The organism is Rhodoferax sp., from assembly GCF_012927445.1.
Taxonomy (GTDB): domain Bacteria; phylum Pseudomonadota; class Gammaproteobacteria; order Burkholderiales; family Burkholderiaceae_C; genus Rhodoferax.
This window is the reverse complement of the sequence record NZ_JABBPD010000001.1, coordinates 227,529-342,871: the sequence shown is the minus strand read 5'-3', so window position 1 is coordinate 342,871 and position 115,343 is coordinate 227,529. Positions and strand designations below refer to the sequence as shown.

Annotated in this window: 92 protein-coding genes, 1 tRNA gene and 1 CRISPR repeat array (2 of these 94 cut by a window edge); of the genes, 54 read left to right on the top strand and 39 right to left on the bottom strand. The window is 60.9% G+C overall.

All coding sequences use genetic code 11. The features are described from left to right. On the top strand, positions 1-388 hold the 3' portion of the coding sequence (locus tag HHJ17_RS01480) for a thermonuclease family protein (protein ID WP_296504794.1). 71 nt of this gene lie to the left of the window's left edge; 388 of the gene's 459 nt are visible here — the last part of the coding sequence; the start codon falls outside the window, past its left edge; its stop codon occupies positions 386-388. 10 nt (positions 389-398) lie between these two features. Here the strand turns inward: HHJ17_RS01480 and HHJ17_RS01475 are convergent, their stop codons facing one another. The 3 genes from HHJ17_RS01475 to gpmA all read right to left on the bottom strand — a co-directional run bounded on the left by HHJ17_RS01475 (position 399) and on the right by gpmA (position 3,444). Further along, positions 399-1,151 (bottom strand): HesA/MoeB/ThiF family protein, encoded by a 753-nt coding sequence (locus tag HHJ17_RS01475; RefSeq protein ID WP_296504792.1) that lies wholly within the window; start codon positions 1,149-1,151, stop codon positions 399-401. Positions 1,152-1,160: 9 nt separating this feature from the next. Next, positions 1,161-2,633: a S41 family peptidase gene (locus tag HHJ17_RS01470; RefSeq protein ID WP_296504789.1), complete on the bottom strand. Its 1,473-nt coding sequence runs from the start codon at positions 2,631-2,633 to the stop codon at positions 1,161-1,163. Positions 2,634-2,700: 67 nt separating this feature from the next. Next, positions 2,701-3,444 carry a 2,3-diphosphoglycerate-dependent phosphoglycerate mutase gene (gene gpmA, locus HHJ17_RS01465; protein WP_296504786.1) on the bottom strand — a complete coding sequence of 248 codons (744 nt, stop codon included), beginning with the start codon at positions 3,442-3,444 and terminating at the stop codon, positions 2,701-2,703. A 151-nt stretch (positions 3,445-3,595) separates the two neighbouring features. Between gpmA and HHJ17_RS01460 the strand changes: the two genes are divergently transcribed. The 4 genes from HHJ17_RS01460 to HHJ17_RS01445 all read left to right on the top strand — a co-directional run bounded on the left by HHJ17_RS01460 (position 3,596) and on the right by HHJ17_RS01445 (position 6,011). Further along, positions 3,596-4,003, top strand: a complete 408-nt coding sequence (locus tag HHJ17_RS01460; RefSeq protein ID WP_296504784.1) for a rhodanese-like domain-containing protein — start codon at positions 3,596-3,598, stop codon at positions 4,001-4,003. A 72-nt stretch (positions 4,004-4,075) separates the two neighbouring features. Next, positions 4,076-4,336 carry a glutaredoxin 3 gene (grxC, locus tag HHJ17_RS01455; protein ID WP_296500366.1) on the top strand — a complete coding sequence of 87 codons (261 nt, stop codon included), beginning with the start codon at positions 4,076-4,078 and terminating at the stop codon, positions 4,334-4,336. Between the two features lie 126 nt (positions 4,337-4,462). Then, entirely contained in the window at positions 4,463-4,933 is a 471-nt protein-coding gene (secB, locus tag HHJ17_RS01450) for a protein-export chaperone SecB (protein WP_296500364.1), read from the top strand. 52 nt (positions 4,934-4,985) lie between these two features. Continuing rightward, positions 4,986-6,011, top strand: coding sequence for an NAD(P)H-dependent glycerol-3-phosphate dehydrogenase (locus HHJ17_RS01445; protein ID WP_296500362.1), 1,026 nt, complete (start codon positions 4,986-4,988; stop codon positions 6,009-6,011). Between the two features lie 41 nt (positions 6,012-6,052). Here HHJ17_RS01445 and cphA (HHJ17_RS01440) read toward each other — a convergent pair whose 3' ends face one another. Together cphA (HHJ17_RS01440) and cphA (HHJ17_RS01435) are read right to left on the bottom strand one after the other, a co-directional pair. Further along, positions 6,053-8,629, bottom strand: a complete 2,577-nt coding sequence (cphA, locus tag HHJ17_RS01440; protein ID WP_296500359.1) for a cyanophycin synthetase — start codon at positions 8,627-8,629, stop codon at positions 6,053-6,055. Positions 8,630-8,633: 4 nt separating this feature from the next. Next, positions 8,634-10,802, bottom strand: coding sequence for a cyanophycin synthetase (gene cphA, locus HHJ17_RS01435; RefSeq protein ID WP_296500357.1), 2,169 nt, complete (start codon positions 10,800-10,802; stop codon positions 8,634-8,636). A gap of 198 nt (positions 10,803-11,000) precedes the next feature. On the opposite strand from cphA (HHJ17_RS01435), the gene HHJ17_RS01430 reads away from it, so the two are divergent. The 4 genes from HHJ17_RS01430 to nadA all read left to right on the top strand — a co-directional run bounded on the left by HHJ17_RS01430 (position 11,001) and on the right by nadA (position 15,947). Then, positions 11,001-13,301: an ABC transporter ATP-binding protein gene (locus tag HHJ17_RS01430; protein ID WP_296500355.1), complete on the top strand. Its 2,301-nt coding sequence runs from the start codon at positions 11,001-11,003 to the stop codon at positions 13,299-13,301. Then, positions 13,298-13,786 carry a DUF1854 domain-containing protein gene (locus tag HHJ17_RS01425; RefSeq protein WP_296500354.1) on the top strand — a complete coding sequence of 163 codons (489 nt, stop codon included), beginning with the start codon at positions 13,298-13,300 and terminating at the stop codon, positions 13,784-13,786. Before HHJ17_RS01430 ends, HHJ17_RS01425 begins: the two co-directional genes overlap by 4 nt. A 130-nt stretch (positions 13,787-13,916) precedes the next feature. Continuing rightward, entirely contained in the window at positions 13,917-14,798 is an 882-nt protein-coding gene (gene nadC / locus HHJ17_RS01420; protein ID WP_296500353.1) for a carboxylating nicotinate-nucleotide diphosphorylase, read from the top strand. Between the two features lie 12 nt (positions 14,799-14,810). Further along, positions 14,811-15,947: a quinolinate synthase NadA gene (nadA, locus tag HHJ17_RS01415; RefSeq protein ID WP_296500352.1), complete on the top strand. Its 1,137-nt coding sequence runs from the start codon at positions 14,811-14,813 to the stop codon at positions 15,945-15,947. A 43-nt stretch (positions 15,948-15,990) separates the two neighbouring features. Here nadA and HHJ17_RS01410 read toward each other — a convergent pair whose 3' ends face one another. From HHJ17_RS01410 to panB, 4 genes are all read right to left on the bottom strand, one after another. Next, on the bottom strand, positions 15,991-18,507 hold the full coding sequence (locus HHJ17_RS01410) for an EAL domain-containing protein (RefSeq protein ID WP_296500351.1): 2,517 nt from the start codon (positions 18,505-18,507) through the stop codon (positions 15,991-15,993). 14 nt (positions 18,508-18,521) lie between these two features. Continuing rightward, positions 18,522-19,442, bottom strand: coding sequence for a substrate-binding domain-containing protein (locus HHJ17_RS01405; protein WP_296500349.1), 921 nt, complete (start codon positions 19,440-19,442; stop codon positions 18,522-18,524). Positions 19,443-19,897: 455 nt separating this feature from the next. Further along, positions 19,898-20,734 carry a pantoate--beta-alanine ligase gene (gene panC / locus HHJ17_RS01400; protein ID WP_296500346.1) on the bottom strand — a complete coding sequence of 279 codons (837 nt, stop codon included), beginning with the start codon at positions 20,732-20,734 and terminating at the stop codon, positions 19,898-19,900. A 61-nt stretch (positions 20,735-20,795) separates the two neighbouring features. Then, positions 20,796-21,677: a 3-methyl-2-oxobutanoate hydroxymethyltransferase gene (gene panB / locus HHJ17_RS01395; RefSeq protein ID WP_296500343.1), complete on the bottom strand. Its 882-nt coding sequence runs from the start codon at positions 21,675-21,677 to the stop codon at positions 20,796-20,798. A gap of 66 nt (positions 21,678-21,743) precedes the next feature. Here panB and pabB point away from each other — a divergent pair, with 66 nt between their 5' ends. After that, the gene (pabB, locus tag HHJ17_RS01390; RefSeq protein ID WP_296500341.1) at positions 21,744-23,474 is read left to right on the top strand and encodes an aminodeoxychorismate synthase component I; all 1,731 of its coding nucleotides are present in this window, start codon (positions 21,744-21,746) and stop codon (positions 23,472-23,474) included. Positions 23,475-23,484: 10 nt separating this feature from the next. Here the strand turns inward: pabB and HHJ17_RS01385 are convergent, their stop codons facing one another. From HHJ17_RS01385 to HHJ17_RS01335, 11 genes are all read right to left on the bottom strand, one after another. Continuing rightward, positions 23,485-24,720 carry a cytochrome P450 gene (locus HHJ17_RS01385; protein WP_296500339.1) on the bottom strand — a complete coding sequence of 412 codons (1,236 nt, stop codon included), beginning with the start codon at positions 24,718-24,720 and terminating at the stop codon, positions 23,485-23,487. Then, a complete protein-coding gene (gene bioB, locus HHJ17_RS01380) occupies positions 24,717-25,757 on the bottom strand; it encodes a biotin synthase BioB (RefSeq protein WP_296500337.1) in 1,041 nt (346 codons plus the stop codon). Before bioB ends, HHJ17_RS01385 begins: the two co-directional genes overlap by 4 nt. A 10-nt stretch (positions 25,758-25,767) precedes the next feature. Then, entirely contained in the window at positions 25,768-26,505 is a 738-nt protein-coding gene (gene bioD / locus HHJ17_RS01375) for a dethiobiotin synthase (RefSeq protein WP_296500335.1), read from the bottom strand. After that, positions 26,502-27,731, bottom strand: a complete 1,230-nt coding sequence (gene bioF / locus HHJ17_RS01370) for an 8-amino-7-oxononanoate synthase (RefSeq protein ID WP_296504782.1) — start codon at positions 27,729-27,731, stop codon at positions 26,502-26,504. The genes bioD and bioF overlap by 4 nt, the downstream gene beginning before the upstream one ends. Further along, a complete protein-coding gene (gene bioA / locus HHJ17_RS01365; RefSeq protein ID WP_296504780.1) occupies positions 27,697-29,106 on the bottom strand; it encodes an adenosylmethionine--8-amino-7-oxononanoate transaminase in 1,410 nt (469 codons plus the stop codon). Before bioA ends, bioF begins: the two co-directional genes overlap by 35 nt. After that, on the bottom strand, positions 29,103-29,483 hold the full coding sequence (gene panD / locus HHJ17_RS01360) for an aspartate 1-decarboxylase (RefSeq protein ID WP_296500331.1): 381 nt from the start codon (positions 29,481-29,483) through the stop codon (positions 29,103-29,105). Before panD ends, bioA begins: the two co-directional genes overlap by 4 nt. A gap of 51 nt (positions 29,484-29,534) precedes the next feature. Then, positions 29,535-29,903 carry a 6-carboxytetrahydropterin synthase gene (locus HHJ17_RS01355; RefSeq protein ID WP_296500329.1) on the bottom strand — a complete coding sequence of 123 codons (369 nt, stop codon included), beginning with the start codon at positions 29,901-29,903 and terminating at the stop codon, positions 29,535-29,537. A 10-nt stretch (positions 29,904-29,913) separates the two neighbouring features. Then, positions 29,914-30,552 (bottom strand): 7-carboxy-7-deazaguanine synthase, encoded by a 639-nt coding sequence (gene queE / locus HHJ17_RS01350; RefSeq protein ID WP_296500326.1) that lies wholly within the window; start codon positions 30,550-30,552, stop codon positions 29,914-29,916. Beyond that, positions 30,552-32,174: an L-aspartate oxidase gene (gene nadB / locus HHJ17_RS01345; RefSeq protein WP_296500324.1), complete on the bottom strand. Its 1,623-nt coding sequence runs from the start codon at positions 32,172-32,174 to the stop codon at positions 30,552-30,554. Before nadB ends, queE begins: the two co-directional genes overlap by 1 nt. Before the next feature lie 22 nt (positions 32,175-32,196). Next, positions 32,197-33,054 carry a ScpA family protein gene (locus tag HHJ17_RS01340; RefSeq protein WP_296500322.1) on the bottom strand — a complete coding sequence of 286 codons (858 nt, stop codon included), beginning with the start codon at positions 33,052-33,054 and terminating at the stop codon, positions 32,197-32,199. Between the two features lie 75 nt (positions 33,055-33,129). After that, positions 33,130-33,336 carry a DUF3460 family protein gene (locus HHJ17_RS01335; RefSeq protein WP_296500321.1) on the bottom strand — a complete coding sequence of 69 codons (207 nt, stop codon included), beginning with the start codon at positions 33,334-33,336 and terminating at the stop codon, positions 33,130-33,132. Positions 33,337-33,448: 112 nt separating this feature from the next. Between HHJ17_RS01335 and hyfB the strand changes: the two genes are divergently transcribed. The 6 genes from hyfB to HHJ17_RS01305 are packed head-to-tail and all read left to right on the top strand — an operon-like array spanning position 33,449 to position 40,624. Beyond that, positions 33,449-35,473, top strand: coding sequence for a hydrogenase 4 subunit B (hyfB, locus tag HHJ17_RS01330; RefSeq protein ID WP_296504778.1), 2,025 nt, complete (start codon positions 33,449-33,451; stop codon positions 35,471-35,473). Then, complete coding sequence (locus HHJ17_RS01325; protein WP_296504776.1) at positions 35,470-36,420, top strand: NADH-quinone oxidoreductase subunit H; 951 nt, start codon at positions 35,470-35,472, stop codon at positions 36,418-36,420. The genes hyfB and HHJ17_RS01325 overlap by 4 nt, the downstream gene beginning before the upstream one ends. Beyond that, complete coding sequence (locus tag HHJ17_RS01320) at positions 36,417-37,076, top strand: formate hydrogenlyase (RefSeq protein ID WP_296504774.1); 660 nt, start codon at positions 36,417-36,419, stop codon at positions 37,074-37,076. Before HHJ17_RS01325 ends, HHJ17_RS01320 begins: the two co-directional genes overlap by 4 nt. 2 nt (positions 37,077-37,078) lie before the next feature. Continuing rightward, on the top strand, positions 37,079-38,533 hold the full coding sequence (locus tag HHJ17_RS01315) for a hydrogenase 4 subunit F (RefSeq protein WP_296504773.1): 1,455 nt from the start codon (positions 37,079-37,081) through the stop codon (positions 38,531-38,533). A 4-nt stretch (positions 38,534-38,537) separates the two neighbouring features. Then, a complete protein-coding gene (locus tag HHJ17_RS01310; RefSeq protein ID WP_296504771.1) occupies positions 38,538-40,088 on the top strand; it encodes an NADH-quinone oxidoreductase subunit C in 1,551 nt (516 codons plus the stop codon). Then, complete coding sequence (locus tag HHJ17_RS01305; RefSeq protein WP_296504895.1) at positions 40,088-40,624, top strand: NADH-quinone oxidoreductase subunit B family protein; 537 nt, start codon at positions 40,088-40,090, stop codon at positions 40,622-40,624. Before HHJ17_RS01310 ends, HHJ17_RS01305 begins: the two co-directional genes overlap by 1 nt. Here the strand turns inward: HHJ17_RS01305 and HHJ17_RS01300 are convergent. Further along, the gene (locus HHJ17_RS01300; protein WP_296504769.1) at positions 40,618-41,385 is read right to left on the bottom strand and encodes a YoaK family protein; all 768 of its coding nucleotides are present in this window, start codon (positions 41,383-41,385) and stop codon (positions 40,618-40,620) included. The two genes, HHJ17_RS01305 and HHJ17_RS01300, sit on opposite strands and share 7 nt — an antisense overlap. Positions 41,386-41,397: 12 nt before the next feature. After that, positions 41,398-43,503, bottom strand: a complete 2,106-nt coding sequence (gene metG / locus HHJ17_RS01295; protein WP_296504767.1) for a methionine--tRNA ligase — start codon at positions 43,501-43,503, stop codon at positions 41,398-41,400. A 139-nt stretch (positions 43,504-43,642) separates the two neighbouring features. Here metG and HHJ17_RS01290 point away from each other — a divergent pair, with 139 nt between their 5' ends. The 8 genes from HHJ17_RS01290 to cas2 are packed head-to-tail and all read left to right on the top strand — an operon-like array spanning position 43,643 to position 52,300. Continuing rightward, on the top strand, positions 43,643-45,925 hold the full coding sequence (locus HHJ17_RS01290; RefSeq protein ID WP_296500313.1) for a CRISPR-associated endonuclease Cas3'': 2,283 nt from the start codon (positions 43,643-43,645) through the stop codon (positions 45,923-45,925). 9 nt (positions 45,926-45,934) lie between these two features. Continuing rightward, complete coding sequence (gene cas5c, locus HHJ17_RS01285) at positions 45,935-46,588, top strand: type I-C CRISPR-associated protein Cas5c (protein WP_296500312.1); 654 nt, start codon at positions 45,935-45,937, stop codon at positions 46,586-46,588. Continuing rightward, positions 46,585-48,426: a type I-C CRISPR-associated protein Cas8c/Csd1 gene (gene cas8c / locus HHJ17_RS01280; RefSeq protein ID WP_296500311.1), complete on the top strand. Its 1,842-nt coding sequence runs from the start codon at positions 46,585-46,587 to the stop codon at positions 48,424-48,426. Before cas5c ends, cas8c begins: the two co-directional genes overlap by 4 nt. After that, on the top strand, positions 48,420-49,412 hold the full coding sequence (gene cas7c / locus HHJ17_RS01275; protein ID WP_296500629.1) for a type I-C CRISPR-associated protein Cas7/Csd2: 993 nt from the start codon (positions 48,420-48,422) through the stop codon (positions 49,410-49,412). Before cas8c ends, cas7c begins: the two co-directional genes overlap by 7 nt. 28 nt (positions 49,413-49,440) lie before the next feature. Continuing rightward, complete coding sequence (locus HHJ17_RS01270) at positions 49,441-50,286, top strand: Bro-N domain-containing protein (protein ID WP_296504766.1); 846 nt, start codon at positions 49,441-49,443, stop codon at positions 50,284-50,286. A 22-nt stretch (positions 50,287-50,308) separates the two neighbouring features. Beyond that, entirely contained in the window at positions 50,309-50,947 is a 639-nt protein-coding gene (gene cas4 / locus HHJ17_RS01265; protein WP_296500309.1) for a CRISPR-associated protein Cas4, read from the top strand. 24 nt (positions 50,948-50,971) lie between these two features. Then, entirely contained in the window at positions 50,972-52,000 is a 1,029-nt protein-coding gene (cas1c, locus tag HHJ17_RS01260; RefSeq protein WP_296500308.1) for a type I-C CRISPR-associated endonuclease Cas1c, read from the top strand. A 9-nt stretch (positions 52,001-52,009) separates the two neighbouring features. Next, a complete protein-coding gene (gene cas2, locus HHJ17_RS01255) occupies positions 52,010-52,300 on the top strand; it encodes a CRISPR-associated endonuclease Cas2 (protein WP_296504764.1) in 291 nt (96 codons plus the stop codon). 225 nt (positions 52,301-52,525) lie between these two features. Further along, positions 52,526-54,912: direct repeats of the CRISPR family, unit length 37 nt; unit sequence GATTCGCCCGGCAGCAATGCCGGGCGTGGATTGAAAC. 80 nt (positions 54,913-54,992) lie between these two features. Here cas2 and HHJ17_RS01250 read toward each other — a convergent pair. Next, positions 54,993-56,279 carry a patatin-like phospholipase family protein gene (locus HHJ17_RS01250; RefSeq protein WP_296504761.1) on the bottom strand — a complete coding sequence of 429 codons (1,287 nt, stop codon included), beginning with the start codon at positions 56,277-56,279 and terminating at the stop codon, positions 54,993-54,995. Between the two features lie 141 nt (positions 56,280-56,420). Between HHJ17_RS01250 and apbC the strand changes: the two genes are divergently transcribed. The 7 genes from apbC to HHJ17_RS01215 all read left to right on the top strand — a co-directional run bounded on the left by apbC (position 56,421) and on the right by HHJ17_RS01215 (position 66,307). Continuing rightward, entirely contained in the window at positions 56,421-57,512 is a 1,092-nt protein-coding gene (apbC, locus tag HHJ17_RS01245; protein ID WP_296504759.1) for an iron-sulfur cluster carrier protein ApbC, read from the top strand. A 64-nt stretch (positions 57,513-57,576) separates the two neighbouring features. Further along, positions 57,577-59,373: an NADH-ubiquinone oxidoreductase-F iron-sulfur binding region domain-containing protein gene (locus HHJ17_RS01240; protein WP_296504757.1), complete on the top strand. Its 1,797-nt coding sequence runs from the start codon at positions 57,577-57,579 to the stop codon at positions 59,371-59,373. A gap of 5 nt (positions 59,374-59,378) precedes the next feature. Next, positions 59,379-62,273 carry a molybdopterin-dependent oxidoreductase gene (locus HHJ17_RS01235; protein WP_296504754.1) on the top strand — a complete coding sequence of 965 codons (2,895 nt, stop codon included), beginning with the start codon at positions 59,379-59,381 and terminating at the stop codon, positions 62,271-62,273. A 181-nt stretch (positions 62,274-62,454) separates the two neighbouring features. Beyond that, positions 62,455-63,012 (top strand): DUF3305 domain-containing protein, encoded by a 558-nt coding sequence (locus HHJ17_RS01230; protein WP_296504752.1) that lies wholly within the window; start codon positions 62,455-62,457, stop codon positions 63,010-63,012. Next, complete coding sequence (locus tag HHJ17_RS01225; RefSeq protein ID WP_296504750.1) at positions 63,005-63,643, top strand: DUF3306 domain-containing protein; 639 nt, start codon at positions 63,005-63,007, stop codon at positions 63,641-63,643. The genes HHJ17_RS01230 and HHJ17_RS01225 overlap by 8 nt, the downstream gene beginning before the upstream one ends. After that, positions 63,570-65,681, top strand: a complete 2,112-nt coding sequence (locus HHJ17_RS01220; RefSeq protein ID WP_296504749.1) for a 4Fe-4S binding protein — start codon at positions 63,570-63,572, stop codon at positions 65,679-65,681. The genes HHJ17_RS01225 and HHJ17_RS01220 overlap by 74 nt, the downstream gene beginning before the upstream one ends. Positions 65,682-65,683: 2 nt before the next feature. Next, positions 65,684-66,307, top strand: coding sequence for a molecular chaperone (locus HHJ17_RS01215; protein WP_296504747.1), 624 nt, complete (start codon positions 65,684-65,686; stop codon positions 66,305-66,307). Between the two features lie 24 nt (positions 66,308-66,331). On the opposite strand, the gene HHJ17_RS01210 is transcribed toward HHJ17_RS01215, so the two are convergent. Both HHJ17_RS01210 and HHJ17_RS01205 read right to left on the bottom strand, forming a co-directional pair. Next, positions 66,332-68,425: a HAMP domain-containing sensor histidine kinase gene (locus HHJ17_RS01210; protein WP_296504746.1), complete on the bottom strand. Its 2,094-nt coding sequence runs from the start codon at positions 68,423-68,425 to the stop codon at positions 66,332-66,334. Continuing rightward, positions 68,422-69,795, bottom strand: a complete 1,374-nt coding sequence (locus HHJ17_RS01205; RefSeq protein ID WP_296500289.1) for a sigma-54 dependent transcriptional regulator — start codon at positions 69,793-69,795, stop codon at positions 68,422-68,424. Before HHJ17_RS01205 ends, HHJ17_RS01210 begins: the two co-directional genes overlap by 4 nt. 469 nt (positions 69,796-70,264) lie before the next feature. Here HHJ17_RS01205 and HHJ17_RS01200 point away from each other — a divergent pair, with 469 nt between their 5' ends. The 12 genes from HHJ17_RS01200 (at position 70,265) to HHJ17_RS01145 (ending at position 85,167) form a co-directional block, all read left to right on the top strand. Further along, positions 70,265-70,474 carry a formate dehydrogenase gene (locus tag HHJ17_RS01200; RefSeq protein ID WP_296500288.1) on the top strand — a complete coding sequence of 70 codons (210 nt, stop codon included), beginning with the start codon at positions 70,265-70,267 and terminating at the stop codon, positions 70,472-70,474. 33 nt (positions 70,475-70,507) lie between these two features. After that, positions 70,508-73,468, top strand: a complete 2,961-nt coding sequence (locus HHJ17_RS01195; RefSeq protein ID WP_296500287.1) for a formate dehydrogenase subunit alpha — start codon at positions 70,508-70,510, stop codon at positions 73,466-73,468. A 10-nt stretch (positions 73,469-73,478) separates the two neighbouring features. Then, complete coding sequence (gene fdh3B / locus HHJ17_RS01190) at positions 73,479-74,111, top strand: formate dehydrogenase FDH3 subunit beta (RefSeq protein WP_296500284.1); 633 nt, start codon at positions 73,479-73,481, stop codon at positions 74,109-74,111. Further along, positions 74,108-74,329 (top strand): hypothetical protein, encoded by a 222-nt coding sequence (locus HHJ17_RS01185; protein ID WP_296500282.1) that lies wholly within the window; start codon positions 74,108-74,110, stop codon positions 74,327-74,329. The genes fdh3B and HHJ17_RS01185 overlap by 4 nt, the downstream gene beginning before the upstream one ends. Positions 74,330-74,341: 12 nt before the next feature. Further along, on the top strand, positions 74,342-75,511 hold the full coding sequence (locus tag HHJ17_RS01180; protein ID WP_296500281.1) for a formate dehydrogenase subunit gamma: 1,170 nt from the start codon (positions 74,342-74,344) through the stop codon (positions 75,509-75,511). Positions 75,512-75,530: 19 nt separating this feature from the next. Further along, positions 75,531-75,932: a hypothetical protein gene (locus HHJ17_RS01175; RefSeq protein WP_296504744.1), complete on the top strand. Its 402-nt coding sequence runs from the start codon at positions 75,531-75,533 to the stop codon at positions 75,930-75,932. A gap of 66 nt (positions 75,933-75,998) precedes the next feature. Then, entirely contained in the window at positions 75,999-76,847 is an 849-nt protein-coding gene (locus HHJ17_RS01170) for a formate dehydrogenase accessory sulfurtransferase FdhD (RefSeq protein ID WP_296504741.1), read from the top strand. A 94-nt stretch (positions 76,848-76,941) separates the two neighbouring features. Next, the gene (locus HHJ17_RS01165; RefSeq protein ID WP_296504740.1) at positions 76,942-79,104 is read left to right on the top strand and encodes a PAS domain S-box protein; all 2,163 of its coding nucleotides are present in this window, start codon (positions 76,942-76,944) and stop codon (positions 79,102-79,104) included. After that, the gene (locus tag HHJ17_RS01160; RefSeq protein ID WP_296500274.1) at positions 79,101-79,715 is read left to right on the top strand and encodes a response regulator; all 615 of its coding nucleotides are present in this window, start codon (positions 79,101-79,103) and stop codon (positions 79,713-79,715) included. The genes HHJ17_RS01165 and HHJ17_RS01160 overlap by 4 nt, the downstream gene beginning before the upstream one ends. Before the next feature lie 156 nt (positions 79,716-79,871). After that, positions 79,872-81,164, top strand: a complete 1,293-nt coding sequence (locus tag HHJ17_RS01155) for an MFS family transporter (protein WP_296504738.1) — start codon at positions 79,872-79,874, stop codon at positions 81,162-81,164. Positions 81,165-81,239: 75 nt separating this feature from the next. Then, on the top strand, positions 81,240-83,759 hold the full coding sequence (locus HHJ17_RS01150) for an FtsX-like permease family protein (RefSeq protein WP_296504736.1): 2,520 nt from the start codon (positions 81,240-81,242) through the stop codon (positions 83,757-83,759). 262 nt (positions 83,760-84,021) lie between these two features. After that, the gene (locus tag HHJ17_RS01145) at positions 84,022-85,167 is read left to right on the top strand and encodes an aminotransferase class V-fold PLP-dependent enzyme (RefSeq protein WP_296504733.1); all 1,146 of its coding nucleotides are present in this window, start codon (positions 84,022-84,024) and stop codon (positions 85,165-85,167) included. A 7-nt stretch (positions 85,168-85,174) separates the two neighbouring features. Here HHJ17_RS01145 and HHJ17_RS01140 read toward each other — a convergent pair whose 3' ends face one another. After that, complete coding sequence (locus HHJ17_RS01140) at positions 85,175-85,831, bottom strand: Smr/MutS family protein (protein ID WP_296504731.1); 657 nt, start codon at positions 85,829-85,831, stop codon at positions 85,175-85,177. Beyond that, on the bottom strand, positions 85,828-86,529 hold the full coding sequence (gene radC, locus HHJ17_RS01135; protein ID WP_296504729.1) for a DNA repair protein RadC: 702 nt from the start codon (positions 86,527-86,529) through the stop codon (positions 85,828-85,830). The genes HHJ17_RS01140 and radC overlap by 4 nt, the downstream gene beginning before the upstream one ends. A 70-nt stretch (positions 86,530-86,599) precedes the next feature. Here radC and HHJ17_RS01130 point away from each other — a divergent pair, with 70 nt between their 5' ends. From HHJ17_RS01130 to phaP, 6 genes are all read left to right on the top strand, one after another. Next, complete coding sequence (locus HHJ17_RS01130) at positions 86,600-87,064, top strand: FKBP-type peptidyl-prolyl cis-trans isomerase (protein ID WP_296504728.1); 465 nt, start codon at positions 86,600-86,602, stop codon at positions 87,062-87,064. Further along, entirely contained in the window at positions 87,061-88,020 is a 960-nt protein-coding gene (gene ispH / locus HHJ17_RS01125; protein WP_296504726.1) for a 4-hydroxy-3-methylbut-2-enyl diphosphate reductase, read from the top strand. The genes HHJ17_RS01130 and ispH overlap by 4 nt, the downstream gene beginning before the upstream one ends. Positions 88,021-88,094: 74 nt before the next feature. Next, positions 88,095-89,528, top strand: a complete 1,434-nt coding sequence (serS, locus tag HHJ17_RS01120) for a serine--tRNA ligase (protein WP_296500259.1) — start codon at positions 88,095-88,097, stop codon at positions 89,526-89,528. Positions 89,529-89,534: 6 nt separating this feature from the next. Beyond that, on the top strand, positions 89,535-90,560 hold the full coding sequence (locus tag HHJ17_RS01115) for an extracellular solute-binding protein (protein WP_296504725.1): 1,026 nt from the start codon (positions 89,535-89,537) through the stop codon (positions 90,558-90,560). Positions 90,561-90,563: 3 nt separating this feature from the next. Beyond that, on the top strand, positions 90,564-92,288 hold the full coding sequence (locus HHJ17_RS01110; RefSeq protein ID WP_296504723.1) for a sensor domain-containing diguanylate cyclase: 1,725 nt from the start codon (positions 90,564-90,566) through the stop codon (positions 92,286-92,288). Positions 92,289-92,520: 232 nt separating this feature from the next. Further along, entirely contained in the window at positions 92,521-92,961 is a 441-nt protein-coding gene (gene phaP, locus HHJ17_RS01105; protein WP_296504720.1) for a TIGR01841 family phasin, read from the top strand. Positions 92,962-93,003: 42 nt separating this feature from the next. Here the strand turns inward: phaP and HHJ17_RS01100 are convergent, their stop codons facing one another. Further along, a complete protein-coding gene (locus HHJ17_RS01100; RefSeq protein WP_296500252.1) occupies positions 93,004-93,522 on the bottom strand; it encodes a hypothetical protein in 519 nt (172 codons plus the stop codon). A gap of 223 nt (positions 93,523-93,745) precedes the next feature. On the opposite strand from HHJ17_RS01100, the gene HHJ17_RS01095 reads away from it, so the two are divergent. Both HHJ17_RS01095 and HHJ17_RS01090 read left to right on the top strand, forming a co-directional pair. Next, entirely contained in the window at positions 93,746-94,381 is a 636-nt protein-coding gene (locus HHJ17_RS01095; RefSeq protein ID WP_296504719.1) for a flavin reductase family protein, read from the top strand. A 182-nt stretch (positions 94,382-94,563) separates the two neighbouring features. After that, positions 94,564-95,346: a hypothetical protein gene (locus tag HHJ17_RS01090; RefSeq protein WP_296500249.1), complete on the top strand. Its 783-nt coding sequence runs from the start codon at positions 94,564-94,566 to the stop codon at positions 95,344-95,346. Positions 95,347-95,509: 163 nt separating this feature from the next. Here the strand turns inward: HHJ17_RS01090 and putP are convergent, their stop codons facing one another. Together putP and putA are read right to left on the bottom strand one after the other, a co-directional pair. After that, positions 95,510-97,000 (bottom strand): sodium/proline symporter PutP, encoded by a 1,491-nt coding sequence (putP, locus tag HHJ17_RS01085; RefSeq protein ID WP_296504717.1) that lies wholly within the window; start codon positions 96,998-97,000, stop codon positions 95,510-95,512. Between the two features lie 146 nt (positions 97,001-97,146). Further along, entirely contained in the window at positions 97,147-101,220 is a 4,074-nt protein-coding gene (gene putA, locus HHJ17_RS01080; RefSeq protein WP_296504716.1) for a trifunctional transcriptional regulator/proline dehydrogenase/L-glutamate gamma-semialdehyde dehydrogenase, read from the bottom strand. Positions 101,221-101,457: 237 nt separating this feature from the next. Between putA and bamE the strand changes: the two genes are divergently transcribed. Continuing rightward, positions 101,458-101,952 (top strand): outer membrane protein assembly factor BamE, encoded by a 495-nt coding sequence (gene bamE, locus HHJ17_RS01075; RefSeq protein WP_296500245.1) that lies wholly within the window; start codon positions 101,458-101,460, stop codon positions 101,950-101,952. A gap of 76 nt (positions 101,953-102,028) precedes the next feature. Here the strand turns inward: bamE and HHJ17_RS01070 are convergent. From HHJ17_RS01070 to HHJ17_RS01040, 7 genes are all read right to left on the bottom strand, one after another. After that, a tRNA-Ser gene (locus tag HHJ17_RS01070) sits at positions 102,029-102,116 on the bottom strand. Between the two features lie 12 nt (positions 102,117-102,128). Beyond that, the gene (locus tag HHJ17_RS01065; RefSeq protein ID WP_296500243.1) at positions 102,129-104,864 is read right to left on the bottom strand and encodes an EAL domain-containing protein; all 2,736 of its coding nucleotides are present in this window, start codon (positions 104,862-104,864) and stop codon (positions 102,129-102,131) included. A 166-nt stretch (positions 104,865-105,030) separates the two neighbouring features. Next, the gene (locus HHJ17_RS01060; protein WP_296500241.1) at positions 105,031-106,326 is read right to left on the bottom strand and encodes a tryptophan--tRNA ligase; all 1,296 of its coding nucleotides are present in this window, start codon (positions 106,324-106,326) and stop codon (positions 105,031-105,033) included. A gap of 30 nt (positions 106,327-106,356) precedes the next feature. Then, the gene (locus HHJ17_RS01055; protein ID WP_296500238.1) at positions 106,357-107,025 is read right to left on the bottom strand and encodes a site-2 protease family protein; all 669 of its coding nucleotides are present in this window, start codon (positions 107,023-107,025) and stop codon (positions 106,357-106,359) included. Positions 107,026-107,059: 34 nt separating this feature from the next. Next, positions 107,060-107,683 carry an L-threonylcarbamoyladenylate synthase gene (locus HHJ17_RS01050; RefSeq protein ID WP_296500236.1) on the bottom strand — a complete coding sequence of 208 codons (624 nt, stop codon included), beginning with the start codon at positions 107,681-107,683 and terminating at the stop codon, positions 107,060-107,062. Positions 107,684-107,741: 58 nt separating this feature from the next. Continuing rightward, a complete protein-coding gene (locus HHJ17_RS01045) occupies positions 107,742-108,638 on the bottom strand; it encodes a DMT family transporter (protein WP_296500234.1) in 897 nt (298 codons plus the stop codon). Positions 108,639-108,645: 7 nt separating this feature from the next. Then, the gene (locus tag HHJ17_RS01040; RefSeq protein ID WP_296500232.1) at positions 108,646-109,545 is read right to left on the bottom strand and encodes a 3',5'-nucleoside bisphosphate phosphatase; all 900 of its coding nucleotides are present in this window, start codon (positions 109,543-109,545) and stop codon (positions 108,646-108,648) included. A gap of 160 nt (positions 109,546-109,705) precedes the next feature. On the opposite strand from HHJ17_RS01040, the gene HHJ17_RS01035 reads away from it, so the two are divergent. Continuing rightward, entirely contained in the window at positions 109,706-111,484 is a 1,779-nt protein-coding gene (locus tag HHJ17_RS01035; protein WP_296500230.1) for a methyl-accepting chemotaxis protein, read from the top strand. Positions 111,485-111,565: 81 nt separating this feature from the next. Here the strand turns inward: HHJ17_RS01035 and recJ are convergent, their stop codons facing one another. Then, positions 111,566-113,290 carry a single-stranded-DNA-specific exonuclease RecJ gene (gene recJ / locus HHJ17_RS01030; RefSeq protein ID WP_296500229.1) on the bottom strand — a complete coding sequence of 575 codons (1,725 nt, stop codon included), beginning with the start codon at positions 113,288-113,290 and terminating at the stop codon, positions 111,566-111,568. After that, entirely contained in the window at positions 113,287-114,225 is a 939-nt protein-coding gene (locus HHJ17_RS01025; protein ID WP_296500228.1) for a phosphoglycerate mutase, read from the bottom strand. The genes recJ and HHJ17_RS01025 overlap by 4 nt, the downstream gene beginning before the upstream one ends. Positions 114,226-114,323: 98 nt before the next feature. On the opposite strand from HHJ17_RS01025, the gene HHJ17_RS01020 reads away from it, so the two are divergent. Next, positions 114,324-115,343, top strand: the 5' portion of a protein-coding gene (locus HHJ17_RS01020) for a lipoprotein-releasing ABC transporter permease subunit (RefSeq protein WP_296500226.1). It continues 237 nt past the right edge of the window; 1,020 of the gene's 1,257 nt are visible here — the first part of the coding sequence; it begins with the start codon at positions 114,324-114,326; its stop codon lies off the right edge, out of view.

Here is a 115,343-nt window from a genome sequence, read left to right as displayed (position 1 = left end):
CTGGGTGCAGCCGGACGCGGGCGGCGCGCCGCGCAAGTTGCGCCTTGACGGCATCGACGCCCCGGAAATCTGCCAATCGGGTGGCGAGGCCTCGCGTGCAATGCTGGCGCAGCGTGCGTTGCACCAGCATGTCGAAGTGACGGTCAGGCGTCGTGATGTTTATGGTCGGGGACTGGCGCGCATCCGGCTGGCGGGCAACGATTTGGGTGCGCAGATGGTGAGCGCAGGCCAGGCTTGGTCTTACCGCTGGCGCCGCGACCTCGGGCCCTACGCAGCCGAGGAAGCCGTTGCGCGGCAATTCCGCCGTGGGCTGTTCGCCGTTAGCCAGCCTGAGTTGCCACGCGATTTTCGCAAGCGACACGGATCATGCTACGTTGTTAAAAAATGAAGCGAGGAGCTTAGTGCGCTACGCCACAGACGGTGCAAGTGGCTTGGCGTCCGATGCGGACTTCGGTGAACTCCATGGAGCGGCCATCCAGCATCAGCAAACGGCCCGTCAACGGGCGGCCGGCCCCGCTGAGCAGCTTGAGCGCCTCGGCCGCTTGCATGGAGCCGATGATGCCGACCAGCGGCGCAAAAACACCCATGGTGGCGCAGCGAGTTTCTTCAAACGTGGTGTCGGGCGGAAAGACGCAGGCATAACACGGGGAACTCGCGTCGCGTGGGTCATAGACACATATCTGGCCGTCAAAACGAATGGCAGCACCGGATACCAGTGGTTTTCCGTGCTTGACGCAGGCCGCATTGATGTCTTGGCGCGTGGCAAAGTTGTCACAGCAGTCCAGCACCACGTCGGCCTCGGCCACCAGGATGTCCAGTAACGCTGCATCGGCACGTGCCGCGATCGGGGTCACCTCGACCTCCGGGTTAATGGCCTGAATAGCGGTTTGGACTGACAGCACCTTGGGCTCACCGACACGGTCCATGGTGTGGGCAATTTGCCGTTGCAAATTGGTCATGTCCACCGTGTCGTGGTCAACCACCGTGATGTGTCCGACACCCGCAGAGCCGAGGTAAAGCGCGACCGGTGACCCCAAACCACCGGCCCCCACGATCAGGGCATGACTACCTGATATTTTCTCCTGCCCTTCAATCCCGATCTCGTTGAGCAGGATGTGGCGCGAATAGCGCAGCAGCTGGTCGTCCGTCATGTGTGGCTTTTATTCTTCTTTTTTTTCTTCCGGGCGTTCGACCTGCGTCTTGCTGACCATCACGGTTTGACCCTTGAGTTGGTTGATCGCCTGAATCAGCTGGAAATCCTTGTCAGACCCATACTCTGGCATCTTGCGATCGGCCAGCGGCTTCTTCAGTTCTTCCTCCAGCTTTTTGCGGGCTTCTTCCCGGGCTTTCTCGCGAGCGTCATCTTTCACTTCTTCGCCCTGGCCACTGTTCAGGTGCTGTGTCAGATCGGCTTCGCGCGTGCGCAGTGCCGCAAACAGGTTGCCCTCTTCGGTTTCGTCCACCATGACGTCGGGCACGATGCCTTTGGCCTGAATGGATTTACCGCTGGGCGTGTAGTAACGGCTGGTGGTGAGCTTCAGGGCGGCGGTTGGGCAGTTGTCCATGCGGAACGACGGGTCAAGACAAACCGCCGTTTGCACGGAGCCCTTGCCGAACGTCTGGTTGCCCAAAAGCTTGGCGCGCTTGTGGTCTTGCAGCGCCCCCGCCACAATTTCGCTGGCGGAGGCGGAGCCTTCGTTGACCAGCACCACCAGCGGCACGCTCTTCAGCGCCCCTTTGGTTACTTCCTGCAGGTGCTTCAGGGGGTCGGCGCCACCGCGGCGTTGGTAATACTGAGGCGATGCCTTGTAAGTGAATTTGCTTTCCGGCAACTGGCCGTTGGCCGACACGACCGTGACGTTTTCTGGCAAAAAGGCCGCTGAAATGGCCACCGCAGCGTCCAAGTAGCCGCCTGGATCATTGCGCAGGTCCAGCACCAAGCCCTTGAGCTTGGGCTCTTGCTTGTAAATCTCTTCGGCCTTGCGCGCAAAGTCTTCCACCGTGCGTTCCTGGAACTGGCTCAGGCGAATCCAGGCGTAACCCGGTTCAACCACCTTGCTGCGCACGGATTGGGTGCGGATTTCCTCGCGCGTGATCGACACCGGAAAGGTCCGACTCTCGGATTTGCGGAAAATGGTGAGCAGCACCTTGGTGTTGGGCTCGCCGCGCATGCGCTTGACGCCTTCGCTGAGCGCCAGACCCTTGACCGGGGTATCGTCAATCTTGACGATCAAGTCGTTGGGCTTGATACCTGCCCGGAACGCCGGTGATCCTTCGATCGGAGACACCACTTTGATCACGCCATCTTCCTGGGAAATTTCGATGCCGACACCGACGAATTTGCCGGTCGTGCCTTCGTTAAATTCCTTGAGCGCTTTTTTGTCGAGGTACTGCGAATGAGGGTCCAGGCTGGACACCATGCCCACGATGGCATCAGTGATAAGTTTCTTGTCGTCGACCGGTTCAACGTAGTTGGTCTTGACCATGCCGAAGACGGCCGCCAACTGCTGCAACTCTTCCAGCGGCAGTGGCGCCAACGTGCCGCGCGCCACGGTCTGGAGCGAAACAGTGGTCAAGGCGCCGGCGACAACACCGAGCGAAATCCACCCTGCAATTTTCAATTTTTGAGCCATAAATATTCCTGTGCTATCTCAATATACACGGTTGGATGTTTCTGCGAGGGCCAGGTTCCCTATTTACCTAAGCTTTACCCTGAGATGCCACCGCCGCTGCGGCGTCTGCTGCGGCCTTCGCGTCGCCCAGGTAGTAATGGCGGATCGGTTTGAGGTTGTCGTCCAGCTCATACACGAGCGGAATGCCGTTCGGAATATTCAGGCCGACGATGTCGTTGTCGGAGATGTTGTCCAGGTATTTCACCAGCGCCCGGATCGAGTTGCCGTGGGCCGCCACCACCACGTTTTTGCCCGCTTTGATGGCGGGTGCCAGCGCTTCGTTCCAGAATGGCATGACCCGTGCCACGGTGTCTTTCAGGCATTCGGTCAGCGGAATTTGCGCGGCCGGCAGCTTTGCGTAGCGCAAATCACCGCGTTCGCAACGCGGGTCGGTCGCTTCCAGGGCGGGCGGCGGCGTGTCGTAACTGCGACGCCAGAGGAGCACCTGATCGTCACCATATTGCTTGGCTACATCGGCTTTGTTGAGCCCTTGCAAGGCGCCGTAGTGGCGCTCGTTGAGCCGCCAGCTGTTGACCACCGGCAGCCAGGTGCGGTCCATTTCGTCAAGCACGTGCCACAGGGTGCGGGTGGCGCGCTTGAGCACGCTGGTGTAGGCCACATCAAACTCATAACCTTCGGCCTTGAGCAGGCGCCCGGCGTTTTTGGCTTGCTCAATGCCGGTGGACGTCAAGTCGACGTCGGTCCAGCCGGTAAAGCGGTTGTCAAGATTCCAGGTGGATTCGCCGTGGCGGATAAGAACAAGTTTATGCATGGTGTTTTTAAAGGCCTGAGCCGGGGTAATACGAAGGCGGAATGCGCTGGGCAGTCCTCCATTCTAAAATGAGTACTAAATCGTCTTGAACCTCAAGACAGTTCGGGCCGCACTATGGGCTTGGCCCACACAAATTTAAACAAGGAAAAAAGTGAAATTTATTATTGATAACTGGATGTTGATGTCCGTGGCGCTGGCCTCTGCTGCCTTGCTGTTTTGGCCGGTGTTCAAGGGTGCCACCAGCGGTGCGCTGACGGCGGAAGCTGCGGTGCAGCTGATTAACCGCGAGAAAGCTGTGGTTATTGACGTGTGCGAAGCCAATGAGTACGCGGTCGGCCATGTAGGTGGGGCCAAAAACATTCCGTTAAGCCAGCTGGAGCAAAAATTACCTGGAATGGTGAAAAACAAGGCGCTGCCGGTTATTTTGGTGTGCCAGTCGGGCGCCCGTTCCGGTCGCGCGGTCGGCATCGCCAAAAAGCTGGGCTATGAGCAGGCCCAGTCGCTGGGCGGCGGCTTGGGGGCCTGGACCAAGGCCAATCTGCCGGTCGAAAAAGCGTAATACAAAACACTGCGGGACAGCCCGTGCGGCGCGCAGAGCGCCAGCGCTGTCCGCAACTGATAGGAATAAACCATGCAAGTTGTCAAAATCTACACCACCGCCGTCTGCCCTTACTGCGTTCGCGCCAAGCAGATTCTCAAGGCCAAAGGCGTTGCGCAGATTGAAGAAATCCGCATCGATACCGATCCGGAACAGCGCATGAAAATGATGGAAATAACCGGCCGGCGCACCGTGCCTCAGATTTTCATTGGCCAGACCCACGTCGGCGGCTGTGATGATCTGGTCGCGCTGGACGGGCAGGGCGGCTTGCTGCCGTTGCTGAACGCAGCCTGATCCGTCGTTGATTGACGCCTTGACGGCGAAAAATCGATTTTCACCTGAGATAATTCATCTCGTGCCCGATTGTGTGCCCGCTCAAGATCAGCCTGAGCGGGCTTTGTTTTAACCGAGATCAATACCATGTCCGACCAGCAAGAACCCGTTTTCCAAATTCAGCGCGTTTACCTCAAGGAAGCGTCCCTGGAGCAGCCCAATTCGCCCGCCATTTTGCTGGAGCAAGAATCCCCCACCGTGGACATCCAGTTGGGCGTGAATGCCTCGCCCGTGGCGGAAGGCATCTACGAGGTGACGGTCACCGCCACGGTGCAGACCAAGATCAAGGACAAAACCGTGTTTCTGGTGGAAGCCACGCAAGCCGGCATCTTTGAAATCCGCAATTTGCCGCAAGATCAGTTGAACCAGATCATGGGCATCGCCTGCCCGCAAATCGTGTACCCCTACCTGCGCGGCAACGTGGCCGACCTGATTCAGCGCGGTGGTTTTCCGCCCGTGCACCTGTCGGAACTCAACTTCCAGTCGATGTACGAGCAACAACAGCAGCAACAGGTGGCCGCCACCGCTGAGGTTGAGACCAATATTGTCATTCAGTAAATATTTTTAGCGTTTTAGCCCTCTAGCCCCCGTATTCATTGCGCAGTCAGCTATGAAAATAATAGTGCTTGGTGCCGGCGCCTGGGGCACGGCATTGGCGGTCAGTGCGGGTAGCAACCCGCTGGCCGAACATGACGTGACGCTGTGGGCGCGCGATGCCCGTCAGGTCTTGGCGATGCAGGCGCAGCGTGAAAATGCGCGTTATCTGGCCGGAATCCCACTGCCGCCCACACTGCGTGTGAGTTCGCTCAGCTTGGCCGAGCCGAAGCCGCTGAACCAGCTCATGGCCGGGGCTGATCTGGTGATTGTGGCCACGCCGATGGCCGGCTTGCGCGCCATGTTGACCAGCTTGGCGACTTGCCGGGTGCCGGTGGCCTGGCTGTGCAAGGGCTTTGAGGCTGCAACTTCAGAGACTTTTGGACTGCTAGCCCACGAAATACAAGCGCAGGTAGCTCCTGATTTGATAGCGGGTGTGCTCAGTGGCCCCAGCTTTGCGCTGGAAGTCGCTCGCGGTCAGCCAACGGCCCTGGTGGCCGCCAGTGCGCATCTGGCAGTGCGCGACGCGCTGGTCGCCGCCTTTCACAGTCCAACGATGCGGGTTTATGCCAATGACGACCTGGTCGGCGTGGAAGTGGGGGGCGCAGTTAAAAATGTGCTGGCGATTGCCACCGGTTTGTGTGACGGCCTGCATTTGGGTCTCAATGCCCGGGCCGCCCTGATTACCCGCGGTTTGGCCGAGATGACGCGACTGGGCTTGGCGCTGGGCGCCCGCTCTGACACCTTCATGGGACTGAGTGGACTGGGCGACCTGGTGCTCACCGCCACGGGTGATTTGTCGCGCAACCGGCAGGTCGGCTTGGCGCTGGCCCGCGGTCAGTCCCTGCAACAGGCGGTTGCATCGCTGGGCCACGTGGCCGAAGGGGTTTACTCCGCCCGTACCGTGGTACAGCGCGCTCAAACCGTGGGGGTGGAGATGCCGATTGCCGAAGCGGTGGTGGCCTTGCTGGATGGTCAGATGCGACCGGACGAGGCGGTGGCAACCCTCATGGGCCGCGATCCGGCGAACGAACTGGCCTGAACCTGAGTGGGTGCCGGCTGCGCGCCAGCACCGCACCCCGTTCAGACTTTGTCTTGTTCGATGCGCGCGGCGATGTGGGCCAGCGCTTCTTCCACCTGATCCACCAGAATCAGGCACAAGTCACCTTCGGACAACTTGTTCATGGCCGTGTCAATGGCCAGAAACTCGCCCTGAATTTCATGGATGTCCTTGGTGCGCGTCGCGCTGGCCAGGCCGGCCCGCAGCAGCGCCACGACTTCGCCATGGGCGCGCCCGCGCTGACACTGGTCCTGGTACAGCACCACTTCGTCAAAGGCATGCCCCAGCATTTCGGTTTGCTGGCGGATGTCTTCATCACGCCGGTCGCCCGCGCCGCTGATGACCACTGAGCGGCGTTTGGCGGGCATGTTTTCAACCGCCTGGATCAGGGCTGAAATGGCATCCGGGTTGTGGCCGTAGTCGGCGATGACTGTGGCGCCCCGGTAGCTGAACAGGTTGAAGCGGCCCAAGGCGTTGTCGTTGTCATTCACAAAACTGGCCAATCCGCGGTCGATCGTCTCCCATGACAGCCCCAGGCCCCAGGCGGCCGCCACCGAGGCCATGACGTTTTCCACCTGGAAGCCGATGCGGCCCTGATGCGTAATGGGCACTGCGGCCAGCGGCACCTTGTGCTGGACTCCGCCCTGGAATGCGACCAGGCAACCGTCTTCGACAAAGATCGCGCGCCGTCCCTGGGCCAGATGGGTGGCCATGACCGGATGGTTGCGGTCGGCGGCAAAAAAGGTGACGGAGCCGCGACAGTGGCTGGCCATGGTCACCACGATGGGATCGGCCGCGTTGAGGACGGCCACGCCGTCATCGGCGATGTTCTGCACGATCACACGCTTGAGCACGGCCAGATCTTCGACCGTGGTGATGTAGTTCAACCCCAAGTGGTCGCCGCTGCCGACGTTGGTAACGACCGCCACATCGCAATGGTCAAACGCCAGACCTTCACGCAACATGCCGCCGCGGGCGGTCTCCAGCACCGCCGCATCCACGTCGGGGTGCTGCAGCACATTGCGCGCGCTCTTGGGGCCGCTGCAGTCGCCGGTGTCGATGCGCTGGCCCGCGATGTAGACGCCATCGGTATTGGTCATGCCCACACGCAGGCCGTTCTGGGCCAGCAGGTGGGAGATCAGGCGGACGGTGGTGGTTTTGCCGTTGGTGCCGGTCACCGCCACCAGTGGAATACGGCCATTCTCCTGCTTGCCGAACATGCTGGCGATGATGGCTTCGCCCACCGCGCGGCCCTTGCCGTAGGAGGGGGCAATATGCATGCGCAGGCCCGGCGCGGCATTGACTTCGACCACGCCACCGCCTTGCTCCTCCAGCGGATGCAGAATGCTGCGGCAGACCATGTCCACGCCGCAAATATCGAGCCCCACCATCTGCGCGGCGGCCACCGCGCGCGCGGCCACCTCGGGGTGTACATCGTCGGTGACATCGGTGGCCGAGCCGCCGGTCGACAGGTTGGCGTTGTGGCGCAGGGTAACGCGTGCGCCCTTGATCGGCACCGAGTCGGCCTGGAAACCCTGGCTGGCCAGGCAACTCAGGGCGATATCGTCAAAGCGGATTTTGGTCAGTGAGGTGGCGTGACCCGAACCGCGACGTGGATCGCGGTTGACCCGGTCCACCAGTTCACGGATGGTGTGGCTGCCATCACCCGCCACAGTGGGCGGCTCACGTCGCGCCGCTGCCACCAGCTTGTTGCCGACCACCAGCAGGCGATAGTCGTTGCCGGGAATGTAGCGCTCAAGCAGGATTTCTTTGCCGAATTCTTTGGCGATCGCGTAAGCCGCCATCAGTTGCTCGCGCGCCGTGATATTGACGGTTACGCCCTTGCCCTGGTTGCCATCTTTGGGCTTGATCACCACCGGCAGGCCAACTTCACAGGCGGCGGCCCAGGCGTCCTCGGGGGTGTCCACCTCGCGCCCCATCGGGACTGGCACCCCCGCTGCTGCCAGCAGTTTTTTGGTGAGCTGCTTGTCCTGGGCAATGGCTTCGGCAATGGCGCTGGTGATGTCCATTTCAGCGGCCTGGATGCGGCGCTGCTTGCTGCCCCAGCCAAACATGACCATGCTGCCTTCGGTCATGCGACGGTAGGGAATATTGCGTGCGACCGCGGCCTGGACGATAGCGCCTGTGCTGGGTCCCAAACGCACATCCTCGTCGAGGTCGCGCAGCTGGCCCAAGGCCAGTTTCAGGTCAAACGGGGTGTCGTTCAGCGCTGCCAGACACAGATCCTTGGCCAGTTCCAGCGCCAGACGACCAACGGCTTCTTCTGAATACTCCACCACCACCTGGTAAACCAGGGGCTCAATAGTGGCCGTCGTTCGGCTGAAGGTGACCGGGCAGCCGGCTTTGGCCTGCAAGTCCAGTGCCGCCACTTCGAGCACGTTCGCCATGGGAATCGTGTCATCGTTCCCGGTGGGCTGCAGCGGGCTGATTTCAGGAAAACGGGCCCGCAGTCGGCTCTCGAAACCCTCACGGGTCGGGAGTGCGCACTCCGCAGGGGTGCAGGTCACTACCGCCTCAATGGCGGTGTGATTGCTCCAGAGATTGGGGCCGCGAAGGGCGCGGATGCGTGATATGTCCATAAGCTCAATAGTTTTTCTTGGGGTCTGACTCAAAGGTGCGCAAGCCGGCCGCGATCAGTTCCGGGGTGAGGCCCAAGGCCCACGCGGCAGCTACCGCTGCCATCACCATCTCTGGTTTTTCGGCCTTGGCCTGCTTCATGGAAGCAAGGGGTATCAGCGCTATTTCTTCACTGCCTTGGGCCAGCACGATGTGACCGTTGTGCACAAAAAGGACGCGCTCGCCGCTGGCGCGGTGCGTGGTGATGGCTTTAAGCTGGGGATCCAGTCCGTAAAAAATCACCTTGCCATCGCACAGATGCGCCATTTCCACCACGTGGGGGTCCGCAGCGTTCAGCACGGCCGTGCCCTGCGGCAAAACCACATCAACCTGGGTTCGTACCACGTTGTACAGCTTGTCGAGGTTATCAATGTAGAACTCGGCCAGGGCCTCGAAGCCGCTGACATCGGTCACCACGCCAACCATGCACTTGTCATAGGCCAGACCTTCGCTCAGGATCATCCGGCTGCTGTGCTCGAACACCGCGACTTCGACCGAACGGTTGATCAGCAGGCGCTGGCCACCTTCCCAGTGCGTGCTGTCACTGGCGTCGACCTGGCGGGCGCCCAGATAAAAGCCGTCCTGGCAGGCCAGACCGACCTGCTTGCCACTGATGTGCAGCAGCCAGGCGATCAGGCGCGCAATGCGGGTGGTGTTCTGGGTGCCGGTGACGCCGATCACCGGAATGCGGCCATCTTTGTCGGTGTCAAACAGATGCTCGATGATGGCTTTGCCGATCGGACGCGGTTGCCCGTCAGCCGGCTTCAGGTGGGCCAGCAGGCCGGGGCTGGCATTCACCTCGATCACGGCGCCACGCTGTTCTGCCAGGGGACGGGTGATGTCCTCCAGCACCATGTCAACGCCCGCAATGTCAAGGCCCACGATGCGTGCGGCCAGGGCGGCGGCGGCAGCAACGCTCGGGTGAATGTTGTCGGACACATCGAAGGCGACGTTGCCATTGCGCTGAATCAGCACTTTTTCGCCTTGCGCCGGCACGGAATAGGCGGTGAAGCCCTGCCGTTCCAGCTCAAGAATGATTTCGGCGGCCTCATGCGGGCGCAAGGTGTTTAGCGGCGCGTCTTCGCTCTCACCGCGTCGGGGATCTGTATTGATCTGGCTGTCGACCAGTTCAATGATGTTGGATTGGCCGTCGCCCGTGACCCAGGCGGTTTCGCCGCGCGCGGCTGCCACGACGCGTTTCCCGATAATTAACAGCCGATGTTCGTTTCCGGTGATGAATTGCTCGACGATGACGCTGCCATCGCCCTTGCGTTGAGCGAGCAGAAAAGCGGCCTCGATATCTTTGCGGTTGCTCAGATCCAGCGAAACACCGCGGCCATGGTTGCCGTCATACGGCTTGAGCACGACGGGCAGGCCGACGTCCTGGGCGGCTTCCCAGGCTTCGTCTGCCGTTTTGATCACGCGACCTTGCGGCACTGGCACACCACACGACTGCAGGAGTGATTTGGTCAAGTCCTTGTCGCTGGCAATTTCTTCGGCAATGGCACTGGTCTGGTCCGTTTCGGCCGTCCAGATGCGGCGTTGGCTGGCGCCATGACCGAGTTGCACCAGATTGCCGTCGGACAGGCGAATGTTGGGGATGCCCCGCTCGGTGGCGGCGTCGACGATGTGCGAGGTGCTCGGGCCCAGGCACAGCGCGTCGACCATGTCGCGCAGCTTGTGCACCGTGGCGGCCACGTCATAGGGGTGGTCCTCGATGGCGGCCATCAGGAGATCGCAGCCAGCCAGCAGGGCGGCACGGCCGACCTGTTCTTGCCGGGTCCGGAAGGCCATCTTGTACACGCCCCGAACCGACGTTTGCCTGGTCTTGCCGAAGCCGGTGCGCATGCCGGCCAGGTTTTGCAACTCCAGCACCACGTGCTCCAGGATATGCCCGGCCCAAGTGCCCTCGCGCAGGCGCAGCAAAAAGCCGCCCGGTTCGCCGATGCCGCAGCGGTGTTCGACCAGCGCTGGCAGCAGGCCGCTTAAACGCTCATAAAATCCGGGAATGGTGTCGGAAGGATGATCTTCCAGCACCCCGATATCGACCCAAGCTTCGATCACGGGACGGTAAGTCCAGATATTGGGGCCGCGCAGATGGGTAATCCGCAGCAATTGAATGTTCTTCGTCGTCATGAATCTAAACAGTTTAGGCAGTCAAGCACTGCGGGCGAATTCCTGGTTCATGCGAACATACCTTGGTATTGGCACAGCCGTCACGTAATAATCACTTTAAAGAGTCAGCGTCAAGCGTAATATCGTTAAGTCTATTGCAAATTTCACTCGACTCCGGTCCGGCTTACGACCGTCAACCCGCAGAATCAACTGATCCACATGACAAACGAAATCCCCGCTTCCGAATTATTGTTGAATGACATCCCGGCTGATTGGCGCCTGGATGTCCAAGCGCAACTCTCCACAGGAGAGAACGTTTTGGCCACGCTGGAGGTTGACCTCGATACCCAACTTCGTTTCATCAATGGCTTGGTACTCGTCACCAACCAGCGTTTATTAAGCCGCGCGCCGGATTCGACCTGGCGCGCCTGGGCCTACCGGCCTGGTTTGACGCTCAAGCACCATGACCATGCCGGGGTCGGTCATCTGGAACTGATGGATGCGCAGGGCTTGCTGGCGACCTGGCGCTTCACCCTCGGGCGCAATCTGCAGGCCATTCGGCTGCTCGATCAATTCCAGCTTCAGCTGCAAAGCCACGTCAGCGGTCAGCCGGTGGCCCTGCCGGAAGGTCGGCGCTGCCCGAGTTGCAAGGCACCGCTGGAGCCGGATCAGGATGAATGCCCGATTTGCACCAAAGTCATCCACACGCCGCCGTCGACCTGGACGCTGTTGCGGCTGTGGCGCTTTGCCAAGCCCTACCGCGGCCAACTGCTCGCCGGTTTTATTCTGACGCTGCTGGGCACGGCCGCCAGCTTGGTGCCGCCCTACCTGGCGATGCCGTTGATGGACGAGGTGCTGATCCCGTTCCAAAACGGCCAGCACATCGACCCCATGCTGGTGGCGCTGTATCTCTCGGGCCTATTCGGTGCGGCGCTGCTGGCCTGGGGCTTGTCCTGGGCCAAGACCTACATCCTGGCGCTGGTGTCCGAGCGCATTGGCGCCGACCTGCGCACCACTACCTACGAGCACCTGCTGCGCATGTCGCTGGAGTATTTTGGCGGCAAACGCACCGGCGATCTGATGTCGCGCATTGGCAGCGAGAGCGACCGGATTTGCGTTTTTTTGTCGCTGCACCTGCTCGACTTTGCCTCGGACATCCTGATGCTGCTGATGACGGCGATCATTCTGTTCTCCATCAACCCCTGGCTGGCGCTGGTCACGCTGGTGCCGCTGCCTTTCATCGTCTGGATGATTCACGCCGTGCGCTTCCGGCTGCAAACCGGGTTCGAAAAGATCGACCGCGTCTGGTCCGAGGTCACCAGCGTGCTGGCCGACACTATTCCCGGCGTGCGTGTGGTGAAGGCGTTTGCGCAGGAAAAGCGCGAGGCGGCGCGCTTTCGCGAGGCCAATAAACACAATCTGGCGGTGAACGACAAGATTAACAAAATCTGGTCCCTGTTCTCGCCCAGCGTCTCCCTGCTCACCGAGCTGGGGCTGCTGGTGGTCTGGGCGTTTGGCATCTGGCTGGTGTCCAAGGCCGAAATCACGGTCGGCGTGCTGATGGCCTTCATTGCCTACATCAGCCGTTTCTACGGCCGGCTTGACTCGATGAGCCGCATCGTGTCGGTGACCGAGAAATCAGCCTCGGCCGCCAAACGCATTTTTGACATCCTGGACCACGTCTCCAGCGTGCCGGAACCGACGCAGCCAGTGAAGCTGGAGCGTGTCGAAGGCCGCATCGAACTGTCGGATGTGAGTTTTCGCTACGGCAACCGCGAAGTCAACAAGGGCATCAATCTGGTCATTGAGCCGGGCGAGATGATCGGCCTGGTTGGCCACAGCGGTTCCGGCAAGAGCACGCTGGTGAACCTGATTTGTCGTTTTTACGATGTGTCGGAAGGCTCGATTCGCGTCGATGGCGTCGATGTGCGCTCGTTTCCGATTGCCGATTACCGCCGCAACATCGGGCTGGTATTGCAAGAGCCTTTTCTCTTTTTTGGCACCATTGCCGAGAACATTGCCTATGGCAAACCCAATGCCAGCCAGGCCGACATCATTGCCGCCGCCCGCGCTGCGCACGCGCATGAATTTATTCTGCGTCTGCCACAGGGTTACGACTCGATGGTGGGCGAGCGCGGCCAGGGTTTGTCCGGCGGTGAGCGCCAGCGCATCTCGATCGCCCGTGCTCTGCTGATCAACCCGCGCATCCTGATCCTGGACGAAGCAACGTCCTCGGTCGACTCCGAAACCGAGAAAGAAATCCAGAAGGCGCTGGAAAATCTGGTGCAAGGCCGCACCACCATCGCCATTGCCCATCGGCTCTCCACCTTGCACCGCGCCAACCGGCTGGTGGTGCTGGACCGAGGCCAAATCGTGGAGGTGGGCACGCACGACTCGCTGATGGCGGCCGAGGGCGCCTATTTCAACCTGTATCAGGCGCAAGCGCGCAACATGGATGTGGACATGGACGACGATAGAAGACGCACTGTCAGGGTCGATAACGTGAAAGACGACAAATGAACGCGACCACTGCCATGACTACAAGCCATTTTCAGCTCTCCCGCAATGCCTTTGGCCGGCTCACCCTGACCACCGCCGAGGGGGAGGTTTTTGAGGGCGTGGTGCCGGTACGGGCCTTCCCGATCCAGTCGCCGGAGGACGGCATTGGCATGGTGCACACCGATGGCCATGAGGTGGCGTGGATTGACCGCCTGTCGGCGGTGCCTGCCCCGATCCAGCAGCTGATCCGGGAAGAACTGGAAACGCGGGAGTTCATGCCCGAAATTCTGACCATTGCCAGTGTCACCAGCTTTTCCACGCCCTGCACCTGGCGCGTCTTGACCGACCGCGGCGAAACCCGTTTTGTGCTGCGCGGCGGTGAGGACATTCGCCGCGTCGGGCCGACCATTCTGCTGGTGACGGACTCGCACGGCATCCAGTTCCTGATTCGGGACCGCGCGAACCTGAACAAAGAGAGTCAAAAGATTTTGGACCGATTTTTATAAGAAATTGGCCTCTAGCCCCCGTCGCACCTGCGCAAGTAGCTATTTATTTAATAGCGTCATGAACGCTGCCCAGCGGCCCATGCCAGCGACGAATTCCCCCTTCTGAATGAATGCCACTAAGCTTCTCACCATGACCTCATTTTTTGATTTTTCCGACGCCGCCGTGGCTGAACTGGCCCGCCTGGATGCGGCGCGTGCGCTGCAGGAAGATGTCGGCGCCGGTGACCTGACCGCGGGCCTGATTGACCCGACTCGCCGCGCCCGGGCCCATGTGCTGGCGCGCGAAGCGGCGGTCATTTGCGGCATTCCGTGGGCCCAGGCCGCGTTGCAGCAAGTGGACCCGGAGGTGCGCCTCACGTGGCGCGTGCAGGAAGGCCAGCGTTGTACGCCCGACCAGGTCGTGCTGGAGATGGAAGGTTCGGCCCGCGCCTTGTTGACGGCGGAGCGCACCGCGCTCAATTTTTTGCAACTGCTCAGCGCCGTCGCGACCAAAACGGCCAGCTATGTCGATGCCGTGCAGAGCGTGCCGGGCAACCGGGCGCAAATTGTGGACACGCGCAAGACGCTGCCGGGCCTGCGCCTGGCGCAAAAATACGCGGTGCGCACCGGCGGCGGCACCAACCACCGGATTGGCTTGTACGACGCCGTCCTGATCAAGGAAAACCACATTGCCGCCGCGGGCAGTGTCACGGCCGTGCTGGCACGCGCCGCCCTGGTGGCGCCCAGCGCCAAGTTTGTCGAGATCGAGGTGGAAACCCTGGCCCAACTGAAGGAGGCTTTGAACGCTGGCGCCAGCATGGTGCTGCTCGACAACATGAGCCTGGCCACCCTGCGGGAGGCGGTGCAACTCAACGCCGGGCGGGCGATTCTGGAAGTGTCGGGCGGCGTGAATCTGTCTACGGTGCGCGATATTGCGGCCACCGGAGTAGACCGCATCTCGATCGGCGCCCTGACCAAAGATGTTCAAGCTACCGATTTTTCAATGCGATTTATTGCCGACTTAACTGCTTGACCAGGAGCTGTAATGACTGCTACCCCTAATTCTGTGATGGATGTTGAATACGAACAGCCGCTGCAAGACGCGACGGCCAGTGCCTCGGTCTGTGCCACCAAGCACGCCTGGGCCCGCGTCCCGGTCGAGCCGGGCCCGGCCGAGCGCGCCGCGTTGAAAGACAAAATCCGCCGCTTGCTGAAAGAGCGCAATGCGGTGATGGTGTCGCACTACTACGTGCACCCGGATTTGCAGGACCTGGCCGAAGAAACCGGCGGTATCGTCAGCGATTCGCTGGAGATGGCCCGCTTTGGCCGCGACCATCCGGCGACCACGCTACTTGTTTCGGGGGTGCGCTTCATGGGCGAGACCTCCAAGATTCTCTCGCCGGAAAAACACGTCCTGATGCCGGACCTGGACGCCACCTGTTCGCTCGATCTGGGTTGCCCGATTGACGAGTTCAGCGCCTTCTGCGACGCCCACCCGGACCGCACGGTAGTGGTCTACGCCAATACCAGCGCAGCCGTGAAGGCGCGGGCGGACTGGCTAGTGACGTCGAGCTGTGCACTGGACATCGTGCGCGCCCTGAAAGAAAAAGGCGAAAAAATCCTGTGGGCGCCCGATCGGCATCTGGGTGGCTACATCCAGCGCGAGACCGGCGCCGACATGGTGATGTGGGGCGGCTCCTGCATCGTGCACGACGAGTTCAAGGCGTTTGAACTGCAAGCGCTGATGAAGGCGCATCCCGGTGCCAAAGTGCTGGTGCACCCGGAGTCACCGGCTGACGTCGTGGCGCTGGCCGATGCGGTCGGATCGACCTCGGCCATTTTGAAAGCGGCGCGGGAGATGGACGCCCATGAGTTCATCGTCGCCACCGACAACGGCATGATGCACAAGCTGCGCACCCTCAATCCGGCCAAGGTGTTTCTGGAGGCGCCCACCGCTGGCAACAGCGCCACCTGCAAGAGTTGCGCTCATTGCCCGTGGATGGCCATGAACGGGCTGGCGGACGTCGCCCGGGTGCTGGAAACCGGTGCCAACGAGATTCACGTCGATCCCGCGCTGGGCCGGCGCGCCCGGCAGCCGATTGACCGCATGCTGGCATTTACCGCCGCGCTCAAGGCCGGACAAGTGGCAGGGAGTCTGGTTCCGCATATCGGCGCTGCGTAAGCTGCTATTTAATCTATAGCTACTTTCGCAGGCTGCACGGGGGCTAGAGGTCGATTTTGCTCGAATTGAGGGCGTCGCGATAAAACGCAATGAATTCTGCCAAGGGCATCGGCCGGGCGTAGAAATAGCCCTGGATTTCGCCGCACTGCGCTTGCCGCAAGAACGCCAGCTGATCCGCCCGCTCAACCCCCTCGGCTGTCACCGCCAGGCCAAAGTTTTTGGCCAGCCCGATGATTGCGCTGGTGATCGCCACACTGTCCTGGTCATCCGGCAGCCCATCAATAAACGACTTGTCGATTTTGAGGCGCGTAAATGGCAGTTTTTGCAGGTAGCTCAGTGATGAGTAGCCGGTGCCAAAGTCGTCAATGGCCAGCTGCAGACCCATGGCGCGGAACGCGTGCAGCGACTCGATCGCCAGGCCCGCATCCTGGGCGATGTAGCTCTCGGTGATCTCCAGTTCAATCTGCCGCGCCTGCAGGTCGTTTTGCTTGATCGCCTGGTCCAGCACGGCCAGCAGGTCGTGTCCGCGCAGTTGCACGTTCGAGACATTCATGCTGAGGTGCTGCAGGACAATGCCCTGGGCATTCAACCCGGCCAGATCCTGACAAGCCTGGCCGATGACCCAGTCGCCAATCGGGATGATTTGGCGGCTCTCTTCGGACAGGGGAATAAATTGAAAGGGCGGCACCAAGCCACAACCGGGCCTGTTCCAGCGGATCAAGGCCTCCGCCGCCACCACTTGCCCGCTGACGGCGCTGACCTTCGGTTGGTAATACAGCTCAAACTGATTACCGGCCTCGATCGCCAGTTTGAGGTCATGAATCATGCCTGCGCGGATGCTGGCAAGCTGGGACAAGTTGGCTGAGAAAAAACTGAAGGTATCGCGCCCGCTCTCCTTGGCTTTGTAGACCGCCAGGTCGGCGTGTTTGAGCAAGGTCACTTTGTCTTCGCCATCCTGCGGGTACATGGCGACGCCCATGCTCGCGGTGATGCTGAGTTCATGCTCCTCACACAGGAAGGGCTGATGAAACAGGGCCAGGTACTGACCGACCACCAAGGCCACTTCAGCCGGGTCGCGTACGTTTTCGATCAGCACCAAAAATTCGTCACCGCCGAAGCGCACCAGGGTGTCGGCGCTGCGCACACAGGCCTGCATGCGTTGGGCCGACTGCACCAGCAAGTCGTCGCCAATGGCGTGCCCCAAGGTGTCATTGACCTGCTTGAACTGATCCAGATCGAGAAATACCACGGCCAGTTGACTCTGGTTGCGGCGGGCCGAATCGAGCGCTTGCAGCAAGCGCTGATCAAAGAAGCGGCGATTGGGCAGCCCGGTGAGGGCGTCATGCATCGAGTTGTAGTGCTCATTGCGGCGCGCCAGCTCCAGGGCCGACTCGCGCTCACAGACGGCCACCGCCAGTTTATTGACACTGGTGAACGCTTCTTCCAGCTCATCGCCGGTGGTGAGCGCTGGCAACTCGGCGTAGTCGCCTTGCTGGATCTGGCGAATCTGCGCCATCAACCGACCCAGCGGCCGGGCCAGGCTGCGCTGAAAAACAAAACGGGTGAGCAGCAAGATGCACCCGGCAATCGCCACCATCAACAGAATAAACTGAAACCGCTGGGTGTTGATGCGCGCATTTTCACGGGTCTTGTCGAGCGTGACGGTGAAATAGACCGGGCTGTTAAGGGTGTCCTTTTTCATCACGCCAAGGTACTGATCCGTCGTCTGCGACACGCTCAGTAATTCGGCATTGGTGTGGCTGCCCAGGAGGCGCGCCTGGGCGGCAAAAGAGCTCTCAAAGCTCTGTTTCAGATCAATGTCCAGGTCTTTGGAAAACTGGGCGAAATAATCGTTGTCCAGCACAAAGGACAACTCCAAATGAGCGATGCGCTGACCGCTTCCGGTGTCGATCACATTCTGGTGACTCTTGATGGCCAGCTTGTCGCCCAAGCGGAGATAGGTCGTCAAACCGTCGGTCGCTGATTTTTCATCCGGGTGATGAAAGGTGTGTTGGAGGGTGATGTTGCCGTCTGCCGGCAGCACACCCGGTTGGTACTCGCGCTCCAGCTCCTGACGTTTGAACAGCACCGGCTGACCCGCGACAAAAGTCAGATAACCCAACTGGTAGCTCCCGCCCTGACGGCTGGCAAAAGCGATCAATTCCTGGTCCTGCCCATACAAGGCCATGTCGTTGTTGAGGGAGAGCTTCACGCGATTGAGCAACTCCAGTGCCAGTGTCTTTTTCTCTTCGTCAATCAAAGGCGTGTTGTAGTTGGCTTTGTCCTGGTAGCGGTTGATCAAGTCGATCGAGGCGATGAGTTGCTCATCTTTCGCCGCATAGGCGGCTCCCTTTTTGACCTCGCCTTCAATGCGGTTGAGGTTGTAGTCCAGGCGCTGATAGGCATGCTGCATCCGGACCCGGGTGCCCTCCAGAAAACTCTCGCGCAAAAAGATATCGAAATACACGCCCATCGCCACCACCGACAGCATCACGGCCAAGGTGGCGAGCAGTGACAGCTTGAAAGTGAGGTGACGCCGCAGGCGAAAAAAAATGTTCATAGGCCGCACGCGCGTCAAAAGATGGGCGAGACCTGCTCGACGTTGTCACGCGTGATGAGCTTGACCGGAATGACCACGTGGCGTGGCACCGCCGTTTTGTTCAGCAGCTTGCGCGCCATGTCAACGGCCATCGTGCCCCCCAGCGGAAACAGCACCGAGCCGGTCTGGGTGCCGTTGCGGATGGCCTCGCGGGCCTCGCTGGTGTAGTCGCAGCCGACGCTGATGACCGCACTGGGGTCCACCTTCTGCTGCAGCATGGCCAGACGTGCGCCACTGAGCATGCTGTCGCTTTCAGAAAAAATGGCATCGACCCGAATGCCCTGCGCCAGCAGTTTCTCCATCTCCAGCAGCGCATCCTTGCGCAAATAATTGCCGGTGCGTTTGATGACCTTGATGCCGGAATGCTTGGCCATGACCTCCATGAAACCCTGGCTGCGCAGTTGCGTCACATCGGCGGTCTGCAAACCTTCAAACAGCAGCACCAGGCCTTGCCCCTTGAGTTTTTTCGCAATGAACTCGGCGCCCATGGCGCCGATCTGGAGGTTGTCCGAGTTGATGAAGGTGGAGTAGTCGTGGCCCTTGATGCCGCGGTCCAGGATGATGACGTGAATTCCGGCCTTGTAGGCCTTGCTGATCACCGGCACCACGGCTTGCTCGTCGTTGGTTCCAATCACCAGGACATCGACTTTTTGCGTGATGAATTGTTCGATTTGACGAATCAGCAGCGAGGTTTGCCCCTGGGCATCGGCGTAAACAAAGGCGAGCTCCGGGTACTTGGCCACCGCGTCGCGTACTTCGGCGACCTGGGCCTGGCGAAAATCATTTTTCAGGGTGTCTTGTGCAAAGGCGATGACAGGGCGCTGCGTGGGCTGCGCCCAGCCTGGGTTGCTCAACAGCAAACTCAACAACAGGAGGATGAAACGGGTGCGACGCATGCTGATCCTTAGCTTGTCATGGGCAAGGGAGAAAACCTTAACGCGAACCTGCACAAGGACGTGCAGAGGGGGATATGAACTTTGGCTTCTACTTTAATTTGCTATTGTATTAATAGCGTTATGCGCAGGTTGAACGGGGGTTGGGGCTTGATTTTGCATAAATTCAGGTCAGCGGGATCCAAGAAAGGCGGCCGTCCCCGTCGACAGATGCCAGCCGTCGGTCCCCGTCAAAATCAATCGCTTGCATCATGCCAAGTATCGCATCGTGCGCCGGGCTCTTCCGGGCTGCTGGAACCCGTTCCGGGAAGGAATGAAGGAGGCCGGACGCCTGAATTGCATGAGTTTGACGTGCATCAAAGTTTGGTGATAAGACCCCCTGGTTGGATCAAACGACACCTGCACATTGCGCGCCGTCTCAGCGCGTGCCGAAAGGCGAGCTTGTTACCAGCGACGGCTCAAACTTCGAGGTTGTCGATCAGTCGCGTCGCACCAATTTTGGCCGCACCCAGCACCACCAGCGCATCGGCCGCGGTGTCGCCCGGTTGTGGGATTTGCAGGTCGCTGCGACGCCGTACCGCCAGGTAGTCCGCTTGCCAGCCGCGCGCGTTTAGCGCACGCATGGCTTGCGCTTCCAGGGCGGCGATGTCGGTGGCGCCGTTCTTCAAGGCTGTGGCCATGGCCTTGAGTGCCAGGGACAGTTGCACCGCCTCGGTGCGTTCGCTCTCGCTGAGGTAGCTGTTGCGCGATGACAGCGCCAGTCCGTTTGGCGCCCGTGTGGTTTCTCCGCCCACGATCTCGATGGGCAGGGCAAATTGCTGCACCATGCGCCGCAGGATCAGCTGTTGCTGGTAGTCCTTTTTGCCGAACACGGCCACCCGCGGCTGCACGCAGGCAAACATCTTCATGACCACGGTGCAGACGCCAACAAAAAAGCCGGGCCGAAAGTGGCCTTCCAGAATGTCAGCCAACGCCGCTGGCGGATGCACCTTGAAGGTTTGCGGCTCGGGGTAGAGTTCTTGTTCGCTGGGGGCAAACACCACGTCGCAGCCGGCCGCCTGCAGCTTCTCGCAATCGGAGTCCCAGGTGCGCGGGTAGGTGTCAAAGTCCTCATGCGGCAAGAACTGCAAGCGGTTGACAAAGATGCTGGCGACGGTGACGTCGCCCAGCGGTTTGGCCTGCCGCACCAGCGCCAGATGGCCGTCGTGCAGATTGCCCATGGTGGGAACAAAAGCGGGGTGTTTGAATTGCGTCAAGTGCTCGCGCAACTCGGCAATGGTGTGAACGATTTTCATAATGGTTTTGCGGGACAGACCGTGGCGAAGCGCAGCGCTGTCCTCAACTGAGTAAAAACGGTTACCAGGCGTGCTGGCTGTTGTCGGGAAATGTGCCGTCCTTGACGGCGCTGACATAGGCGTGCATGGCTTCCCGGATGCCGGGTGCACCGAGCATGAAGTTGCGGACGAATTTGGGCATTTTGCCCAGGTTCACGCCCAGCATGTCATGCAGGACCAGCACCTGGCCGGCCGTGCCGCTGCCGGCGCCAATGCCGATGGTGGGGCAATGCAGCAACTCGGAGGTCAGTTCGGCAGACAGAGCGGCCGGCACCATTTCCAGCACCAGCAGGGTGGCACCAGCGTCTTGCAGGGCGTGGGCCTGGAGTTTCAGGAGGGTGGCTGATTCGGCAGTTTTGCCTTGCACCCGGTAGCCGCCCAGCGCATGCACGGTTTGCGGTGTCAGGCCCAAATGCGCGCACACGGGAATGCCGCGTTCCACCAGAAAACGCACGGTCTCTGCGGTCCAGCCACCGCCTTCTAACTTGACCATGTGGGCGCCGGCCTGCATCAGCACTGCGGCGCTGCGCAAGGCTTGTTCCTTCGACTCATGGTAGGCGCCAAACGGCAGGTCGCCAATCAGCCAGGCCGTGGCCTGCGAGCGGCGCAGTCCGCGTGCCACGCTTTCGACGTGGTAACGCATGGTTTCCAGCGTCACGCCCACGGTGCTGCTCAGGCCCTGGCACACCATGCCGAGCGAGTCGCCGACCAGAATGCAATCCACGCCGGCCGCGTCAGCGACGGCCGCAAAGGTGGCGTCATAGGCGGTCAGCATGGTGATTTTTTCACCACGCGCGTGCATCTCCAGCAAGCGAGGCAGGCTGATGGGTTTACGCAGTGCCGGGGCTGCGGTGGGCGGCAGTGTGCCGTAAGGCGTAGCGGGATCGGGGGTGGGGGAGGTCATAGCCGGCGTCGGTGGACGTGTCAGTTGATGCCGTGAGTCTAGTCGATCCGGCTATGCTTCACGCCCATGCAAACGTTGATTGATTTCGCCGCTACCGGCACCCCGGGGAGCGCCGACCCCCTGCGCTGCGCCTTTGGTGCCCCGCGCCAGACGCTGGTGGCGCACCGCCCGGCGCAGGTTCGGCCGTTGCTGGAGGCGGTGCAGGCGCTGGCGCGGCAGGGTTATTGGTGCGTCGGTTACCTGCGTTACGAGGCGGCGGCCGCTTTTGATCCGGCGCTGGCGGTGCAGGAGGCCGACGGCCCGCTCGCCTGGTTCGGCGTGCACGACGCGCCGCAGGCCTGGCCCGACTTGGCTGTTGGTAACAGCGCGATAGCGCAGTGGCAGGAGGCCCTGTCGCGCAGCGCGTTTGACCAGGGCATGGCGGAGATCCACCGGGCCATCGTGGACGGCGAGCTCTACCAACTCAATTACACCGCGCCGTTGCACGGCACGCTGACGGGGGCGCCGCGCGATCTGTTCATGGCGCTGCAGCGGGCGCAGCCGGGGGGGTATGCCGCGTTCATCGACACCGGCGATGAACAGGTGCTGTCGGTGTCGCCGGAATTGTTCTTTGACTGGGATGGTGAGCGCATCCTGGCGCGTCCGATGAAGGGCACCGCCCCGCGCGGAGCCACCGCCGAGATTGATGCGGCGCTGGCGGCCCAGCTGCTGGCCTCGGCCAAGGAGCGGGCCGAGAACGTGATGATCGTCGACCTGATCCGCAATGATTTGTCGCGCGTGGCCCAGCCGTTTTCCGTGACGGTGCCGCATCTGTTCCAGCTGGAGGCGTTGCCGAGCGTGTGGCAGATGACGTCGGACGTCGAGGCGCGCACCCGGCCGGGCACGACACTGGCTGATGTGTTTGCGGCCCTGTTTCCCTGCGGCTCGATCACCGGGGCGCCCAAGGTGCGCGCCATGCAGATGATTAAAAGCCTGGAGCCCGAGCCGCGCGGCGTCTATTGCGGCGCCGTCGGCGTGGTTCGGCCGGGTGGCGCGGCCACCTTCAATGTGGCGATTCGCACCGTTACGGTGCAGGGCGACGCGCTGCGCTGCGGCATTGGCAGCGGCATCACGGCCGATGCCACGGCCGAAGGCGAGTGGCAGGAATGGCGCCACAAGCGCGCTTTTTTGGAGCGCGCCCGCCAGCCGTTCGAACTGCTGGAGACGATGGCGCTGGAAGACGGCGTCCTGCGCACCGCGCCGGAGCATCTGGCACGTCTGGCCCGTGCGGCCCAGCATTTTGGCTATCCCTGGGCGGCGACGCGAGTCGAAGCCTGCTTGCGGCAATTAGCTGACAGCCATCGCCAGGGTTTGTGGCGCGTGCGCCTGCGACTGGATGCGCATGGACAGGCGCAGGCCGAGGCCTACGCGATGGAGGTCATACCAACCCCGGTCACACTGGCGCTGGCGGCGACGGCGTTTGAAGCGGCCGACAGTGAATTTGTCCGCTTCAAGACCACGCGGCGTGCGCATTACGACGCCTTTGCGCCCCACGAGTCCGGCGTGTTCGACACCCTGCTGTGGAACCGGCAGGGCGAAATTACCGAGTGCACGCGCGGCAACGTGGCGCTGCGGCTGGACGGGCGCTGGGTGACGCCGCCGCTGCGTTGCGGGCTGCTGGACGGCATCGGCCGCGCCCGTTTCCTGCGCGAGGGGCGGCTGGCGGAAGCCGTGGTGCGGGTCGAGGACTTGCCGCGCGCCACCGGCCTCGCTTTTGTCAACAGCCTGCGCGGCTGGCTCGACGCTGTTTTGGTGTGAGCGTGGCCGGTCAGGCGGCGTGCGTTAGCGGCAGCGCCTCCAGCCCACGGTAAAGCGGATTGCGGATCCAGCGTGGTTCGGCATCCGCCAGGCGAAGGTCGGGCCAGCGCTTGAGCAATTGGCCAAAGACCATTTCAGCCTCCATGCGTGTGATCGCGGCACCAATGCAGACGTGCGGACCGGAACCGAATGACAGCGACGGACCGTCGTTGCGCGTGATGTCCAGCGTATCAGGCTGGGCGTAGCGCGCCGGGTCCCGATTGGCAGCGCCGATCAGGGGCAGCACCAGGTCACCGCGACGCAGCTGCTGGCCGTGCAGCACCAGATCGGTCGTGACGCGCCGTCCGGTGTATTGCACCGGGCTGTCAAACCGCAGCAGCTCGCGCACCGCGCCCGGCAGCAACGCCGGTTCTTGTTGCAGGCGCTGCCATTGTTCGGGGTGCGCCAGCAGTGTCTGCAGGCCGCTGCCCAGCAAGTGGCGTGTGGTTTCGTGGCCGGCGAACAGCAGCATGGCGCACTGCGCCAGCAGCTCGGCGCTGCCGTGGATCTCGCCAGCGGCCTCGGCTTGCACCAGCCGGCTGGTCAGATCGTCGCCGGGCGTTTGGCGCTTGCGCGCCAGCAGGGTTTCGAGGTAGCGACTCATGGCCAGCAGGCTGCTTTGGGCCCGGCGCGCCTGTTCGCGCGTGGGCTGCGGCGTGCCGATGAAGGTGGCCAGATCGTCCGACCAGGTCATGAAGTCATGCTGCTGCGGGTTCTCGATGCCCATCAGCATCGTGATCACCCGCACAGGCAGTGGCCGGGCAACGGCTTCGATGAAATCGAAGCTGTCCAGGTTTGCCACCTGATCCAGCAGGTGGGTGACCGTCTGCGCGATGTGCGGCGCCAGTTGCTGGATCACCGCGGGGTGGAAACCCGCGTTCATCACCTTGCGAATGCGCGGATGATCGGGCTCATCCAGAAACAGCAGGGCGCGGGCGAACAGGCGCTGGAAGTCGGCCAGCTCGCCGCGCGCATCCTCCCGGTCATTGACCCAGGCGCCGGTACGCTGCGCCGAAAAGCGCGGGTCTTTCAGTAACTGCGCCACATCGGCATGGCGCGTCAACAGCCAGGCGCCGCCGAAAAACTCTTCGCTCCAGTGGATCGGGCCGGCCTCCCGCAACGCCCGGTAGGTGGGATAGGGGTTGGCCAGAAAGGCGGCGTCGATGAGGGGGCGGTCCAGCGTTGCTGGCGTCAGCACTGCATTCATCCGCACTGGCCGGTCTGCGCCACCGGGCGTTCACCCTGCGCCTTCAGTCCCAGGCGAACAAAGAGCTGGCGGTCCAGCTCGGCTTGCGGGTTGCTGGTGGTGAGCAGCTTGTCGCCGTAAAAAATCGAGTTGGCACCGGCGGCAAAGCACAGCGCCTGCAAGGCTTCATCCATCTGCTCGCGCCCGGCCGACAGCCGGACCATGGTGAGCGGCATGGTGATGCGGGCAATCGCAATCGTACGCACAAACTCGAATGGGTCCAGCGGCGCGGTGTTGGCCAGCGGCGTGCCTTCGACCGCGACCAGGTTGTTGATGGGCACCGACTCGGGGTAGGGGTTGAGGTTGGCCAGCTGCGCCACCAGTCCGGCGCGCTCCCGGCGGGACTCACCCATGCCGACGATGCCGCCACAGCAGACGTTGATGCCGGCGGCGCGCACATGGCCCAAGGTGTCGAGCCGGTCCTGGTAGGTGCGGGTGGTGATGATGCTCTCGTAGAACTCGGGCGCGCTGTCCAGGTTGTGGTTGTAGTAGTCCAGCCCGGCGTCCTTCAGGGCCTGCGCTTGCTCCGCTTCCAGCATGCCCAGTGTCATGCAGGTTTCCAGGCCCAGAGCGCGCACTTCACGCACCATGTCGGTCACTCGTTCCATGTCGCGGTCTTTCGGACTGCGCCAGGCGGCACCCATGCAAAAGCGGGTGGCGCCCTGGTCTTTGGCCGCTTGCGCCGCTTCAATCACGTCGGCCAGCGGCATCAGCTTGCTGGCCTCAACGCCGCTCTCGGCGGTGGAGGCTTGCGGGCAGTAGCCACAGTCCTCGGAGCAGCCGCCAGTTTTGATCGACAGCAGGGTGGATAGCTGCACCTCATTGGCGTTGAAGTGTTCGCGATGCACTTGCTGGGCTCTATACAGCAAGTCCAGGAAAGGCAGCTCATACAGGGCCTCAATCGCTTCGACCGGCCAGCGTTGCGGGATGTCCGACGTGACGGTGCGTGCCGGGGCGGGACGCAGGCTTGAAACGGGAATCAGGGTAATCGTGGTCATGTCGTGTCTTTCAGGAGGCAAAAGGGGAAGAAATGGATGAAAAAAGGGTGGTCAAGACCAGCGGGTCCAGATGCGCGGCCACTGCGGCCGGGCTGGGTTCTGCCAGCCACGGCACGATGCCCAGGCACGGAGCACCTTGTAGTTGAAGGCGCAGGCGCAGCGTCGCTACATTCTCCTCGACCCAGGGCATGGCCGGGCTGACGCTGTTGCCGACCCAGCCGGCCAGGCACAGGCCACGGGCGCGCACGGCCTCCGCCGTGAGCAATGCATGGTTGATGCAGCCGAGGCGCAAGCCCACCACCAGCACCACCGGCAACTGCAGGTCGCCAGCCAGATCGGCGCTGTCCCAATCGGGGCCCAGCGGGACGCAAAAGCCGCCGACACCTTCGACCACCAGCACCTCCGCGCGGGCTGCCAGCGCATCGACTGCGTGCAAGATGGCGGCGCGGTCAATGCGTTGGCCCTGGCGTGCCGCGGCAATGTGCGGCGCACAGGCGGTTTCAAACTGGAAGGGGCCGACCTCGGCGTTGCTCATGGCCAGCGCACTGGCGTCGCGCAGGGCGCGGACATCGTCGTTGACCCACTGGCCGTCAATCAGGCTGGTGCCCGCCGCCACCGGCTTGAAGCCGGCACTGCGCCAGCCCGCCTGTGCCAGCCAGTGCAGCAGTGCGGCGCTGATGCGCGTCTTGCCCACTTCGGTGTCGGTGCCGGTGACGAAGCAGCCACGCAGTGGTGTGTGTGGTGTCATGCCAGTGCGCCGGTCAAATTCAGGGCGGCGCGCGCCAGACCGTCGACCAGCCGCTGCACATCGTCTGTGCTGTGCGCCGCGCTGAGCGTGATGCGCAGGCGGGCCGTGCCGGCCGGCACCGTTGGTGGGCGGATGGCCGGTACCCACAGACCCTGGGCATCGAGGGCGGCCGCCAGCGTCAAGGCGGCGGCGTTGTCGCCGACGATCAGCGGCTGGATGGCCGTGCTGGAGTCCATCAGCTGCCAGCCGAGCGCCGGGTTCGCCGCGATCAACGTGGTTAGCTGTGTCCGTAACAAGTGGATCAACTGCTGCAAATGCGTGCGCCGCTGCTCACCTTCTGCGCCGCCGATCAGCCGCAGGCTCTCGCGCAGCGCATGGGCCACGGCCGGTGGGGTGGCGGTGGTGTAGATGTAGGTGCGGGCTGACTGCACCAGCCAGTCGATGATGGTCGGGTGTGCGGCGACAAAGGCGCCGCCCAGTCCCGCCGCCTTGCCGAGCGTGCCCATGTAAATCAGGCGCTCGCTGCACAGGCCAAAGTGCGACAGGCTACCGCGCCCCTGGGCGCCAAGCACGCCAAAGCCATGGGCGTCGTCCACGATCAGCCAGGCGTCGAAGCGTTCGGCCAGCGCCAGCAATTCAGGCAGCTCGGCCAGATCGCCGTCCATGCTGAACACGGCATCGGTCACGATCAGCTTGATCGGTGTGGTGCAGCGTTCGAGCTGGCGGGCCAGCATGACCAGGTTGCGGTGGGGGTAGCGCTGCAGCGGCGCCTTGGCCAGTCGCGCGCCGTCGATCAGCGAGGCGTGGTTGAGTTTGTCGGCGAAGATGGTGGCGCTGGCATCGCCCAAGGCGGTGAGCAGCGCGACGTTCGCCATGTAGCCGGTGCAAAAGGTCAGCGCCCCGGCCTGCGGGATGCACGGCGTCAGCCACGCGGCCAGATCATTTTCCAATTCGGCATGGGCGCGCGAGTGGCCGCTGATCAGGTGCGAGGCGCCGCTGCCGGCGCCAAATTGCTGCGCCCCTTGAGCCAGTGCCTGGATCAGCGCCGGGTGATTCGCCAGGCCCAGGTAATCGTTGCTGCAAAACGCGAGCAACTCACGCGCGGGCTGGCCGTCCCGGCTCACCCACTGGTGCGGCGCGCAGGGCGACTCGGTGATGCGCCGCTGGCGCTTGAGCGCCTGCGCTTCACGCTCAAGCAGTTGGCGGTTCAGGTGGTCGATCAGCATCAGGGGGACTCTGGTTCAAAACATCGTTCAGCGTGGCCAGCAAGCGGTCGGCCAGCCATTGCGACAGGGCGTCGTCCAACACATAGGGTGGCATCAGGTAGACGGTGCGCCCGATCGGGCGGATCAGCAGTTCGCGCTCGCGGCCCGCCAGGTGGAAGCGTTCGGCAAAGCGCGGGCCAATGAGGGGCTCGCGCACATCAAAGGCCCAGATCATGCCCCGCTGGCGGAAATGTTCGATGCGCGGGTCGCTGGCCAGGGGCGCTAGCGCAGCGGTCAGCGCGGCGGCCCGTTGCCGGTTGTTGCGCAGCACGTCGTCCTGCTCGAAGCGGTCGAGCACCGCCAGCGCCGCGCGGCAGGCCAGTGCATTGCCGGTGTACGAGTGCGAATGCAGAAAGCCGCGTGCCACGTCGTCATCGAGAAAGGCCTCAAAGATGCTGTCGCGCGACAGCACCAGGGATAGCGGAAGGTAGCCGCCGCTGATGCCCTTGGACAGGCAGAGCAGGTCGGGCCAGATGGCCGGCTCACCCGGCAGTGCGGCCTGCTCGAAGGCAAAGAAAGTACCGGTGCGGCCACAGCCTACTGCAATTTCGTCGGCAATCAGCGTCACCTCATACTGGTCGCACAGTGCGCGCACGGCACGGAGGTAGGCCGGGTCGTACAAGGCCATGCCGGTGGCGCCCTGCACCAGAGGCTCAAGGATGAGGGCGGCAATGTGCTCGTGCCGCGACGCCAGCAGCGCCTGCAGCTCTGCTGCGGCGCGCAAGGCTACATCAAGGGCGGTCTCGTCCGCTACGGCCTGGCGTGCGTCAGGTGACATCACCTGGTGCGAGCGCATCAGCAGTGGGTCGTAGGCATCGCGGAACACCGCGACATCGGTGACGGCCAGCGCGCCCAGCGTTTCACCGTGGTAACCCTGGCGCAGACAGACGAACTCGCGTTTGCTAGGGCGGCCGCGATTGCGCCAGTGGTGAAAGCTCATCTTGAGCGCGATCTCCACCGCCGAGGCGCCGTCACTGGCGAAGAAACAATGCCCGAGCACCCCGCCGGTCAAGGCCGACAGACGCTCGGCCAGTTCTACCGCCGGGGCATGGGTACAACCGGCCAGCATGACGTGCGCCAGGGTGTCGAGCTGATCCTTGAGCGCCGCATTGAGGCGGGCATCGGCATGGCCGAACAGGTTGACCCACCAGGAGCTGCTGGTGTCGAAGTAACGTCGGCCTGTGTCATCAAACAGCCACGGCCCTTCGCCACGCGCAATCGCCAGCGGCGGCACGGTCGCTGCACGTTGCATCTGGGTGCAGGGGTGCCAGACGGCAGCCAGACTGCGCTCGGCCAGCGAAGCGGCGGGCAGTGCGCCGGCAACTGGTGTTATCACAGGCGCTGGGTCGGCACCTTGTGGCGCAATTCGGTTTGTTTGTTTTTGTCGTCGACAAACACCAGTTGCGGCTCATGCCCGGCAATCTGGTCGTTGTGCACCTGGGCATAGGCGGCAATGATGATCAGGTCGCCGACGGCGGCACGGCGCGCGGCTGAGCCATTGACCGAGATCATGCCGGAGCCACGTTCGCCCTTGATGGCGTAGGTTACGAAGCGCTCGCCGTTGTTGATGTTCCAGATATGAATCTGCTCGTTCTCAATGATATTGGCGGCTTCCAGCAGGTTTTCGTCAATCGCGCAGGAACCTTCGTAATGCAGTTCGCAGTGGGTGACGGCGACACGGTGGATTTTGGATTTGAGCAGGGTGCGAAACATAGGATGTTCTCGGAATAAATAGGGATGGACAGGGCGTTGTGGTGCGCGGCTTCAGGGCTTCATTTCCAGCGTGCAGGAATCGCCCACGGCTTCGCGCCAGACGCGAATGCGGGCCAGCTGCGGGCCCATATCGGGCAGCGCATGGGCGATGAACAGGCACAGATTTTCCAGCGTTGGCGGGCCCAGGTCCGGCACCTCGTCGAGCATGTGATGGTCCAGCCGCTCGCGGACCTCGCCCAGGCGCTGGCGCAGGTGGCCGAGGTCGATCACCATGCCGGTTACCGGGTCGAGCGGGCCTGCCAGCCAGACCTCGGCGTGGTAAGTGTGGCCATGAATGCGGCGGCTGCCCTCGGCCTCGATCTCCCGTTTCAGGGTATGGGCAGCGTCGAAGAAAAAGCGTTGACTAACGGTGAATTGCATGGGTTCGGGCTTAGCGTATGCCGCTGATTTTGTGGGTTTGTAGACTCAGTCGCCAAGCTGGTTGAGCCAGACAAGCGGCGATGCAAGTGTTGAGATTGGCGGCCTGGTCAGGGCCGTCCATCGGTTGCAGGAAACGGTGGGCGAACTCACCGGTGGCCGCCATCGCCTGCAGGTCCAGGCTGGGTTGTGGCCAGACCAGCTTGAGCTCCTGGCCCTGCTGCTGCACCCAGGGTGCGCCCGCTTTGGGGCTGACGCAAAGCCAGTCGATGCCGGCCGGTGCGGCCAGCGTGCCGTTGGTTTCCACGGCAATACGGAAGCCGCGTGCGTGCAGTGCGTCGATCAGGGCCGGGTCGACCTGTAACAGGGGCTCGCCGCCGGTCAGCACGGTCAGCCGGTGCGCCCGGTCGCCGGCGGGCCAGAGGGCCTCAATTTGCTTGGCCAGGTCATCGGCCTGCGCATACTTGCCGCCCAGCGTGCCGTCGGTGCCGACAAAGTCGGTGTCGCAAAAGCGGCAGACGGCGCTGGCCCGGTCGCTCTCGCGGCCGGTCCAGAGGTTGCAGCCGGCAAAGCGGCAGAACACGGCCGGCATACCCGCCTGCGAACCCTCGCCCTGCAGGGTGTAAAAAATCTCTTTGACGCTGTAGACCATTACGCCCCCACGCTGGGCCCGGCGGCGTGCGACGGCGTCAGCACCGTGCTGACCGCTTTGGGCAGCAAATGCGGGTAGTCGCGGCTGAAATGCAGGCCGCGGCTCTCATGGCGGGCCTGGGCGCTGCGCACAATCAGGTCTGCCACCTGCACCAGGTTGCGCAACTCCAGCAAGTCGCGCGTCACGTGAAAGTGGGCGTAAAACTCCTGGATTTCACCTTGCAGCAGGGCGATGCGGTGGGCCGCGCGCTCCAGCCGTTTGTTGGTGCGCACAATGCCCACGTAGTCCCACATGAAGTGGCGCAATTCGTCCCAGTTGTGCGAGATCACCACCGCTTCGTCGGCGTCGGTCACGCGGCTGTCGTCCCAGACGGGCAGTGCGGGCGCCGGCGCCACGGGGGCCTGCTCGATCGCCTGTGCCGTGGCTTGGGCAAACACCATGCATTCGACCAGGGAGTTGCTGGCCAGCCGGTTGGCGCCGTGCAGGCCGGTGCAGGCCGTTTCGCCGATGGCGTACAGGCCCGTCACGTCCGTGCGCCCCGCCAGATCGGTGAGCACGCCGCCGCAGGTGTAATGGGCGGCTGGCACCACCGGGATCGGTTGTTTCGAGATGTCGATGCCCAGTTCCAGGCAGCGGGCGTAGATGTTGGGGAAATGTTCCTGCAGGAAGCTCAGCGGCTGGTGCGAGATGTCCAGATAGACGCAGTCCAGCCCGCCTTTTTTCATCTCGAAGTCGATGGCGCGCGCCACCACGTCGCGCGGCGCCAGTTCGGCGCGCGGATCGTGCTTCGGCATGAACCGTGTGCCATCGGGCAGCAATAACCGGCCGCCTTCGCCGCGCACCGCTTCGCTGATCAGGAACGACTTGGCGTGCGGGTGGTACAGGCAGGTGGGGTGAAACTGGATGAATTCCATGTTCTGCACCCGGCACCCGGCGCGCCAGGCGGCGGCAATGCCGTCGCCGGTGGCGGTATCGGGGTTGGTGGTGTACAGGTACACCTTGCCGGCGCCGCCGGTGGCCAGAATGGTGTGTGGCGCCTGGAAGGTCAGCACCTCGTCGGTGGCTTCGTCCAGGGCGTACAGGCCCAGGCAATGATTGGGACTGGCGGCGTCGCCAGTGTGTGAGCCCAGCTTGGCGTCGGTGATCAGGTCCACCAGTGTGTGGTTTTCAAACAGCGTGATGTTGGGCGTCTGGCGCACGCGCTCAATCAGGGTGCGCTGCACGGCCGCGCCGGTGGCGTCGGTCACATGCACAATGCGCCGCGCGCTGTGGCCGCCTTCGCGCGTCAGGTGCAACTGGCCGTCTTCCTCGGAAAAGGGCACGCCCATTTTTTGCAGCCAGGCAATCGCCTTGGGCGCTTGCTCCACCACAAAACGGGTGGCGGCCAGGTCGCACAGACCGGCACCGGCCACCAGCGTATCGTCCACATGGGCCTCAAAACTGTCGTCCTTGCTCCAGACCGCCGCAATGCCGCCCTGGGCCCAGCCGCTGGAGCCTTCGTGCACCGCACGTTTGGTGATGACGGCCACGCGCCGGGTCGGGGCCAGCAGCAAGGCGGCGTTCAGTCCGGCCAGACCGCTGCCAACAATCAGCACGTCAAAATGATAGGTAGAGGATGTCACAGGGGTGTCAGGGTTTGCGTCTTCACGCAGGTGAGTAGGCCAGGCGGACGTAAATCGGGGCAAAGACCTCGGCCTGGGTGATTTCGATCAATGTTTCTTTGGCAAGTTCCAGCATGGCGATGAAGGTGACGACCAAAACCGGGGTTCCTTTGCTGGCGTCAAACAACTCTTCAAATTCGACAAAGCGGCGCCCCTGGAGTTTTTTCAGCACCAGGGTCATGTGTTCGCGCACGGAGAGCTCTTCGCGGGTGATCTTGTGGGTTTGTACCAGTTTGGCACGCTTCAGGATATCGCGCCAGGCCTCTTGCAGGTCCACCGCGCTCACATCCGGAAAACGCGGTTGCAGGGATTGTTCAATAAAGACCTGGGCCTTGAGGAAGTCGCGGCCAAACTGGGGCACGGCATTGAGTTTGGCACCGGCCAGCTTCATGCGCTCGTATTCCAGCAGCCGGCGCACCAGCTCGGCGCGCGGGTCTTCGGCTTCCTGCCCCTCCGCCACTTTTTTGGGCGGCAGCAGCATGCGTGACTTGATTTCAATCAGCATGGCGGCCATCAGCAGGTATTCGGCCGCCAGCTCCAGATTGCGGCCGCGAATTTCATCGACATAGACCAGGTACTGGCGCGTCACGCCGGCCATCGGAATGTCCAGAATATTGAAATTTTGCTTGCGGATCAGGTACAGCAGCAGGTCCAGCGGACCTTCAAACGCTTCCAGGAAGACTTCCAGCGCATCCGGCGGAATGTACAGATCACGCGGCATGGCAAACAACGGTTCACCATACAGCCGGGCGACCGCGACGTTGTCGACGACGTCCGGCATGCCCGCCAGAGCAGAGGCCGTGGCCTGAGCGAGCGCGCTGCTGTCTACGGATACAGTCATGGATTAGCTATTAATTGAGTAGCTGCTTGCGCCCTGAATACGGGGGCTAGAGGCCAATTTGGCTAAATTAATTGGCTATTTGGCGTCGGTCTGGTAGACGTAGGGCTTTTGGTCGACCTCCGCCGCCCGGTACTCGCTCCAGGCGCTGCGGTCCACTGATTTGTCCCACAGCAGTTCGCGGCCCTGGCGCTGCTTGGCCTCCAGCGCCGGGTCTTTGGCCTTGAGTTGCGTGATGAACTGGGTTACATCAGATTGGTACTTGGGACGATAAAAAATATTCATGAACTAAACCTCTTTGCCGCATTTTACCGGGGCCGGCGTTGCCGTTGGCGCCGTTCCACAGCGAGTACTATCAGTTACACGTGTATTCAATTCTGATTTGTACCGACATTAAATGAACGGTTTCCCCCACTTCGCCACTTGGGTCCACCTCGACTGGGTCCTGGTGGTCGTCGTCGCCTGGCTTCTGATCGGCGTGTTGGGCGTGTTGGCACTCAAGCAATTCCGGTTGGTGGCCAACGTGCTGTTTCCGGTGAGTGGCCTCTTGTCCCTGATGTTGCTGGGACTGGCCTTGAGCGCGGCAGGCAGTGGACCCGAGGTAGCGGTGCTCCCTATCGGCTTGCCCCAGTTGCCCTTTCACCTGCGGCTCGACAGTTTGTCGGCCTTCTTCCTGATCGTGATTGGCGGGGTGTCGGCCGGGGTGTCGCTGTTTGCCGCCGGTTATTTTCGCCAGGGTGAGGGCACGCCGCCCGGCTTGATCTGTCTGGAATACCACGTTTTTCTGGCCAGCATGGCCATGGTGGTGATGGCCGACGATGCCTACGCCTTCATGGTGGTCTGGGAAACGATGGCTTTTTCGTCGTTTTTCCTGGTGATGGCGAACCACCGGATTGCCGAAATCCGCAACGCCGGTTACCTCTACATGCTGGTGGCGCATATTGGTGCCCTGGGCATTCTGCTGTGTTTTGGGGTGTTGCAAGCCAATACCGGCGACTACACCTTTGCCAGCATGCGGGCCCAGCACTTGTCGCCGTTCTGGGCTTCAGTCGCGTTTGTTCTGGCCGTTTTTGGCTTTGGCGCCAAGGCCGGCATCCTGCCGCTGCATGCCTGGTTGCCGGAGGCGCATCCGGCGGCACCGTCGCCGATGTCGGCCTTGATGAGTGGCGTGATGCTGAAAATTGCGCTCTACGGCATTTTGCGGGTGTCGTTTGATCTGTTGCAAACGCGCATCTGGTGGTGGGGTGTGCTGCTGATGGCGCTTGGCCTGGCGACCGCGCTGTTCGGCGTCATCTTCTCCACGGTGCAAGTGGAAATGAAGCGTCTGCTGGCTTATTCCTCGATTGAAAACGTGGGTTTGATGTGCGTCGGCTTCGGTTTGTCGCTGCTGTTCTCAAGCTACGGCATGACCGCGCTGGCCGCCCTGGCCCTGACGGCGGCTTTGTACCATGTGCTGAGCCACGCCTTCTTTAAAAGCCTGCTGTTCTGCAGCACGGGTGCCGTGCTGCATGCCACCGGCGAGCGCAGCCTGGGCAAACTGGGTGGCCTGATTCGCTACATGCCCTGGGTGGCCTGGCCCAGTCTGATTGGGGTGTTGGCCTGCGCCGGTTTGCCGCCTTTGGGGGGCTTTGTGGCGGAGTGGTTGCTGCTGCAAAGCTTTCTGTTCACCACCGGGCTGCCCAGTTCGTTCCTCAACATGCTGGTGCCCGTGGTGGCCGCGCTGATTGCGCTGATCGCCGCGCTGTCCGGCTTCACCATGGTCAAGTACTTTGGCGTCATCTTTTTGGGTCAGCCGCGGGAAGAAAAACTGTCCCATGCGCATGATGTCGCCGGCTGGGAACGCATGGGCATGCTCTGGCTGGCCGCAGGTTGCGTGGTGCTGGGGCTGATCCCCAGTCAGGTGATTACGCTGATGGACCCGGTGACGCAGTTGCTGGTCTCGGCCGGCCTGGCGCAGACGGTGGCGGCCAGTGGCTGGTTGCTGGTGCCGGTGAGCATTGAACGCGCCAGCTACGCGCCGGCTATTTTCTTGCTCGGTGTGATGGCCTGCTTTGGCGTGGCTTACCTGCTGGTGCGCAAGCTGTACAGCGGGCGGACCCGCCGCGCGCCGCCCTGGGACTGCGGTTATCCCTGGCAAACCGCCCGCATGCAGGACACGGCCGAAGGTTTTGGCCAACCGATCCGGCAAATCTTCGAGCCCATGTTCCGCATGAAGCGGGAGTTGCCGACGTCCTTCGATGAACAGCCGCGCTACCGTGTCGAGGTGGAGGACCCGCTGTGGCACTGGCTGTATTTGCCGCTGGCGGCGCTGGTCGAGCGCATCTCTAAAGTGATTGGGCTGTTGCAGCAAGGGCGCATTGCGGTCTATCTGATGTACAGCTTTGTGACCCTGATCGTGGTGCTGCTGGTGGTGAAGCAATGAGCCTCCTAGGCCTCGTATCCCAGCTGATGGCGATCGTGATGGCGCTGCTGTTGGCGCCCCTGTTGAGCGGCTGGGTCAATCAATGGCGTGCCCGCCTGCAGAACAAATCGGCGCCCGGCCTGCTGCAGCCGTACCGCGTCCTGCACAAGCTGTTCAACAAGGAATCGGTGCTGGCCGAGCACGCTTCGACCCTGTTTCGCATGACGCCCTATATTGTGTTTGGCTGCATGCTGCTGGCCAGCGCCATCATCCCGACCTTGTCGACCGACCTGCCGTTGTCTCCGGCGGCCGACGCCATCGCGCTGGTCGGTTTGTTCGCCTTGGCGCGGGTGTTCATTTCCTTGGCGGCGATGGATGTCGGCACGGCCTTCGGCACGCTCGGTGCGCGGCGTGAAATGCTGGTCGGCTTTCTGGCCGAACCCGCGTTGCTGATGGTGCTGTTTTGCGCCTCCATGATTTCCCGCTCGACCTCCCTCACCACCATCGTCGAAACGCTGGCGCACCGCGAGCTGGCAATCTACCCCAGCCTGCTGGTGGCCGGTGTGGCCTTCACCATGGTCTCGCTGGCGGAGAACGCCCGGGTGCCGGTGGACAACCCGGAAACCCATCTGGAACTGACCATGATCCACGAGGCCTTGATCCTGGAGTATTCCGGGCGCCACCTGGCCCTGCTGGAATGGGCCGCCAGTCTGAAATTGTTTGCTTATTCCTGTATCGGTCTGGCGCTGTTCTTTCCCTGGGGGGTGGCCGAAGCCAATGCACCGCTTGCGTTACTGCTGGCGCTGCCTGTGCTGGTGATCAAGCTGGCGATCGGCGGCATCGCACTGGCGTTCATCGAGACGGCCAATGCGAAGATGCGCATTTTTCGCGTGCCGGAATTTCTGGCCACCGCCTTTTTACTGGCGGTGATCGGACTGCTGGTCAACATCTTGTTGGGGACCGCATGATCAAGCTCGTGCCCCAGTTGATCAACCTGTTTGCGACCCTGATTCTGATGCTGTCGTTTGCCATGATCTCGCAGCGACGCATTGTTTCCCTGATCAATCTGTTCATGTTGCAGGGCGCGGCGCTGGTGGCGGCGTCGATCCTGCTCGGTTATGCCACGCATCAGCCCGATCTGTATGTGTCGGCGGCCATCACTCTGGCGCTTAAAGTAATCCTGATCCCCTGGCTGTTGCACCGGGTGATCCGGCAGTTGAACGTGCGCTGGGATGTGGAAACGCTGATCAACATTCCGACCACCATGCTGGTCGGCATCGGGCTGGTGATTTTTTCCTTCAGTCTGGCCTTGCCGATCTCGCGTCTGTCTTCTTCCATGGCCGGCGGCTCGCTCGGCATTGCGCTGGCCTGTGTACTGCTGTCCTTCATGATGATGATCACTCGCTCCAAGGCGGTGCCGCAGGTGATCGGCTTTTTATCCATGGAAAACGGCCTGATTTTTGCCGCTACCACGGTCACCAGTGGCATGCCGATGATTGTGGAATTTGGCATTGCACTGGATGTGCTGGTGGGGGTGCTGATTCTGGGGGTGTTCATGTTCCAGATCCGGGAGAAATTTGACAGCCTGGACATCCACAACCTCGAAAAACTGAAGGAAGACTGACCGTGCCCGCCCTGTTTTTTGTTTTGGGTATTCCGCTGCTGGGCAGTCTGGTTCTGGCGGTCACCGGCCACCGTGATGTCGCCCGTAACCTCAATGTTGCGTTCAGTTTTGGGACTTTTGTTGCCGCCTGTTTTCTAACCGCTCAGATCATCGCCGATGGACCGACCCTGGTCTGGGATCAGCAATTTTTCATCGATCCGCTGAATGTATTTTTGGTCACCCTGACTGCTTTTGTCGGGCTGACTACTTCCATTTTTTCGCGGCCCTACATGCGGGTCGAACAAGACAAGGGCAAGATGACGCCGCCCCGCATGCGCCTGTACCACGGCATGTACCAGTTGTTCAGCTTCACCATGCTGCTGGCGTTGACCACCAACAATCTGGGCATTCTGTGGGTGGCGATGGAGGCCGCCACCCTGACCACGGTGCTGCTGGTCAGCGTCTACCGCACGGCGGCCAGCCTGGAGGCGGCCTGGAAGTATTTCATTCTGTGTGGCGTCGGCATTGCCCAGGCGCTGTTCGGCACCGTGCTGCTGTACATGGCCGCCGAAAAAGTGCTGGGCCCCCAGGGGGCCACCTTGTTGTGGACCAATCTGGATGCGATCAAGCTGCAGCTGGACCCGGCCATCGTCACGCTCGCCTTTGCTTTTCTGTTCATCGGTTACGGCGCCAAGGTCGGCATGGTGCCCTTGCACAGCTGGCTGCCCGACGCGCACGCTGAAGGGCCGACGCCGGTGTCGGCCGTGCTGTCGGGTCTGTTGCTGAATGTGGCCATGTACGCCGTGCTGCGCTGCAAGGTGTTGACCGACGGTGCCTTGCAGACGCCGCTGGCCGGTCAACTCATGATGGGGTTCGGTCTGTTGTCGGTGGTGGTGGCTTCGTTCTTTTTGTCGCGCCAGAAAGACGTCAAGCGCATGTTTTCTTATTCGTCGATCGAGCACATGGGCCTGATCACCTTTGCTTTTGGCATGGGCGGACCGATTGCCAACTTTGCCGGCTTGCTGCACATGACGGTGCATTCGCTGATCAAGTCCGCCATTTTCTTCACGGTCGGCCACGCAACGCAAAAAGCCGGCACCCAGATCATGAGTGAGATTCGCGGTCTCATCAAAGTCAATCCAACGGTGGGCTGGGGCCTGATGTTGGGGGTGATGGCGATTTTGGGCATGCCGCCGTTTGGTGTCTTTGCCAGCGAGTTCCTGATCCTCACGACCGCGATGCGGGAGCAACCCTGGGCGACACCGTTCTTGTTCATCGCGCTCGGTGTGGCTTTTGCCTCGATGCTGGTCCGGGTGCTGCCGATGGTGTTTGGCGAGACCTCACTCAAGCCGCTGGCCCATCCGCCCGCCCTGCTGCCGGTGTTTGTGCACCTGGGTCTGGGGTTGATGCTGGGTTTGTATATTCCTGCCTACCTGAATACCTGGTTTGTGCAGGCGGCCCGCATGTTGGGAGGTTGAGTTGATGGAAATTTTCGGTTTGAACCTCACGCTGCAACGCCTGCTGGCGCCCGTGCCGGTGTGGCGCGCCCGCGTCACGGCCGCGGACTGGGTGCCTGCCGCCATGGCCGTGCGCGAGGCCGGTGGTCGGCTGCTGGCCTTGTGGGGCGGGGCGCAGGCCGCGGAGGCGACGGTGTGCGTGGCCTATGTGCTGGCCGACGGGTTGCTCTGGCTGGAGTTGCCGCTGCCGAGTGGCCAGCCCAGCTACCCCGACCTGGCGCCTGTTTTTCCGGCGGCCAGCCGGATGCAGCGGGCCGCGGCAGATTTGTCGGGTATCTTCGCCGAGGGTGCCCGGGACCAGCGCCCGTGGCTCAATCATGGGGCCTGGCCCACCGGTTATTTCCCCTTGCGTCACACGAGCGAGGCGTCGCAAATGTTTCCCGACGCGCTGCTGCTTGACTACGCCTTCGTCCGCGTCGAAGGCGACGGCGTGCATGAGATCGCGGTGGGTCCGGTGCATGCCGGCGTGATCGAGCCCGGGCATTTTCGCTTCTCAGTGGTCGGCGAAAAAGTGCTGCGCCTGGAGCAGCGGCTGGGCTACACGCACAAGGGCATCGAGCAGCGCATGACGCAGTTGCCCCCGTTGCAGGCGGCCCGTCTGGCGGGTCGGGTGTCGGGTGATTCCACGGTGGCGTATGCCTGGGCCTATTGCATGGCGCTGGAAACGGCGGCCTCTTGCGACCTGGCCCCGCGAGCCGCCTGGTTGCGCGCTTTGATGCTGGAGCGTGAGCGGGTGGCCAACCATCTGGGCGACTTGGGCGCACTGGGCAACGACGCGGCTTTTGCCTTTGGCCTGGCCCAGTTCTCGCGCCTGCGCGAAGACTGGCTGCGTCTGGCCAAAGAGGCGTTTGGCCATCGCTTGATGATGGACTGCGTGGTGCCGGGTGGCGTGGCTCGCGACCTGGAGTTGATGCACATCACGCAACTGAGCCAACAATGCGATGTTATTGAGCGCGAAGTGCAGACGCTGCGTTCGATCTACGAGGATCATGCCGGTTTGCAAGACCGCTTCATGAGCACCGGGCGCGTGAGCCCGGCGCTGGCGGCGCAATTGGGGTTGACCGGTCTGGCCGGCCGCGCCAGTGGTCAGGCGCATGACCTGCGCTGCGACCACCCCGGCGTGCCGTATGACAGTTTGCAGGTCAAGTTGGCCAGCCAGCGCAATGGCGATGTGGCGGCTCGGGTGGCGGTGCGATTCGACGAGGTCTTTGAGTCGCTACGGCTGATCCGGCAAATGCTGGCGGAACTGCCGGCCGGTCCGGTCTGTCAGCCACTGTGTTTGCCCGAGCCGGCAAGCCGGGGCGTGGGTTGGGTCGAGGGCTGGCGGGGCGAGGTTCTGGTGGTGCTTGAACTGGATGAGGCCGCCCGCCAGCACCGCATTCGGCGCTGCCATTTCCACGACCCTTCCTGGCAAAATTGGCCGGTGCTGGAGCACGCCATCATGGGCAATATCGTGCCCGACTTTCCGCTCATCAACAAGTCGTTCAACCTCAGTTATGCAGGGCAGGATTTATGATCTGGAAGATTGTCAAACAGATCGCCAAAAACGGTATTCGCAGCGAGCCGGCGCCTGATTCCAGTGACGGGGTACGGGCTGAGGTTGGGCGCATTCAGGACGATGTGCTGGCCATTCTGGGGCAGGCCCTGACCATCCGCATGGTGGATGCCGGTTCGTGTAACGGTTGCGAACTGGAGATCAGCGCCCTGGGCAACCCGTACTACAACATCGAAGGCCTGGGGATTAAATTTGTCGCCAGTCCGCGCCATGCCGACATGCTGCTGGTGACCGGGCCGGTCTCGCGCAACATGGCAACCGCATTGCGGCGCACCTTTCAGGCCATACCGGAACCCAAGCTGGTGGTGGCGGTCGGCGATTGTGGCTGCGACGGCGGCATTTTTGGTGAGAACTATGCAAGCTGCGGGCCGGTGTCCAGCGTGATTCCGGTGGATGTCTGGGTGCCTGGCTGCCCGCCGGCGCCGATCGAGATTTTGCGCGGAATTTTGACCGCCGTGCGCCGTTGCCGCAGCGCGCCAACCGACCCCGTTTACTGATCCTGATCCTGCTCGGGATGATGCGGGTCAATCCAGTTTTTCGCATCGTTGAGGACCGGACGCCAGACCAGGAGGAGCAACAGGATGGACAGCGGCACCGTGGCGAGAAAGCCAATGGTCTTGAAGCCAATGGCGCCCATCAACCCGCCGACAAAGAAACTGCCGATCAGGGTGACGTGGATACGCAGTTTATGGCGGTTGGCCATGACCAGCTTGTCGCGCGTCATGCGGTTGATGTAGAACAGCTTGCCGAGCTCAATCCCCAGATCGGTCACCAGACCGGTGACGTGGGTGGTGCGAATTTCAGCGTGCGAGATTTTGGTGATGACGGCGTTTTGCAGGCCCATGATGAAGCACAGCACCAGCACGGTCAGCGGCACAAACAGACCGGCAAAAAAGTTGATGCCCGTGCCAAACAGGCCAAACAGCAGCAGCAAGGCGGCTTCCAGCAGCAAAGGGCGGCCATAGGCGCTTTGTAAATTTCGACGCAGCCCCCAGTTGACCATCCAGGCGGTGGTCATGGCGCCGCCGATGAACGACAACAAGGAGGCCAGCCCGGCGAGAGCCAAGGCGATTTGGCCCAGCACCAGGTTGTCCGCCACCGACGACACAATGCCGGACATGTGCGACGTGTATTCCCCGACCGCCAGGAAGCCCCCCGCGTTGGTCGCGCCCGCAACGAAGCAGAGTGTCGCGCCCAGGCGGATATTGTTTTGGGAGGTCCGCTGGACCGAGGTCCAGCCGCGCAGTTGGGGGATCATGTCGCTGTGGTCTTAATGCACCCGCATGCCCGCTTGCGCACCGGCCGACGGCTCCAGCACATAGATGCCGGGGTTGGCTTTTTCATCGGCATGACTGGCCGCCAGCACCATGCCTTCACTGATACCAAACTTCATCTTGCGCGGTGCCAGGTTGGCCACCATCACGGTGAGTTTGCCGATCAGGTCTTCGGGCTGGTAGGCGCTGGCAATGCCGCTGAAAACGTTACGCAGCTTGCCTTCACCCACATCCAGCGTCAGGCGCAGCAGCTTGGTGGAGCCCGCAACCGCTTCGCAATTCACGATCTTGGCGATGCGCAGATCAATCTTGGCGAAGTCGTCAATGCTGATGGTAGGGGCGATTTCTTCGCCACCGGGCACTACTAATTCAATAGCTGCCTGCGCAGGTTCCACGGGGGCTGGAGCCTCAAACAAGGCTTCAAGTTGCTTGATGTCGACGCGCTGCATCAGGTGCTTGTAGTCGCCAATGCGGTGGCCGGCACCCAGCGCCTGGCTGGCCTGGCCAGACGCCAGCGGCGCACAGCCGAGAAAGGCCTCGACCTGTGCGGCCAGCGCCGGCAGCACCGGCTTGAGGTAGGTGGTGAGCACGGCAAAGGCTTCGATACAGACCGTGCACACATCCTGCAAGCGGGCGTCCATGCCTTCTTTCTTGGCCAGCTCCCACGGCTTGTTGGCGTCCACATACTCGTTCACGCGATCCGCCAGCAACATGGTCTCTCTGAGCGCCTTGGCATATTCGCGGGCTTCGTACAGTTGTTCGATGCTGGCGCGCTCAATGCGCAGCTGGTTGAGCAGCGCCGCGCCGTCGGTTGAAATTTCACCCAGCTGGCCGTCAAAGCGCTTGGCAATAAAGCCCGCCGCCCGTGATGCGATGTTGATGTATTTGCCGATCAAATCGCTGTTGACGCGCGCCATGAAGTCGTCGGCGTTGAAGTCGATGTCTTCGTTACGCGCATTGAGCTTGGTGGCCAGGTAGTAGCGCAGCCACTCGGGGTTCATGCCCAGGCCCAGGTACTTGAGCGGGTCCAGGCCGGTGCCCCGGCTTTTGCTCATTTTTTCACCGTTGTTGACCGTCAAAAAGCCGTGAACGAAGATGTTGTTGGGCGTCTTGCGACCGCTGAAATGCAGCGTGGCGGGCCAAAACAAGGTGTGGAACGTGACGATGTCCTTGCCGATGAAGTGGTACTGCTCCAGCTTTGGGTCGGCCATGTAGTCGTCATAGTTCTGGCCGCGCTTGTCCAGCAGGTTTTTCAGCGACGCCAAGTAGCCAATCGGCGCGTCCAGCCAGACATAAAAATACTTGCCCGGCGCATCCGGAATCTCTATGCCGAAGTAGGGTGCGTCACGGGAAATGTCCCAGTCGCCCAGCCCTTCGCTTTTTGAGCCGTCCTGGTTGGTGCGAACGGAAAACCATTCCTTGACCTTGTTGGCCACTTCGGGCTGTAACCGTGGCTTGCCGCTTTCGTCCTTGCCTTGCGTCCAGTCTTCCAGAAAAGCCACGCAGCGCGGGTCCGACAGCTTGAAGAAAAAGTGTTCCGAGCTTTTGAGCACCGGTGTCACGCCTGACAGGGCCGAGAACGGGTTGATCAGGTCGGTCGGCGCATACACGGCGCCGCAGACTTCGCAGTTGTCGCCGTACTGGTCCTTGGCGTGGCATTTCGGGCACTCGCCCTTGATGAAGCGGTCAGGCAGGAACATGTTCTTCTCAACGTCGAAGAACTGTTCGATCACTTTGGTCTCGATCAGTGAGCCGCCCGGATTGTCGCGCAGGTCGCGGTAGATCTGCCGGGCCAGTTCATGGTTTTCCGGACCATCGGTGGAGTGCCAGTTGTCAAAGCCGATGTTGAAGCCATCCAGATAGGGTTTACGGCCCGCGGCGATGTCGGCCACGAACTGCTGTGGCGTCTTGCCCACTTTTTCGGCCGCAATCATGATCGGCGCGCCGTGGGTGTCGTCGGCACCCACAAAATTCACCTCGTTGCCCATCATCCGTTGGTAACGCACCCAGATATCGGCCTGGATGTACTCCATGATGTGGCCGATGTGGAAATTGCCGTTGGCGTAGGGCAGGGCGGTGGTGACAAAGAGTTTGCGTGACATGGGGCGATGGACTTTCAGAAACAGCTTTTGATTTTAGTCGGGGCGAAATAATTTTTTTCAAAGTAGCCAAACCCCATCGGATGAGCCCTTGCACGTTTAAGCTGTGTACAAATAAAAGTGTTTCGGGAAAAAAATAATTATGTCGGAATCTCTGGCCCATTCCTGTGGGCATCTATTGGTAGACCATTTACGTGCCGTGGCGGATGGGGCTGCTGGGTTTTCCAAAGCGTTTGACTCCAATGGCGCTTGCGCTCGCTGGGCCTATCTGGCCGGGCTGTGGCATGACCTGGGCAAATACCGCCCGGGATTTCAGCGCTACTTGAGGCAGTCGGACAAGCCCGACGATGCGCATATTGAGGGCAAGGTGGGTGGGCGAGAGAAAACGCACTCTGCCGCCGGGGCTTTGTGGGCCTTGCAAGCGCTTGAAAAAACGCACGGTGCCAACGGCAAACTCGCCGCTCGTGTTCTTGCCTACTTGATCGCGGGCCATCACGCAGGGCTGGACGACTGGGATGGCGGCCTCAAAGAGCGGCTCTCGAATACCGATTGCCAGACAGAATTGAAAGAGGCCTTGGCCGCCCAGCCACCAGCCAGCATTCTTGATTCGGGCGACTTTGTTCCCGATATCAGCAAAATATCCGGCGGTGCAGCGGGTTTTGCGCTTTGGGTTCGCTTGCTGTTCTCCTGCTTGGTCGATGCCGACTTTCTGGACACCGAGGCGCACTTTGACGCTGGCAAACCCGCCCGACGCGACGGTTTCCCGACACTGGATCAAATGCGCCTCGCTTTGGACGCGCACATGCTCGCCAAGGCCGCCGAAGCCACGCCCTCCGAGGTCAACACCTTGCGCGCCGACATCCTGCGCCAGTGCCGCGACAAGGCCGCGCTACCCGCCGGGTTCTTCTCGCTCACGGTGCCGACCGGCGGCGGCAAGACTTTGTCCAGTCTGGCGTTTGCCCTGAATCACGCGCAAACGCACGGCAAGCGCCGCGTGATCTACGCCATTCCCTACACCAGCATCATCGAACAGACCGCCGACGTGTTTCGCGACGTGTTCAAAACGCTGGGGGATGAAGTCTTGATTGAGCATCACAGCCAAGCTGATGCCGCTGACCGGGACGAAACCATGCGCAGCCGCCTCGCCTGCGAGAACTGGGATGCCCCGCTGGTCGTCACCACCAACGTGCAGTTGTTCGAGTCGCTGTTTGCCGCCAAAACCTCGCGCTGCCGCAAGCTGCACAACATCGTGAACAGCATCATCGTGCTGGACGAAGCGCAGCAACTGCCGCCCGAGTTTTTGCAGCCCATTCTGGATGCGCTGAACCTGCTGGTGAAGCACTATGGCGTGACCGTGGTGCTGTGTACCGCCACCCAGCCCGCGCTGAATACGACCAACTACTTCGACAAGAGCAAAGACCTGCGCGGGCTGGAGAACGTGCGCGAAATCATCGACAACCCCGACGCCCTGTTTGATGCACTCAAACGGGTGAACGTAGAACTGCCGCCAGACTGGAATATATCCACGCCGTGGGTTGATATGGCCGAAAAAATTGCCGCCGAAGACTGTGTGCTGGCCATCGTCAGCACCCGCAAAGCCGCCCGCGAGTTGCAGCGCTTGCTGCCGCCCGGCACCTTGCATTTGTCGGCGCTGATGTGTGGCGCGCACCGAAAAACTGTCATCGACCAGATCAAGGTGCGGCTCAAATCTAAGCGTGACGGGCACGACCTGCAACCGCTGCGAGTGGTCAGCACCCAGTTGGTCGAGGCCGGGGTGGACATTGATTTTCCGGTGGTGTATCGCGCCCTGGCCGGGCTGGACTCGATTGCGCAGGCAGCGGGGCGCTGCAACCGCGAAGGACGACTGGACGGCAAGGGCCGCGTCGTCGTCTTCGTGCCGCCCGAGCCGCCGCCTTTGGGGCACTTGCGCAAAGGGGCGCAAGCCTGCATCAGCACCTTGCATGGCCAACATGCAGACCCGTTGGCACGCGCTTTGTTTGCCAGCTACTTTCGGCAGTTTTATAGCACCGTCGATCTGGACAGCAAAGGCGTGTGCCGTTTGCTAACGGTGAAAGACCGCCAAACGCTGGGCGTGCAGTTCCGTTCAGCGGCCGATGCCTTCCGCCTGATTGATGATCAGGATTCGGCCTCGGTCGTGGTGCGCTATGCGGAGCATCGTGACGAGATTGAAAAACTGCTTGGCATGTTGGCCGCAGAAGGCCCGGCGCGCTGGCTGATGCGAAAGCTGCAGCGCTACACCGTCAGCATCCACAAGCGCGTGGCCGACAAGATGCTTGCGCAGGGCGACTTGACGCTGCCGATGCCGGGGCTTTATGCGCAAGTGAATGCGGACAACCTTTACGACCCAACGCTTGGCTTGAAGCTGAATGATGATTTATACAATCCTGGTGGCTTCGCCCCTTGAAAGAATGCAATGACCCATTTTTGTCTTGAAGTTTCCGGCCCTTTCGCCTGTTTTACCCGTCCTGAAATGAAGGTCGAGCGCGTTTCGTATGACGTGATGACGCCCTCGGCGGCGCGCTCTATTTTTGAGGCCATTTTGTGGAAGCCCGCTATTCGCTGGCGGGTGCATCGCATTGAAGTGCTCGAGCCCATTCGGTGGATTAATTTGCGACGCAATGAGGTGAAATCCGTAATTTCCGTCGATAGTGTCAAGAGCGCAATGAAGCTCGGTTATGGCATGTTGGGGTTGGATATCGAACCTGATCGCCAACAGCGAGCGGGCTACTTCTTGCGCGATGTGGCTTACCGCATCCACGCTGATTTGTCGCTTGCATCGGGCTGCAACGAACCCTTGATGAAATACGCCGAAATGTTCACGCGTCGCGCCAATAAGGGGCAATGCGTGAACCAGCCGTATTTGGGTTGCCGGGAATTTGCCGCCGCATTCAGCCTGGTGACGCCCGATGCATCCGCCGCGATGCCTATTGGCGAGACCCGCGAGTTGGGCTGGATGCTGCATGACTTGGACTTCACCCACCCCGCCGACCCGCAGCCTCGCTTTTTCAACGCCAGGATGCTGGCAGGCGTGATTGAAGTTCCGCCATTTGAGGATGCACGCGGATGATTCTCCAGGCACTCAATGACTACTATCGCCGTAAATGCGACGATGCGGACCCAGCGCAGCGCTTGCCTGCCTTTGGATTGGAGCAAAAAGAAATCCCCTTTGTATTGGAGATCACGACCGAGGGTGAACTGGTTCAGTTGCTTGACACCCGTACATTGAACGAGAAGAAGAAAAAAGTTGCGCAAACATTTCGTGTCCCGCAGGGGGTCAAAAAGACCTCCGGTGTTGCGGCCAATTTACTGTGGGACACGCTCGAATACGTGCTGGGTGTGGACACAAAAGGCAAACCCGAACGGGTGGCAGAACAGCACGCTCATTTTGTGGCCCGCATTGAAGCTCTGCCACAAAGCGCCCGCGACGACGCAAGCATTCAGGCTATTTTGAAATTCTTCGGGAGTTTCAATTTGACCCAACTCGAAGCGCAACCCACTTGGGCGCAAGCGCTGGAATCCAATGCAGTAATGAGCTTTCGCCTGCATCGTGACATTGATCTGGTTTGCCAACGTCCCGCAGTTGTCAAAGCCGTGCTGAACGTGGCGACTGATCCCAACGAACGGCTTTCGATGTGTCTGGTCACCGGTGACGATGCGCCCATCCAGCGTTTGCACGCTTCCATCAAAGGCGTGTGGGGTGCGCAGTCATCCGGCGCCAACATCGTCTCTTTCAACGCCCGGGCCTTCGAGTCCTACGGCAAGACAGAGCGCCAAGGTGAAAACGCGCCGGTGAGTCAAGCGGCGGCTTTTGCCTACACCACAGCCTTGAATCACTTGCTGCGCAAAAACTCAAACCAGCGCATTCAGGTGGGTGACGCCTCCACCGTGTTTTGGGCAGACCGGGATTCAGAGTTTGAATCTGTAGCTGCCGATATTTTTGGCGATCCACCGAAAGACGATCCCGACAAAGGTGCCCGGGCACTGCATGCGCTGCTGTCTGCCATTCAGTCGGGCCAACACGGCGGGCAGGATGACAAAAACCGCTTTCATGTACTGGGCCTGGCCCCCAACGCCGCCCGCATCAGCATTCGCTTCTATCACTGCCTGCCGTTGGCTGAATTGGGTAAACGCATCAGCCAGCACTTTAAAGACCTCGAAATGGCGCGTGGCCTTTATGACCCGCAGTACCCGAGTCTGAAACGCTTGTTGCAAGCCGTGTGCTTGTCTACCAACAGCCAGCCCTTTGGCGACATCGACAGACTTCCGCCGAATCTTGGCGGCGCCATTGTTGATGCTGTTTTTACCGGGCCAGACGTGCCTTATCCCAGCGCGTGGCTGAATGCTGCGGTGGGGCGCTGCCGGGCTGAACAAGCAAAGAAGACGCAGCAAGGTAAGCAGGCGCCAAACGTTCCTTATGCAAGAGCAGCAGTTGTCAAAGCCTGCCTCAATCGCCAAATTCGCCGTTCATCTGTCACACCCACCAACCAGCCCCCCGAGAAGGAGTTTTTGCCCATGCTTGACCTTACCAATACCAACCCTGCCTACCGGCTGGGGCGGCTTTTTTCCGTCCTGGAGCGGATTCAGGAAGCGTCCGCAGGCGGGCCGGGCAAGCTAAATTCAACCATCCGGGACCGCTACTACGGCGCGGCATCAAGCACGCCCGTTGCTGTTTTCACCACCTTGCTGCGATTGAAAAATGCCCACTTGAAGAAGTTAACAGTCGGTCAAGCGGCATGGTTCGAAAAGCTGTTAGGCGAGATTCTGGATTCTGTGACCGACTTCCCCAAACATTTTCCGCTGCCCGACCAAGGCCGCTTTGCGCTGGGCTACTACCACCAGCGGCAAGACTTCTTTGCCAAAAAACCTGACGACTCCACCCCCATCACCGAAGGAAATCCATCATGAATCTCGCCAACCGCTACGACTTTGTTCTCATTTTTGACGTGAAAGACGGCAACCCCAACGGCGACCCCGACGCTGGCAACATGCCGCGCATGGATGCGGAGTCGGGCCATGGGCTGGTGACGGATGTTTCGCTTAAACGCAAGATTCGCAATTTTGTTGGGCTGGTCAAGGATCAGGATGTGCGCGAACCCGAGGCGGGTGAAAAGCGCTTTGAGATTTACGTCCGCGAGAAAGCAATTTTGAATCATCAAAATCAGCGCGCCTATGCTGCACTGAAGCTAGATGCCGTTGAATTGCCTGATGAAGACGATGCAGCTATTGCCGTGGAAGAGGTGGATGCCAAGAAGAAAAAAGCCCCGAAAGAAAAGCGTAAAGGTGGAGCGGACGACGTAGGCAGTGCGCGGCAATGGATGTGCCAAAACTTCTTTGACGTGCGTACTTTTGGTGCCGTCATGTCAACCAAAATTAACTGCGGCCAAGTACGCGGCCCGGTACAGCTCACTTTTGCCCGCTCGGTTGAGCCCATCGTGGCGCTGGAGCACTCCATCACTCGCATGGCCGTTGCCACTGAAGCCGAGGCTGAAAAGCAGCAGGGCGACAACCGCACCATGGGCCGCAAACACACCGTGCCCTATGGCGTCTATGTGGCCCACGGCTTTGTTTCCTCTTTTCTCGCCAAGCAAACCGGGTTTGGCGACGACGATCTTGAATTGGTGTTCCAGGCGTTGGCGCAAATGTTCGAACACGACCGCTCTGCCGCACGCGGCGAAATGTCCACGCGCGGGTTGTATGTGTTCAAGCACGACAGCGAACTGGGCAACGCCCCGGCGCATGCCTTGTTTGACCGCCTGCAAGTCAAGCCCGTCGAGGCGGGTGCCGTTGCCCGCAGTTTTGATGCGTATTCGGTTTCATTTGATGGTCAGGGTTTGTCGGTCGGGCAATCAATTCAGCCCGCTCCCGGCGTTACGCTGACGAGAAGATGCTGAAACACGAGTCAATTTGAAGGGCCTCAAGATGAAAATCTTCCCCGCTGAATTCGATGGACAAACCATTCGCCGCGTGTACGACGAAGCCACTGAAATCTGGTGGTTTTCGGTGATTGACGTGGTACAGGTGCTGACTGAAAGCACCTATGCCAATCGGTACTGGTCTGACCTGAAGCGCAAGTTGGCGCAGGAAGCAGGCTCTGAGCAACCTTACGAGAAAATCGTAAGGTTGAAATTAACGGCACCGGACGGCAAGCAGCGTGACACCGATTGCGCCACAGCCGAGACACTGCTGCGCCTGGTGCAATCCGTCCCCAGCCCCAAAGCCGAGCCCATCAAACGCTGGCTCGCCAAGGTCGGCTACGAGCGCATGCAAGAGCTGGCTGATCCGGCCTTGTCGCTGGACCGGGCGCGCCAAACCTGGCAGCAGCACGGGCGCAGCGACAAGTGGATTGCGCAACGCATGACCGGGCAGGAAACGCGCAACAAGCTCACCGACTACTGGCGCGACCATGACATCAAGGAGGGCAGCGAGTTTGCCATCCTGACCAACATCATTCACCAGGAATGGTCCGGGGTCAGCGTCAATGAGCACAAGGACATGAAGGGCCTGAAAAGCCAGAATCTGCGCGACCACATGAGCGAGGCGGAACTGATTTTTACGGCGCTGGCCGAGCTGTCCACCCGGCAAATCTCTGAAAGTGTGGATGCCACCGGCCTGCCGCAAAACAAAACGGCCGCCAAAGCGGGTGGCCGCATTGCCGCCCAAGCCCGCAACCAACTGGAGAACCAAACCGGCAAGTCGGTGGTAACGGGCGAGAGTTTTTTGCCGCCCACGGCGAAAAAAACCGTGAAGAAGTTGCCCAAAGCGTAAGGCACACATCATCGCAAACTGTATGGACGAGTCTGAAAAAATTCCCCTGTCTGCCCTGCAACACTGGCGCTATTGCCCGCGCCAGTGCGGCCTGATTCACCTGGAGCAGGTGTTTGATGAAAACATCTACACCCTGCGTGGCCAGGCGCTGCACGCCAAAGTTGACCAGCCCGGCGTTGAAACCGCCAAAGGCGTGCGCGTCGAGCGCGCCTTGCCGCTGTGGCATGACGACATAGGTTTGCTGGGTAAGTCCGACGTGGTAGAGTTTTTGGCCGGAGGCGTGCCTTATCCGGTCGAATACAAACATGGCAGCCGCAACAAAGCCGCCGACATTGCCGCGTGCGACGACCTGCAACTGGCAGCCCAGGCGCTGTGCCTGCAAGCCATGACCGGAAAACCCGTCAACGAGGGCGCCCTTTACTACGCCACCTCCAAACGCCGCCGTGTGGTCGAAATCACAGACCAACTGCGTGCAGACGTGGCGCAAACCGCCGATGCCATTCGCCACATGTTGACCAGCGGCGAATTGCCCCCGCCCTTGGGTGCCGAGCAGGCAGTCAAACGCTGCAAAGCCTGCTCGTTGCAGGAACGCTGCCAACCACAAGCCACGCACAAGGGCTTGATTGCCGCTCGTGCCGCCCTGTTTGACCCCGACGCCTAGCGCCTTCTGTGAATTGGCTTGACCATGCAACTCCTTAACACCCTCTACATCACCACACCCGAGACCTATTTGCGGCTCGATAACGACACCCTGCGCGTTGAAGTGGAGCGCGAGACGCGGCTGCGCGTGCCCTTGCATCACTTGAGTTCGGTCGTCTGTTTTGGCCATATTGGTTTGTCGGCGCCGCTCATGCACCGGCTGGCCGAAAGCGGCATTGCGCTGGTTCTTCTGGATGACAATGGCCGCTTCAAAGCCCGTCTGGAGGGCGCGGTCACCGGCAACGTGTTGCTGCGCCAAGCGCAGTTTCAGCGCGTGGCCGACCCCGCCTTCACACTCGACATGGCCCGTGCCAGCGTAGCGGGCAAGATCAAGAACACCCGACAAGTGTTGCAACGCGGTGCCCGCGAGGCCAAGGTAGAAGATGAAGCCAAGGTGCTGACGCGTTTGGCCGATGACCTCGCCGCCGCCCTGCGTGCATTGCCCGAGGTCACAGACCTGGACAGCCTGCGCGGCGTGGAGGGTTCCGCCGCGCGTCAATATTTCAGCGGCTTGAGTCTGCTGGTGCGCCCCGATCAGCGGGCCGCTTTTACGATGGACGGACGCACGCGTCGGCCGCCACGCGATCGCTTCAACGCCATGCTGTCTTTTTTGTATGCAATGTGGATGAACGATTGCCGCAGCGCGCTGGAGGCTGCCGGGTTGGACCCACAAGTGGGCTTTTTGCACGCCTTGCGTCCCGGTCGTGCCGCTTTGGCGCTGGACTTGATGGAAGAATTTCGTCCCTGGGCTGATCGACTGGCCCTGACGCTGATAAACCGGGGCCAGCTGGGTGCGGATGATTTTGTGTTGCGCGAGGGCGGTGGCGTGCTGTTAGAACCGGATGCGCGCAAGGCCGTTGTGGTGGCGTATCAGGAGCGCAAGAAGGATGAAATCAATCACCCCCTGCTGGCGCAATCCGTGCCGCTGGGACTGGTGCCCTTGGTGCAGGCCCGCTTGCTGGCGCGCGCCATGCGCGAAGACGGCGCACCCTATGTGCCCTTTGTGGCGAAGTAAAGGCTGAAGATGCTGGTGCTTGTTTGTTATGACGTCAGTACCGAAACCAAAGCGGGGCGCCGCCGCTTGCGCCGAGTGGCGCGAGTTTGCGAGGGCATAGGGCAACGGGTACAAAAATCGGTTTTTGAATGCCAGTTGGATATCGCAAAATTTGAAGCCCTTGAGCGCGAATTACTGTCAGAAATCGACCCTAAGACAGACTGCCTGCGTTTGTACCGCATACCAGCCACACGCGGATTTGAAGTGCTTGAGCATGGCGCATTTATTGCCGTGGATTTTGATGCGCCGTTGGTACTTTGATTGATGCTATTTGCCGTACATGAGGTCATTCCCGTGATAAGGTTGCCAGCGCGGACCCCAAGTGACTGACTTTTCACCTAGAGGTTCGCGCCCTCTGCAAGCTATTGAATTGATTCAAGTTTTTTTAATTTCCATGTTTTTGAATTTCAAAATATTTGTACTTTCCACCAGGTTCGCGCAACTGAACGAAAAAATCGTGTGGAAACAATGCGTTAGCGACGCGGGGATTCGCCCGGCAGCAATGCCGGGCGTGGATTGAAACGTACTGGCCTGCCGCAGAGATAACAGATGACAAATTGATTCGCCCGGCAGCAATGCCGGGCGTGGATTGAAACAGGACAAGCTGCGCGACGTGTGCCTTACGGTGAAGATTCGCCCGGCAGCAATGCCGGGCGTGGATTGAAACTCAAGTTGATAGCTATAACGCCAGGCAAACCAGGATTCGCCCGGCAGCAATGCCGGGCGTGGATTGAAACGCCAGTACCCGCGCGCAAAGTGCGGGCCGCATTGATTCGCCCGGCAGCAATGCCGGGCGTGGATTGAAACTGACCAGACTGTGCAGCTGTGAGCGTGGTTGCGGATTCGCCCGGCAGCAATGCCGGGCGTGGATTGAAACTTCACTAGGGTCTTTGATGACCGAGGTGGGGGCGGTGATTCGCCCGGCAGCAATGCCGGGCGTGGATTGAAACTTACTGAAGCCCTCTTGGTACAAGCCGAGGTCAGATTCGCCCGGCAGCAATGCCGGGCGTGGATTGAAACAACTGGGAATCAATGGGCTGGGACGACAAATGAAGATTCGCCCGGCAGCAATGCCGGGCGTGGATTGAAACATCATCAGGCGAGGCAAGTACATTCCAACAGATGATTCGCCCGGCAGCAATGCCGGGCGTGGATTGAAACCCATCAAGAAGGTGTCCTCGCGCTTGTCGGCAAGAGATTCGCCCGGCAGCAATGCCGGGCGTGGATTGAAACGCTTTGATAGCAAGCTGGTTGCCGTTGACCATGGATTCGCCCGGCAGCAATGCCGGGCGTGGATTGAAACCTTTCGGATGCTCTCGCGCAGCTGCTCGGCCTTTGATTCGCCCGGCAGCAATGCCGGGCGTGGATTGAAACCATTCATACCCAGCCCTCGCCTGCCCAAGAACGCACGATTCGCCCGGCAGCAATGCCGGGCGTGGATTGAAACCCCTTCATAGCGCCGGCAAAGTCAACCGGGACGGATTCGCCCGGCAGCAATGCCGGGCGTGGATTGAAACAATACCGTATTGCCGGTTCGATGGTGGTGAAAAGGGATTCGCCCGGCAGCAATGCCGGGCGTGGATTGAAACCTCAACGTTATCGAGCTTGGTTAACTCGGCCATGATTCGCCCGGCAGCAATGCCGGGCGTGGATTGAAACCGCACCATCAGGTCCAGCCGGGCCAGTGCGTTCGATTCGCCCGGCAGCAATGCCGGGCGTGGATTGAAACAATGTGATAGTGGGTTGCTTGCTCATGCTTTCAGATTCGCCCGGCAGCAATGCCGGGCGTGGATTGAAACTGATCGAAGCCGTCAGCCTGCAAGCTGCAGTGGGATTCGCCCGGCAGCAATGCCGGGCGTGGATTGAAACCGGTTGTTCGTGGTTTCGGCGGCGTTCAGAAAATAGATTCGCCCGGCAGCAATGCCGGGCGTGGATTGAAACCGGTTGAGTGTGGCGGTGAATATCCAAGGCCGGGATTCGCCCGGCAGCAATGCCGGGCGTGGATTGAAACCCGTTTTAGAACACGTAACGTCGGCCTCGCCAGTGATTCGCCCGGCAGCAATGCCGGGCGTGGATTGAAACCGGTCGCTAGCTTGCTTACTTGTTGGGGGTTTTTGGATTCGCCCGGCAGCAATGCCGGGCGTGGATTGAAACCTGTTGAACATCGGCCGGTGTTCAATGGAAAAGGTGATTCGCCCGGCAGCAATGCCGGGCGTGGATTGAAACTCTCGCTGGTGGTTGGCCCGGTGTGGCGCTCATGATTCGCCCGGCAGCAATGCCGGGCGTGGATTGAAACCCGAGCCAGTTGCCCGCAATGCCCGCTTGCCGAGATTCGCCCGGCAGCAATGCCGGGCGTGGATTGAAACTGCTTACGCTGTGGTTGACATTACCGCTGCTACCGATTCGCCCGGCAGCAATGCCGGGCGTGGATTGAAACACGTCGAAGTACGGCATCGAGCAAGCAGCGGGCGATGATTCGCCCGGCAGCAATGCCGGGCGTGGATTGAAACCGCATGCAGCGCTCGTTTGGAAGCGACGCACCCACGATTCGCCCGGCAGCAATGCCGGGCGTGGATTGAAACCACCTTGACCCACTTTGTTGTCAGTGATGTGCGCTTTGGATTCGCCCGGCAGCAATGCCGGGCGTGGATTGAAACCCGCCGTGTTTGACGATGTGTCCGACCGGCTGAAGATTCGCCCGGCAGCAATGCCGGGCGTGGATTGAAACAATGGTGAGTGCAAGCGGTTGATTATCAATATGCCGGATTCGCCCGGCAGCAATGCCGGGCGTGGATTGAAACAGCAAGTCGTCTGAGCGCCGTTGCCGGTTCGTCCGGATTCGCCCGGCAGCAATGCCGGGCGTGGATTAAAACGGGGGTGGGTTCTGGGCATCGCGCCAACGCATGGCACAAGGTTTTCATGCATCCAACCGACCTCCAGCTGAATAAAAATATCAGCGCAGACGTAGCGGGTCTCGCCTGCGATCGGTCTTGGGTTTGGGGCTGGGGTAGGTGCTGCTGTCCGGCGGTTGGGAATCGGTCCATCCAAAAAAGGCGCAAATCTCTGGGCGTTGCCGCATTGCATCCGCATAGCCCAGTGCCATCAACTCTTGGGTGTACCCACTCTCGAACAGCAAATAGCTCGCCAGCGCCGCGCCTTTGATGTCAGCCGCGCTGGAGGACACTCCCACGCCGCCGAGCATGGTGCGCACTGCGGGCGGTAATTCGCCCACATGGCGGGCGGCGATCGCGTCCAGCCGTTGCGAAGGCGCAATCACCAGCAACCCGATGGTTCGCAGGGCGCTGCCACCGCGCGCCTCGGGCGGTACCAGTGACAGGGTCTGGTTAATGCGGCGCACCCGTTCCACATCCACCGCCAGCGCGTCCAGAAAGATGTTGGACAGCGCGTGGCCGGCAATCTGCGCCAGCGACGGGTAGCTGCTGTTGGTGTGCAGATGGACTTCATTTTTGGGCTCATGCATGCGTCCGGCCCCTACCATCAGTATCCGCGTGGCGCCCAAATGGATCGCGGCGGCGATGGGCGCGGACTGGCGCATGGAGCCGTCGCCAAAATACTCGGTTTTTCCGTCGATTTGCAGGGGCGTGGCCGGAAACACAAAGGGAATCGCCGATGACGCCAGCAGATGGGCATGCGTGATGTGGTCGCGTACCGAGCGGCGCTGCGACCGCACCCAAGGCCGCAGGCGTTTGTGACCCTCGAAAAAAGTGACGTGCTCGCCCGAGCTGTAGCTTGATGCGGTAACGGCCAGCGCCTGCATATGCCCCTTGCGAATCAGGTAGGGCAGACGCTCTAGCGGCACCAGTTGTTTGAGCAGCTCGGCCAACGGTGCGTTGTCCAGCAGGGAGCGTGGTTTCAGGCGCCGCCATTTCGCCACCAGCCAGCCCACTGACAGCAGCGTCATCCAGGTGGCGCCCGAGCGCAGCATGCTCAACGAGTCGGCCCGGTAGACCTGGTGCGCCTCGAAGTTTTTCCAGACCTCGGCGATGCGGCGCACCGTGCCATCAAAATCATCGGCGCCACAGGCCAGTGCTGCGGCATTGATGGCCCCGGCCGAGGTGCCGGTGATGATCGGAAACGGGTTGGCCGGCCCTTGTGCGCCGGCAACTTTGCGGATGTCGGCGATGGCCTCCAGCACCCCGACCTGGTAGGCCGCACGCGCCCCGCCGCCGGTCAGCAGCAGCCCGGTGGTAGAGGGCGTCGTGGGCAAAGAATTCAGCATGAAATCATTATCGGCCCGCACCAGGGCGGGCAAGAACCGGAAAGCGGGGAAAAGCACGCTTTTTCGGGGACAACCCCGATTCGCCTACGCCAGCAAGGTTAAGGCAGTATTCGCTAGACTAGCGGCCTTCAGGAGTAATCAATGGCCGTGACAGAACAGATGCTGATGGACGCACTTAAAAGTGTGATCGATCCCAATACCGGGCGCGACTTCGTGTCCTCCAAATCCATCAAGAATTTGACCCTCACCGACGGTGATGTGGCCTTTGACGTTGAACTGGGCTATCCGGCCAAAAGCCAGATCCCCGGCTTTCGCAAGGCGCTGATCGCCGCCGCCAAAGGCGTGGCGGGCGTGGACAACGTGTCGGTCAACGTCAGCATGAAGATCGTGCCGCATTCGGTGCAGCGCGGCGTGCAGTTGTTGCCCAAGGTGAAGAACATCGTGGCGGTGGCTTCCGGCAAGGGCGGCGTCGGCAAGAGCACCACCGCCGTCAATCTGGCGCTGGCGCTGGCCGCTGAAGGCGCCAGTGTGGGGCTGCTGGATGCCGATATTTACGGCCCCAGCGTGCCGATGATGATGGGCATCAGCGGCAAGCCGGACAGTACCGATGGACAAACCATGGAGCCGCTGGAGAACTACGGCGTGCAAGTCATGTCGATCGGTTTTCTGGTGGCACAGGACGAAGCCATGATCTGGCGCGGCCCGATGGCGACCCAGGCGCTGGAGCAGTTGCTGCGCCAGACCAACTGGCGCGATCTGGACTATCTGATTGTCGACATGCCACCCGGCACCGGCGACATTCAGCTGACCCTGTCGCAACGCGTGCCCATGACTGGCGCCGTGGTGGTGACGACGCCGCAGGACATTGCGCTGCTGGATGCCAAAAAAGGCATCAAGATGTTCGAAAAAGTCGGCGTGCCGATTCTGGGCATCGTGGAAAACATGGCGGTGCATGTCTGCAGCAACTGCGGCCATGTCGAGCACATTTTTGGCGCTGACGGTGGCAAAAAGATGGCGGCCGACTACGGCATGGATTACCTGGGCGCCTTGCCGCTCGATATGCAGATCCGTCTGCAGGCCGACAATGGCAAGCCCACCGTGGTGTCGGACCCCGATAGCGAAGTGGCCAGCATTTACAAAGCGGTGGCGCGCAAGGTGGCGGTGTCGATTGCGGCGAAAAACAAGGATTTTTCTTCCAAGTTTCCGTCCATCAAAATCTCGAAAGATACTTGATCTGGGTTTGATATTCGTCAAGCCGGTCTAGCCGTTAATCAGTAATTTGGTCGATTTGTCAGCCATGCAACCTGTTACTTTGCCTGTTACCGCAGATCTGCTCCCGGTGCTCTTGGCGACGCCGGATCAACTGCGCCAAAAGGCCAGGCGGGTGGCGCATCTGAAAGGCCGGCAAGTCGATGACACATCCAGACAAGAACTGCGTGCGCTGATTGGCCCGCCACCGCCGGGTGGCCATCGGCGTGACCTGCTGATCGAACATCTGCACCGGCTCAACGACCACTACCAGTGTCTGTTGGAGCGGCACCTGGTGGCGCTGGCCAGCGACATGCAACTGCCCATGGTTGAGGTGTTTGAGGTGGCCACCTTCTACCACCACTTCGAGGTTCTGGGCGACGGCCAAACCCCGGCGGCGCTGACGGTTCGGGTGTGCGACGGCCTGAGTTGCGCGATGGCCGGCTCGGCTGAGTTGAGGTCTCGCCTGCCTGCTTTGCTGGGCGAGACGGTGCGCGTGATGGCGGCGCCTTGTCTGGGGCGCTGTGAGCAGGCGCCCGCTGTGCTGGTCGGCCAACGGGCGGTGCCGCATGCCAACGTGGTGTTGGTGCTGGAAGCTTCAAAATTTATACAGAATGAGGCCGTAGCCCTCGTCAATACTGCGCAAGTAGCTACTGATTTTATAGCATTCAAGACCTACCGCCAGCAAGGCGGCTACGTGCTGGCCGCCGCCGTGGTGAATGGTGAAGAGCCAGCCGAAGACGTGATCCGCGCCCTGGAAGACTCCGGCCTGCGGGGTTTGGGCGGGGCGGGTTTCTCCGTAGGGCGCAAATGGCGCATCGTGCGCGCGCAGCCCGCGCCGCGTGTGATGGCGGTCAACATCGACGAAGGCGAGCCGGGAACCTTCAAGGACCGTACCTACCTGGAGCGCGACCCGCACCGCTTTCTGGAGGGCCTGCTGATTGCCGCCCAGGTCACCGGTACCGAGGCTTGCTACCTCTACCTGCGCGATGAATACCACGATGCGCGCCAGATGTTGACGCGCGAGATTGAGGCCCTGCAGGCGGATCCACCCTGTCCCTTGCCACACATCGAGTTGCGCCGTGGCGCCGGCGCCTATGTCTGCGGTGAAGAGTCGGCCATGCTCGAAAGCCTTGAGGGCAAGCGCGGCGAGCCGCGTCTGCGCCCGCCCTACGTGGCCGAGAAAGGCCTGTTTGGCCGGCCGACGCTGGTTCACAACTTGGAGACCCTGTACTGGGTGCGCGACATCGTGGAGAAGGGCGCGGACTGGTTTCGCGGTTTTGGTCGGCAGGGTCGCCACGGCTTGCGCAGTTTCAGTGTCAGTGGTCGGGTCAAGCTGCCGGGGGTCAAACTGGCCCCGGCCGGCATCACGGCGCGCGAGTTGATTGACGAATACTGCGGTGGCATGCTGGACGGGCATACGCTGTATGCCTACCTGCCGGGTGGCGCTTCGGGGGGCATTTTGCCGGCCCGCCTCGCCCATCTTCCGCTGGACTTTGACACCTTGCAACCTCATGGCTGCTTCATCGGCTCGGCCGCCCTGGTGGTACTGAGCCAGCAGGACCGGGCGCGGGATGCCGCCCTGAACGCCATGCGCTTTTTTGCGGCGGAGAGTTGCGGCCAGTGCACGCCGTGCCGGGTCGGCACGGCCAAAGCCGCCAAGCTGATGGAAGCGCCCGTCTGGGACAACGCCACGCTGGACGACCTGAATGCTGTGATGGTGGATGCCTCCATTTGCGGACTGGGGCAGGCGGCGCCGAATGTGGTGCGCTGTGTGCAGCAATATTTTTCGCATGAAATTGAAGGCGGGGCAGGGGATGCGTTGACACCTTTCGTGGCGGAGTGACTCGAATGACCACGCTAGCCCCAAGCTCTCAAACCGTGATCACCTTCACGCTCAACGGCAATGCTGTGCAGGCCAATGAGGGCGAAAGCATCCTGCAGGCCGCGCAGCGCCATGGCGTTGACATCCCCCATCTTTGCTACAAGGACGGTCTGCGGGCCGATGGCAATTGCCGCGCCTGTGTGGTGGAGATTGCGGGCGAGCGCACCTTGGCCCCGAGTTGTTGCCGCAGCGTCACGGCGGGGATGCAAGTGCAGGCCCACAGCGAGCGCGCCGTCAAAAGTCAAAAACTGGTGCTGGAGTTGCTGCTGTCGGACATGCCCGACCAGGGCTACAAGTGGAATGACGGCGAGCGTGGTCTGGCTGGTCAACACGGTGAGTTGAGCGACTGGGCGGCGCGGTTGAACGTTTCTGTGCGCCCTCAACTCAAGGCCTTGCGCCGTGAGCAACCCAGGGCGGATGTGTCGCACCCGGCGATGGCGGTCAACCTCGATGCCTGCATCCAATGCACCCGCTGCGTGCGCGCCTGCCGCGAGGTGCAGGTGAACGACGTCATCGGCTACGCCCATCGCGGAGCCCACAGCGCCATCGTCTTTGACCTGCAGGACCCGATGGGTAACAGCACCTGCGTCGCCTGCGGCGAGTGTGTGCAGGTCTGCCCCACGGGCGCCTTGATGCCCAAAACACTGATCGGGTCGCAGCGTGTGGACAAAGTCGTGGATTCGGTTTGTCCATTCTGCGGCGTCGGCTGTCTGCTCAGCTACAAGGTCCGGGACAACAAAATTGTCGCGGTGGACGGCCGCGATGGCCCGGCCAACCACAGCCGTCTGTGCGTCAAGGGTCGCTTCGGTTTTGACTATGCGCATCACCCGCACCGGCTCACGCAACCCTTGATCCGGCGCGCTGATGTGCCGAAAGACACGACGGTGACGCGCGACCCGGCGGACTGGGCCAGCGTGTTCCGCGTAGCCACCTGGGACGAGGCACTGAACCTGGTCGGCGGCCAGCTCCAGCAGTTGCGCGACGCGTTTGGGCCTAAGTCACTGGCCGGTTTTGGCTCGGCCAAAGGCAGCAACGAAGAAGCCTACCTTTTCCAGAAACTGGTGCGCACCGGTTTCGGCTCCAATAACGTGGACCACTGCACGCGCCTGTGTCACGCCTCCAGCGTGGCGGCGTTGCTGGAAGGGGTCGGTTCCGGCGCGGTCAGCAACCAGGTGAGTGATGTGGACCACGCCGAGCTGATTTTGGTGATTGGCTCCAACACCGCAGGCAACCACCCAGTGGCCGCCACCTGGATGAAAAACGCGGCCAAGCGCGGCTTGAAGATTGTGACGGCAGACCCTCGCGGCACCGACCTGGACAAGCAGGCGTGGCGCACGCTGCAGTTCAAGGCCGACACCGACGTGGCGCTGATCAACGCCATGATTCACACGATCATTGAAGAGGGCTTGACCGACCCCGCGTTCATTGCCGCCCGCGTGTCCAATTTTGAAGCGGTGCGCGAGGGCGTGCGCGCCTTCAGCCCCGAGGCCATGGCGCCGGTCTGTGGCATCCCGGCGGCCCGCATCCGCGAGGTGGCGCGCGCCTATGCCAAAGCGAAAGCGGCCATGATTTTCTGGGGCATGGGCATCAGCCAGCATGTGCACGGCACCGACAACGTGCGCAGCCTGATTGCGCTGTGCATGGTGGCCGGTCAGATTGGCAAACCGGGTTCCGGCCTGCACCCCTTGCGCGGACAAAATAATGTGCAGGGCGCCAGCGACGCCGGCCTGATCCCCATGATGTTTCCCAACTACCAGCGCGTCACCGACAAAGCCGCGCATGACTGGTTTGAGAAGTTTTGGGGCGCCAAGCTGGATGACCAGCCCGGCTATACCGTGGTGGAAATCATGCGCAAGGCGCTAAGCGACGAGAGCGACCCGCACAAGGTGCGCGGCATGTACATCATGGGCGAGAACCCGGCCATGAGCGACCCCGACCTGAATCATTCGCGTCGCGCTTTGGCATCGCTGTCGCACCTGGTGGTGCAGGACATCTTCATGACCGAAACCGCATGGCTGGCGGATGTGGTGCTGCCGGCCACCGCCTGGCCGGAGAAAACCGGCACGGTGAGCAACACCGATCGCATGGTGCAACTGGGCCGGCAGGCGATCGAGCCGCCAGGCAACGCAAAGCCTGATTTGTGGATCATTCAGCAGATCGCCCAGCGCATGGGATTGACCTGGAACTACGGTGAGATGGATGCCGCCGCGCCGGGCCGCCCCAAGCAAGGCACGGCCCCCTCGGGGGGCAGCGCAGTACGCGAAGTGGCAAGCGTGGGGGCTATGGTCGCCGTCGTCTATGAAGAGATGCGTCAGGCCATGCACACCGCCATCGGTGGCATCAGGTGGGCGCGGCTGCAGCGCGAAGGCAGTGTGACCTACCCGTGTTTGAGTGCCGCTGACCCCGGTCAAGCAACGATGTTCGCCGACCACTTCCCCACCTCTGACGGCCGAGCCCATCTGGTGCCGACCCTGCTGATCCAGGCCGATGAAAAACCGGATGCGGACTACCCGCTGGTGCTGATTACCGGGCGCCAGCTGGAGCACTGGCACACCGGCAGCATGACGCGGCGCTCACAGGTGCTGGATGCGCTGGAGCCCGTCGCCACCGCCTCGGTCAATGGCCGTGAGCTGGAGCGCCTGGGCGTGCCCGCCGGGACCCTGGTCAATCTGCGCTCGCGCCGCGGTGCCGTGACGGTGCGTTTGCGCTGCGATGACGGCACGCCGGATGGCACGGTGTTCATGCCGTTTGTCTACCGCGAGGCAGCAGCCAACTTGCTGACCAATGCCGCACTTGATCCCATTGGAAAAATACCCGAATTCAAATACTGCGCGGTGTGCATGACGCCCATCAACGAATAGCGTTTATCGGACGACTTAGCGCATGTTCGCACGTGCGCCAGTCAGCCTCGTGTAGATCCGGTTTTCGCACTGCCCCCCACGGCCACCCGGATGGGCCCGCCGCGGGTGATAAGGGCCTGGGCTAGCGTTGGATGCCCCGTCTGCCGTATTGCTTTTCTCAATCCGTTACATTCAAATCCCTATGCCCAACATTCGTCCCTCCATTGAAGTCGCCGTCGTCATGCGCCGTGAACGCACCACCGGGCCATCGAGCCGCTGGCAACCCTGGCGCTGGGTGCTGGCGGAGGTGGTTCCGCAGGAGGACGGCTTTGGCCGCACACCGCGCCTGCTCTATAAAAATGATAGCGAAGAACGCTGGCTGCACCCGGGCTACAAGGTCGAATTGTTCAAAGATGATGCAGAAGGCTACTACCTCAACGCCACCACGGAAGCGCCCGGCTGGTTTGTGCTGTGGCGCATGGAAGAAGCGGCCGGCATCACCGATGAACCCATTGCCAAGCCCGAGGTGGTGAGTTTGAGTTATTACGATGCCGGTCGCTGGCTGGACGCTCAGGAAACTGTGGAGCAACTGCCGGCCCCGGCGCCGGTGGTGGAATGGTTGAAGTCCTTTGTGGACGAACACCATGTGCCGGAACCCAAACGCCGCAAGCGACCCGAGAGTTTTCGGGCCTTGACCGACCGCTTTGGTAATCCGGCGTCGATCACGACCGAGAAAAAATCGGGGGCTGGCCGTGGCTGATGGTTTTCTGGGGCGCTGGTCGCAGCGCAAGCAGGCGGTGCGCGAGGGCAAGGTGCTGGACGAACCCATCGCCAAGCCGACCCCTGTGGCGGCGCCGCAGAGCAAGCCCGACGAAGCGCTTGCCGCTGTGCTGGCCGCCCAGACGGCCGAGCCTGCGCCGGTAGCACCCCCGCCGCCCACGCTGGAAGACGTGCAGCATCTGACGCCCGAATCCGACTTCAAGCCCTTTGTGGCGCGTGAGGTCGCGCCGGAGGTGCGCAATGCCGCGATGAAAAAACTGTTTGCAGATCCCCATTTCAACGTGATGGACCGGCTGGACATCTACATTGACGACTATTCCAAGCCCGATCCCTTGCCTGCCTCGATGCTGCGCCAAATGGTCAGTGCCAAGTTTCTCAATCTGTTTGAGGAAGAAGACAAAGACCCGCCCGCCACCCGGGTAGGGGATGATGCCCATACCCCCACGCCGCGATCCATGGCACAGTCGACGCCGCCGTTGCCATCCACCGGCCCTGAACACCTTACCGAGAACAAGCCCTCAGAGCAGGGCGTAGACCATGACCACACTGATATGCGATTGCAACCAAACCATGCCGCTGGACCCCAGGAGCCTAGGCGCAGCACTGAATGAAACCCTGACCCTGCATTCCACCTTGTGCCGCCGCGAGGCGGGCGCTTTTCTCAAGGCGATCCAGTCGGGCGACGACGTGGTGGTGGCCTGTACCCAGGAAAAACGGCTGTTTACCGAACTGGCCGAGCAGACCACTGGGGCCGAGCGCGGCGCGGCTTACGCGCCGATTCGTTTCGTGAACATCCGCGAAACCGGCGGCTGGAGCCGTGACGCCGCCCAGGCCAGCCCGAAAATTGCGGCGCTGCTGGCGGCGGCGCATTTGCCTGAGCCTGAGCCGGTGGCCACCGTCACGTACAAGAGCGCCGGGCGCTTGCTGATCATTGGCGAGTTGGGCGCCGCCGAACGTGCCGCCGAATTATTGGCGGATGAACTCGACATCACCCTGTTCACGCAAGGCGCGGGGGACTTGGGCGCCGCCCAGGAGCGGCGTTACCCGGTGCTCGGTGGCCAGATTCAGTCTTTAACTGGCTGGCTGGGGGCCTTTGAGCTCAAGTGGCTGCGCAACAACCCGATTGATCTGGACCTGTGCACGCGTTGCAACGCCTGCCTGGTGGCGTGCCCGGAAGCTGCCATTGGACTGGATTACCAAATTGACCTGGACTTGTGTCAATCGCACCGGTCCTGCGTCACGGTGTGCAAGGTGGCGGGTGCGATTGATTTCAGCCGGGAGCCCGAGACCTCCAGCGAAACGTTTGATCTGGTGCTTGACCTGCGCGCCACACCGGCCTTCACCCAGCATGCCCTGCCCCAGGGCTACCTGCGCTGGGATGGCCGGGACCTCAAGCCGCTGATGAAGTTGCGTGCGCTGGTGGGTGAGTTTGAGAAGCCCAAGTTTTTTGTCTACAAGCAAAAACTGTGCGCCCACAGCCGCAATGAAAAAACCGGCTGCCATGCCTGCATCGACGTCTGTTCGGCGTCGGCTATCAGCAGCGACCGCAGTCGTCAGCAAATCAAGGTCAATCCCAATCTGTGTGTCGGCTGCGGCACTTGCACCACGGTCTGTCCCACTGGCGCCTTGACCTATGCCTATCCGCGCGCCAGCGATCAGGGCGTCAAGTTCAAGACCCTGCTCGGCACCTATGCGCGCAGCGGCGGCAAAAATGCCGCGCTGCTGTTGCACAGCCAGGAGGGCGGCGCGCGCCTGCTGGGTGACTTGGGTCGTTTGGCGCAGTTGGAGCGCGCCACCCAAGATGGCACGCATGGCGTGCCAGCACGCGTGCTGCCGATTGCGCTGTGGCACACCTCGTCGCTCGGGCTGGAAGTCTGGCTGACGGCGATTGCCTACGGTGCCTCGCAGGTCTGGGTGCTGATGACCGAAGAGGAAGCGCCGCAATACCATGAGGCGATTCGCAGCCAGATGGCGGTGGCACAAGCCATCCTGACGGGACTGGGCTACCAGGGCGAACATTTCCGCGTGCTGCATGCCCGGGACGCCCGCGACCTCGCGGCGTTCGATGGCGATTTGCAGGCCGTTCCGGCCCAATGTGTCAGCCGCAGCGCTGGCTTCGCGGTGCAAGCCGACAAGCGGGCCACGCTGGAGTTGGCGCTGGACCATTTGATCGCGCACGCGCCGGTCAAAACAGAACGCATTGCCTTGCCCGCCAGCGGTTCGCCACTGGGTGCGCTCAAACTCGACAAGGACGCCTGCACCCTGTGCCTGAGCTGCATCAACGCCTGCCCGGCCAGTGCCTTGCAGGACAACCAGGAATCGCCCCAGCTCAAGTTCATTGAGAAAAACTGTGTGCAGTGCGGCCTGTGCGTCACGACCTGCCCGGAAAAAGCGCTGTCGCTGGTGCCGCAACTGAACCTGCTGCCGCAGCGCAAAGAGGCGGTCGTGATCAACGAGATGAAGCCCTACGCCTGTGTGCGCTGCAGCAAACCCTTTGGCACGCTCAAAGCGATTGAGGCCATGCTCGGCAAGCTCAGCGGTCACAGCATGTTTCAGGGCACCGCGCTGGAACGCCTGAAAATGTGCAGCGACTGCCGGGTGATCGATATTTACTCGGCCCAGAACGAAACCAAAATAACGGACCTCTGACCATGATGCCAGTACCCAACGCCATGCCAACCAGCGCCCTTGACGAAGAAACCGCCCGTTCAGAGCTTTATGGGCTGCTAGCCCTTTTGTACTATGCGCCACCAGCTACTGAATTGATAGCTAATCTGCGGGTGGCTGCGACCGATGCGCCCGCCGCCGGGGCCTTTCTGGAAGAACCGTGGCGCGCCCTGGTGGGGGTTGCCCGCGAGATGACGGACGCGGCCATTCAAAGTGAATACAACACTTTGTTTGGCGGCATGAGCAAGCCCGAGGTGTACCTGTATGGCTCTCATTTCCTGAGCGGTTTTCTGAACGAGAAGCCGCTGGCCCGGCTGCGCACCGAGTTGGCGAATCTGGGTCTGGCGCGTGATGACGGCATGTCAGAGACCGAAGACCACGTGGCCTACTTGTGCGAGGTCATGCGCTATCTGATCGCCGGTGAAGATGTGACGGTCGCCAACCTCACGCGTCAAAGCGAGTTCTTTGCCAATCACCTGCAACCCTGGGTGCTGCTGATGTGCGATGACCTGCAGCAACACCCCAAAGCCCGGTTTTATGCGGCGTTGGCCGAACTCACCCGCGCCTTCATAGGGGTTGAGGCGCAGGGCTTTGACATGCTGGACTGAGCGGGAAGCCGCGCATTGATCCGTTCAGGCCGACCGGCTGGCTGCCTCGTCCTGCTTGTCGGGTGATTGCGGTTCGCACAGCAGCCAGATGCTGAACACGGCGCCCTGGGCCTCTTCCCCCCGTTCCTGCCGGTTGGCGCCGCGGATGCTGCCGCCATAGCGTTCCACCAGCCCCACGCTGATCCACAAGCCCAGCCCGTTGCCTTCACTTTTGGTCGTGAAGAAGGGGCGGAACAGCTTCTCCTGTGTGTCCGGGCTGAGGCCGGCGCCGCTATCGCAGACCTCAATCACGACGCCGGGGCGACCCTGCTGGTCACGCTGGTCGTGGCTGCGCAGCAGCAGGGTGCCGCCTGCCGGCATGGCCTGGATGGCGTTGCTCAGCAGATTGATCACGACCTGTTGCAACTCCTGGGCGTTGATGCCGACCACGCTCGTGGCCTGCCACTCGCGCACCACCTCAATGCGGGTGTGGGCCAGCAGATGCCCGACCAGCACCAGCGAGTCGTTCAGGGTGCGATTGACATCCACCGGCTCCACGTAGCCCGCATAGTCCGTGGGCCGCGCGTATTGCAGCAGCTGGGTGACGATCAGCCGCATCCGGTCCACCTGCTGGTCCAGTAGCTGCAGTTCCGCCGCCACCGGCCGCGCCTGCTCGCCAAGCAGTTCGCGCATCAGGTCCAGATTGCCCTGCATCACCGCAATCGGGTTGTTGATTTCATGCGCCACGCTGGCGGTCAGCTGGCCGATGGCAGCCAGTTTTTCTGACTTGATGAGTTGCTGCTGGGCCTGTTGCAGGGAGGTGTTGCTTTGGGCCAGCTCTTGCGTGCGCGCAATCACTTTGGCATCCAGTTCGGCGGCACCGCGTTGCAGGGTGCGGGTCTTGTCGTCAATCACGTTGAGCAATTGGTCGAGATGATTGGCCAACGCACCAATTTCGTCGCGCGCCTCGACGGCGCCAACCCGCGCGCCGGTGTCGCCTTCTTCGACACGTTGCATGGTGCGATTCATCTGCTCCACCGGCCGGAAGATGCTGCGCGCCCAGCGAACCGAGAACACGGCGGCGAGCAGCATCACAAGGAGGAAGATACCGGCAATCAGGGCCAGCAGACCGTATTTGACCAGTCGGAACGGTGCTTCCAGAAAGCCCACATACAGCATGCCGACCCGCTGGCCGCGGGCATCCAGCAGCGGCTCGTAGGCCGAGACATACCAGTCGTCCACCACAAAGGCGCGGTCCAGCCAGGTGTCGCCACGTTGCAGCACGGCATCGCGCACGGCCTGCGACACGCGGGTGCCGATGGCGCGCTGGTCCTGGAACAGCCGCACGTTGGTGGTGATGCGCACGTCATCCATGAACAGCGTGGCCGTGCCGTGGCTACCGAGGGGGAGCGAGCCCTCGGGATAGACGATGCGGTTGATGTGGTCGATCAGGCCCAGGTTCTGGTTGAGCAGCACGCCGCCGCGCAACAGGGCCAGGGTTTTGCCGTCGGCACCCAGGACCGGCATGGTTGAGAGCATGACCAGTGCCCGGTCTTCGATGGTGCGACGGGTGGGGGCGGCACCACGCGTGGCAATCAACGGGATTTGAATACGATCCGCCAGCTGGGGTGCCAAGCCCAACAGCTCGCTGGCAGCGAGTCGGGCCAGACTGGTTTGCCCGATGGCTCCTTGAAAGTGGCGCGCTGTTCCGCCATTGTCTTCCTTTAAGGGTGAGTCGGCGGTCAGCAGCACACCTTGTGGGCTGTAGAGGTTGATGAAGTCAAAGCCCAGGCGACCCCGTTCCTTGGTCAGCAGGGCGTGCAAGCCGGGCAAGTCATGCTGCGCCAGTGCCAGGTGCAAGGTGTGCGACGCGGCCACCGCCTGGGTACCGGACCCGACTTCGCCCAGAACCTGGCCGAAATAGCCGTGCGCCACGGCCAGGTCGCTGCGCACCTTGGTGATCAGCAGGCGGTCGTAGGCCGCATTGCCCCAGATGACGAGTGCGCCCACCAGCAGGGGCAGCACCACCAGCAAGGGCAGCAGTGCCATGGCCAGCAGCTTGTTGCGGATGGAGCGGGCGATCCAGCGCGGTGTCAGCAAAGCCCATAGCGCCGGCCGCACCGAGGTCGTTGACGTCACGGGGCGGCCCATTCGGCGCAGCGCCGTTCCAGCGTGCGGCGCGAGATGCCGAGCATCTGGGCGGCCTGTGTTTTGTCGCCCTGTACCGAATCGAGGATGGCGCAGATATGCTGTTTTTCCAGGGTCTGCAGGTCGGTGGCTCTGCGGTTTAAGCCGGCGACCGGCTGGGCTGGCAACGCTGGCTGGCTGACTGAATACAGTGCCGAGACATTGAGTGCGCCCAGAATCAGCGAGCGTTCAATCAGGTTGCGCAACTCCCGGACATTGCCCGGCCAGGGGTACTGCATCAGGTAGTCCAGCTCGGCGGGCGTGATGTCCAGCGGCGCCACGCCCAGCACGGGGGCCAGTTGCGCCATGAAATGGGCCACCAGATCGGCCATGTCCTCTTTGTGTTCACGCAGCGGCGGCAGCGTGATTTCCACCACCTGCAGCCGGTAATAGAGGTCTTTGCGGAAGCGGCCGGCCGCCACTTCTTCCACCAGGGAACGGTTGGTGGCGGCAATGATGCGCACGTTCACTGGCAGCAGTTTCTCGCTGCCAACCGGCCGGATCTTGAGGTCTTCCAGAGCCCGTAGCAAAGTGGCCTGCAAGGGCAATGGCAGATCAGCCACTTCGTCCAGAAATAGCGTGCCCCCCTGCGCGTAATAAAACAGGCCATCGCGCGCCTTGGTCGCGCCGGTGAAAGCGCCCTTGGCGTGGCCGAACAACTCGCTCTCGATCAGTTCGGGCGACATGGAGGCGCAATTGACCGGCACAAACGGACCTTGCGCGCGCAGGCTTAAGGCGTGCAGTGCGTGGGCCACCAGCTCCTTGCCGGTGCCCGATTCGCCTTGCAGCAGCACGGTGCTGTTGACCGCCGCAACCCGACCCAGCGACTGGGACAGCTGGCGCATGGCCGGCGAGTGGCCGACCAGGCCATTGCTGACATCCCGCCTGGTGGACAAGGTGTGACGCAGCACATGGTTTTCCCGCGTCAGACGAGCATTTTCAAAGCAGTGTTTGACCGCATTGAGAATCTGCGGCACCCGAAAGGGCTTGAGAATAAAGTCCGAGGCGCCTGCGCGCAGGGCTTCTATCGCGGTATCGAGATCGGCAAAAGCCGTGATCAGGATGACCTGCCCCGAAAAGCCCTGTTCGCGCAGCTCCTTGAGCCAGCTCACGCCATTGCGGCCGGGCAGTGAGATGTCGAGAATGATCAGGTCGATATGGTGGTTCTGCAGCATATCGGCGCCTTCTTCAGCGCTGCCGGCATTCATCACGGTGTGGCAGCGGGGAACCAGTGTCTTGACCAGAAAATTCCGCATGCCGGGCTCGTCATCCACGATCAGGATGGACCAGTCAGGCCAGCCTTCTTTGGCCTTGTCATTCATTGGGTGGGTGGGCGTTTGGAGCACTGTGTTCAATAAAGGTGAGCCTAAATTTTATCGGGGCATCCGACAAAATCACTCGGGTATGTATTTTTTTTGCGAATTGTCAAGCGTGAGGCAGGAGTGTGTTTGGCGCTGGCTTGGCAGTTATAACGGCCATTTTGTGCGACAAGTTGTCGCAAAATAGTCGTCAAGTTGTCGGGCGCAGATAGGTCTTGTTGTTTGAAAAAGTTGCAAGTCATTGATTCATATGAATTGCAATTTTAATGTTGTGATTGGCACGACTTATGCAATTAAAACTATAGTGCTTGTCAGGCGGGTGCTTCATGTGATTCCTGAATGACAGGGTACGACAGGCCGCCGTAGGCAAAGGGTTTTTTTCTACTTGCCGAATCCGTCAGACATTGTTAGATTCACCCCAAGTTTTAATATGCAGATCAGTTCCTAGGTGGAACATTCGAGGAGATAAAGCATGACTCAATCCACGACCAAGTTGTCGCGGCGCACGCTGTTTGCGGGCGCCAGTACCGTTGGTGCAATCGCGACCGTTGCCAGTTTGATGCCGTCCGTTTCGGGTCTTGCCTTGCCTGCCGAACCGCAGGCCAAGCCAGCCCCTGAAAAAGGCGGGGGCTATTCTTTGAGTGCCCACGTCAAGCAGTATTACAAGACAACACTCGTCTGATTTCACCGTATTTCGCCGACTTTGGAGAGTCCCATGTTGTTGACTAAAAAATCTGGTTCAGCCGATGCCGCTGCCCGTTCCCCGTTTGTGCACAGTTTGCGTCGCGGCTTGTCTCAGGCGCTGCCCACCATGGATCGGCGTGCGTTTTTGCGGCGCTCCGGCCTGGGGGTCGGCGTGGGCCTTGCCGCTTCCCAGTTGACCTTGGTTAAAAAAGCCAGCGCCGCTCCCGGCTCCGTGTTGGTCGGTGAAGGAAAAATCGAAATCAAACGCACGGTTTGCACCCATTGCTCTGTCGGCTGCGCGGTGGATGCCGTGGTGGAGAACGGTGTCTGGGTTCGGCAAAACCCGGTGTTCGATTCTCCGATCAACCTCGGCGCCCATTGCGCCAAAGGGGCTGCCCTGCGCGAGCACGGGCATGGCGAGTACCGTTTGCGTTACCCCATGAAGCTGGTGAACGGCAAGTACGAGCGTATCAGCTGGGACACGGCGTTGAGCGAAATCAGCGCCAAGCTGCAGGATTTGCGCAAGGCCAGCGGGCCGGATTCCGTCTACTGGGTGGGATCAAGCAAACACAACAACGAGCAGGCCTATCTGCTGCGCAAGTTTGTCAGTTTCTGGGGCAGCAACAACTGCGACCACCAGGCCCGTATTTGCCACTCCACCACGGTGGCCGGGGTGGCCAATACCTGGGGTTATGGGGCCATGACCAACTCGTACAACGACATGCAAAACAGCAAGGTCGCCCTGTACATCGGTTCCAACGCGGCGGAGGCGCACCCGGTCAGCATGCTGCACATGCTGCACGCCAAGGAATCGGGTTGCAAGCTGATCGTGGTGGATCCGCGCTTTACCCGCACGGCAGCCAAAGCCGACGAGTATGTCCGCATCCGCTCCGGCTCCGACATCGCCTTTTTGTTCGGCATCCTGCACCATATTTTCAAGAACGGCTGGGAAGACAAGCAGTATATCAATGACCGCGTCTTCGGCATGGACAAGATCAAGGAAGAAGTACTGGCCAAGTGGACGCCGGACAAGGTGGAAGAAGCCTGCGGCGTCAAAGAAGCGCAGGTTCTCAAAGTGGCGACTTGGCTCAACGAGAACCGTCCCGGCACGGTGGTTTGGTGCATGGGGCAAACCCAGCACACCACGGGCAATGCCATCGTGCGGGCTTCGTGCATCTTGCAGTTGGCCTTGGGCAATGTCGGCAAGTCGGGCGGCGGCACCAACATTTTCCGCGGTCATGACAATGTGCAGGGTGCCACCGACGTCGGCCCCAACCCCGATTCGCTGCCCGGTTATTACGGCTTGGTAGAAGGTTCCTGGAAACACTTCGCCAAGGCCTGGGGCGTCGATTTTGAATGGATCAAGGGCCGGTTTGCAACGCCGGCCATGATGAGCAAGCCCGGCATCACCGTGTCGCGCTGGATTGACGGCGTGCTGGAAAAGAACGAACTGATTGACCAGGATTCCAACTTGCGGGGCGTTTTCTATTGGGGGCATTCTCCCAACTCCCAGACCCGGGGTCTGGAGATGAAGCGCGCCATGGACAAGCTTGATTTGCTGGTGGTGGTGGACCCCTATCCCTCGGCCACGGCGGCGATGGCGGCCATGCCTGGCAAGGCAGAGGATTTGAATCCTAATCGCTCGGTGTACTTGTTGCCCGCAGCCACCCAATTTGAAACCAGTGGTTCGGTAACGGCATCAAACCGTTCCATTCAATGGCGCGAAAAAGTCATCGAGCCGCTGTGGGAGAGCCGCAGCGATCACATGATCATGCAGCAGTTCGCCGACAAGCTTGGCTTCGGCAAAGAGTTGTCCAAGAACTTCAAGATGCAAAAAGTCAAAGGCCTGGACGAACCCATGCCGGAGGACATCCTGCGCGAGATCAATAAGTCGGTGTGGACCATCGGCTACACCGGCCAGAGCCCGGAGCGCCTCAAAGCGCACATGCGCAACATGCACCTCTTTGACGTGAAAACGCTCAAGGCCAAAGGGGGCAAAGACAAGGAAACCGGCTACGACTTTACCGGTGATTATTTTGGTTTGCCTTGGCCTTGTTATGGCACTGCCGCGCTCAAGCATCCCGGTTCGCCCAATTTGTACGACACCTCCAAACATGTGATGGAAGGCGGCGGTAACTTCCGCGCTAACTTTGGGGTTGAGCGGGACGGCAAGAATTTGCTGGCCGAGGACGGCTCGCACTCCTTGGGCGCCGATATCACCACCGGCTACCCCGAGTTTGACCATGTGTTGCTCAAGAAGCTGGGCTGGTGGGACGACCTCACGGAGGCGGAGAAAACGGCCGCTGAAGGCAAGAACTGGAAAACCGATATGTCGGGTGGCATCCAGCGCGTGGTGATGCAAGTGCATGGTTGCCACCCGTTTGGCAATGCCAAGGCGCGGGCCGTGGTGTGGAATTTCCCCGATGCGATTCCGCAGCACCGCGAACCCTTGTACGGCATCCGGCCTGACCTGGTGGCCAAGTATCCAACCCACGACGACAAGAAAGCGTTCTGGCGTTTGCCCACCCTGTTCAAGACAATCCAGGATAAAAACATCGCTGACAAGGTGCACGAGAAGTTCCCGTTCATCATGACTTCGGGCCGGCTGGTCGAGTACGAAGGCGGCGGCGAAGAAACCCGCTCCAACCCGTGGCTGGCCGAGTTGCAGCAGGAGATGTTCATCGAGATCAACCCCAGGGTGGCGGCGGACAAAGGCATTCGCAATGGTGAGCGGGCCTGGGTCTCGACCCCGACCGGCGCGCGCCTCAATGTGCAGGCACTGGTGACCGAGCGCGTCGGGCCGGACACGGTGTTCATGCCGTTCCACTTCTCCGGCCGCTGGCAAGGCGCTGACATGCTGGCTTATTACCCCAATGGCGCGGCGCCCATCGTGCGCGGCGAGGCCATCAACACCGGCACCACCTACGGTTATGACAGCGTGACCATGATGCAAGAGACCAAGACCACGGTCTGCAACGTCGAGAAGGCATAAGGAGAAAAATATGGCACGTATGAAATTTGTTTGTGACGCCGAGCGTTGCATTGAGTGCAACGGTTGTGTCACGGCCTGCAAGAACGAACATGAGGTGCCGTGGGGCGTCAATCGCCGGCGCGTGGTGACCCTCAACGATGGTGTACCGGGTGAAAAATCCATCTCGGTGGCCTGCATGCATTGCAGCGATGCGCCGTGCATGGCGGTCTGTCCAGTCAACTGCTTTTATCGTACCGATGAAGGTGTGGTCTTGCACGACAAGGATGTGTGCATTGGCTGCGGTTACTGCTCTTATGCCTGCCCTTTTGGCGCCCCGCAGTTTCCGTCGCAGGGCACTTTTGGTGTACGCGGCAAGATGGATAAGTGCACGTTTTGTGCCGGTGGTCCTGAAGCCAATGGCAGTCAGGCCGAGTTCGAGAAATATGGCCGCAACCGTCTGGCCGAGGGCAAGCTGCCAGTTTGCGCGGAAATGTGCTCGACCAAGGCCTTGATCGCCGGAGATGGCGATGTGGTGGCTGACATCTTCCGCAACCGCGTGCTCAAGCGCGGCAAAGGCGCTGAGGTTTGGGGCTGGGGCACCGCCTATGGTTCCAAGCAAGCGGGGCAGCCGACAGTGAAGGCACCTGAAGGAGCGAAATCATGAAGCATGCACTGTGGATAGCGGCCCTGGCAACCCTGTTGACGGCTTGTGGTGAGCGGCCGCAAGCACTGGGCGCTGGCAAGCTGGATGCGCCCCCCTACAGTGGCACCGGTAAGGCTTTTTCCGATGGCGGCTGGCAGCAAGGCGACAAGGCTAGCTGGGAGTCGCATCTGAAAGCCCGCAGCCAATATGGGCAGAACGACTACAGCCGGATGAACTGACAGGAGGTCCTGATGAAAAAAGTCCTTACTGCGGCCGTCTTGCTGTTCCTGATTTTGGGCAGTGCGGTGGCGCAAAACAAACCGCCGACGCCCAATGCGCCTGTAGCCGTTGTTGCGCCGTCTGATACCGGCGCCATCAAAAGCCAGAACATTCTTGATGTCAAGCCGGATGCCAGCGCCGAGCCAGGCTATGCAACGCAAAGCAACGGCGAGCGTGCCAAAGTGCAACCTGGCAACAATGCGCCAATGTGGCGGCAGGTGGGCTCCGGCGTCACCGGCTACAGCAGTCTGCCGGTGAGTCAGGCACCTGAGGCCGGTAATCTGATTCAACCTTTTGTGCAGTACCCGGGCTTTCGTTTGACCAACGCGGGCGAGGCTTGGCGGCAAGTGCGCAACAACTGGATCATTCCTTACGGCGGCGCTTTGCTGCTGATTGTGGTGGGTGCCATTGCCCTGTTTTACTGGCGCAAAGGCAGCCTCGCCCTGCACGGCGCCGAGACTGGGCGGCAGATTGAACGTTTCACGCCGTTTGAGCGCTCAGCGCATTGGGCCAACGCCATTGCCTTCAGTATTTTGGCCATTTCCGGCTTGGTGATGGCCTTTGGCAAGTTTTTTCTGCACCCGGTCATTGGCAGTACCTTGTTTGGCTGGTTGACCTACGTGCTCAAAAATGCCCACAATTTTGCAGGGCCCCTGTTTGCCGTGTCTTTGCTGGTGGTGATGGGCACCTTCGTTAAAGACAATCTGCCGCGCAAGGAAGACTTCACTTGGCTGGTGCATGGGGGCGGTATGTTGTCGGACCACGGAGTGGCATCGCACCGGTTCAATGCGGGTGAAAAATTACTCTTCTGGGGTGGTGTTTTGTTTCTGGGGTTGATCGTGGTGGGCTCCGGCCTGGTGTTGGACAAACTGCTTCCCGGGCTGATCTACGAGCGCGGCACCATGCAGTTGGCCCACATGATTCATGCGGTGGCCACCGTTCTGATGATGGCGATGTTCCTGGGGCATATCTACATGGGCACCATTGGTATGCACGGCGCCTACAAGGCCATGAAAACTGGTTATGTCGATGAGACTTGGGCTAAGGAACATCATGATCTTTGGTACCAGGACATTCAGGCCGGCAAGATCCCGGCCCAGCGCTCGCAAAAGCCGGTTTCCAGCCAACCTGTACAAGTTTGAAGAGTTTGAGAAAGCCTGTATGAAAAATACTCTGAAATATCTGTTGCTGACTGGTGGCTCACTTTTGTTCGCCACCGCTGTGATGGCCAAGTTGCCCGCCCTGTCGGATGAAGCCAAAGCCAAAGCGGCCGAAGCGGCAGCCAAAGCCGCCTGGAGTGGCAAGGTCGATGCTTACCTGAGCTGCAAGTCGCAGGATCGGGTCGCGGCCCACTACTACAAAACGGCCAAAACCGCTCACAAGGAAACCAAGCCGGCGAAAGAAATGCCGCCTTGCGCCGACCCGGGCGCGTTTTCCTACACCCCTCCTGAGGTGGTCAAGCCGCTGGAGGCGTCCGGTGCGCATTCACCTGCGCCTACCGCAACCAGCCCACCCAGTAGCAAAACGCCGGCCGCGGCAATTGCTCCCGTCAAAAAGCCCTGACCACGCCTCCCTTTTAAAAAGCCGACCTGCAAGGGGGCGGCTTTTTTTTGTTGTAGCCTCTCATTCATGTCCCTACCTTTCCTGACCCAAGCGCGTGCGCCATTGACCTGCGCAGTTGCTGCTGTCAACGAGTATGGCGAGCAGCAGCCGATCTCAATTCCTGCCGAACGCGCGCTCACCGTTTATGTCGATAAGCGTGAATTGGTCACGCTGATGACCTTGGGTGCTCATCCTGAATTGCTGGTGCTGGGTTTTTTGCGCAACCAGCGACTGGTGCAGTCTGTGCAGGAGGTCGAGTCAATCACGGTGGACTGGGAGGTCGGTGCGGCGGCCGTCAAAACGCGCCAGGGTATTTCTGACATTGAAGCGCGCACCGCCAAACGCGTGGTGACCACTGGCTGTGGCCAAGGCAGTGTGTTTGGCGACTTGATGGCGGACGTGGACAAGCTGGTCTTGCCCGCGGCCAGCCTGATGCAATCGCAACTGTATGGCATCGTCAACGCCATTCGCCTGCAGGAGAGCACCTACAAATCAGCGGGTTCGGTGCATGGTTGCGCCTTGTTTCAGGGCGAAGAAATGCTAGTGTTTGTGGAAGACGTAGGCCGCCACAACGCCATTGACACCATTGCCGGCTGGATGTGGATGCAAGCCTCCCAAGCCATGGCGGGCGATGACAAAGTGTTCTATACAACCGGACGGTTGACCAGCGAAATGGTGATCAAGTCCGCCCAAATGGGGGTGCCCATTGTGGTCTCGCGCAGCGGAATCACCCAGATGGGCCATGAAGTGGCGCAGCGCCTGGGGCTGTGCACCATTGGCCGCGCCACCAACAAGCGCTTTCTTTGCTACAGCGGTGCTGACCGTTTGCAGTTACAGCCCGAGCTGGCCGGCACAAGGCTGCCTGTAGCGGCGTGACGCCGGGTTTTTCTGCATGGCCTATCTGGCTGATGTCCACCGGGTGCACGTCCCCGACCCTGCACAATACGGTGCCCCCGTCTCCACTTAATCCATGCGTGATCCCTTACTTGACACATCTGTTGTCGCGGTCAAACCCAGCGTCCGTCAGCTGACATTTTGGGCTTTTGCCATTGTGTTTCTGGTGCTGTTGATCGCTTGGGCCGGGCAGTGGGCGGCACACCGGGAAGCTGATTTCCAGTCTGACTCGATTAACCGTGCTATAGAAGTCCACGCCTTGGGCTTGCGAGGTGAGGCGGCCAAATACAACTACTTGCCGTTCACGGCCTCGCAGCATCCCGATGTGATCGCCGCTTTGTCGAGTCCCAAGGACCTCGCACGGCGTCAGCGTGCCAACCGTTACCTGGAGGATGTGAACCGGCGCGCGGGATCCGACGCCTTGTATGCGATTGACCTTCAGGGCACCACACTCACGGCCAGCAACTGGAATGATCCCAAAGGCTTTGTCGGCGAGTCTTACGCCAATCGTCCTTACTTTATTGACGCCCGCCAGGGCCGCAACGGTCAGTTTTACGGTGTCGGCAAGACGACTGGTGAGCCGGGCCTGTTTCTCTCTGCGCCCGTGCGACATCAAGGCGTGATTCTCGGCGTTGTTGTCGTCAAAGTGAGCCTGCGCCAAATTCAGGAAACGTGGGCCAAGGCACGCGACCCGATCATGCTGTCGGATGCGCATGGCATTTTTTTCCTGGGCTCCAATGCACCGTGGCTATACCAGGCCAAGACAGAGGTGAGTCAAGACGATCTGGCCTGGGTGCGCCAGCATGAAGTCTATGGCGCCCGACAAGTCTTTCCTCGGGTGCCTTGGTTTGTTGAGCGCACCGAGGGCCCGCCGGGCTACCTGATTCGGACCCGCATCAACGGCCAATCGCGTCAATATCTTGCCGTCGACGAGACCCTGCCCGATCTCGGCTGGACCTTGACGGTGATGACCGATTACGTGGCCGTCACGCGTGCGCGCAATCGCACCTGGATGCTGGGGGGGCTGGGTGCCTGTCTGCTCATATTGGGCGGGCTTTACCTGCAGTTGCGGGAGCGCAGGTTTGCCGAGCAACGCAATGCCCGCCGCGAGCTGGAGGTGCGGGTGCGCGAGCGAACCCAGGAGCTGGGCGAGGCGCACGCCTTTCGCAAGGCAATGGAGGATTCGCTGCTGGTGGGCATGCGCGCCCGGGATCTTGAGGGGCACATCATTTACGTCAATCCGGCCTTGAGCGAAATCACGGGTTACCGGGCGGATGAACTGATTGGCCGGCTGCCGCCTTACCCTTACTGGCATCCGGACGACCTGGAGAAACACTGGCACGACAATGACGCGATGATGAGCGGTCAGGCCGCACTGACCGGTTTCGAGTCACGCGTTCGCCACCGGGATGGACATGACGTGCATACCATGGTCTATACGGCACCGCTGATTGACGCCACGGGCAAGCAAAGCGGCTGGATGAGTTCAGTGGTCGATATCTCCGAGCAAAAACGCGCGGAAATACGGCAGCGCCAGCACGACGAGCAACTGCAGCACGCCCAGCGTCTGGCCAGTCTGGGCGAGATGGCCTCGACGCTGGCCCACGAGCTGAACCAGCCCTTGATGGCACTCAGTAATTTTGCGAGTGCGGCGAAAGCCTTTGCGGCCCAGGGAAATCAAACCTTGCTGGTCAACAGTCTTGAAGAAATCATGGCCCAGGCGCAGCGCACGGCCGAGATCGTGCGACGAATTCGCAGCTTTGTGCGACAGCGGACCCAAGGCGTTGAAAACTGCGTGATCCATGACGTGGTTGCCAATGTTCTGGCCTTGCTCAAGCCTGAAATTCGGGTTCAACACGCACGTGTCATCACGCATGTGCAGGCCCAGCTTCCCCTGGTGCCGGGTGACCGGGTGCTGCTGGAGCAGGTGTTACTGAACCTCGTCCTCAACAGCCTGCAGGCCATGCAGAACACCCCTGTCGACAGCCGCGTGGTGGAGATCGATGCCACCTGTGTGGGTGGGGCCGTTTTTATTACAGTGGCGGATCGTGGGCCGGGCATTGCCGCGGACATTGCCGACCAGCTGTTCGATCCCTTCTTCACGACCAAGGTGGACGGCTTGGGGCTGGGCTTGAATATTTGCCGCACCATCGTCGAAAGCCATCGGGGTCACCTGTCTTTCGAGAACCGTGAAGGCGGCGGTGTCATCTTTACGCTCCAGTTGGAGTCCATGTCATGAATCACACGCATCTCAATCTTTATGTGGTCGATGACGACGACGCGGTGCGTCGCTCCCTCGGACTGTTGTTGCTGTCGCGCGGTCATGCGGTGCAGACCTTTGACTCGGGCGAAGCGTTCCTGGCCGCTGCCGATTTAAAACGCGCCGGCTGCGTCATTCTGGACTTGCGCATGGCGGGCATGAGCGGGCTGCAGGTTTTTGAGCAATTGCGGGCGCGACAGAGCGCGATGGTGGTGCTTTTCCTCTCGGGCCACGGCGACATCCCCATCGCGGTGGATGCCGTGCAGAAGGGCGCGTTTGGTTGGCTGGAAAAGCCCTGCAACGATGAACACTTGCTGAAAACAGTTCAGCTGGCGCTGCAGAAAGCAGCCGAGCTGGCGCTCAGGCAGCGGAGCCAGCAAGAGGCGCAAACGCGGTGGGACAAACTGACGCCCCGCGAGAAGCAGGTGGCCCGGGAAGTCGCCCAAGGCAAACCCAATAAGCGGATTGCCCTCGATTTGGCGCCACTGGAACTGCGCACAGTCGAAACCCACCGCGCCCATGTCTTCGCCAAGCTGGCGGTGGCCAACAGCAACGAACTCGACCGTTTCCTGCGCGACAACGAACTGTAAAGCGCTCCCTTGCAAGCCGTAGTTTCTCAGTAGAAATACGCAGACAAGGCTGGGCACGCTACGGACGACGCCACACGGTCCCCTTGGGAAAATCCCTGTTACAGGCTGAGACGCGCCACACAAGCTGACGCGTAGCCCAAAAAAAGGAGACCCCCTATGACCGCCTTATTGCCCTATACCTTTGAAGAAAAGCGCAAACGCATCTTCGCCATCGTTGCCGCATCGTCCGGCAATCTGGTCGAGTGGTTCGACTTTTACGTCTACGCCTTTTGCGCCATTTATTTTGCACCTGCGTTTTTTCCGAAATCAGATCCAACCGCGCAGCTGCTCAATACCGCCGGGGTGTTTGCCGCCGGCTTTCTGATGCGCCCTATTGGCGGCTGGTTGTTTGGCCGCATCGCCGACCGGCATGGCCGAAAGAACTCCATGGTGATCTCGGTCATGCTGATGTGCGTGGGCTCACTGATGATCGCGTGCCTGCCCACCTATGCCAGCATTGGCGCCGCCGCGCCCGTGTTGCTGCTCCTGGCGCGACTGCTTCAGGGCTTGTCGGTCGGAGGTGAATACGGCACGACGGCCACCTACATGAGCGAAGTGGCCATGCGCGGGCAACGCGGATTTTTGTCGTCGTTCCAATATGTGACGCTGATTGGCGGGCAACTGCTGGCGGTGCTGGTGGTCGTGATCCTGCAGCAGTTCCTGACGGAAGTCGAACTCAAGGCCTGGGGCTGGCGCATTCCTTTTGTCATTGGCGCGGTGACGGCGGTGGTGGCCCTGCTGCTCCGTCGCACCTTGCACGAAACCACGACGGCAGAGTCGCGCAGCAATAAAGCGGCGGGCAGTGTCGCCGCGATATTCAAACACCATAAAAAAGCGTTCTTTACCGTGCTCGGCTTTACCGCTGGCGGTTCGCTGATTTTTTACACGTTCACGACCTACATGCAAAAGTACCTGGTGAATTCGGCCGGCATGTCGATCAAGACCGCCAGTCTCGTCATGACGGTGTGTTTGTTCCTCTACATGTGCATGCAGCCGGTGTTCGGCGCACTGTCCGATCGCATTGGCCGGCGTAAAAACATGCTGTTGTTCGGCGGACTGGGCGCGCTGGTCACCGTCCCTGTTTTGACGGCCCTGCAAAGCATTGCCAGTCCGGTCGCGGCGGGTGCCTTGATCATGCTGGCCCTGGCCATCGTCAGTTTCTACACTTCCGTCGGCGGTATCGTGAAAGCCGAAATGTTTCCTCCTGAAGTGCGGGCGCTCGGCGTCGGTCTTTCCTATGCCGTGGGCAACGCGATCTTTGGCGGGTCGGCCGAGTATGTGGCGCTGGGCCTGAAGTCCATCGGCCATGAGTCGGCGTTCTATTGGTATGTCACGGGCATGATGGTGCTGGCCTTCCTGGTCAGTCTGAGTTTGCCAAAGCAGGCCAAGTACCTGCATCACGACCACTGAGCTAATCAGGCCCTTGCTGCAGGGTAAAACCTGTTGCGCGCAGCCACCAGCCTTTGAGTGCGCTAAGGTAGCGCCATGAATATTTCTTTTTGGCGTTTGGGCTGGCGTTCTTTGTGGCGCGATCTGCGCTCCGGTGAGCTGCGTTTACTCATTGTTGCCGTGACGCTGGCGGTGGCGACCTTGACCGCCGTGGGTTTTTTTGCCGACCGGCTGAAAGGCGGTTTGCAGCGCGATGCACGCCAGTTGCTCGGCGGCGACGCCGTGATTTCCAGCGACAACCCGACGCCGGCCGTGTTTGCGGCCAAGGCCCGCGCACTGGGCCTGGACGTGGTCCAAACCCTGGGCTTTCCCACCATGGCCCGCGCCAGCGACGCCAAGGGCGGCGGCACCAAGCTGGTGGCCCTGAAGGTTGTCGAGCCCGGTTACCCCTTGCGCGGCAGCCTCAAAGTCACGAACCAGCCCGGTGCGCCGGACATCTTGACCAAGAACATCCCTGCCCCCGGTGAAGCCTGGGTCGAGGCGCCTTTGCTGGAAGGCATCAGCGTCCAGATGGGGGATGTCTTGCTGCTGGGCGACGCCAGCCTGCGGGTGGCAAAAATCATTGTCAATGAGCCGGACCGGGGTGCCGGTTTCATGAATTTTGCGCCGCGTGTCATGATCAATCGCGCTGATGTGGCGGCCACCAAACTGATCCAGCCGGCCAGCCGCGTGAGCTACCGGATGGCGGTGGCGGGTGAGGACCGCCGGGTCAAGGACTTTGTGACCTGGGCGCTGGACGAAGCCAAAAATTCGCAGGTGCGCGGTGTGCGGGTCGAGTCGCTGCAGAACGGCCGTCCCGAATTGGGGCAGACGCTGGAGCGGGCCGAGAAGTTTCTCAACCTCATTGCCTTGCTGGCGGCGCTCTTGAGTGCCGTGGCGGTGGCGCTGGCGGCGCGCGGCTTTGCCGCCAGCCATCTGGATGACTGCGCCATGCTGCGCGTGCTGGGCTTGAGCCAGCGCACCATCGCCTCAAGCTATGCCTTCGAGTTCACCGTCATCGGCCTGCTGGCCAGCGGCTTGGGGGTGGTCTTTGGCTACGCCGTGCACCATGTTTTCGTCTTGCTGCTGGCCGGTTTGGTGGATGCCGCTTTGCCGGCGGCCGGCCTCTGGCCGGTTCTGTTTGGTCTGGGGATGGGGCTGACCCTGCTGCTGGCCTTTGGCTTGCCGCCGGTGCTGCAGCTGGCCCAGGTGCCGCCGCTGCGCGTGATTCGCCGTGATGTCGGCAACCTTAAACCCGTCTCGCTGGGTGTGCTGGGGCTGGGCGTGGCCGGTTTTGCCACCTTGCTGCTAGCGGCGAGCAGCGATGTCAAGCTGGGCCTGATCGCGGTCGGCGGCTTTGCGGCGGCGACCTTGGTGTTCGCGGTGTTGAGCTGGCTGGCCGTCAAGCTGCTGCGCTGGAGTGTGAACGAGAGCACCGCGCCGCGCTGGCTGGTGTTGGCCACCCGGCAGATTTCGGCCCGCCCGGCTTTTGCGGTGGTGCAGGTGAGTGCCCTGGCGGTGGGCCTGCTGGCGCTGGTGCTGCTGGTGCTGCTGCGCACCGACCTCATCAGCAGCTGGCGCCAGGCCACGCCGGCGGATGCGCCGAATCGTTTTGTCATCAACGTCATGCCGGAACAGGGCGAGGCGTTTGTCAAGGCCTTGCGCGACGGAGGGGTCACCAAGTTTGACTGGTACCCCATGATTCGCGGGCGGCTGGTGGCCGTCAATGGCAAGGCGGTCACCCCCGATGACTACGTGGACGACCGGGCCAAGCGGCTGGTCGACCGCGAGTTCAACCTCTCCAACAGCGCCCAAAAGCCGTCTCAAAATGATGTGGTGGCGGGCCGCTGGACCGAGGAAGAGCAGGGCGCCATCAGCGTCGAAGAGGGCATTGCCAAAACCCTCAATCTCAAGCTGGGCGATTCCCTGCGATTTGATGTGGGTGGCGTGCAAACCGAGTCGAAAGTCACGTCCTTGCGCAAGGTGGACTGGGGCTCGATGCGGGCCAATTTCTTTGTCATGTACCCGGTGAGCCAGCTGCCGAATGTGTCGGCCACCTTTATGAGTGCGTTCAAGGCACCGGCGACCCCGGGTTTTGACAATGCGCTGGTGCGCAGTTTTCCCAACATCACGAGCGTGGACATGACCACCACCATCAAGCAGATTCAGCGGGTGCTGGACCAGGTGATCGGTGCGGTGGAGTTTTTGTTCGCCTTCACGCTGGCGGCCGGTCTGGTGGTGCTGTTTGCGGCCGTGACGGCGACGCGGGAAGAGCGGGCCCGCGAGTTTGCCATCATGCGGGCAATCGGGGCGCAGAGCCGCTTGCTGCGCCACGTCCAGCGCGCCGAGCTGATCGGCGTCGGCTTGCTCGCCGGCTTTCTGGCCTCCGTGGTGGCCACGGCGGTGGGCTGGGCGCTGGCCAAGTACGTGTTCGATTTTGAGTGGACGGTCTCGCTGTGGGTGCCTTTGTTTGGCTCCCTGAGCGGCGCGCTGCTGGCGCTGGCGGCGGGCTGGTGGGGCTTGCGTGAGGTGCTGCGCCGCCCGGTGGTGGAGACACTGCGGCGGGCGGCGCAGTAGTTTGCTATGTAATTAATAGCTTATTGCGTAATGAATACGGGGGCTAGAGGTCGATTTACTATAAATATTCGGAACAACCATCCGTTTGACACCGTGTTTCAGCGACTCGGCGGCGAAGCCTCGGTGCCGATGCTGCGCCAGCGCTTTGCCCCTGCGCACGTGCGTTGTATCAAATTCAGCCGCCAAATCGCATGCTAAGCTGGCCAGCCCGATTGCCTGGCCGTCCGGCCAGTGCCGATCTCAACTGAAAAAGGAGATACCCATGTCCGGTCTTCTGTCCGATGTCGATCCCGATGGTTTGCTCGAATTCTCCGTGGTCTATACCGACCGCGCGCTCAATCACATGTCCAAAAATTTTCAGGGCGTGATGAAAGATATCTCCAGCATTCTGAAAGAGGTGTACCACGCCAAGTCGGTCGTGCTGGTGCCGGGCAGCGGCACCTTCGGCATGGAAGCGGTGGCCCGCCAGTTTGCCGGTGGCAAAAAGGTGTTGATCCTGCGCAATGGCTGGTTCAGCTACCGCTGGACGCAGATTCTGGAGATGGGGCATATCGCCGCTGAATCCACCGTACTGAAGGCCCGGCGGGTCGGCACGGACAAGCAGGCACCCTGGGTGCCCGCGCCCATTGCCGAGGTGGTGGCGGCGATCCGCGAGAAAAAACCCGATGTCGTCTTTGCGCCGCATGTCGAAACCGCCAGCGGCATGATCCTGCCCAATGACTACCTGCGCGCCGTGGCCGAGGCCGTGCACGCGGTGGGCGGTCTGTTCGTGCTGGACTGCATTGCCTCGGGCGCGATGTGGGTGAACATGCGGGATACCGGCGTGGACGTGCTGGTCAGCGCGCCGCAAAAAGGCTGGAGCAGTTCGCCGTGCTGCGCCATGGTGATGCTGAGTGAGCGCGCCCGCCTCGCCATCGAGTCCACCACCAGCACCAGTTTTGCCTGCGATTTGAAAAAGTGGCTGCAGATCATGGAAGCCTACGAGAACGGCGGCCATGCCTACCACGCCACCCTGCCAACCGATGCGCTGACGCGCCTGCGCGAGGTGATGAAGGAAACTCAGGCCTACGGCTTTGGCAAGGTACGCGCCGAACAAATTGATCTGGGTGCCCAGGTGCGTGTGCTGTTCGAGAGCCGGGGCATCGCCAGCGTGGCCGCCGTTGGCTTCAAGGCGCCGGGGGTGGTGGTCAGCTACACGGACGACCCCGAAATCCAATCCAGCCGCAAGTTCCTGGCCGAGGGTCTACAGACGGCCGCCGGTGTGCCGCTGCAGTGTGACGAACCGGCCGACTTCATGACCTTTCGGGTCGGCTTGTTCGGCCTGGAAAAATGGCACAACGTGGACCGTACCGTGGGGCAATTGGCCGTTGCGCTGGACAAGATTTTGTTAGTGCCGGCCTTGACCTAGCGTTCGTTCAGCCGCGCGACGCCATCAACAGCACCACCAGCGCGCCGCCGCCGCCATCCGCGGGTTTGGCCTGCACAAAGGCCAGCACCTCCTGTTTTTGCACCAGCCAGCTATGGACCCGGCTTTTCAGCACCGGCGCTTTGCCCGGTGAGCCCAGCCCTTTGCCGTGCACCACGCGCACACAGCGAATGCCATGTTTGTGCGCTTCGCGGATGAAAAAGCTAAGCTGCTCGCGGGCCTCGTCCCGGCGCAGGCCATGCAGGTCGAGCTGGCGCTGGATCGACCAGTCCCCGCGGCGCAGCTTGCGGGTGACATCGGGCCCGATGCCGGGGCGGCGAAAACTCAACAGATCGTCCACATCCAGCAGGGTGCCAACATCAAATTCGTCGCTGATCGCCTCAATCAGCACCGCTTTCTCATCCTGTTCGTATTGCATCGGGCGCGGCGCAGGGGGCTCTTTTTTTAATAGCACGCGGCGCTTGTCTGGCAAGGGCTTGACCACGCCAGCGGCCTGAATGAATAGATTTTTTTCACTGACGGCCTGAAGCCGGGCACGGGCCAACTCGGCCGCCAGCGCCGCCTGGTGCTGCGCTTGGGCTTCAATTTCGCGCTTGACCAGTTTCAGATCGGCCAAGCTCTTGACCGTTACCGGCTTGTTGCTCATAGAAAACCTCGTTCCGCCATGGAGAGGGCTTCGCCGGGCGCCACGATCACATGGTCCAGCACCCGCACATCAATCAGCGCCAGTGTCGTTTTCAGGGTCTGCGTCAGCACCTCGTCGGCCCGCGAGGGTTGCACCGTACCGCTCGGGTGGTTATGCGCCAGCACCACGGCCGCCGCCTGGTGGTGCAGGGCGCGCAGCACCACTTCGCGCGGGTAAACGCTGGTTTGGGTCAATGTTCCCCGAAAAAGTTCTTCCATCGCCAGCAGCCGGTTTTGCACGTCGAGGAACAGCACGGCAAACACTTCATGCGGTTTGGCCGCCAGGTGCAGCTGCAGGTAATGTTTGACGGCATCCGGCGTGGCAAACACGGTGCGCTCCTTGAGCTGCTGCGCCAGCGCCCGGCGCGACAACTCCAGCACCGCCACGATCTCGGCCCGTTTGGCTGGCCCCAGCCCTTTGATGCGCTTGAGGTCGTCAGAGGTGGCATGCAGCAGGCCGGCGATGCCGTCAAACCCGTCATGCTCGTTGCTGCTGGTCTTGAGTTGCAGCAGTTCTTGCGCCATTTGCAGCACGCCCTTGCCCTGGATGCCGGTGCGCAGCAGGATCGCCAGCAGCTCGACGTCGCTCAGGGCACCGGGGCCGCGCGCCAGCAGCTTTTCGCGCGGACGCGCATCAGGGGGAAGGTCTTTGAGGGGCATGAGCAGGGCTTTTAGAATGGAGATCAGTTTATTCGCCAAAATGTCTGTCAGACTTTTATCCAGGACTTTTATGACCGCCACGCTTGCCACTGTTCAACCCGGTTCTTTTCTCACGCTGCATTACCGCATGGCCGGTCCGGCGGGGGATGTGATCAACACCTTTGAGGGCAAACCCGCCACGCTCACCTTGGGCAATGGCGAGTTGGCGCCCGCCGTCGAGGCTCATTTGCTGGGCCTGGCGGAGGGCAGTCGCGCCACCTTTGAACTGGCATCCGGCGCGGCCTTTGGCGAGCGCAACCCCGACATGCTGCAGTGGCTGGACCGCAAAGTGCTCACGGACATGGGCGATGCCGATGCGCAGTACGACGTGGGCGATGTGGTGCAGTTCCCCACGCCGGACGGCAAGGGTCAGTTTGCCGGCTCGGTGCAGCAACTCCGAAGCGACGAAAAAGGTGACGCCGTGCTGTTTGATTTCAACCATCCGCTGGCCGGCCAGCCGGTGACGTTTGAAGTGCAAGTGATTGGTATTCTGTGAACGCAGCCGCCATCACTTCGGCCCCCCAGGAAATCCTGCTGGCGGAGCCGCGCGGCTTTTGCGCCGGGGTGGACCGGGCCATCGAGATCGTCGAGCGGGCCTTGCAAAAGTTTGGCGCGCCGATTTATGTGCGGCATGAAATCGTGCACAACACCTATGTGGTGAATGACCTGAAGGCCAAAGGTGCTATCTTTATTGAAGCGCTGGATGACGTACCGGCAGGGGCTACGCTCATTTTCTCGGCTCATGGCGTGAGCCGGGCGGTGCAGGAAGAAGCGGCCGCCCGCGGCTTCCAGATTTTTGATGCCACCTGCCCGCTGGTGACCAAAGTGCATGTGGAGGTCGCCAAGCTGCACAAGGAAGGCTACGAGTTCATCATGATCGGCCACAAAGGGCACCCCGAAGTCGAAGGCACCATGGGTCAGCTGGAGAGCGGCATTCATCTGGTGGAAGACGTCGCCGATGTGGCGCGCGTGCAGCCGGCCCAGACCGAACTGTTGGCGGTGGTGACGCAAACCACCCTCAGCGTGGACGACGCGGCCGAGATTGCGGCGGCCATCAAGTTGCGTTTCCCCAATGCACGCCAACCCAAACAGCAGGATATTTGCTACGCCACGCAAAACCGGCAGGATGCCGTGAAAGTCATGAGCCCGCAGGTGGATGTGCTGATCGTGGTGGGCAGTCCGACCAGTTCCAACAGCAACCGCCTGGCCGAGTTGGCGCGCAAGTTGGGCACCGAGAGTTACATGGTGGACAGCGCGGACGAGTTGCAGGCGCTGTGGTTTGAGGGCCGCCAGCGGGTCGGTTTGACCGCCGGAGCTTCGGCCCCCGAGATTTTGGTGCAGCAGGTGATTGACCGCATCAAGGCGCTGGGCGCGGTGTCGGTGCGCAAGATGGCGGGCATCGAGGAAACGGTGAAGTTCCCGTTGCCCAAGGGCTTGAAGCTGATCGACTAATTGCTATTGAATAAATAGCTGCTTACGCAATAAACTAGGGCGCTACAGCCTTATTTCTTATATAAAACTGCACCATGCTTGACATTACTCTGCTCCGCAAAGACCTTGATTCCGCCATTGCGCGCCTTGAAACGCGTAAAAAGCCGCAAGCCTTCCTGAATGTGGACACCTTCCGAACGCTGGAGACCGAGCGCAAGACGATCCAGATGCGGACTGAAGAGTTGCAGAGCAAGCGCAATGGCCTGAGTAAAAGAATTGGAATGCTCAAAGTTCAATTGCCATTCGCGAAAATCGGAAAAGTCATTGTTCAGGTTAATGATTTATTGAAGGGAACGACTGACACCTTAAATGTGGATGCTGAGCTTGTGAATGCTCAGATGGAGTTGAACGCGGCAATGGCCGAGGTAGCAGGTCTCAAGTCCGAACTTGAAGCCTCAGCCACCCGTCTCGATCAGATCCAGGCAGAGCTGCAAGTCCTGCTGCTGGCGGTGCCGAATCTGCCGCACGAGAGCGTGCCGGTAGGCGCGGATGAGCATGGCAATGTGGTGGTGCGCACTTGGGGAACACCGAAGGAATTTGATTTTGAGGTGAAAGACCATGTCGACCTGGGCACGCCGCTGGGGCTGGATTTCGAGATGGGCGTCAAGCTGACCGGCGCTCGCTTCACGGTGATGAAGGGGCCGATTGCCCGCTTGCACCGCGCCTTGTCGCAGTTCATGCTGGATGTGCAAACCGAGGAGCACGGCTACACCGAGTGCTATACGCCCTACATCGTGAATGGCGAGAGCCTGCGCGGTACCGGCCAGTTGCCCAAGTTTGAGGGCGATCTGTTTGCCGCCAAAAAGGGCGGGCAAGAAGGCGAAGCGGCGCCGGACAACGCGGCGCTGTACCTGATCCCCACCAGTGAAGTCCCGCTGACCAACTTTGTGCGCGATGAAGTCGTGGCCGAGGCTGACTTGCCCATCAAGCTGACGGCGCACACCCCGTGTTTTCGCTCCGAGGCGGGCAGTGCCGGGCGCGACACGCGCGGCCTGATTCGCCAGCACCAATTTGACAAGGTTGAGATGGTGCAAATCGTGCATCCTGAAAAAAGTTACGAAGTGCTGGAAGAGATGGTCGGCCACGCCGAAGCCATCCTGCAAAAACTGGGCTTGCCTTACCGGGTGATGTCGCTGTGCACCGGCGACATGGGCTTTGGGGCCAGCAAAACCTATGACCTGGAAGTCTGGTTGCCGGCGCAAAACACCTTCCGCGAAATCAGCTCGATTTCGAATTGCGAGGCATTCCAGGCGCGCCGCCTGCAAGCCCGCTACAAGAATGCGCAGGGCAAGAACGAGTTGGTGCACACCCTCAATGGCTCCGGCCTCGCCGTCGGACGCACGCTGGTGGCTGTGCTGGAAAATTATCAGAATGCCGATGGCTCGGTCACCGTGCCGCAGGCCTTGCGTTCCTATGTCGGCGGCCAAAAAGTCCTGGGCGCTACCACCATGAATGACATGACTTCGTAGCCTGCCATGATCCTCCGCCTTTTGACATGCCTCATCGTCAGTCTGACCTTGAGTTTGCCAAGCCAGGCGGTGGAAACTTTGCGCGTGCTGACATGGCCCGGCTACGCCGATAGCGATCTGGTCAAGGCGTTTGAGAAAAAATACGACGTGCGCGTCGAAGTCAGCTACATCAGTTCGGATGAGGTCTTGCGGCAAAAAATCAGCGCCAACCACGGTGATGATTTTGATGTGTTTGCCGCCAACACCGCCGAGTTGCAGCATTACCTGGACGAGAAGCTCATCGTGCCGCTGCGACTCGCCAATATTCCCAATACGGCGAACCAGTTACCCCGCTTTCGCAATGCCAAGAACATTCCTGGGATCACGCAGTTGGGTGAGGTGTATGCCGTTCCCTATACGTATTCGGAGATGGGGCTGATATTTGACCGCAAGCAGTTCAAGGAAGCGCCGACGTCGATCGCGGTGATGTGGGATCCCAGGTACCAGGGGCGGGTACTCGCCTTCAATGACAGCAGTCACAACTTTTCGATTGCCTCGCTGGCGCTGGGCGGCAAGCCGTTCCGGATTGAAGATAAAAATGTCAAATCCGTGGTCGATCACCTTATTGCCTTACGCCGTAATGTGCTGACTTTCTACACCTTGCCAGAAGAATCGGTTGAATTGTTTCGCACTCAAACCGCGGCACTGTTGTTTGCCAATTACGGACGGCAACAACTCAAGCTCTTGCAGGACGCGGGCGCGGATGTCGGTTATGTCATTCCCCAAGAGGGCGCGCTGGCCTGGCTGGACTGCTGGGCGATTACGCGCGGGGTCAAAAACAAAAACCTGGCGGAGCGCTGGATTAACTACATGCTGGACATCACGGTGAGTCGAGAATTGACCCGTCGGCAGGGCCTCTCGAACACGATTGAGGCGGACACCGCCACCCGGGAAACGGACAAAATCATCTGGCTCGAACCGGTGGAAGATGACAAGCGCCGGGCCGCCCTGTGGGCGCGCATTATTTCTGGCGATTTACCGGGACGGTTTTAGCCTATGCGATACGGCATTGGTTTCAAGTTGGGGCTTTTGCTCGCCACTTTCGGCATCGTGGCGATGAGCATCGTGGGCTACTATTCTTACGCCAGCAGCCGGGCCATGCTGTTGAGTGCGGCGCAACGTGATTTACTCACGGCGACCCAGGTGCTGGGCCGGAATTTTCAGTCCAGCATCGATGAAATATCGGGTGACACCTTGCTCTTGGCCAAGCTCTCGACGACCTCTGCCGTTGCCAGTTTTCCGATGGGTGTGACGGCTGACCGTGACAAAGAACTGCTGGCCGATACCTTTGCTGCGATGTTGGCGGTCAATCCCCAGTACTTCCAGATTCGTTTGATTGGCGCCGGTGCGCACGGTCTGGAGCTGGTTCGCGTTGATCGGGACGGCGACCGATTGGTGCGCGTGCAGGCGGCCGATTTGCAAGAAAAAGCACATTACCCCTATGTGTTCAGCACCTTGCAACTGGGTCGGGGACAGGTTTATTTGTCCGACATCACCATTAACCACGAAGAGGGGGCTCATTCCGGCTTGCACAAACCGACCGTGCGCGTTGCCACGCCCGTCGTTGCCCAAGACGGCAAAGTGCTGGGGCTGATCGTGATCAACCTTGATCTGAACGGCCTGTTTGATCGCCTGAAATCTGACCTGCCGAATGCCTACCAGCTGTATTTGAGCAACCATTGGGGGGATTATTTGATCCATCCCAATCCTGCGCAGGCCTTTGGTTTTGAGCAGGGTCGCAGAGTCTTCATTCAGGAGTTTTTTGAACCGGTGACGGCCTTGATCACCGGCAAGAGTGGCAGTGTGGTGACCAATGTCGAAGTTGAGCAGCAAGCCAACCATGGCCTCGTGGCTGCGTTTGTTCGCCTGCCTTTTGCTGGATCAATCGATCAACGTTTTGTGATTCTGGGCCTGTCGCAGCCCCTGGAAAATGTGGTTCGGGAAGCCAAAAAACTGGGTTGGACCACGATTCAAATGATTGTGGTGCTCGGCGTGCTGGCCGTGCTGCTGGCTGCGCTGGTTTCGCGGGTCGTGACCGGCTCCTTGCGCAGCATGGTGCATGCGGTTGGACTATTTTCAAAAGAACAGGTGGTCAGTGAACTGTCCTCTGCCCGCAAGGATGAAATCGGGCTGCTTGCGCGCAGTCTGAACGACATGCAAGTCACCATTGTTGCGAACTTGCGTGAGTTAAATGAGAGTCGACAAGCCCTCAAGCATCTGGCACAGCATGATTCGCTGACCGGTCTGCCTAATCGCGCCCTGTTTGACGACCGGCTGCAGCAGGCTGTCTCGCAGGCCCGGCGCGATCAGACGCGCATGGCCTTGTTGTTTGTCGATCTGGACGAGTTCAAGGCCATCAACGATACCTACGGTCATCACGTTGGCGATTTGCTGCTGATGGCTGCCGCACAACGAATGGAAGACTGTGTGCGTAACGTTGATACGGTGGGCCGCTTGGGAGGCGATGAGTTTGTCGTGTTGCTGACCCATGTCGAGGAAGAACAGGATGCGCTGGTGGTTGCGGAAAAAATCTGCAAGACCCTGAACCAGCCTTTTGAACTCGACGGCCGGCATATCCATATTTCAGCCAGTATCGGGGCAGCGATTTATCCGGAGCATGGCAGCGACGAGTTGACGCTCGCGCGGAGTGCTGATACCGCCATGTATCTTTCCAAGGAAGAAGGGGGCAACCGGGTCCGGCTTTTCGAGGGTAAAAAATAAGCGGCTTCCGAAAATAATTCCTGCAGCGGGTCTGATTGGCAAGCCTTATGGGGTACTTAGATCGTCAATTTTCTCTTTCGAAAAATTGAAAAATATTACCTGCTTCTTGCGAAATCTCAATAACCTGAATTGAGTTGCTGAATCAAATGCTATTTTTCATAAATCGAAGTTGACGGACCCAATCAAGAGGTTCGACTGAGTTGTTGGAATTGACTTGTGACAGGAAATTAAAATGACTGACATCTTTGAACGACTCATGGCCGCTAACAAAGCTGATGCGCGAGAGTTGGAGGGATGGGCGACCCGCGCGACTGCCAAATTTGAAAAGTTAATTCATTTGAATATGGCTGCTTGCAAAACCGTATTGGGGGAGTCCTTTGGTCGCAGTCAAGCGTTTTTGGCCGCCAAAGACGCCAACGAACTGATGGCCTTGCAAGCGGGCATGTTTCAGGCGTTGACTGTGAATTCGATTGACTATTTCAATCGGCTGTTTTCTATCGAGAAGCGAACGGTTGCCGACTTGGCCAAAGACTTCAAAGTTGAGTTGGCTGAAGCGCAAACGGTTTTTTCAGATGTTGTGGAAAACGTTATTCAAAGCGCCCCTGCTGGAACCGAGGGCACTTTTGCAGATTTCAAAAATGATGCCAAGGCCCTGCGGAACTTGATCGAATAAGCCAAAATCTGGAATGCTTGGCCTATCTCTCCGGCCGGAACTTTAGGCGCTGTAGCGCGTTACCGCTAACACCAAGCAGCCTACCGCGGTGATTGCCGTCACCACCGTGATGGCAGCCAGCCAGAGCATGCGCACTCGATTGGTTTCCACGCGATTGATGAGTTGAGCGTTTTGTTCAGCGAGCGCCTTGATGAGTTCTGAAGAGGCGACCATTTGAGCGTGCAAGTCCGACACGGCCACCTCCATTTTGACGATGCGCTCTGCGATAGCGGCGATAGCCAACCCCTCCGACGACAAGACTGCTTGAGACCCCGCCGCTTCAAGCGCTGAGGGAGCTGGTTTTTTGGCGACAGCCTTCCACAGCTTCTTCGCCCCATCCGCGACTAGCGGCGCGTTGCTGATGACGTCGGACCACGGAATAATTTTCAGGGCCGCAAGCCAGCCAATTGCCATAAGTGAATCTTTCAAAATTTTGATCGTTGCGGAAGGACTCGCCTCCGAAAATGCTGCGGTACAGCATTGCCGATGGCGTGAATGGGGCAACAGCAGAAAAATAACCACTGACTTGCTCCGCGGTGAATTTTCTGGATTTGAGCGGCACTCGTCCCAATGGATGAACCTCCAGACACATGGATTAGTGTACGGGCGGTAGGGATGTAACCCGATAATGACCGTACCCTGTATCCATACAGGTTCTGAGATTTGTCTGGCAAAGAGGATGTGTCGGCACCGCTGGTTAAGTTTGCGACGGCGGCAACAGGTATCCTCAGACTCCTGATTCACTTTGAAGCTGCCTGTTGTGCAAGACACCGTTTACTTCTACGAACCGCGCAACGGCCACGGCCTGCCGCACGACCCGTTCAATGCCATCATTGGTCCACGTCCGATTGGCTGGATATCAACTCGCAGTGCCGCAGGTGCCCTCAATCTGGCGCCGTACAGCTTTTTCAATGCCTTCAACTACACGCCGCCCATCGTCGGCTTTGCCAGCATTGGCTACAAGGACTCGGTGCGCAATATCGAGGAGACGCGTGAGTTCACCTGGAACCTGGTCACCCGTCCGCTGGCCGAGGCCATGAACCAGACCTGTGCCGCCGTGCCGCCCGAAGTCAGTGAATTCGAGCTGGCGGGATTGACGCCAATCGATTCCCGCGTCATTGTGGTGCCTCGTGTGCGGGAGAGCCCGGTTTCTTTTGAATGTCGCTGCACGCAGATCGTGCAGCTCCAGGGCGTCAATGGTGACAAGGTGCCGACCTGGCTGGTGCTGGGCGAGGTGGTGGCCGTGCATATCGCCCAGACCTTGCTGAAAGAGGGTATTTACGACACGGCTGCGGCGGGACACATTTTGCGTGGCGGCGGCGCTGCCGATTACTTCTCCATCGGCCCGGAACAATTGTTCAAGATGCGTCGTCCCGCTTAACCCCGTGGTCCGGGCGGACGCATTGGGTGCCGCTAACGGCTGGTTAAAACAGCCCGGGTAAAATTTATACCCTTTGCGGGATTCTTTGCCTTTTCGTTTTCGCCCTAAATGGTGGGCGCTTACCTCACTGAGGCAAGCTGCACGACTCCCGTTTTTTCCATTGTCTATAAAGAATCAAACTCATGTCCCTCTCCAGCTCGACCCTTTCAGCCATTCAAAAAGTCGGCGCCGCAGCTTTTGCGGCAGATCTGAAACTAAAAAATGAAGTCACTCAGTATGCCGAACGTGTCAATGCCGCAATTGCGACCAACCCCTACAACTTGGGCAATGATGCGTTGTTTGCGAACTGGAAGACAGTGGCGCGCCTGTCGCAGGCCATGGTCGGGATCGAAGAAGAGATCAGAAAAGTGTTTCAAGTAGCCTCGGAACTCAGCGCGGATAACCAAACCACCGTGGGGCAAACCCTTGCGATTGCAGCGCCATCACGTGCAGTCAAAAAACCGGCGGTCAGTCAAAAGGATGTGACGCCAACCGCGACACGTGCCAAAACCAAGAAACCAAAGCAAAAATCCAAGACGGTGTCCCGTGCTGCGGCCGTAACGACAAGTGCCGACGCGCAACCTGTTGCAGCAAAAAATGATTTGGCGCCTGGCGCGGTGGCGGTCAAGTCAAAGAAAAAATCAGCGGCACCCAAAGTCAAGACCTCGCCATCCAAGCGCGCTGCTGTTTCAGAAAAAACGCTGGCGCTCAGTGGTAACCCCGCCAAGCTGCTACAGCATTTTGAGCGTGTATTGAATGCCAATGAATTCACGGAAATTAACCAAACGACTGCCGGACAGGAGACGGGCATCCCCCTGGGTTCCATGACGGCGGCCATCAAGAAATTAGTAGCGATGGATCGAATTGTTGCGGGACCGAATGGCAGCTTAAAGCTGGTGAATTCTCCGCTGCCGCTGGACGCGTAACAAGGTGCAGACCCGAACTGTTACGCAGTTAGGGTCTGCACTACTGGTTCAGTGAATGGGTAAGAAATTTTTTGTATCCGTCATTTGGCAGGAAGCTGCCGTCATTGCCTGAAGCAATGATGAACGTAGAAAACCCTTTGGCTGCGCGAGTTCCTGTCTGGATTCATGCCAGCGCCTTGCGTAGTTCAGTTTCCACCGCCTGGTGGTTTTGCAACATGCTGACGGACGGCTGGCTGAAGCGGCTCACGATGACCGTGGCGAGCCAGCCGAAGATGAACCCGGGAATGATCTCGTACAGACCCAGCCAGTTGTTCTGTTTCCAGATCACTACCGTCACAGCACCCACGAGGATGCCCGCCAGCGCACCGTTGCGGGTCATGCGGGACCAGAATAACGACAGGATGATAACGGGACCGAACGCGGCGCCGAAGCCGGCCCAGGCGTAGCTGACCATGCCGAGCACCTTGGCTTCGGGGTTGCCGGCGATGCCAATCGCGACCAGTGCAATGGCCATCACCATGGCCCGGCCAACCCACACCAGTTCGGTCTGGCCGGCGTTCTTGCGCAGGAAGGTGCGGTAGATATCCTCAGTCAGTGCGCTGGAGCAGACGAGTAATTGGCAAGACAGTGTGCTCATGACAGCGGCCAGAATGGCAGCGAGCAGCAGGCCGGCGACCCAGGGGTTGAACAGTTGTTTGGCCATTTCGATGAACACGGTTTCGGAGTTGGCATTCACGGCCAAGGCACCGCCCGGGTGTGCCAGAAAATACGGAATGCCGACAAACCCGACCGCGACCGCACCGGCCAGGCACAAGATCATCCAGGTCATGCTGATGCGGCGTGCAGCCGGAATGGTCGTGACCGATTCAGCGGCCATGAAGCGCACCAGGATGTGCGGCTGGCCGAAATAGCCCAGCCCCCAGGCCATCAGAGAGACGACACTGACGAAGGAGGCACCCTTCATCATGTCCAGCTTGGCCGGCTCCATCAGATCCGTGATGGACTGCGCAGGCTGCAGGCCATCGGTGACTGCGAAATAGCCCACCACTGGCGCCACGATTAACGCCGTGATCATCAACGACGCCTGTATGGTGTCGGTCCAGCTCACGGCCAGGAAGCCGCCGATGAACACGTAGGCGATGGTGCAGGCGGCGCCCACCCACAAAGCGGTCTGGTAGGGCAGTCCGAACATGTTTTCGAACAGCCGCGCCCCAGCCACCACGCCAGAGGCACAGTAGATGGTGAAGAACACCAGGATCACCACGGTGGTGAGGATGCGCAGCAGGTTCTGAGTGTCTTCAAAGCGGTTGGCGAAGTAGTCGGGCAAGGTCAACGCGTTGCCCGCCCGCTCGGTGTACAAGCGCAGCCTCGCGGCGACAAAACGCCAGTTGAGATAGGCGCCGATGACAAGGCCGACGCCGATCCAGGCTTCGCTCAGACCCGAAAGATAGATGGCTCCCGGCAGGCCCATGAGCAGCCAGCCGCTCATGTCAGAAGCGCCAGCCGACAGCGCGGTGACAAAGCTGCCCAGACTGCGCCCGCCCAGGATGTAGTCGTCCAGATTGTCGGTGCCGCGGTAGCCCAGGAAACCGATGAATAACATGGCAAACAGGTAAATGCCAAACATGATCACGGTGGGATCGGTAAAGTTCATGAAAGTCTCCTCGATGTGGGACGGGGTGGTTCAAAAATTGGCGCAGGCCATGACGGTAAGTCGGGTGCGCCAGACCGCCCTGGGGTATCAGGGCGGCCGCCGTGGGTAAAAGGGTGGCTGGACAGGTTCGCGGTTGGCCGCGTGCATCAGCCCATGGTCATGAGCTGCGCATTGCCGCCTGCGGCGGCCGTGTTGGTGCTGATGCTCTGCTCATGCATTAGCGCGCTCAGGTCGTAAAGGACGCCGCCGGCCAATTGCGCCGGGGTCAGGTTCTCGATGCGCACGATGGCGCCCGGCCGTTGTGCCATGCGCGGCAGTAAGGCCTGTAATGCATCGCTATCACCCTCATACAGCATGACGCTCAGTTGCTGCTCACTGTGCAGTTGCTCGGCGCTGCGTTGCTGGACGAAGCTCTGCACCTCGGGCGGCAGGGCCGCCAGTACACGCGCCACGGCGCTGTCGGCCGCGGGCATTTCCAGCCAGCACGGGTTGCCGCTGGCCAGGGCTGCCGCCAGATGGTGCACCAAGCCGAGCGCGGTGTGTGCTGCAGACCAGACGGCGCCGCGCGGCAGCAGCTGGTAACGGTTCGATTCGCCAGTGGGGCTGGGCAGGGTAAAGAGTTGGCCGAATACACTGTAGGTACGGTAGGCTTCGCACGCCACCACGGCACGGTCGGCGTCGCGGCCTTGCCAGCCGTCGAGCTTGGAAAACTCTGGACCTTGCAAAGCCGTGATCAGGCTTTGCAGCGCCCGCAAGGTGGGCAGGTCGGCCGGGTTGCATCCAGTCGTCAGCGGGGCGGTGCGGCTGACCGGCATAGCTGGCAGTGCGGCCAAGGCCAGGTTGCCCTGTGCCTGCCCCGCTTGCAGCAGGCGGTACAGGTAGAGCGGGCCGCCCGCCTTCGGGCCGGTGCCGGACAGGCCCATGCCGCCGAAGGGCTGTACGCCGACCACGGCGCCGATGACATTGCGGTTGACGTAGACATTGCCGGCCTGCACCTTTTGCGTGACCTGGGCGATGGTTTCGTCGATGCGGCTGTGCACGCCGAAGGTCAGGCCGTAGCCGGTGGCGTTGATCGCGTCCAGCACCTCGTCCAGCTGGTCGCGGCGGTAGCGCAGCACGTGCAGCACCGGGCCGAAAACTTCGCGCTGCAGGCGCTCGATGCGGTCGATCTCTATCAGTGCGGGCATCACGAAGTGGCCCTGGCCTGCGCTTTCGTCGCGTGCCATGCGGGTGACGGGCTGGCCCTCGGCTTGCAGGCGGGCAATGTGCTGCTCGATCTGGCTGCGCGCGTCCTCGTCAATCACGGGGCCCACATCGGTGTGCATACGGTCGGGGTTGCCCATGACCCATTCGCGCATGGCCTGCTTGATCATGTCCACCACGCGGTCGGCCCCATCCTCCTGGATGCACAACAAGCGTAGCGCCGAGCAGCGCTGGCCGGCCGAATCGAAGGCCGACGACAGTACATCGCCGACGAGCTGTTCGGCCAGTGCTGACGAGTCGGCCACCAGGGCGTTTTGCCCGCCGGTCTCAGCGATCAGCGGGATGCAGCGGCCTTGTGGGCTCAGGCGGCAGGCTAGCGTCTGTGCAATGAGGTGTGCCACTTCGGTCGAGCCGGTGAACATGACACCGGCCACCAGTGGGTGCGCCACCAATGCCGCGCCCACGGTGTCGCCGGTGCCGGGCAGCAGCTGCACGGCGTCCACCGGCACGCCGGCTTCGTGCAAAATTTTCACCATCACGTCGGCCACCAGCGGCGTCTGCTCGGCTGGTTTTGCCAGCGCACAGTTGCCGCTGGCCAGTGCCGCAGCCACCTGGCCGATGAAGATGGCAAGCGGAAAATTCCAGGGGCTGATGCACAGCACCACGCCAAGCGGACGGTGCGAGTCGTTGTCGAAGGTGGCCTGGACCTGCGCCGCGTAGTAGCGCAGGAAGTCCACGGCCTCGCGCACTTCGGCAATGGCGTTGGGCAGGGACTTGCCCGCCTCCCGAACGATCAGGCCCAGCAGGTTCTGGGTGCGTTGTTCCAGCAGGTCGGCGGCGCGTATGAGGCAGGCGGCACGCTCTTGCGGCGGCGTACCTTGCCAGATTTGTGCAGCGCAAGCGGCTCGACGAGCTGCCTGTTCGACTTCTTGCGATGTGGCGGGCCGCACCCAGCCCACCTGGTCACGCGTATCAGCCGGGTTCAATACCGGCTGCCAGCCGTCAACAGCCGCGCTGTCCGGGTTCACGAACGACATGCCCGCAGCGCTGGCTGCCGCTGCGTAAACGCCTTGCGTGCTGCGCAACAAGCCGGCCGCGAGCGACGCCAGCTGTTGTTCGTTGGCGAGGTTCAGTCCCGAAGAGTTCTGACGCGATTGCGCGCCCAGATCGACAAACATCTGGCGTGGCAACGGAATTTTTGGATGCGGGGCGCCCAGCTGGCCGCTCTCGGCTTTGATGTGCTGCGCCTCCATCACCGGATCCATGATCAGTTCGGCCACCGGCACGTTCGGATCGCCAATGCGGTTTACGAACGAGGTGTTGGCGCCGTTCTCAAGCAGGCGACGTACCAGGTAGGCCAGCAGCGTTTCGTGCATGCCCACCGGGGCGTAGATGCGGCAAGGTCGGTTCAACTTGCCGTCGGCCACGGTGCCGGTGATTTGCTCATACAGTGGCTCGCCCATGCCGTGCAGACACTGAAATTCGTATTGACCACTGTAGTAGTTGTTGCCGGCCATGTGGTAAATGCTTGATACGGTCTGTGCGTTGTGGGTGGCAAACTGCGGGTAGATCGCATCGGGTGCGGCCAGCAGTTTGCGTGCGCAGGCGAGGTAGGAGACGTCGGTGTGGACCTTGCGCGTGTAGACCGGGTAGCCATCAAGGCCGTCGACTTGGGCGCGCTTGATTTCGCTGTCCCAGTAAGCCCCCTTGACCAGCCGCAGCATCAGCCGGTGGCCGCTGCGCCGCGCCAGGTCGATCACATGGTCGATCACGTAAGGACAACGCTTTTGGTAGGCCTGGACGACAAAGCCGATACCGTTCCAGCCCCTGAGTGCCGGGTCGAAACACAGGCTTTCCAGCAGGTCAAGTGAGAGCTCCAGCCGGTCGGCTTCCTCGGCGTCGATATTGAGACCGATGTCGTACTGGCGCGCCAGGCGTGTGAGTTTCAAGAGCCGCGGCAGCAGCTCGCCCATCACGCGCTCGCGCTGGGCTCGGCTGTAGCGCGGGTGCAGCGCCGACAGCTTGACGGAAATGCCCGGCCCTTCGTGGATGCCGCGCCCGTGCGAAGCCTTGCCAATGGCGTGGATGGCTTGTTCGTAGGATGCCAGGTAGCGCTCGGCATCAAGCTCGGTCGCGGCGGCTTCGCCCAGCATGTCATAGGAATAGCGGAATCCCACCTTCTCCAGGGCACGGCTGTTGGCCAGTGCTTCGGAGATAGTTTGCCCGGTGACGAACTGCTCGCCCATGAGCTTCATGGTACGGTGCACGCCTTGTCGGATCAACGGTTCGCCGCCCTTGCCAATCAGGCGAGTGAGCGAGGAGGCCAGGCTTTTTTCGCTGTTGGTGCTGGTGAGTTTGCCGGTCAGCATCAGCCCCCAGACCGCCGCGTTAACAAACATGGATGGTGAATTCCCCAGATGCGAATGCCAGTCGCCACGGCTGATCTTGTCGCGAATGAGCGCGTCGCGCGTCGCGTTGTCGGGAATGCGCAAGAGCGCCTCGGCCAGACACATCAATGCCACGCCTTCCTGACTGGAAAGCGAAAACTCTTGTACCAACGCCTCTACGCCGCCAGCTACTTTCTTGCTTCGCAGTCCTTCCACGAGTCGGATGGCGACTTCTTCGATCGCAGCGCGCTGCGTCGAATCCGCCGTGTGCGCCAACTGCACCAGCATTGGCAGGCACTCTGTCTCTGGCCGGTGCCAGGCGGCGGTAATGGCGGCACGCAGATCGGTTTGCGGCAGCACGTTCTGCGCCCAGTCCAGGAACGGTTGTCCAGATGGCAGCGTCGTGATCGGTCGTGCTTGTTTGTCGGCTTCGTTCGCGTCACTCATGAAAGACAGGCGGGTTGTGCCTGAAGCTGTGCCTGGGGGGTGGCCTCGCTCGAAACTCTCAACATACTGCAAGACGGCTTGCTTGATCAGCCAGTGGGGGGTGCGACCCTGCTGAGCAGCGGTCTCCCTGATACGGCTTCGAAGGGCTTCATCTACCTTGATGCCGAGAGTGACTGTGGACATGGTTGCACCTTTTATCAAAGTAAGTGCAACTAATTTTATGCAAGGTGCAACCTTGAATATAAAAGGGTTAACCCTTATATATTCTTAGTTAAGGAGCCTTATGACGAGGATTGGAGTTTTGTATTCATGAGTCATCAGGGGGCGCGTAGATTCTTTGCCACCGGAGGCTGCTAATGTGGCGCAAATTACAATGCCAATGCGCTTCTTTGCAGGCGAGCAAGATCAGGAGAATCCGTGATGCGTCATCGTTTTTTAGCTTGGAGTTGGCTCTTGTTGTTGCCGCTGCTGCCGGCCTGCAGCAGCTACGCGCCGCCCGACGGACTGGTCGGCATGAGCCGCGATGAGTTGGTGGCGCGGATGGGGCCACCCCATATGGAGCGTCAGCTGGACGCAGGCAGTCGACTTGAATTCACGCGCGGGCCGTTTGGCAAACAGACTTGGTTTGTCTATTTCGATGCCGCTGGCCGAGCCATCCGCGCCGAGCAGGTTTTGACCGAACAGAACTTCAACCGTATTAACGTTGGCATGGCACAAGACGATGTGCTTAAGTTGCTGGGCCGGCCCAGTGAGGTACAGGTGCTCGGGCGTGCGCGTGGCGAGGTCTGGAGCTACCGCTACGACAACTTTTCTTGCAACTGGTTTCAAATTGAACTGTCGCAGCAACAGCGGGTGCGCTCGGCTGGCTATGGCGAACCACCCGAATGCGACAGGCGTGATAAAGGCGCAACTTGACGGCGGGGGTAATGAGCACCTAACCCGGAAATAAAAAAGACCGGAGCCTGCATTGCTGCGGGTTCCGGTCTGTTTCTGGAGGAGAAGGTGGGATTCGAACCCACGGTACCTTTCGGTACGCCTGATTTCGAGTCAGGTACATTCGGCCACTCTGCCACTTCTCCGATATTGTTCGATCATGATTGTACTGGATGCAGTAGTCGTTCAAAATCTGCCACAGGCAAAGGCCGGCCGAACAGGTAGCCCTGATAAGCGTGACAGCCTTCGGCCGCGAGGCAATCGCGCTGCGCCTCGGTTTCCACCCCTTCCGCGATAACAGATAAGCCGAGACTCTGCGCCAAAGCAACAATGGTGCGGGCGATGGCCGCGTCGTTGGGGTCGCTCAGCAAGTCACGCACAAATGTCTGATCGATCTTCAACTGATCAAGTGGCAGGCGTTTCAGGTAAGCGAGCGATGAATAGCCGGTGCCAAAGTCGTCCAGCGAGAAACCAATGCCCCAAGTTTTCAGTGCGGTCATCTTGTCAATGATGTCTTCCACATTGTCCAGCAGCAGGCTCTCGGTCAACTCCAGTTTGAGTTTTTGCGGATTTGCACCACTGCGCTTGAGTATCGCCATCACCTGCGCAACAAAATCTGCTTGCCGAAACTGGACGGCACTGACGTTTACCGCGACGCAAAGGTGGGCCGTATCGGGCCTCAACGCCCAAGTGACCAACTGATCACAGGCGGTTTCCAGCACCCAGAAGCCCAAAGGCAGGATCAGCCCCGTTTCCTCGGCCAGCGGGATGAAAACGCCAGGGGATACCACGCCCAGTTGTGGATGCTGCCAGCGCACCAGTGCCTCCGTCCCCGTGATGCCACCAGTCCTGTCGACTTGCGGTTGGTAATACAGCATGAATTGACGCTGTTGCAAGCCATCGCGCAGGTCCTTTTCCAGTGTTGCGCGGCTGGTGATCGTCGCCTGCATTTTGGGGTCAAAGAAACGCAGCGTGTTGCGACCTGCTTTTTTGGCTTCGTACATCGCCAGGTCGGCGTGTTTCATCAGTTCATCGACGCTGTTCAGGTGATCGGCAAACAAGGTGATGCCAATGCTGGGTGTATTGTGATAAGGGTGTCCTGCCAGAGAGTAGGGGACGTTGAGGGCCGTGAGGATTTTTTCGCCAACCGTTTTGGCTTGGGTGGCGGCTTCATTGGCGCTCTCGCTCAGGTCTTCAAGCACGAGCACAAACTCGTCACCCCCCAGTCGGGCAATGCTGTCGCCCTCGCGGACGCAACTCGCCAGACGGTGCGCCACTTGCTGGAGCAACAGATCCCCTTTGTCATGACCGAGGGTGTCATTGAGCATCTTGAAGTTGTCCAGGTCAATGAACAGCAAGGCCCCCGTGCGCTCGCTTCTGGCGCTGGAGGCGAGGGCTTGTTGCAGACGGTCAAGCAGCAGACGGCGGTTGGGCAATAGGGTGAGCGGGTCGTAGAACGCGAGGTGCTGGATCTCTTCTTCGGCGGCCTTGCGCTGGCTGATGTCGGTTAGCGTTGACACGTAATGGGTGAGTGCCCCTTCGCCGTCAATAACTGCTGTAATCGTCAGCCATTCAGGGTGGATATCGCCATTTTTTCGACGGTTCCAGATTTCACCTTGCCATGATCTGGCGCGCTGAAGACTCTCATGCATCGCTGCATAAAACTGAGCGTCATGGCGCCCCGAGCGGAGCAAGTCGGCAGTCTGGCCAACGGCTTCTTCACTTGAATAGCCGGTGATTTCAATGAAAGCTTGATTAACCCGCAGGATCACGTTCTCGGCATTGGTGATAAACATGCCTTCCTGCGACTCAAAAGCGATGGCCGCAATGCGAAGATCTGCATTGGCCGCCTCGGCGCGCTGCGAGGCAACGAGCAGTTTTTCCTGGGTGATTTTTTGCTGTTCTAAAAATTGAGAAAAAGCATCCGATAAGCGGTCGGTTTCCTTGCAGCTGTGAATCAATACCGGCGGCGGCGCCAGCGTTTGGGTCGATTTAAGAAAATTTGTTAGCGTTTCCAACGGGCGTGTATAGCGCCGCACGATGAAAAGAATCACGGAGATGGCCAGAATCAATGAGATGGCCGTTAGCAGGGTGACCCGTAAAGCTAATTTTTCGACAGCGACAAAGGCTTCACTGGAGGGCAAGACGGCAGCCAGCACCCAGCCGGTCTGTGCAAGCCGTTTAAAGCTGAATAATCCTTGAAGTCCGCTGCTGTTGATGCCCTCCTCGGTCCCTTCAAAGCTTCCGTCCAGCGCGCGATCGAGAACCGGATTAGCGTTGGGTACGGTAATTGGCTTGAGTACCCTGGTTGCGTCAGGGTGCATGATCGTCAGCCGTTCCGGGCCGACCAGATAGAAGTAGCCAGCCTGTCCTACCCGAGTCGTCGACAGAGGTTCCAGCAGACGTGATTTATGGAGGTTCACGACGCCTCCCAGGATGCCCATCAACTTGCCCTCACCATTAAGAATAGGAACCGCAATCACGACGATCGGTTGCTTGGTTGCTTTCCCCAGAATCGGTTTGGATATGGTGGTCTGTCCCTTCTGGATCACGCCCTGAATGTAGTCGCGTTCCGTCATGTCCAAACCACGGCGTCCGGTCATGATCGGCCAATCGACCAGTAGAACGCCTTCCGCAGAAAACAGATAAAAGTCGTCGATCATGGTCGAAAGATTGGGTGAGTCGCGGAAGTAGCGCTCAACTTCTTTGCTGTTTTTCAGCGTGCCCAATGGGAATTTGCTCGCCATCGCTTCCAGAATGGCGACGCGCATCAGCACTTTGTCGTCCAGTTCCGTCGCGACCCGGCTGACCAGAACCTCCAGTTGTCGCGACAGGCTTTGTCTCAACTCGTCGCGGGCAGCAGAAAACAGCAGTAATGCCTGGGCCAAAAGCATGACGCTCAGAACCAAGCCGACCGTTAACCCAATTTGAGTTCGAAGGCTAAATTTCCGGAAAAAAAATGCAAGTTGAGGAGCGAATTTCGAGCGCATCAAAAGCTAACTAAACCATCTAAAGCAGGGCAACCCGAGGCTGTGGCGGACAGTAGCGGTGATGCCGCAGTTACTCGGCATCGGTCATCAACTGCAAGGCCGCGCCAACTTCCGTTGTCTCAACAGCCGGGATGTTTTGTAGTTTGTCTGCAAGACCGGGCAGGGCCGAGGCGCCCTGTGTCTGCAGTAAACCGATGGTTTGGCCCGCTTCTTTAGGCGAGTCGAACCCCGTACTTTGCAACAGCAGGCGACTATTGGCATCCAGCAGCTTGAAATAGAACTTGCCATCCAGTTCCCGGTACTGCTTGAACACGGGTTTTGCCACTTTGGCTGTTTTTGCCGCTTTGTTGCTGGTTTGCACACGCAGGTCGCGCAGGCCGACCGCGTGGCGCAGACGAGCCATGAAGGGCGTGGCGATCTGGCGCGCCTTGGCGGCCCCGGCGATCAGAATCGCTTCAATCTTGGCCGGATCGTTCAGCAGCGCCAGATAGGCTTCGCGCATGGGAGCAATCTCACGGTCGATCCGTTCAAAGACCAGCTGTTTCGCATCACCCCAGGCAATGCCATTGGCGTAGGCCGCGCGCAAGGACGTGGTTTCTTCCGGCGTGGCAAAGGCCTGGTAGATCTGGAACAGGGCCGAGCCTTCCACGGTTTTGGGTTCACCCGGTGCGCTGGAGTCGGTCACGATGCTGGCGATGAGTTTTTTCAACTGCTCACGCGGCGCAAAGAGCGGAATGGTGTTGTCGTAGCTCTTGCTCATCTTGCGGCCATCCAGACCGGGCAGGGTGGCGACGTCATCTTCAATCTCGGCTTCGGGCGGCACAAAGTGCTCGCCGTAGCGGTGGTTGAAACTGTGTGCCATGTCGCGCGCCATCTCGATGTGCTGAATCTGGTCACGGCCTACCGGCACTTTGTGGGCGTTGAACATCAGAATGTCCGCTCCCATCAATACCGGGTACATGAACAGGCCGGCGCTCACATCCGAGTCCGGGTCATCGCCGGCGCTGGTGTTTTTGTCCACCGACGCCTTGTAGGCGTGGGCCCGGTTCAGGATGCCCTTGCCGGTGACGCAGGTGAGAAACCAGGTGAGTTCCGGAATCTCGGGCACATCCGACTGGCGATAAAAAATGACGCGTTCAGGGTCCAGACCGGCGGCCAGCCAGCTGGCGGCAATCTCCAGTGTGGAGCGCTGGATGCGGGACGGTTCATCGATCTTGATCAGGGCGTGGTAGTCCGCCAAAAAGTAAAAACTCTCGACGTCAGCCTTCAGGCTGGCGCGCACCGACGGCCGGATGGAGCCGACGTAATTACCCAGGTGGGGGGTGCCGGAGGTGGTGATGCCGGTCAGAAAACGCTTGGAGCTCATGGGGGATTTCTTGTGCGGAAAAGTGAAAAACTAGCCAAAAATCATGGCAATCGGGGTCAGCAAAATATCCAGCAGGCCGTAGCTGAGGGCCATCAGGGGTTGCAGCCATAGCGTGCTCACCACCCCTGAAATCACCAGCGCCATCACAATGAAGAAGCCCCACGGCTCGACGCGTGACACCAGTTCAGCCTGGCGGTAAGGCAGCAGACCGACCAGAATGCGCCCGCCATCCAGCGGTGGCAGCGGGAACAGGTTGAAGGCAAACATCACCAGGTTGACCAGAATGCCGCCTTGCGCCATCTTGAGAAAAAAGGGCTCGGTCACGCCGCTGCCGTGCAGAATAAAAAACAGGGCGCCCCAGAGAAATGCCTGGATGAAATTGACGCCCGGCCCGGCCAGCGCCACCCACACCATGTGGCGTTTGGGGTTGCGCAGGTTGCCAAAGCGCACGGGCACGGGTTTGGCATAGCCAAACAGAAACGCACCCGACGTGGCAAAGTACAGCAGCAGCGGCATCAAGATGGTGCCCACCGGGTCAATGTGTTTGAGCGGGTTGAGCGTGACACGGCCCAGCATGTACGCCGTGTTGTCGCCAAAATACCGTGCCACGTAGCCGTGCGCGGCCTCATGAATCGTGATGGCGAACAGAACCGGCAGCGCGTACAAGGCAACGGTTTGAATCAGGTGTGCAATATCCATCAGATCATTGTCTCAAAGGGTGGGAGTGATTTTTTTAAAGACCGAGGGCCGCCAGCGAACCGCGTCCTTCGCGGATCACCACCGGCTCTTCACCCGTCAGGTCGACGACCGTGGTGGGTTGCCGGGCACAGGCACCTGCATCGATCACGGCGGCAATCTGTTTCTTATAACGTTCACGGATTTCCTGGGCATCGTTGAACGGCTCGGTCTCACCCGGTGCGATCAAGGTGGTCGCCAGCAGCGGCGCACCGTGCAGGGCCAGCAGTTCCTGCAACACTTTGTGTTCAGGCACCCGCAGGCCAATGGTCTTGCGCGACGGGTGGCTCAGGCGGCGCGGCACTTCCTTGCTGGCTTCCAGGATAAAGGTGTAAGGCCCGGGCGTGGCCGATTTGATCAACCGAAACTGCTGGTTGTCTACTTTGGCGTAGTTGGCCAACTCACTCAGGTCGCGGCACAGCAGGGTCAGGTGGTGCTTGTCGTCCACGCCACGGATGCGTCGCAGCTTGTCGACCGCGGATTTGTCATCCAGGTGGCAGACCAGGGCATAGCTGGAGTCGGTCGGGACCGCCAGAATTTCGCCTTTTTCCAGCAGGGCGACGGCCTGTTTGAGCAGCCGGGGTTGGGGGTTGTCGGGGTGGACTTCAAAAAATTGAGGCATAAAGATATTGTCGGTGAAGTTGTTGCGTCAGTTGTGCCTTGACGAGGCGGACAAAGGCTTATTTGACAATGACATGGCGCTGTTTGGCCACCTCGTAGGCAGAAAGCAAGGCATTGCCCACGCCACTGGCGGCAATCACGGCAATGCCAAACCAGGCCAGGGCGTCGGGCACATGGTTAAAAACCAGCCATCCGCCCAACGTGGCAAAGGCAATTTGTGAATACAGATAGGGCGTCAGCACCGGGGCGGAAGCCCGCATATAGGCCCGAATCAGCATCAGGTGGCCAAAGGTTCCCCAGAAACCGACCAGCACAAACCACGGCCAATGCGCCAGCAGGGCGGCGGTGTCCCAGCTGAACAGCACGATAGGGCTCATCACCAGCGTACCGGCGAGCCCGGTGTAAAAGTGCGTGGTGTACGGGTTTTCCTGGCCGCTCAAGCGGCTGGTCAGCACCTGAAACCAGGCATAGGTGGTCACCAGCAGTACCGGAAACAGCAAGGCCCAAGTGAAGACCTGACCGCCTGGGCGAACCACCAACAACACGCCGCCCAGACCCGCGGCCATCAGCAGCCAGCGTCGGGGCGAGACATAGTCCTTCAGCAGCCAGGCGGCCATCGCGGTGGCCAACAGCGGCGACAACATCACCATGGCCGTGAATTCGCCGACCGGCAGGTACTGCAAGCCAAAAAATGAGCAGGCACTGGTGATCAGCAGCAACACGCCGCGCAAGGCTTGAAAGCGCGGGTTGGAGGTGCGCAGCAAGCTCAGTTTTTGTACCGGAAACCGCAAGGCAAAGGTCACCACCGCCTGAAACAGATAGCGAAACCACAGCAGCATCATCACGGGGGCCAGCCGGGCGGCGTACTTGGTCGTGGTGTCCAGGGCGGCAAAGCAGAGGGCCGCCAGCACAATGAGCAGAACGCCAACCCCTTGTGGGGTGCGCCAGAACGACATGGGGAAATCAGTGGCCCGCGGCGGCATCTGCCCCGAGGCTGGTGACGGCTGCGTATTGGATGCGTTGGGCCAGCAGTTCCCATACCGGCGTCACGTTGCCGGGCAGATGGGGCAGGGTGCCCAGTTCGGTGTGGCTCTCATCGGGACTGTGGAAGTCGCTGCCGCGGGAGGCGACCAGGCCGAATTCGCGGGCGGTGTCGGCGTAGGTCAGGTATTCCGCCGGCGTGTGGCTGCCGGTGACCACTTCGACACCTTGGCCGCCATGACCTTTGAACTCGGTAAACAGCGCAAATTCCTGGTTGGCGGTGAATTTGTAGCGTGCCGGGTGCGCGATGACGGCAACACCACCGGCTTGGGTGATCCAGGTCACGGCATCTTTCAGGCTGGCCCAGCGGTGCTCGACAAAGCCGGGCTTGCCCTCGGTCAGGTATTTGCGAAACACCTCATTGGTATCCTTGCAGACGCAACTTTCCACCAGAAAACGGGCAAAGTGGGTACGTGAAATCAGGTCGTGGTTGCCGGCAAATTTCAACGCCCCTTCATAGGCACCGTGAATGCCGGCCTTGGCCAGACCGGCGGACATGTCCCTCGCCCGCTGCCCACGGCCGCCCCGGGTCTGGCTGAGGCCGAGTTGGAGGGCCGGATTTTCCGGATCAAACCCGAGGCCGACGATGTGGACCGTCTGGCCAATGAAAGTGACCGAAATTTCGACACCGGTGAGGTAGTGCAGCCCCAGCGCCTTGGCCGCAGTGGCGGCACGCTGCTGGCCGCCAATCTCGTCATGATCGGTCAGGGCCCACAACACGACCCCATTGGCTTTGGCGCGTGCGGCCAGGGCTTCAGGCGTGAGGGTGCCGTCGGAGACGACGGAATGGCAGTGGAGGTCGGCATTAAGGATGGAAGTCACCGAAACATTTTAGGCGCTGTGGATTGACCCCGTTGCGTGCCTTGTTACCGCCCACCTCAGCGCGATCTGATGGACGATTAAAATTCGACGCGCTGCCACTTTCTGGTGGTCGGTCATCTGTCCCGTCTAGGGTCAATGTGGTGTTTCAATTAGGACAACAATGAAATTTAATGATTTGCGCGTGTCGCATCGGCTGTGGGCTTCCATTCTGGGGTTGCTGATGGCCATGCTGGTGGTCGCGGTCTGGACGCAAAGCCGGACCAGCCGCATCACGGAAGAGGCGATGTCCTCCATTGCCGCCTATGACGAAAAAATAATCACCACCGTGCGCTGGCGCGGCGCCACCGAAAACACGACGAACTTGATCATGGGCAGTGCCATCACCACCGACCCGGTGCTGGCCAAGGCCTACGACACGCAAATCCAGACGCTGGTGGCCCAGATCAGCGAGATCCAGGCCAAGGTCAGCAAAAGCGCCGCCACCGATGAAGATAAAAAAACGCTCGAAGAGATTGCGGCCCTCCGCACCGTGGCACGCGGGCTGATTGGCAAGCTCAAGGAAGTCAAGCTGGCGGGTGACGCGGCAGTGACGCAGGCGGTGGTCGACCAGGAGTTGATCCCCGGCGTGGCGCGTTACATCGGGGCGCTCGACAAAATGGTCAAGCTGCAGGAAAAACAGCGAGACGCGGCCTTGCTGCAGTTGCAGGCAGCGAGCCAGCAATCGGCCTGGATCGGCTTTGGCCTGGTCGGCCTGGTGTTTGCCATGGGCGTGATTTTGGCCGCCGCACTGGTGCGTTCCATCACCGGGCCGCTGGAACGGGCGGTCAAGCTGACGCACGCCATTGCCGCTGGCGACCTGACGCAGGACGTGCACGACACCCGCAAGGATGAATTTGGCGAGTTGCTCGGTTCGCTGTCGCAAATGGTGGCCCGGCTGCGTGGCTTGGTCACGGAAGTGCGTTCGGGCGTGGAATCGGTGTCCACCGCGTCCAGCGAAATCGCCAACGGCAACCTTGATCTCTCCAGCCGCACCGAGCAAACGGCCTCCAACCTGCAGCAGACGGCGGCCAGCATGGAGCAGTTGACCAGCACCGTCAATCAGTCCGCCGACACGGCCCGCCAGGCCAACCAGCTGGCGGCGACGGCGGCGCAGGTCGCCACCCGCGGCGGCGAGGTGGTGGGCCAAGTGGTCAACAGCATGCGCCACATCACCGATTCATCGCGCAAGATTTCCGACATCATCGGCACCATTGATGGCATCGCCTTTCAGACCAACATTCTGGCGCTGAACGCCGCCGTCGAGGCGGCGCGTGCCGGCGAGCAGGGCCGTGGTTTTGCCGTGGTGGCGTCTGAAGTGCGCAGCCTGGCTCAGCGCTCGGCCGAGGCGGCCAAAGAGATCAAAACGCTGATCAACTTGTCGGTCGAGACGGTGGAGTCAGGCTCCAAACAGGTGGAACAGGCCGGCCAGACCATGGGCGAGATTGTCAGCAGCGTGCAACGCGTGACCGACCTGATCGGCGAAATAACGGCTTCGTCCAACGAACAGCGTGACGGCATTGGCCAGGTCAACCAGGCGGTTGCCAACCTGGATCAAATGACGCAGCAGAATGCGGCGCTGGTGGAAGAATCAGCCGCCGCGGCCTCGGCCTTGCATGACCAGGCCCAGCGGCTGGCGCAAGTGGTGTCGGTGTTCAACGTGGGCGGTCAAGAGGTCACGCAGCCCTTGGCGTTGGCCCGCAGGTCTGCACCGCCTCCGCCTGCGCGCGTGGCGCCCCGTCTGGCCACCCGGCCTGTACCGCCCAAGCTGGCGCTCAGAACGACCGTCAAACCCAAGCTGGCAGCGCCGGTTCCCCGCGCGATTGCGGCGCCAGCACGGGCCGCTGCCGCGGCACCGGTGGTGGCCAAAGCCAAGAGTGACGACGACTGGGAATCCTTTTAACCAGTCTCCATTGGCCAGCGACTTGCTATTAAACAAGTAGCTGGCTGCGCATACGCCATCATGGCTAGGGCCCGAAATGGCTTAAAGTTCCGCCGCTTCCACCAGAAAGCGCACGCGCCGGATGCCATTCCAGGCGTCGGCGTCGAGCCGGAACGCCAGCTTGACGCGGGCCGGGAGATGCTCGGTGTGGCCGAACCAGATGCCGTCGACCGGCTGGCCCTGGTGTTTGAGCTTGAGGGCCAGATGTTTTTCACCCACCAGCCGTTGCGACACCACCTCGACCTCTTCGCTGAAGGTCGGCGGCGCAAAGCCCTGGCCCCACACCTCTTTGTGCAGCACGTCCACCAGTTCGACCCGACGGTACTCCGGCTTTAACGGGCCATCGGTGTCCAGGCGTCGCGTCAGCGTGGCGGCGTCCAGCCATTCTTGCGCCACCTCGTTCAGCCCTTGTTCAAAGGCGTCAAAGTTTTCTTCCGCGATGGTGCAGCCGGCCGCCATGGCGTGGCCGCCAAAGCGCAGCAGCACGCCGGGGTAGCGTTTGGCGACCAGATCGAGCGCATCGCGCAGGTGAAAACCGGGGATGGAGCGGCCCGAGCCTTTCAGTTCGTGCTCGCGGCCCGGCGCGGCGCTGGCGGCAAAGACAAAGGTCGGCCGGTGCAGCTTGTCCTTGATGCGCGAGGCCACGATGCCGACCACGCCTTCATGAAAATCGGGGTCAAAGACGCAGATCGCCGGCGGCGGTTCTTCGTCTTCATCAAACAGTGATTCGGCAATGGCAAAGGCCTGCTCGCGCATGCTGCCCTCAATCTCGCGCCGCTCGCGGTTGATGCCGTCCAGCATTTTGGCCAGTTCGTCACCGCGTGCGGCGTCGTCGGTCAGCAGGCATTCAATGCCCAGCGTCATGTCCGACAGGCGGCCGGCAGCATTGATGCGCGGCCCCAGGGCAAAGCCGAAGTCGAAGGTGGTGGCGACCGGCGCGCTGCGTCCGGCTGCTGCAAAAAGAGAAGCTAGTCCCGCAGGCATGGCCAGGGCGCGCACCCGTTTGAGCCCTTGCGCCACAAGGCGGCGGTTGTTGGCGTCGAGTTTGACCACGTCGGCCACGGTGCCCAGCGCCACCAGCGGCAGCAGCGTGTCGAGTTTGGGCTGCGAGGCGGCGTCAAAGTAGCCGCGCTGGCGCAGCTCGGCGCGCAGCGCCAGCAGCACATAAAACATGACGCCGACGCCGGCGATGGATTTGCTCTCAAAGGTGCAGCCCGGCTGGTTCGGGTTGACGATGACGTCGGCCGCTGGCAACACAATCTGGCCGTTGACGGAAGCCGGCAAGTGGTGATCGGTCACCAGCACCTGCAGGCCCAGCGCTTTGGCGGTGGCGACCCCTTCCAGGCTGGCGATGCCGTTGTCGACCGTGATCAGCACGTCGGCGCCGCTGTCTTTGACGCGTTGCGAGATCGGCGGCGTCAGGCCGTAGCCGTCCACCACCCGGTCCGGCACGATGTAGCTCACAAACTTGGCGCCCAGCAGGCGCAGGCCGCGCATCGCCACGGCACAGGCGGTGGCGCCGTCACAGTCGTAGTCGGCCACGATGCAGAGTTTTTGGTCGGCGGCAATCGCGTCGGCCAGCAGTTGGGCCGCCTCCCGCGTGCCGCGCATCTCGCCCGGCGGAATCAGGCGCGCCAGGCCATCGTCGAGTTCTTGCGTGCTCTGCACACCACGGGCCGCGTACAGCTGGGCCAGCAGGGGGTGGATGCCGGCCTGTTCCAGCGTCCAGGCGGTGCGGGGCGGAATGTCGCGCGCTACTATTTTCATAGCTTCTCCAACAGGTTGGACGCGGGCTGGGTGCTAAATAGATTCATAAAACGCTTCAAATAAGGTTGGGGCTGGCTTTTAAAGGTCTGCGCGTTGCGTTCACCGCAAAGCGTGAGTTGACAACTTTCACCTTGATCCAGCGCGGCCAGCAAGGCGGCGCACGAGGTGGCGTCCAGCGCGTGCCAGGCTTGCACCCAGGCCGCCCAGTCTTCATGGAGGGCGGCGTCGCGCAGGGTGCTGACCGGCACTGGCGCGGGCGCCATCGCCGATGTGAACGGCGCTGTCGGCAGGGCGCCGGTGCCGCTCAGCCAGAACGAGTTGACCGGCAACACGCCGCGTGCGGCGCGCGCCTCGTTCACTGGGTGGGTGTAGAGCAACATCTGCATTTCGTTTTGCAAACGCCGTAAATTGGCCGCGCTGGCCGAGCGCGGCATCCAGTGCTCCAGGTTGCGCCCCACCACGCGGTCCAGCGACGCGGTGGCCAGGTCCCGGAACATCTCACCTTGCGCCAGCCAGAGACTGGGCTGCTCAAAATGCAGCGCGATGCCGTCTTCTTCAAAGTAGGTGCGCATGGCCGCCAGCAGGGTTTGCGACTCCTGCGCCGGGAAATCCGGCAGCGTTTGCCCGCTCATGGCGATGTGGTTGGTGCCCACCTGCCAGAAGCAGGGGGTGATGAAACCCCAGGCGCCATCCGTCGGGTGCGTTGGCCGCGCCTGCAGCGCCGCCCAGGGAATCAGCCCGTCTTTCACCGGCAGGCCGAGCGTGCGGGCCAACGCACGTTCGTGCGGCGGGGACAGGCTGAACTCGTCGCCAGTGTCCAGCGGTTCCGGTGTCAGGCGGGTGAGCAGTTTTTCAAGGTGGGGCAGTTTCAGTGAGGGCAGGGCCGAGGCGCAGCCCTCCGCGCTACAAAACGCGAACGGAATCAGGAGGTGCATGCAGCGATTGTCCGGGAAATGGTCTGGCCATGTTCTGGCGGTGGCGGCTAAAGAACAGGGAATGCCACAATGACGCTTGTTTAAAACCCGGTCGGTCGATGCAAATTCCTTACGAACTCATTCTTGGCTGGCGCTATACGCGGGCGGGTCGTGCCACCCGGCGCAACGGCTTTATCTCCTTCATTTCCGGCGTTTCCATGCTGGGCATTGCGCTCGGCGTGGCGGCGCTCATCATCGTGTTGAGCGTGATGAACGGCTTTCAGAAAGAGGTGCGCGACCGCATGTTGGGCGTGGTGTCGCACATCGAAATCTTTGCCCCCAATGGCGCCGCCTTGCCCGACGTGGCGCGCACCCTGGCCGAAGTACGGACCAATCCGCAGGTCATCGGTGCTGCACCTTTTATAGCGACGCAGGCATTGCTGGCGCGGGGTGAGGACATGAAAGGCACGATGGTGCGGGGCATTGACCCGGCCCGCGAGCCGGAAGTGACCGACCTGGCCATTGAGCTGAAAAACACCGGCCTGAACCGCCTGATTCCGGGTGAATTTGGCGTGGTGCTGGGCGGCGAGCTGGCCCGCTCTTTGGGCGTGCGACAAGGCGACAAGGTCACGCTGGTGGCGCCCAGCGGTCAGGTAACACCGGCCGGGGTGGTGCCGCGCCTCAAGCAGATGACGGTGGTGGGCACCTTTGACTCGGGCCACTACGAGTACGACTCGGCGCTGGTGCTGATGCACATGGATGATGCGGCCCGGATTTTCCGGCTGGAAGGCCCGACCGGCGTGCGGGTCCGGCTCAAAGACCTGCACCAGGCCCGCGAGGTGGCGGCCCAGATGGCCGGCAGCCTGACGGGTGACCTGTTGATCCGCGACTGGACGCGCCAGAACCGCACCTGGTTTGCCGCCGTGCAGGTCGAAAAACGCATGATGTTCATCATCCTGACCCTGATCGTGGCGGTGGCCGCGTTCAACCTGGTGTCGACGCTGGTGATGACGGTGACCGACAAACGCGCCGACATTGCCATCCTGCGCACGCTGGGCGCCAGTCCGCAAAGCATCATGGGCATTTTTGTGGTGCAGGGCGCCATGGTGGGGGTGATCGGCACCTTCGCCGGCCTGGCG

Excerpts from the sequence above, each read along its gene's own strand:
- HHJ17_RS01475 (WP_296504792.1), bottom strand. The coding sequence starts at position 1,151 with ATGACGGACGACCAGCTGCTGCGCTATTCGCGCCACATCCTGCTCAAC.
- HHJ17_RS01470 (WP_296504789.1), bottom strand. The coding sequence starts at position 2,633 with ATGGCTCAAAAATTGAAAATTGCAGGGTGGATTTCGCTCGGTGTTGTC.
- gpmA (WP_296504786.1), bottom strand. The coding sequence starts at position 3,444 with ATGCATAAACTTGTTCTTATCCGCCACGGCGAATCCACCTGGAATCTT.
- grxC (WP_296500366.1), top strand. The coding sequence starts at position 4,076 with ATGCAAGTTGTCAAAATCTACACCACCGCCGTCTGCCCTTACTGCGTT.
- secB (WP_296500364.1), top strand. The coding sequence starts at position 4,463 with ATGTCCGACCAGCAAGAACCCGTTTTCCAAATTCAGCGCGTTTACCTC.
- HHJ17_RS01445 (WP_296500362.1), top strand. The coding sequence starts at position 4,986 with ATGAAAATAATAGTGCTTGGTGCCGGCGCCTGGGGCACGGCATTGGCG.
- cphA (WP_296500359.1), bottom strand. The coding sequence starts at position 8,629 with ATGGACATATCACGCATCCGCGCCCTTCGCGGCCCCAATCTCTGGAGC.
- cphA (WP_296500357.1), bottom strand. The coding sequence starts at position 10,802 with ATGACGACGAAGAACATTCAATTGCTGCGGATTACCCATCTGCGCGGC.
- HHJ17_RS01430 (WP_296500355.1), top strand. The coding sequence starts at position 11,001 with ATGACAAACGAAATCCCCGCTTCCGAATTATTGTTGAATGACATCCCG.
- HHJ17_RS01425 (WP_296500354.1), top strand. The coding sequence starts at position 13,298 with ATGAACGCGACCACTGCCATGACTACAAGCCATTTTCAGCTCTCCCGC.
- nadC (WP_296500353.1), top strand. The coding sequence starts at position 13,917 with ATGACCTCATTTTTTGATTTTTCCGACGCCGCCGTGGCTGAACTGGCC.
- nadA (WP_296500352.1), top strand. The coding sequence starts at position 14,811 with ATGACTGCTACCCCTAATTCTGTGATGGATGTTGAATACGAACAGCCG.
- HHJ17_RS01410 (WP_296500351.1), bottom strand. The coding sequence starts at position 18,507 with ATGAACATTTTTTTTCGCCTGCGGCGTCACCTCACTTTCAAGCTGTCA.
- HHJ17_RS01405 (WP_296500349.1), bottom strand. The coding sequence starts at position 19,442 with ATGCGTCGCACCCGTTTCATCCTCCTGTTGTTGAGTTTGCTGTTGAGC.
- panC (WP_296500346.1), bottom strand. The coding sequence starts at position 20,734 with ATGAAAATCGTTCACACCATTGCCGAGTTGCGCGAGCACTTGACGCAA.
- panB (WP_296500343.1), bottom strand. The coding sequence starts at position 21,677 with ATGACCTCCCCCACCCCCGATCCCGCTACGCCTTACGGCACACTGCCG.
- pabB (WP_296500341.1), top strand. The coding sequence starts at position 21,744 with ATGCAAACGTTGATTGATTTCGCCGCTACCGGCACCCCGGGGAGCGCC.
- HHJ17_RS01385 (WP_296500339.1), bottom strand. The coding sequence starts at position 24,720 with ATGAATGCAGTGCTGACGCCAGCAACGCTGGACCGCCCCCTCATCGAC.
- bioB (WP_296500337.1), bottom strand. The coding sequence starts at position 25,757 with ATGACCACGATTACCCTGATTCCCGTTTCAAGCCTGCGTCCCGCCCCG.
- bioD (WP_296500335.1), bottom strand. The coding sequence starts at position 26,505 with ATGACACCACACACACCACTGCGTGGCTGCTTCGTCACCGGCACCGAC.
- bioF (WP_296504782.1), bottom strand. The coding sequence starts at position 27,731 with ATGCTGATCGACCACCTGAACCGCCAACTGCTTGAGCGTGAAGCGCAG.
- panD (WP_296500331.1), bottom strand. The coding sequence starts at position 29,483 with ATGTTTCGCACCCTGCTCAAATCCAAAATCCACCGTGTCGCCGTCACC.
- HHJ17_RS01355 (WP_296500329.1), bottom strand. The coding sequence starts at position 29,903 with ATGCAATTCACCGTTAGTCAACGCTTTTTCTTCGACGCTGCCCATACC.
- queE (WP_296500326.1), bottom strand. The coding sequence starts at position 30,552 with ATGGTCTACAGCGTCAAAGAGATTTTTTACACCCTGCAGGGCGAGGGT.
- HHJ17_RS01340 (WP_296500322.1), bottom strand. The coding sequence starts at position 33,054 with ATGACTGTATCCGTAGACAGCAGCGCGCTCGCTCAGGCCACGGCCTCT.
- HHJ17_RS01335 (WP_296500321.1), bottom strand. The coding sequence starts at position 33,336 with ATGAATATTTTTTATCGTCCCAAGTACCAATCTGATGTAACCCAGTTC.
- hyfB (WP_296504778.1), top strand. The coding sequence starts at position 33,449 with ATGAACGGTTTCCCCCACTTCGCCACTTGGGTCCACCTCGACTGGGTC.
- HHJ17_RS01325 (WP_296504776.1), top strand. The coding sequence starts at position 35,470 with ATGAGCCTCCTAGGCCTCGTATCCCAGCTGATGGCGATCGTGATGGCG.
- HHJ17_RS01320 (WP_296504774.1), top strand. The coding sequence starts at position 36,417 with ATGATCAAGCTCGTGCCCCAGTTGATCAACCTGTTTGCGACCCTGATT.
- HHJ17_RS01310 (WP_296504771.1), top strand. The coding sequence starts at position 38,538 with ATGGAAATTTTCGGTTTGAACCTCACGCTGCAACGCCTGCTGGCGCCC.
- HHJ17_RS01300 (WP_296504769.1), bottom strand. The coding sequence starts at position 41,385 with ATGATCCCCCAACTGCGCGGCTGGACCTCGGTCCAGCGGACCTCCCAA.
- metG (WP_296504767.1), bottom strand. The coding sequence starts at position 43,503 with ATGTCACGCAAACTCTTTGTCACCACCGCCCTGCCCTACGCCAACGGC.
- HHJ17_RS01290 (WP_296500313.1), top strand. The coding sequence starts at position 43,643 with ATGTCGGAATCTCTGGCCCATTCCTGTGGGCATCTATTGGTAGACCAT.
- cas5c (WP_296500312.1), top strand. The coding sequence starts at position 45,935 with ATGACCCATTTTTGTCTTGAAGTTTCCGGCCCTTTCGCCTGTTTTACC.
- cas8c (WP_296500311.1), top strand. The coding sequence starts at position 46,585 with ATGATTCTCCAGGCACTCAATGACTACTATCGCCGTAAATGCGACGAT.
- HHJ17_RS01270 (WP_296504766.1), top strand. The coding sequence starts at position 49,441 with ATGAAAATCTTCCCCGCTGAATTCGATGGACAAACCATTCGCCGCGTG.
- cas4 (WP_296500309.1), top strand. The coding sequence starts at position 50,309 with ATGGACGAGTCTGAAAAAATTCCCCTGTCTGCCCTGCAACACTGGCGC.
- cas1c (WP_296500308.1), top strand. The coding sequence starts at position 50,972 with ATGCAACTCCTTAACACCCTCTACATCACCACACCCGAGACCTATTTG.
- cas2 (WP_296504764.1), top strand. The coding sequence starts at position 52,010 with ATGCTGGTGCTTGTTTGTTATGACGTCAGTACCGAAACCAAAGCGGGG.
- HHJ17_RS01250 (WP_296504761.1), bottom strand. The coding sequence starts at position 56,279 with ATGCTGAATTCTTTGCCCACGACGCCCTCTACCACCGGGCTGCTGCTG.
- apbC (WP_296504759.1), top strand. The coding sequence starts at position 56,421 with ATGGCCGTGACAGAACAGATGCTGATGGACGCACTTAAAAGTGTGATC.
- HHJ17_RS01240 (WP_296504757.1), top strand. The coding sequence starts at position 57,577 with ATGCAACCTGTTACTTTGCCTGTTACCGCAGATCTGCTCCCGGTGCTC.
- HHJ17_RS01235 (WP_296504754.1), top strand. The coding sequence starts at position 59,379 with ATGACCACGCTAGCCCCAAGCTCTCAAACCGTGATCACCTTCACGCTC.
- HHJ17_RS01230 (WP_296504752.1), top strand. The coding sequence starts at position 62,455 with ATGCCCAACATTCGTCCCTCCATTGAAGTCGCCGTCGTCATGCGCCGT.
- HHJ17_RS01220 (WP_296504749.1), top strand. The coding sequence starts at position 63,570 with ATGACCACACTGATATGCGATTGCAACCAAACCATGCCGCTGGACCCC.
- HHJ17_RS01215 (WP_296504747.1), top strand. The coding sequence starts at position 65,684 with ATGATGCCAGTACCCAACGCCATGCCAACCAGCGCCCTTGACGAAGAA.
- HHJ17_RS01205 (WP_296500289.1), bottom strand. The coding sequence starts at position 69,795 with ATGAATGACAAGGCCAAAGAAGGCTGGCCTGACTGGTCCATCCTGATC.
- HHJ17_RS01200 (WP_296500288.1), top strand. The coding sequence starts at position 70,265 with ATGACTCAATCCACGACCAAGTTGTCGCGGCGCACGCTGTTTGCGGGC.
- HHJ17_RS01195 (WP_296500287.1), top strand. The coding sequence starts at position 70,508 with ATGTTGTTGACTAAAAAATCTGGTTCAGCCGATGCCGCTGCCCGTTCC.
- fdh3B (WP_296500284.1), top strand. The coding sequence starts at position 73,479 with ATGGCACGTATGAAATTTGTTTGTGACGCCGAGCGTTGCATTGAGTGC.
- HHJ17_RS01185 (WP_296500282.1), top strand. The coding sequence starts at position 74,108 with ATGAAGCATGCACTGTGGATAGCGGCCCTGGCAACCCTGTTGACGGCT.
- HHJ17_RS01180 (WP_296500281.1), top strand. The coding sequence starts at position 74,342 with ATGAAAAAAGTCCTTACTGCGGCCGTCTTGCTGTTCCTGATTTTGGGC.
- HHJ17_RS01175 (WP_296504744.1), top strand. The coding sequence starts at position 75,531 with ATGAAAAATACTCTGAAATATCTGTTGCTGACTGGTGGCTCACTTTTG.
- HHJ17_RS01170 (WP_296504741.1), top strand. The coding sequence starts at position 75,999 with ATGTCCCTACCTTTCCTGACCCAAGCGCGTGCGCCATTGACCTGCGCA.
- HHJ17_RS01165 (WP_296504740.1), top strand. The coding sequence starts at position 76,942 with ATGCGTGATCCCTTACTTGACACATCTGTTGTCGCGGTCAAACCCAGC.
- HHJ17_RS01160 (WP_296500274.1), top strand. The coding sequence starts at position 79,101 with ATGAATCACACGCATCTCAATCTTTATGTGGTCGATGACGACGACGCG.
- HHJ17_RS01155 (WP_296504738.1), top strand. The coding sequence starts at position 79,872 with ATGACCGCCTTATTGCCCTATACCTTTGAAGAAAAGCGCAAACGCATC.
- HHJ17_RS01150 (WP_296504736.1), top strand. The coding sequence starts at position 81,240 with ATGAATATTTCTTTTTGGCGTTTGGGCTGGCGTTCTTTGTGGCGCGAT.
- HHJ17_RS01145 (WP_296504733.1), top strand. The coding sequence starts at position 84,022 with ATGTCCGGTCTTCTGTCCGATGTCGATCCCGATGGTTTGCTCGAATTC.
- HHJ17_RS01140 (WP_296504731.1), bottom strand. The coding sequence starts at position 85,831 with ATGAGCAACAAGCCGGTAACGGTCAAGAGCTTGGCCGATCTGAAACTG.
- radC (WP_296504729.1), bottom strand. The coding sequence starts at position 86,529 with ATGCCCCTCAAAGACCTTCCCCCTGATGCGCGTCCGCGCGAAAAGCTG.
- HHJ17_RS01130 (WP_296504728.1), top strand. The coding sequence starts at position 86,600 with ATGACCGCCACGCTTGCCACTGTTCAACCCGGTTCTTTTCTCACGCTG.
- serS (WP_296500259.1), top strand. The coding sequence starts at position 88,095 with ATGCTTGACATTACTCTGCTCCGCAAAGACCTTGATTCCGCCATTGCG.
- HHJ17_RS01115 (WP_296504725.1), top strand. The coding sequence starts at position 89,535 with ATGATCCTCCGCCTTTTGACATGCCTCATCGTCAGTCTGACCTTGAGT.
- HHJ17_RS01110 (WP_296504723.1), top strand. The coding sequence starts at position 90,564 with ATGCGATACGGCATTGGTTTCAAGTTGGGGCTTTTGCTCGCCACTTTC.
- phaP (WP_296504720.1), top strand. The coding sequence starts at position 92,521 with ATGACTGACATCTTTGAACGACTCATGGCCGCTAACAAAGCTGATGCG.
- HHJ17_RS01090 (WP_296500249.1), top strand. The coding sequence starts at position 94,564 with ATGTCCCTCTCCAGCTCGACCCTTTCAGCCATTCAAAAAGTCGGCGCC.
- putP (WP_296504717.1), bottom strand. The coding sequence starts at position 97,000 with ATGAACTTTACCGATCCCACCGTGATCATGTTTGGCATTTACCTGTTT.
- putA (WP_296504716.1), bottom strand. The coding sequence starts at position 101,220 with ATGTCCACAGTCACTCTCGGCATCAAGGTAGATGAAGCCCTTCGAAGC.
- bamE (WP_296500245.1), top strand. The coding sequence starts at position 101,458 with ATGCGTCATCGTTTTTTAGCTTGGAGTTGGCTCTTGTTGTTGCCGCTG.
- HHJ17_RS01065 (WP_296500243.1), bottom strand. The coding sequence starts at position 104,864 with ATGCTTTTGGCCCAGGCATTACTGCTGTTTTCTGCTGCCCGCGACGAG.
- HHJ17_RS01060 (WP_296500241.1), bottom strand. The coding sequence starts at position 106,326 with ATGAGCTCCAAGCGTTTTCTGACCGGCATCACCACCTCCGGCACCCCC.
- HHJ17_RS01055 (WP_296500238.1), bottom strand. The coding sequence starts at position 107,025 with ATGGATATTGCACACCTGATTCAAACCGTTGCCTTGTACGCGCTGCCG.
- HHJ17_RS01050 (WP_296500236.1), bottom strand. The coding sequence starts at position 107,683 with ATGCCTCAATTTTTTGAAGTCCACCCCGACAACCCCCAACCCCGGCTG.
- HHJ17_RS01045 (WP_296500234.1), bottom strand. The coding sequence starts at position 108,638 with ATGTCGTTCTGGCGCACCCCACAAGGGGTTGGCGTTCTGCTCATTGTG.
- HHJ17_RS01035 (WP_296500230.1), top strand. The coding sequence starts at position 109,706 with ATGAAATTTAATGATTTGCGCGTGTCGCATCGGCTGTGGGCTTCCATT.
- recJ (WP_296500229.1), bottom strand. The coding sequence starts at position 113,290 with ATGAAAATAGTAGCGCGCGACATTCCGCCCCGCACCGCCTGGACGCTG.
- HHJ17_RS01025 (WP_296500228.1), bottom strand. The coding sequence starts at position 114,225 with ATGCACCTCCTGATTCCGTTCGCGTTTTGTAGCGCGGAGGGCTGCGCC.